The organism is Nostoc sp., assembly GCF_036917675.1.
GTDB lineage: Bacteria > Cyanobacteriota > Cyanobacteriia > Cyanobacteriales > Nostocaceae > Nostoc.
Window position 1 is genome coordinate 346,029 of the sequence record NZ_JBALCT010000016.1, and the last position, 115,343, is coordinate 461,371.

Annotated in this window: 109 protein-coding genes, 4 tRNA genes and 5 pseudogenes (2 of these 118 cut by a window edge); 57 read left to right on the plus strand and 61 right to left on the minus strand. The window is 41.9% G+C overall.

The features are described from left to right. The 3 genes from V7K31_RS31810 to V7K31_RS06600 form a co-directional block, all read right to left on the minus strand. A protein-coding gene (locus V7K31_RS31810; protein WP_442941226.1) for a hypothetical protein crosses the window boundary here: on the minus strand, positions 1 to 98 show its 5' portion. It extends 79 nt beyond the left edge of the window; the window shows 98 of its 177 coding nt (coding positions 1-98); it begins with the start codon at positions 96 to 98; its stop codon lies beyond the left edge, outside the window. Positions 99 to 209: 111 nt separating this feature from the next. Then, positions 210 to 2,126, minus strand: a complete 1,917-nt coding sequence (gene sir, locus V7K31_RS06595; RefSeq protein WP_335093296.1) for a sulfite reductase, ferredoxin dependent — start codon at positions 2,124 to 2,126, stop codon at positions 210 to 212. A 240-nt stretch (positions 2,127 to 2,366) separates the two neighbouring features. Next, positions 2,367 to 2,906 carry a hypothetical protein gene (locus tag V7K31_RS06600; RefSeq protein ID WP_335093297.1) on the minus strand — a complete coding sequence of 180 codons (540 nt, stop codon included), beginning with the start codon at positions 2,904 to 2,906 and terminating at the stop codon, positions 2,367 to 2,369. 393 nt (positions 2,907 to 3,299) lie between these two features. Between V7K31_RS06600 and V7K31_RS06605 the strand changes: the two genes are divergently transcribed. After that, the gene (locus V7K31_RS06605) at positions 3,300 to 4,241 is read left to right on the plus strand and encodes an ADP-ribosylglycohydrolase family protein (RefSeq protein ID WP_335093298.1); all 942 of its coding nucleotides are present in this window, start codon (positions 3,300 to 3,302) and stop codon (positions 4,239 to 4,241) included. 87 nt (positions 4,242 to 4,328) lie between these two features. Next, positions 4,329 to 5,270, plus strand: a complete 942-nt coding sequence (locus tag V7K31_RS06610) for an ADP-ribosylglycohydrolase family protein (RefSeq protein ID WP_335093300.1) — start codon at positions 4,329 to 4,331, stop codon at positions 5,268 to 5,270. Between the two features lie 87 nt (positions 5,271 to 5,357). Here the strand turns inward: V7K31_RS06610 and V7K31_RS06615 are convergent, their stop codons facing one another. The 4 genes from V7K31_RS06615 to V7K31_RS06630 form a co-directional block, all read right to left on the minus strand. Further along, positions 5,358 to 6,356 carry a transposase gene (locus V7K31_RS06615; protein WP_335093301.1) on the minus strand — a complete coding sequence of 333 codons (999 nt, stop codon included), beginning with the start codon at positions 6,354 to 6,356 and terminating at the stop codon, positions 5,358 to 5,360. A 21-nt stretch (positions 6,357 to 6,377) separates the two neighbouring features. Further along, positions 6,378 to 7,229, minus strand: a complete 852-nt coding sequence (locus tag V7K31_RS06620) for a hypothetical protein (protein WP_335093303.1) — start codon at positions 7,227 to 7,229, stop codon at positions 6,378 to 6,380. Positions 7,230 to 7,370: 141 nt separating this feature from the next. Continuing rightward, positions 7,371 to 8,030: an Npun_F0813 family protein gene (locus V7K31_RS06625; RefSeq protein ID WP_334826841.1), complete on the minus strand. Its 660-nt coding sequence runs from the start codon at positions 8,028 to 8,030 to the stop codon at positions 7,371 to 7,373. 85 nt (positions 8,031 to 8,115) lie between these two features. Then, positions 8,116 to 8,241, minus strand: a complete 126-nt coding sequence (locus tag V7K31_RS06630) for a hypothetical protein (RefSeq protein ID WP_335093305.1) — start codon at positions 8,239 to 8,241, stop codon at positions 8,116 to 8,118. A gap of 146 nt (positions 8,242 to 8,387) precedes the next feature. Between V7K31_RS06630 and V7K31_RS06635 the strand changes: the two genes are divergently transcribed. From V7K31_RS06635 to V7K31_RS06645, 3 genes are all read left to right on the plus strand, one after another. Then, a tRNA-Arg gene (locus tag V7K31_RS06635) sits at positions 8,388 to 8,460 on the plus strand. Positions 8,461 to 8,532: 72 nt separating this feature from the next. Continuing rightward, the gene (locus tag V7K31_RS06640; protein WP_335093306.1) at positions 8,533 to 9,210 is read left to right on the plus strand and encodes a group I intron-associated PD-(D/E)XK endonuclease; all 678 of its coding nucleotides are present in this window, start codon (positions 8,533 to 8,535) and stop codon (positions 9,208 to 9,210) included. A gap of 213 nt (positions 9,211 to 9,423) precedes the next feature. Further along, positions 9,424 to 9,822 (plus strand): hypothetical protein, encoded by a 399-nt coding sequence (locus V7K31_RS06645; RefSeq protein WP_335093308.1) that lies wholly within the window; start codon positions 9,424 to 9,426, stop codon positions 9,820 to 9,822. Between the two features lie 225 nt (positions 9,823 to 10,047). On the opposite strand, the gene V7K31_RS06650 is transcribed toward V7K31_RS06645, so the two are convergent. From V7K31_RS06650 to V7K31_RS06665, 4 genes are all read right to left on the minus strand, one after another. Further along, positions 10,048 to 10,119 (minus strand) — tRNA-Thr (locus tag V7K31_RS06650). A gap of 87 nt (positions 10,120 to 10,206) precedes the next feature. Further along, positions 10,207 to 10,292 (minus strand) — tRNA-Tyr (locus tag V7K31_RS06655). 123 nt (positions 10,293 to 10,415) lie between these two features. After that, positions 10,416 to 11,390 carry a quinolinate synthase NadA gene (gene nadA, locus V7K31_RS06660; protein WP_335093309.1) on the minus strand — a complete coding sequence of 325 codons (975 nt, stop codon included), beginning with the start codon at positions 11,388 to 11,390 and terminating at the stop codon, positions 10,416 to 10,418. Positions 11,391 to 11,404: 14 nt separating this feature from the next. Beyond that, a complete protein-coding gene (locus V7K31_RS06665) occupies positions 11,405 to 11,560 on the minus strand; it encodes a hypothetical protein (protein ID WP_229456357.1) in 156 nt (51 codons plus the stop codon). Here V7K31_RS06665 and V7K31_RS06670 point away from each other — a divergent pair. The 7 genes from V7K31_RS06670 (at position 11,540) to V7K31_RS06700 (ending at position 16,222) form a co-directional block, all read left to right on the plus strand. Further along, positions 11,540 to 12,460 carry a TIGR04168 family protein gene (locus V7K31_RS06670; RefSeq protein WP_335093311.1) on the plus strand — a complete coding sequence of 307 codons (921 nt, stop codon included), beginning with the start codon at positions 11,540 to 11,542 and terminating at the stop codon, positions 12,458 to 12,460. The genes V7K31_RS06665 and V7K31_RS06670 overlap by 21 nt on opposite strands. A gap of 132 nt (positions 12,461 to 12,592) precedes the next feature. Then, positions 12,593 to 12,677, plus strand: a tRNA-Ser gene (locus tag V7K31_RS06675). Positions 12,678 to 12,766: 89 nt separating this feature from the next. Further along, a complete protein-coding gene (locus tag V7K31_RS06680) occupies positions 12,767 to 12,955 on the plus strand; it encodes a hypothetical protein (RefSeq protein ID WP_335093313.1) in 189 nt (62 codons plus the stop codon). A gap of 99 nt (positions 12,956 to 13,054) precedes the next feature. Further along, positions 13,055 to 13,249, plus strand: a complete 195-nt coding sequence (locus V7K31_RS06685; protein ID WP_335093461.1) for a type II toxin-antitoxin system RelE/ParE family toxin — start codon at positions 13,055 to 13,057, stop codon at positions 13,247 to 13,249. Positions 13,250 to 13,498: 249 nt separating this feature from the next. Continuing rightward, complete coding sequence (locus tag V7K31_RS06690; protein ID WP_335093314.1) at positions 13,499 to 15,508, plus strand: hypothetical protein; 2,010 nt, start codon at positions 13,499 to 13,501, stop codon at positions 15,506 to 15,508. Between the two features lie 250 nt (positions 15,509 to 15,758). Beyond that, on the plus strand, positions 15,759 to 15,911 hold the full coding sequence (locus V7K31_RS06695; protein WP_335093315.1) for a hypothetical protein: 153 nt from the start codon (positions 15,759 to 15,761) through the stop codon (positions 15,909 to 15,911). Then, a complete protein-coding gene (locus V7K31_RS06700; protein WP_335093316.1) occupies positions 15,908 to 16,222 on the plus strand; it encodes a type II toxin-antitoxin system VapC family toxin in 315 nt (104 codons plus the stop codon). The genes V7K31_RS06695 and V7K31_RS06700 overlap by 4 nt, the downstream gene beginning before the upstream one ends. 41 nt (positions 16,223 to 16,263) lie before the next feature. Here V7K31_RS06700 and V7K31_RS06705 read toward each other — a convergent pair whose 3' ends face one another. Further along, the gene (locus tag V7K31_RS06705) at positions 16,264 to 16,695 is read right to left on the minus strand and encodes a helix-turn-helix domain-containing protein (protein WP_335093317.1); all 432 of its coding nucleotides are present in this window, start codon (positions 16,693 to 16,695) and stop codon (positions 16,264 to 16,266) included. A gap of 144 nt (positions 16,696 to 16,839) precedes the next feature. Between V7K31_RS06705 and V7K31_RS06710 the strand changes: the two genes are divergently transcribed. From V7K31_RS06710 to V7K31_RS06725, 4 genes are read left to right on the plus strand one after another with little or no spacing between them, the layout of a single operon-like run. Further along, a complete protein-coding gene (locus tag V7K31_RS06710) occupies positions 16,840 to 16,965 on the plus strand; it encodes a hypothetical protein (RefSeq protein WP_335093319.1) in 126 nt (41 codons plus the stop codon). Between the two features lie 21 nt (positions 16,966 to 16,986). Next, positions 16,987 to 17,253, plus strand: coding sequence for a FitA-like ribbon-helix-helix domain-containing protein (locus tag V7K31_RS06715; RefSeq protein WP_335093321.1), 267 nt, complete (start codon positions 16,987 to 16,989; stop codon positions 17,251 to 17,253). After that, positions 17,250 to 17,708, plus strand: a complete 459-nt coding sequence (locus V7K31_RS06720; RefSeq protein WP_335093323.1) for a type II toxin-antitoxin system VapC family toxin — start codon at positions 17,250 to 17,252, stop codon at positions 17,706 to 17,708. The genes V7K31_RS06715 and V7K31_RS06720 overlap by 4 nt, the downstream gene beginning before the upstream one ends. Before the next feature lie 21 nt (positions 17,709 to 17,729). After that, positions 17,730 to 18,176: an acyl-CoA thioesterase gene (locus V7K31_RS06725; protein WP_335093325.1), complete on the plus strand. Its 447-nt coding sequence runs from the start codon at positions 17,730 to 17,732 to the stop codon at positions 18,174 to 18,176. Here the strand turns inward: V7K31_RS06725 and V7K31_RS06730 are convergent. Genes V7K31_RS06730 through menA form a run of 3 tightly spaced genes read right to left on the minus strand, consistent with a single transcriptional unit; the run spans position 18,169 to position 21,466 of the window. After that, complete coding sequence (locus V7K31_RS06730; protein WP_335093327.1) at positions 18,169 to 19,551, minus strand: 2-succinylbenzoate--CoA ligase; 1,383 nt, start codon at positions 19,549 to 19,551, stop codon at positions 18,169 to 18,171. The two genes, V7K31_RS06725 and V7K31_RS06730, sit on opposite strands and share 8 nt — an antisense overlap. Then, complete coding sequence (locus V7K31_RS06735) at positions 19,536 to 20,555, minus strand: o-succinylbenzoate synthase (RefSeq protein ID WP_335093328.1); 1,020 nt, start codon at positions 20,553 to 20,555, stop codon at positions 19,536 to 19,538. Before V7K31_RS06735 ends, V7K31_RS06730 begins: the two co-directional genes overlap by 16 nt. A 14-nt stretch (positions 20,556 to 20,569) precedes the next feature. Continuing rightward, entirely contained in the window at positions 20,570 to 21,466 is an 897-nt protein-coding gene (gene menA / locus V7K31_RS06740; protein ID WP_335093330.1) for a 2-carboxy-1,4-naphthoquinone phytyltransferase, read from the minus strand. A gap of 308 nt (positions 21,467 to 21,774) precedes the next feature. Here menA and V7K31_RS06745 point away from each other — a divergent pair, with 308 nt between their 5' ends. Then, entirely contained in the window at positions 21,775 to 23,190 is a 1,416-nt protein-coding gene (locus V7K31_RS06745) for an isochorismate synthase (protein WP_335093332.1), read from the plus strand. A gap of 72 nt (positions 23,191 to 23,262) precedes the next feature. On the opposite strand, the gene V7K31_RS06750 is transcribed toward V7K31_RS06745, so the two are convergent. Continuing rightward, positions 23,263 to 23,733: a CRR6 family NdhI maturation factor gene (locus V7K31_RS06750; RefSeq protein WP_335093462.1), complete on the minus strand. Its 471-nt coding sequence runs from the start codon at positions 23,731 to 23,733 to the stop codon at positions 23,263 to 23,265. Between the two features lie 61 nt (positions 23,734 to 23,794). Then, positions 23,795 to 24,220, minus strand: a complete 426-nt coding sequence (locus V7K31_RS06755; protein WP_335093333.1) for a DUF6632 domain-containing protein — start codon at positions 24,218 to 24,220, stop codon at positions 23,795 to 23,797. Positions 24,221 to 24,378: 158 nt separating this feature from the next. Between V7K31_RS06755 and V7K31_RS06760 the strand changes: the two are divergent. Both V7K31_RS06760 and V7K31_RS06765 read left to right on the plus strand, forming a co-directional pair. Further along, positions 24,379 to 24,516 (plus strand): annotated as a pseudogene (locus V7K31_RS06760) (IS1 family transposase); the annotation flags it as partial. A 333-nt stretch (positions 24,517 to 24,849) separates the two neighbouring features. Further along, complete coding sequence (locus V7K31_RS06765) at positions 24,850 to 25,299, plus strand: Fur family transcriptional regulator (RefSeq protein WP_335093335.1); 450 nt, start codon at positions 24,850 to 24,852, stop codon at positions 25,297 to 25,299. A 117-nt stretch (positions 25,300 to 25,416) separates the two neighbouring features. Here the strand turns inward: V7K31_RS06765 and V7K31_RS06770 are convergent, their stop codons facing one another. Further along, positions 25,417 to 28,458, minus strand: coding sequence for a pentapeptide repeat-containing protein (locus V7K31_RS06770; protein ID WP_335093336.1), 3,042 nt, complete (start codon positions 28,456 to 28,458; stop codon positions 25,417 to 25,419). A 143-nt stretch (positions 28,459 to 28,601) separates the two neighbouring features. Between V7K31_RS06770 and V7K31_RS06775 the strand changes: the two genes are divergently transcribed. After that, positions 28,602 to 30,398, plus strand: a complete 1,797-nt coding sequence (locus V7K31_RS06775) for a DUF3685 domain-containing protein (protein WP_335093338.1) — start codon at positions 28,602 to 28,604, stop codon at positions 30,396 to 30,398. 174 nt (positions 30,399 to 30,572) lie between these two features. Then, on the plus strand, positions 30,573 to 31,298 hold the full coding sequence (locus tag V7K31_RS06780; protein ID WP_335093340.1) for a diacylglycerol/polyprenol kinase family protein: 726 nt from the start codon (positions 30,573 to 30,575) through the stop codon (positions 31,296 to 31,298). A 591-nt stretch (positions 31,299 to 31,889) separates the two neighbouring features. Here V7K31_RS06780 and V7K31_RS06785 read toward each other — a convergent pair. Further along, a complete protein-coding gene (locus tag V7K31_RS06785) occupies positions 31,890 to 32,207 on the minus strand; it encodes a hypothetical protein (protein ID WP_335093342.1) in 318 nt (105 codons plus the stop codon). Positions 32,208 to 32,572: 365 nt separating this feature from the next. Here V7K31_RS06785 and V7K31_RS06790 point away from each other — a divergent pair, with 365 nt between their 5' ends. After that, on the plus strand, positions 32,573 to 33,655 hold the full coding sequence (locus tag V7K31_RS06790) for a class I fructose-bisphosphate aldolase (protein ID WP_335093343.1): 1,083 nt from the start codon (positions 32,573 to 32,575) through the stop codon (positions 33,653 to 33,655). Positions 33,656 to 33,795: 140 nt separating this feature from the next. Here the strand turns inward: V7K31_RS06790 and V7K31_RS06795 are convergent, their stop codons facing one another. After that, positions 33,796 to 35,256, minus strand: a complete 1,461-nt coding sequence (locus V7K31_RS06795; protein WP_335093344.1) for an inorganic phosphate transporter — start codon at positions 35,254 to 35,256, stop codon at positions 33,796 to 33,798. A 402-nt stretch (positions 35,257 to 35,658) separates the two neighbouring features. Continuing rightward, on the minus strand, positions 35,659 to 36,327 hold the full coding sequence (locus tag V7K31_RS06800) for a ribonuclease T2 family protein (protein WP_335093345.1): 669 nt from the start codon (positions 36,325 to 36,327) through the stop codon (positions 35,659 to 35,661). A 185-nt stretch (positions 36,328 to 36,512) separates the two neighbouring features. Between V7K31_RS06800 and V7K31_RS06805 the strand changes: the two genes are divergently transcribed. Next, positions 36,513 to 37,679, plus strand: coding sequence for a pyridoxal phosphate-dependent aminotransferase (locus V7K31_RS06805; RefSeq protein ID WP_335093346.1), 1,167 nt, complete (start codon positions 36,513 to 36,515; stop codon positions 37,677 to 37,679). A 157-nt stretch (positions 37,680 to 37,836) separates the two neighbouring features. Here V7K31_RS06805 and V7K31_RS06810 read toward each other — a convergent pair whose 3' ends face one another. Then, positions 37,837 to 39,024 (minus strand): glycosyltransferase, encoded by a 1,188-nt coding sequence (locus V7K31_RS06810; protein WP_335093347.1) that lies wholly within the window; start codon positions 39,022 to 39,024, stop codon positions 37,837 to 37,839. A gap of 145 nt (positions 39,025 to 39,169) precedes the next feature. Here V7K31_RS06810 and V7K31_RS06815 point away from each other — a divergent pair, with 145 nt between their 5' ends. The 4 genes from V7K31_RS06815 (at position 39,170) to V7K31_RS06830 (ending at position 45,807) form a co-directional block, all read left to right on the plus strand. Next, complete coding sequence (locus V7K31_RS06815) at positions 39,170 to 40,453, plus strand: proton extrusion protein PcxA (protein ID WP_335093349.1); 1,284 nt, start codon at positions 39,170 to 39,172, stop codon at positions 40,451 to 40,453. Positions 40,454 to 41,095: 642 nt separating this feature from the next. Then, the gene (locus V7K31_RS06820; RefSeq protein WP_335093350.1) at positions 41,096 to 42,172 is read left to right on the plus strand and encodes a serine/threonine-protein kinase; all 1,077 of its coding nucleotides are present in this window, start codon (positions 41,096 to 41,098) and stop codon (positions 42,170 to 42,172) included. A 446-nt stretch (positions 42,173 to 42,618) separates the two neighbouring features. Continuing rightward, positions 42,619 to 44,697, plus strand: a complete 2,079-nt coding sequence (locus V7K31_RS06825) for a serine/threonine-protein kinase (RefSeq protein WP_335093351.1) — start codon at positions 42,619 to 42,621, stop codon at positions 44,695 to 44,697. A gap of 237 nt (positions 44,698 to 44,934) precedes the next feature. Further along, positions 44,935 to 45,807: a hypothetical protein gene (locus V7K31_RS06830; RefSeq protein WP_335093352.1), complete on the plus strand. Its 873-nt coding sequence runs from the start codon at positions 44,935 to 44,937 to the stop codon at positions 45,805 to 45,807. A gap of 112 nt (positions 45,808 to 45,919) precedes the next feature. On the opposite strand, the gene V7K31_RS06835 is transcribed toward V7K31_RS06830, so the two are convergent. From V7K31_RS06835 to V7K31_RS06890, 13 genes and pseudogenes are all read right to left on the minus strand, one after another. Beyond that, positions 45,920 to 47,152: a DUF1501 domain-containing protein gene (locus V7K31_RS06835; RefSeq protein WP_335093353.1), complete on the minus strand. Its 1,233-nt coding sequence runs from the start codon at positions 47,150 to 47,152 to the stop codon at positions 45,920 to 45,922. A 228-nt stretch (positions 47,153 to 47,380) separates the two neighbouring features. Continuing rightward, positions 47,381 to 48,934 carry a DUF1800 domain-containing protein gene (locus V7K31_RS06840; RefSeq protein ID WP_335093354.1) on the minus strand — a complete coding sequence of 518 codons (1,554 nt, stop codon included), beginning with the start codon at positions 48,932 to 48,934 and terminating at the stop codon, positions 47,381 to 47,383. A gap of 4 nt (positions 48,935 to 48,938) precedes the next feature. Continuing rightward, positions 48,939 to 49,421, minus strand: coding sequence for a Spy/CpxP family protein refolding chaperone (locus V7K31_RS06845; protein WP_335093355.1), 483 nt, complete (start codon positions 49,419 to 49,421; stop codon positions 48,939 to 48,941). Positions 49,422 to 49,433: 12 nt separating this feature from the next. Next, positions 49,434 to 49,781 carry a hypothetical protein gene (locus V7K31_RS06850; protein ID WP_335093356.1) on the minus strand — a complete coding sequence of 116 codons (348 nt, stop codon included), beginning with the start codon at positions 49,779 to 49,781 and terminating at the stop codon, positions 49,434 to 49,436. Next, on the minus strand, positions 49,778 to 50,374 hold the full coding sequence (locus tag V7K31_RS06855; protein WP_335093357.1) for a sigma-70 family RNA polymerase sigma factor: 597 nt from the start codon (positions 50,372 to 50,374) through the stop codon (positions 49,778 to 49,780). Before V7K31_RS06855 ends, V7K31_RS06850 begins: the two co-directional genes overlap by 4 nt. A 439-nt stretch (positions 50,375 to 50,813) precedes the next feature. Next, a pseudogene (locus V7K31_RS31815) lies at positions 50,814 to 50,882 on the minus strand (zinc ribbon domain-containing protein); the annotation flags it as partial. An 89-nt stretch (positions 50,883 to 50,971) separates the two neighbouring features. Beyond that, positions 50,972 to 53,614, minus strand: a complete 2,643-nt coding sequence (locus V7K31_RS06860) for a chloride channel protein (RefSeq protein ID WP_335093358.1) — start codon at positions 53,612 to 53,614, stop codon at positions 50,972 to 50,974. A gap of 294 nt (positions 53,615 to 53,908) precedes the next feature. After that, the gene (locus tag V7K31_RS06865) at positions 53,909 to 55,222 is read right to left on the minus strand and encodes a TldD/PmbA family protein (RefSeq protein ID WP_335093360.1); all 1,314 of its coding nucleotides are present in this window, start codon (positions 55,220 to 55,222) and stop codon (positions 53,909 to 53,911) included. A gap of 412 nt (positions 55,223 to 55,634) precedes the next feature. After that, positions 55,635 to 56,495, minus strand: coding sequence for a Tab2/Atab2 family RNA-binding protein (locus tag V7K31_RS06870; RefSeq protein WP_335093361.1), 861 nt, complete (start codon positions 56,493 to 56,495; stop codon positions 55,635 to 55,637). Positions 56,496 to 57,049: 554 nt separating this feature from the next. Next, complete coding sequence (locus V7K31_RS06875) at positions 57,050 to 58,438, minus strand: ABC transporter ATP-binding protein (RefSeq protein WP_335093362.1); 1,389 nt, start codon at positions 58,436 to 58,438, stop codon at positions 57,050 to 57,052. Positions 58,439 to 58,463: 25 nt separating this feature from the next. After that, positions 58,464 to 60,197, minus strand: a complete 1,734-nt coding sequence (locus V7K31_RS06880) for an ABC transporter permease (protein ID WP_335093363.1) — start codon at positions 60,195 to 60,197, stop codon at positions 58,464 to 58,466. A 265-nt stretch (positions 60,198 to 60,462) separates the two neighbouring features. Next, positions 60,463 to 61,110 (minus strand): HAD-IA family hydrolase, encoded by a 648-nt coding sequence (locus V7K31_RS06885; protein ID WP_334825927.1) that lies wholly within the window; start codon positions 61,108 to 61,110, stop codon positions 60,463 to 60,465. Positions 61,111 to 61,358: 248 nt separating this feature from the next. Next, positions 61,359 to 62,552, minus strand: coding sequence for an NAD(P)/FAD-dependent oxidoreductase (locus V7K31_RS06890; RefSeq protein ID WP_335093364.1), 1,194 nt, complete (start codon positions 62,550 to 62,552; stop codon positions 61,359 to 61,361). A 640-nt stretch (positions 62,553 to 63,192) separates the two neighbouring features. On the opposite strand from V7K31_RS06890, the gene V7K31_RS06895 reads away from it, so the two are divergent. Beyond that, positions 63,193 to 65,010 carry a beta strand repeat-containing protein gene (locus V7K31_RS06895; RefSeq protein ID WP_335093365.1) on the plus strand — a complete coding sequence of 606 codons (1,818 nt, stop codon included), beginning with the start codon at positions 63,193 to 63,195 and terminating at the stop codon, positions 65,008 to 65,010. A gap of 438 nt (positions 65,011 to 65,448) precedes the next feature. Continuing rightward, complete coding sequence (locus V7K31_RS06900) at positions 65,449 to 66,072, plus strand: 4Fe-4S single cluster domain-containing protein (protein WP_335093366.1); 624 nt, start codon at positions 65,449 to 65,451, stop codon at positions 66,070 to 66,072. A gap of 326 nt (positions 66,073 to 66,398) precedes the next feature. On the opposite strand, the gene V7K31_RS06905 is transcribed toward V7K31_RS06900, so the two are convergent. Next, positions 66,399 to 66,683, minus strand: coding sequence for a hypothetical protein (locus V7K31_RS06905; RefSeq protein ID WP_335093368.1), 285 nt, complete (start codon positions 66,681 to 66,683; stop codon positions 66,399 to 66,401). A 109-nt stretch (positions 66,684 to 66,792) separates the two neighbouring features. Here V7K31_RS06905 and V7K31_RS06910 point away from each other — a divergent pair, with 109 nt between their 5' ends. Beyond that, entirely contained in the window at positions 66,793 to 67,830 is a 1,038-nt protein-coding gene (locus tag V7K31_RS06910) for a FecCD family ABC transporter permease (RefSeq protein ID WP_335093369.1), read from the plus strand. Positions 67,831 to 67,885: 55 nt separating this feature from the next. Here the strand turns inward: V7K31_RS06910 and V7K31_RS06915 are convergent, their stop codons facing one another. From V7K31_RS06915 to V7K31_RS06945, 7 genes are all read right to left on the minus strand, one after another. Beyond that, a complete protein-coding gene (locus V7K31_RS06915) occupies positions 67,886 to 68,206 on the minus strand; it encodes a DMT family transporter (protein WP_335006326.1) in 321 nt (106 codons plus the stop codon). Positions 68,207 to 68,917: 711 nt separating this feature from the next. Continuing rightward, positions 68,918 to 69,205: a hypothetical protein gene (locus V7K31_RS06920; RefSeq protein ID WP_335093370.1), complete on the minus strand. Its 288-nt coding sequence runs from the start codon at positions 69,203 to 69,205 to the stop codon at positions 68,918 to 68,920. 58 nt (positions 69,206 to 69,263) lie between these two features. Then, positions 69,264 to 69,926: a Uma2 family endonuclease gene (locus V7K31_RS06925; protein WP_335093371.1), complete on the minus strand. Its 663-nt coding sequence runs from the start codon at positions 69,924 to 69,926 to the stop codon at positions 69,264 to 69,266. 9 nt (positions 69,927 to 69,935) lie between these two features. Beyond that, a complete protein-coding gene (locus tag V7K31_RS06930; RefSeq protein WP_335093372.1) occupies positions 69,936 to 70,106 on the minus strand; it encodes a hypothetical protein in 171 nt (56 codons plus the stop codon). Positions 70,107 to 70,112: 6 nt separating this feature from the next. Further along, positions 70,113 to 70,352 carry a hypothetical protein gene (locus tag V7K31_RS06935; RefSeq protein ID WP_335093373.1) on the minus strand — a complete coding sequence of 80 codons (240 nt, stop codon included), beginning with the start codon at positions 70,350 to 70,352 and terminating at the stop codon, positions 70,113 to 70,115. A gap of 352 nt (positions 70,353 to 70,704) precedes the next feature. Next, positions 70,705 to 71,004: a ferredoxin gene (locus V7K31_RS06940; protein ID WP_335093374.1), complete on the minus strand. Its 300-nt coding sequence runs from the start codon at positions 71,002 to 71,004 to the stop codon at positions 70,705 to 70,707. A gap of 102 nt (positions 71,005 to 71,106) precedes the next feature. Next, a complete protein-coding gene (locus V7K31_RS06945; protein WP_335093463.1) occupies positions 71,107 to 71,961 on the minus strand; it encodes a uroporphyrinogen-III synthase in 855 nt (284 codons plus the stop codon). Between the two features lie 641 nt (positions 71,962 to 72,602). Here V7K31_RS06945 and V7K31_RS06950 point away from each other — a divergent pair. From V7K31_RS06950 to V7K31_RS06965, 4 genes are all read left to right on the plus strand, one after another. After that, positions 72,603 to 73,505, plus strand: a complete 903-nt coding sequence (locus tag V7K31_RS06950) for a S1C family serine protease (RefSeq protein WP_335093375.1) — start codon at positions 72,603 to 72,605, stop codon at positions 73,503 to 73,505. A 24-nt stretch (positions 73,506 to 73,529) separates the two neighbouring features. Further along, positions 73,530 to 74,366, plus strand: a complete 837-nt coding sequence (locus tag V7K31_RS06955) for a S1C family serine protease (RefSeq protein ID WP_335093376.1) — start codon at positions 73,530 to 73,532, stop codon at positions 74,364 to 74,366. Continuing rightward, a complete protein-coding gene (locus V7K31_RS06960) occupies positions 74,363 to 74,995 on the plus strand; it encodes a response regulator transcription factor (RefSeq protein ID WP_335093377.1) in 633 nt (210 codons plus the stop codon). Before V7K31_RS06955 ends, V7K31_RS06960 begins: the two co-directional genes overlap by 4 nt. A 418-nt stretch (positions 74,996 to 75,413) precedes the next feature. Next, positions 75,414 to 76,631 (plus strand): glycosyltransferase family 4 protein, encoded by a 1,218-nt coding sequence (locus tag V7K31_RS06965; protein WP_335093378.1) that lies wholly within the window; start codon positions 75,414 to 75,416, stop codon positions 76,629 to 76,631. A gap of 196 nt (positions 76,632 to 76,827) precedes the next feature. Here the strand turns inward: V7K31_RS06965 and V7K31_RS06970 are convergent, their stop codons facing one another. Both V7K31_RS06970 and V7K31_RS06975 read right to left on the minus strand, forming a co-directional pair. Continuing rightward, positions 76,828 to 77,109 (minus strand): hypothetical protein, encoded by a 282-nt coding sequence (locus V7K31_RS06970; RefSeq protein WP_335093380.1) that lies wholly within the window; start codon positions 77,107 to 77,109, stop codon positions 76,828 to 76,830. Continuing rightward, positions 77,102 to 77,335, minus strand: coding sequence for a hypothetical protein (locus V7K31_RS06975; protein ID WP_335093382.1), 234 nt, complete (start codon positions 77,333 to 77,335; stop codon positions 77,102 to 77,104). The genes V7K31_RS06970 and V7K31_RS06975 overlap by 8 nt, the downstream gene beginning before the upstream one ends. 644 nt (positions 77,336 to 77,979) lie before the next feature. On the opposite strand from V7K31_RS06975, the gene V7K31_RS06980 reads away from it, so the two are divergent. The 8 genes and pseudogenes from V7K31_RS06980 to V7K31_RS07015 all read left to right on the plus strand — a co-directional run bounded on the left by V7K31_RS06980 (position 77,980) and on the right by V7K31_RS07015 (position 83,737). Then, positions 77,980 to 78,414 (plus strand): calcium-binding protein, encoded by a 435-nt coding sequence (locus V7K31_RS06980; protein WP_335093383.1) that lies wholly within the window; start codon positions 77,980 to 77,982, stop codon positions 78,412 to 78,414. 12 nt (positions 78,415 to 78,426) lie between these two features. After that, positions 78,427 to 78,861, plus strand: a pseudogene (locus V7K31_RS06985) (calcium-binding protein); the annotation flags it as partial. Positions 78,862 to 78,873: 12 nt separating this feature from the next. Next, positions 78,874 to 78,951 (plus strand): annotated as a pseudogene (locus tag V7K31_RS31820) (hypothetical protein); the annotation flags it as partial. Further along, entirely contained in the window at positions 78,937 to 79,719 is a 783-nt protein-coding gene (locus tag V7K31_RS31825; RefSeq protein WP_442941228.1) for a hypothetical protein, read from the plus strand. The pseudogene V7K31_RS31820 and the gene V7K31_RS31825, both read left to right, overlap by 15 nt. A gap of 523 nt (positions 79,720 to 80,242) precedes the next feature. After that, positions 80,243 to 81,001, plus strand: a complete 759-nt coding sequence (locus tag V7K31_RS07000; protein ID WP_335093384.1) for a hypothetical protein — start codon at positions 80,243 to 80,245, stop codon at positions 80,999 to 81,001. A gap of 116 nt (positions 81,002 to 81,117) precedes the next feature. Further along, complete coding sequence (locus V7K31_RS07005) at positions 81,118 to 81,291, plus strand: hypothetical protein (protein ID WP_335093385.1); 174 nt, start codon at positions 81,118 to 81,120, stop codon at positions 81,289 to 81,291. 99 nt (positions 81,292 to 81,390) lie between these two features. Then, complete coding sequence (locus tag V7K31_RS07010) at positions 81,391 to 82,611, plus strand: MFS transporter (RefSeq protein WP_335093386.1); 1,221 nt, start codon at positions 81,391 to 81,393, stop codon at positions 82,609 to 82,611. A 148-nt stretch (positions 82,612 to 82,759) separates the two neighbouring features. After that, positions 82,760 to 83,737, plus strand: coding sequence for a hypothetical protein (locus V7K31_RS07015; RefSeq protein ID WP_335093387.1), 978 nt, complete (start codon positions 82,760 to 82,762; stop codon positions 83,735 to 83,737). Between the two features lie 144 nt (positions 83,738 to 83,881). On the opposite strand, the gene V7K31_RS07020 is transcribed toward V7K31_RS07015, so the two are convergent. Then, positions 83,882 to 84,316 carry a hypothetical protein gene (locus tag V7K31_RS07020; RefSeq protein ID WP_335093388.1) on the minus strand — a complete coding sequence of 145 codons (435 nt, stop codon included), beginning with the start codon at positions 84,314 to 84,316 and terminating at the stop codon, positions 83,882 to 83,884. A 307-nt stretch (positions 84,317 to 84,623) separates the two neighbouring features. On the opposite strand from V7K31_RS07020, the gene V7K31_RS07025 reads away from it, so the two are divergent. Continuing rightward, positions 84,624 to 84,875 (plus strand): LuxR C-terminal-related transcriptional regulator, encoded by a 252-nt coding sequence (locus V7K31_RS07025; protein WP_335093389.1) that lies wholly within the window; start codon positions 84,624 to 84,626, stop codon positions 84,873 to 84,875. Next, on the plus strand, positions 84,872 to 85,018 hold the full coding sequence (locus V7K31_RS07030; RefSeq protein ID WP_335093390.1) for a hypothetical protein: 147 nt from the start codon (positions 84,872 to 84,874) through the stop codon (positions 85,016 to 85,018). The genes V7K31_RS07025 and V7K31_RS07030 overlap by 4 nt, the downstream gene beginning before the upstream one ends. A gap of 128 nt (positions 85,019 to 85,146) precedes the next feature. On the opposite strand, the gene V7K31_RS07035 is transcribed toward V7K31_RS07030, so the two are convergent. Next, positions 85,147 to 86,592 (minus strand): FAD-binding domain-containing protein, encoded by a 1,446-nt coding sequence (locus V7K31_RS07035; protein ID WP_335093391.1) that lies wholly within the window; start codon positions 86,590 to 86,592, stop codon positions 85,147 to 85,149. 255 nt (positions 86,593 to 86,847) lie between these two features. Here V7K31_RS07035 and V7K31_RS07040 point away from each other — a divergent pair, with 255 nt between their 5' ends. Next, positions 86,848 to 87,423, plus strand: coding sequence for an acireductone dioxygenase (locus V7K31_RS07040; RefSeq protein ID WP_335093393.1), 576 nt, complete (start codon positions 86,848 to 86,850; stop codon positions 87,421 to 87,423). Positions 87,424 to 87,895: 472 nt separating this feature from the next. Here V7K31_RS07040 and V7K31_RS07045 read toward each other — a convergent pair whose 3' ends face one another. Continuing rightward, complete coding sequence (locus V7K31_RS07045; RefSeq protein WP_335093394.1) at positions 87,896 to 88,750, minus strand: hypothetical protein; 855 nt, start codon at positions 88,748 to 88,750, stop codon at positions 87,896 to 87,898. Positions 88,751 to 89,300: 550 nt separating this feature from the next. On the opposite strand from V7K31_RS07045, the gene V7K31_RS07050 reads away from it, so the two are divergent. After that, entirely contained in the window at positions 89,301 to 89,792 is a 492-nt protein-coding gene (locus V7K31_RS07050) for an SET domain-containing protein-lysine N-methyltransferase (protein WP_335093395.1), read from the plus strand. A gap of 221 nt (positions 89,793 to 90,013) precedes the next feature. After that, positions 90,014 to 90,331, plus strand: a pseudogene (locus tag V7K31_RS07055) (cupin domain-containing protein); the annotation flags it as partial. 535 nt (positions 90,332 to 90,866) lie between these two features. On the opposite strand, the gene V7K31_RS07060 reads toward V7K31_RS07055, so the two are convergent. Continuing rightward, the gene (locus tag V7K31_RS07060; protein WP_335093396.1) at positions 90,867 to 92,267 is read right to left on the minus strand and encodes an amidohydrolase; all 1,401 of its coding nucleotides are present in this window, start codon (positions 92,265 to 92,267) and stop codon (positions 90,867 to 90,869) included. Between the two features lie 80 nt (positions 92,268 to 92,347). Between V7K31_RS07060 and V7K31_RS07065 the strand changes: the two genes are divergently transcribed. Together V7K31_RS07065 and V7K31_RS07070 are read left to right on the plus strand one after the other, a co-directional pair. After that, positions 92,348 to 93,148 carry a cysteine hydrolase family protein gene (locus tag V7K31_RS07065; protein WP_335093397.1) on the plus strand — a complete coding sequence of 267 codons (801 nt, stop codon included), beginning with the start codon at positions 92,348 to 92,350 and terminating at the stop codon, positions 93,146 to 93,148. Positions 93,149 to 93,216: 68 nt separating this feature from the next. Further along, positions 93,217 to 93,672 carry a cupin domain-containing protein gene (locus V7K31_RS07070; RefSeq protein ID WP_335093399.1) on the plus strand — a complete coding sequence of 152 codons (456 nt, stop codon included), beginning with the start codon at positions 93,217 to 93,219 and terminating at the stop codon, positions 93,670 to 93,672. A 54-nt stretch (positions 93,673 to 93,726) separates the two neighbouring features. Here the strand turns inward: V7K31_RS07070 and hpnI are convergent, their stop codons facing one another. From hpnI to V7K31_RS07105, 7 genes are all read right to left on the minus strand, one after another. Continuing rightward, positions 93,727 to 94,968 carry a bacteriohopanetetrol glucosamine biosynthesis glycosyltransferase HpnI gene (gene hpnI / locus V7K31_RS07075; protein ID WP_335093400.1) on the minus strand — a complete coding sequence of 414 codons (1,242 nt, stop codon included), beginning with the start codon at positions 94,966 to 94,968 and terminating at the stop codon, positions 93,727 to 93,729. Between the two features lie 137 nt (positions 94,969 to 95,105). Further along, positions 95,106 to 95,978 (minus strand): hopanoid biosynthesis-associated protein HpnK, encoded by an 873-nt coding sequence (gene hpnK / locus V7K31_RS07080; RefSeq protein ID WP_335093402.1) that lies wholly within the window; start codon positions 95,976 to 95,978, stop codon positions 95,106 to 95,108. Between the two features lie 165 nt (positions 95,979 to 96,143). Continuing rightward, positions 96,144 to 97,598, minus strand: coding sequence for a hopanoid biosynthesis associated radical SAM protein HpnJ (gene hpnJ / locus V7K31_RS07085; protein WP_335093404.1), 1,455 nt, complete (start codon positions 97,596 to 97,598; stop codon positions 96,144 to 96,146). A gap of 426 nt (positions 97,599 to 98,024) precedes the next feature. Next, positions 98,025 to 99,332 (minus strand): CO2 hydration protein, encoded by a 1,308-nt coding sequence (locus tag V7K31_RS07090; RefSeq protein ID WP_335093406.1) that lies wholly within the window; start codon positions 99,330 to 99,332, stop codon positions 98,025 to 98,027. A 106-nt stretch (positions 99,333 to 99,438) separates the two neighbouring features. Then, on the minus strand, positions 99,439 to 100,935 hold the full coding sequence (locus V7K31_RS07095) for an NADH-quinone oxidoreductase subunit M (protein WP_335093408.1): 1,497 nt from the start codon (positions 100,933 to 100,935) through the stop codon (positions 99,439 to 99,441). A gap of 294 nt (positions 100,936 to 101,229) precedes the next feature. Next, positions 101,230 to 101,943 (minus strand): carbonic anhydrase, encoded by a 714-nt coding sequence (locus tag V7K31_RS07100; RefSeq protein ID WP_335093410.1) that lies wholly within the window; start codon positions 101,941 to 101,943, stop codon positions 101,230 to 101,232. A 51-nt stretch (positions 101,944 to 101,994) separates the two neighbouring features. Further along, complete coding sequence (locus V7K31_RS07105; RefSeq protein WP_335093411.1) at positions 101,995 to 103,872, minus strand: NAD(P)H-quinone oxidoreductase subunit F; 1,878 nt, start codon at positions 103,870 to 103,872, stop codon at positions 101,995 to 101,997. 533 nt (positions 103,873 to 104,405) lie between these two features. On the opposite strand from V7K31_RS07105, the gene V7K31_RS07110 reads away from it, so the two are divergent. Next, positions 104,406 to 105,986, plus strand: coding sequence for a cyclic peptide export ABC transporter (locus tag V7K31_RS07110; RefSeq protein ID WP_442941229.1), 1,581 nt, complete (start codon positions 104,406 to 104,408; stop codon positions 105,984 to 105,986). A 227-nt stretch (positions 105,987 to 106,213) separates the two neighbouring features. Here V7K31_RS07110 and V7K31_RS07115 read toward each other — a convergent pair whose 3' ends face one another. After that, positions 106,214 to 106,660: a TOBE domain-containing protein gene (locus V7K31_RS07115; protein WP_335093413.1), complete on the minus strand. Its 447-nt coding sequence runs from the start codon at positions 106,658 to 106,660 to the stop codon at positions 106,214 to 106,216. A gap of 92 nt (positions 106,661 to 106,752) precedes the next feature. On the opposite strand from V7K31_RS07115, the gene modA reads away from it, so the two are divergent. Next, a complete protein-coding gene (gene modA / locus V7K31_RS07120) occupies positions 106,753 to 107,547 on the plus strand; it encodes a molybdate ABC transporter substrate-binding protein (RefSeq protein ID WP_335093414.1) in 795 nt (264 codons plus the stop codon). A gap of 133 nt (positions 107,548 to 107,680) precedes the next feature. On the opposite strand, the gene V7K31_RS07125 is transcribed toward modA, so the two are convergent. The 3 genes from V7K31_RS07125 to V7K31_RS07135 form a co-directional block, all read right to left on the minus strand. Beyond that, entirely contained in the window at positions 107,681 to 108,238 is a 558-nt protein-coding gene (locus tag V7K31_RS07125; RefSeq protein WP_335093415.1) for a peroxiredoxin, read from the minus strand. Between the two features lie 38 nt (positions 108,239 to 108,276). Continuing rightward, a complete protein-coding gene (sipA, locus tag V7K31_RS07130; RefSeq protein WP_335093416.1) occupies positions 108,277 to 108,537 on the minus strand; it encodes a regulatory protein SipA in 261 nt (86 codons plus the stop codon). Positions 108,538 to 108,780: 243 nt separating this feature from the next. After that, positions 108,781 to 109,305: a Spy/CpxP family protein refolding chaperone gene (locus V7K31_RS07135; protein WP_335093417.1), complete on the minus strand. Its 525-nt coding sequence runs from the start codon at positions 109,303 to 109,305 to the stop codon at positions 108,781 to 108,783. A 368-nt stretch (positions 109,306 to 109,673) separates the two neighbouring features. On the opposite strand from V7K31_RS07135, the gene V7K31_RS07140 reads away from it, so the two are divergent. Beyond that, positions 109,674 to 110,945 (plus strand): sensor histidine kinase, encoded by a 1,272-nt coding sequence (locus V7K31_RS07140; RefSeq protein ID WP_335093418.1) that lies wholly within the window; start codon positions 109,674 to 109,676, stop codon positions 110,943 to 110,945. After that, complete coding sequence (locus V7K31_RS07145) at positions 110,945 to 111,607, plus strand: response regulator transcription factor (RefSeq protein ID WP_335093465.1); 663 nt, start codon at positions 110,945 to 110,947, stop codon at positions 111,605 to 111,607. Before V7K31_RS07140 ends, V7K31_RS07145 begins: the two co-directional genes overlap by 1 nt. 209 nt (positions 111,608 to 111,816) lie before the next feature. On the opposite strand, the gene V7K31_RS07150 is transcribed toward V7K31_RS07145, so the two are convergent. Next, a complete protein-coding gene (locus V7K31_RS07150) occupies positions 111,817 to 112,242 on the minus strand; it encodes a nucleoside deaminase (protein WP_335093420.1) in 426 nt (141 codons plus the stop codon). 95 nt (positions 112,243 to 112,337) lie between these two features. On the opposite strand from V7K31_RS07150, the gene V7K31_RS07155 reads away from it, so the two are divergent. The 4 genes from V7K31_RS07155 to V7K31_RS07170 all read left to right on the plus strand — a co-directional run. Next, a complete protein-coding gene (locus V7K31_RS07155; protein ID WP_335093421.1) occupies positions 112,338 to 113,126 on the plus strand; it encodes an ion transporter in 789 nt (262 codons plus the stop codon). A gap of 659 nt (positions 113,127 to 113,785) precedes the next feature. Beyond that, positions 113,786 to 114,013: a hypothetical protein gene (locus V7K31_RS07160; protein ID WP_335093422.1), complete on the plus strand. Its 228-nt coding sequence runs from the start codon at positions 113,786 to 113,788 to the stop codon at positions 114,011 to 114,013. Between the two features lie 316 nt (positions 114,014 to 114,329). After that, positions 114,330 to 115,172 (plus strand): S-formylglutathione hydrolase, encoded by an 843-nt coding sequence (fghA, locus tag V7K31_RS07165; RefSeq protein WP_335093423.1) that lies wholly within the window; start codon positions 114,330 to 114,332, stop codon positions 115,170 to 115,172. An 85-nt stretch (positions 115,173 to 115,257) separates the two neighbouring features. Further along, positions 115,258 to 115,343: the beginning of a hypothetical protein gene (locus V7K31_RS07170; RefSeq protein ID WP_335093424.1), read on the plus strand. The gene runs 142 nt beyond the window's last position; only the first 86 of its 228 coding nucleotides appear in the window; its start codon is at positions 115,258 to 115,260; the stop codon falls past the right edge of the window.

The window sequence follows — 115,343 nt, forward strand, 5'->3', positions numbered from 1 at the left end:
CTTTCACATCCCATATCTGCCAGCATGGCTTTGAATGTGTGCCAGCTAATGTTTTGCAGCACATCCCTAGTTTCTGCAAATTTTGCTGTTGTTACCATAGTTCGTTTTCCTGTGGATGTGTTACCTAACTGCATTAGGATTTACACAAGATAAACACAGATGGATTTATCTGTGTCTATCTGTAGTTTAATTATCTTTAATTTTTCAGCTTACGAAAGATTCTGGAAGTAAGCCTCTAGCGCTTCACTCACCAACTCAGTCATCGGCTTACCTTGGTTTTGGGCTACTTCCTTCAACTTAGTATAAACCTCTTCTTTCAAATTCACCCGGTGGCGTGATTTATTTGCACTATTGGCTGTTTGGGGTTCATAGCTACTAGTAAATTCGCGGATGGCATCAAAACCAACACGATCGCAAAAATCACCGAAGCTTTCCTTCGATTTCCGAGATTTCTTAAAGTAAACAAAAATCGGCTCTAGGAAGCTGTCTAAATCATTATGGTGCAGCTTTTCTGTGTAAGGTTGCGCCAGTCGCGTTTGATTTGGCGAACCCCCTAACCATAATTGGTAAGATTCTGGAGCGCTACCGACAAAGGCCAATTCTGCTAAGTAGGGACGAGCGCAGCCGTTGGGGCATCCTGTCATCCTTACCACAAAATGCTCATTTTGTAAACCAACTTTATCTAACAGAGCGCGAACCCGCTCCAAAATCCCCGGTATTGCCCGTTCTGATTCCGTGATTGCCAAGCCGCAAGTGGGCAAAGCCGGACAAGCCATTGCATACCGCACTAAAGGTTCGATTTTACTAGGGTCGTCTCCGACACCGTGACGGCTGAGAATGTCTTGAATAGCTTGCTTGCTATCTGGTTCGATATCGTAAAAAATCAGGTTGTGGTTGGCTGTCAGGCGGATAGAGAAGTTGAACTGCTCGACAATTTCCCGCAAAGCGGTTTTCAGTTGAAACGAACCTTCATCCTTGATTCGACCATTGTCAATGGAAATTCCTAAGAACAGCTTGCCATCACCTTGTTCATTCCAGCCGAGGAAGTCGTGATATTTAAACTCTGGCAGTGGTTTCGAGGCTTCAATTGATTTACCGAAATATTCTTCAACTTGGGTACGGAATTTATCTACGCCCCAATCATTGATTAGATATTTTAATCTGGCATGACGACGATCAGTGCGATCGCCATAATCTCTCTGAGTAGCAACAATCGCTTTCACTATGTCGTAAACGTCATCCTTTGCCACATAACCGATGGGGTCTGCTAACCTAGCGAAAGTTTCTTCTTTACCGTGTGTTCTACCTAAACCACCACCAGCAAAAATATTAAATCCTTCTAATTGTCCCTTCTTATTAGTAATTACTACCAACGTCAGGTCTTGGGAATACAAATCAACCGAATTATCCCCTGGCACCGTCACGCAAATTTTGAACTTGCGGGGCATATAGTGCGTGCCATAAATGGGTTCTTCGTTGTCATGGATAATGGTGCCATTGCCATTGCGTTGTCGGGCTGCCTTCACCTCTGGGTTCTCTTCGCCGCTAATTGCTTTTTCCCCATCTAACCAAATTTCGTAATAAGCACCGCTTTGGGCTGTCAGCAAGTCAGCAATATTCTGGGCATATTCCCAAGCATACTGATACTCTGGGCGATTCTTAAAGGGGGCTGGTGGTGCCATGACATTCCGGTTGATGTCACCGCAAGCTCCCAAAGTCGAACCCAGGTTGTTGACAATTGTGGCGATTGATGTTTTAAGATTCTTCTTTAAAATACCGTGCAGTTGGAAACCTTGACGGGTAGTTGCTCGTAACGTGTGGTTGCCATACTCATCAGCTATTTTATCTAAAGCTAGATACAGCTGCGGCGGCACCAAACCACCTGGATTTTTTGTCCGCAGCATAAACTGGTAATCTTTTTCCTGTCCCTTAGTGCGATTGTCGCGGTTATCTTGCTGGTAAGAACCGTGAAACTTTAATAGCTGCACCGCATTTTCGGTAAAATGGGTAGTCTCTTCAAGGATCTCACTTGCTACAGGTTCACGCAAAAAATTACTATTTTCTTTGATTCCTTCTACTTTGGAAGGCTTACGGCTAGCGATCGGGGAAGGAGCAGATTTAACCATTAGACTTGTATAGTATTCTCAATAAATCATTAGGTAGACGCCGAATCAGCACCATTCGGCTACTTGATCCCCGGTAATCCGGCCGGAATAAAGAGGAATATTTCAATTTTACCACGGCAAAAGCCGGCTTTGTCAGTAATGTAACACTTAACAAAACCAGCTTTTGAGAGTAGTGAGTTTTGAGTGCTGAGTCCTGAGTACTTAAGTAAAGTATAGAGTGACTTAGGACTCAATAATCTTTTATTTGAAGCGATAACCAATACCACCATTAATGCTAACAGCAGAAGCATCGCTATTTTGGTAAGCACCAAGTCCGACTTTGGCATTAGTATAGACGAGGAAATTGTTAGCAACTTCCGATTCAACACCAACACCTAGCACTACTGAATCTCTATTACCTATGGGAGTTGGTGAGCCATCTTTCTCTACAAAAGAATAACCACCAGTTAAATAGGCGTTAGTTCTATTAGCAATAGGCACATCCACAGAAAGTTCTGGGATGATGGCACTCGTCTGATCACTCCAGAGGACATTACCGCGTGCAGAAAAAGGCGTATTTCCTAATTTCGCGCGGCCTGTTACATTACCACCAAATGTGGCATCATCGTTGATACCTTGTCCACCACTGGTAACGCCAGCTGCAACACCAGCACCAATATAACTAGCATCAGTACCCTTTTTTGTTTCAGCAGAAGCTTGACCAGCTGATAGAATAAGAGGAGCAACTATTAAGGAAGACAATGCAGAAATTGTCACGAAATACTTGAATAAGCATTTCATAATTTTTACAAGATTTTGTATTTTTTACTTGTATATTCCAGGTCGAAAATCGTGCGGCAATGTTCCGAATGATTCTCAATTTTTCTGAAATTAGTGTTGTTATTAATGCAGAAAGCTTACAGGCTAACTATCCCTTGCAATAATAAATAAGCTGTTATAATTAAATTTAAATATCTTTTAATCCTCGTTCTTTATCTCCAGATAGACGCTTTTTAAACTGTCACAATATTTGGAACTTAAATTAAGTCGGTATCTGGTAAATAAAAGACCCGATTAACAATTTTTTGTCGAGCTTTTTACATAGGATGAAAAGTAGGCTGTAGCATCTGTTGCAACAAGCTATAGAGGGAATCTATAAAGTTAATTTTGAGCAGTTATCGTGGAGATTGAATAATGCTAACCGGTGCAAAAACGTTGTCTGGTTTGATGGGTTTATGTGTCGGTGATGCGTTGGGTGTGCCAGTAGAGTTTACTAGCCGTGCTGAACGAGTAAAATCTCCAGTGACAACGATGCTGGGTTATGGCACATGGAAGCAACCACCAGGAACTTGGTCAGATGATAGTTCGTTAAGCTTTTGCTTGGCAGAATGCCTTTGTAGAGGGTATTCGTTGGATGCTATAGCCAATTCCTTTTGGCGTTGGTACAAGGAAGCTTACTGGACTCCCCGTGGCGATGTCTTTGATATTGGTCAAACTACTCATACAGCAATTATGCGCCTGAAACAGGGAGTTGTTCCCCATCAGGCGGGTGGCAAGGTTGACAATAGTAATGGCAATGGTTCGTTGATGAGAATCTTGCCGATGGCTTATTGTCACAGGAACTTAACTTTAGGTGAATTGCTGGCGCGGGTGCATGATGTTTCGGCGATTACTCATGGCCATGCGCGATCGCGGATGGCCTGCGGCATTTATATTAGTATTGCAGTGGCGCTCTTGGAAGGGGCTGACCTGCAAACAGCTTATCTACAAGCATTGCAGGACATTCAAAAAATTTATTCTGTTAGGGAATTTTTATTAGAGAAGCCGCATTTTGGCAGAGTTTTCAGTGGTCAGATTGCCAAGTTACCAGTAGAAGAGATTAATTCTGGTGGCTATGTGATTGATACCTTAGAGTCATCCCTGTGGTGTTTGTTAAATAGCTCGTCTTATTCTGAAGCGGTACTGAAAGCTATCAACTTAGGTGGAGATACCGATACTACCGCCGCCGTCACTGGTGGGTTAGCGGGAATTTATTACGGCGTGGAAAATATTCCTCAAAAATGGATGAACCAAATTGCTCGTAAACAAGACATTATTTACTTAGCAGAGCGTTTTACAAGAGCTGTCTATAGCTAGTTTGGAATTAAAAAGTATACCAAGCGTTTAATAAGCGGCTTTTTGCAAGTAAAATCAGTTGTAGAAAAGTTTCATGCTGGTTGAACAATGCTAACCGGTGCAAAAACGTTGTCTGGTTTGATGGGTTTATGTGTTGGTGATGCGTTGGGTGTGCCAGTGGAGTTCACTAGCCGCGCTGAACGAGTAAAATCTCCAGTCATATCTATGCTGGGTTATGGAACTTGGGATGTTCCTGCTGGTACATGGTCAGATGATAGTTCACTGACCTTTTGCTTGGCAGAATGTCTTTGTGACGGATTTTCACTGGATGCGATTGCTAATTCCTTCTGGCGCTGGTATCACGAAAGTTACTGGACTCCTCAAGGCGAAGTATTTGATATCGGTAACACCACATTTTTAGCCATTGTGAACTGGAAACAAGGAACTCCACCCCTGAAAGCAGGTGGTACTAGTGAAAATAGTAATGGCAATGGTTCTTTGATGAGAATCTTGCCGATGGCTTATTGTCACAAAAGTTTAACTCTGGATGAATTGATTGCGCGGGTGCATGATGTTTCGGCGATTACTCATGCTCATGCGCGATCGCAGATGGCATGCGGTATTTATATTAGTATTGCAGTGGCGCTGCTAAAAGGGGCTGACCTCCAAACAGCTTATTTACAAGGATTAGAAGATATCCAAACAATTTATTCGGTTCGGGAATTTTTGTTAGAGAAGCCGCATTTTGGCAGAGTTTTCAGTGGTGATATTTCCAAGTTACCAGTAGAAGAGATTAATTCTGGTGGCTATGTGATTGATACCTTGGAGTCATGCCTGTGGTGTCTATTGAATAGCTCGTCTTATTCTGAGGCGGTACTGAAAGCTGTTAACTTAGGCGGAGATACTGATACTACCGCCGCCGTCACAGGTGGATTAGCGGGAATTTATTACGGGGTAGAAAATATTTCTCAAAAATGGATGAACCAAATTGCTCGTAAACAGGACATTATTAACTTGGCAGAGCGTTTTGCAAGGGCTGTCTACAGTTGAAGTTAGTGGGGACTGGGCACTGGGGAGATAAGGGGAATAACCAATGCCCCATGCCCCATGCCCCATGCCCCATGCCCAATACCCATCTTAAACAGTAGACAAGGAATAGACCTGACCATCAATCAACAGTCGTGTGATGCCCTTAGCTTGCAAATGAGTCCGAGCCTTATGGAGCATTTTACTATCAGGAACTTTAATCACGCGATCGCGCTTGGTAGAAAAACGCTTGGCGACGCGATGGTTATCAAACACCGGCAGAGTTTTTTGCTGGGTTTCCAGACTGGGAATTTGCCCCAAGTCACCAAAGTCCTTCAGAGGTCGCGTAATTAATTCCGATGAACGGTCAATCACCAAATAGCAAGTTTTAGGCAAATTGGCTACAGACAGAGGTAAAACTTGAACTGATGCTTCACCTGGTCTTCGTTTTGTGACTAAAGGTCTTTGCTCATCCAGGTCATCATCATCAAAGTCTTCTTCCTCAAAGTCGTCATCTTCTAAATCATCATCTTCTAAATCATCCAAATCCTCTGATTCGTCTAGCAAATCTTCGCCCAGCAGGTGCGCGATGACAGCCGCTCCTGGATGTTCATCCTTTAGCGGTGGGATAGGGATGCTGACTATTTCTGGCGGCTTTGGCTCTGGAGTTTCTAATTTCTCTGTGACTCGTAGCTTCGGTTTTTCCGCCGCCGAGGGACGTCGCCGCACCCGTCTACTAGCGGCGATTGACTCCGCCGTTTCCTCTGAGTAAAGCTCCTGCTCTACATGAATTACCCGACGTGGTAGTGGCTCAACCTTTGGCACTTCCAAGGGTTGGCAATCGAAGGGTGGAACTTCTATCTCCGGCTCTGGTTGAATCAGCAGTGGTAACTGCTCGTAGCTTACCTGCGCCCTTCCTTCAGGAGTTCTTGCAGCTCGCTTTAAAGAGACTAAGTATTCATACTCATCTTCTGGCAAAGTGCTTTTGAGCAGGCGACTAATTGTCGAGTTACTCACACCATAGCGGTCTGCCAAAGTTGAGGTTGTTTCGGCAGTCTCTCGATATAACTTAAGAATTTCTTGCTTGTCAGAGTCTGTTAATTTTCTCACGGTAGATACCAAAAATCTTTACTAAGTTCGTTTCCGTCCGCCGGTACGCCGCGTTCGTCTTAGTGATGCGTCATATTCTAAGACAGCGCCCATGCCAAATAACACTCCACTAAACACCCAAAACACTTCTAATATCTCCCCACTTTGATAATTGGGGCCTTGGGCATATTTAAACCACATATCTGCAATGTAGAGCGAAAAGGCCGCAGCTGCAATCATTCGCCAAGACTGGGAAACTCTTCCCCCCCAAAAGGCTAACAGCAGAGTGGTAGCAATAATTAACAAAACCACATCGCTAACTACGTAAAACCAGTTCAAAATAGCGACTAGCAGTTCTGAGGGTTTTCCCTGTTGCATAGAAATCCACCATGCCAACAAACTACCGAACACTGCAATTGCTAACACAATTAGCCACTGCCATTTTTCCAGGTTGATTCGCCTGGAAGCCACAGCTAAAATCATCCCTGCGCCAAGTAATAGATAAGTCAGTACAAAAAATATATCGCCTACAGACACATCCGGTTCATCTTTTAAAACTATTTCGGTATAGCCAAAAATTATCCCCCCAACGAAATAGGAAAGCATACCTAAGCCTATTAAGAGCCAAACATTCCGTCCACTGACGATTTGCGGACTCAGCCAGTTCCTCAAGCATAAGATACTGGCACCCAAATAAGCTAAAGCTTCAAAAATATTTGTACCAATCACATACCACTCGGCCCGGCTTTCTATGCCATTTGCTCCGGGAACTTTGGCACTAAACAACAAAAAGTATAGCAGTGCCAGTACGCCCCAGCCAATATTGGCTAAGACAATGTTCTGAGTAGTGAAAATTGATTTAGAAAGGAACGAATTCTCGTAAGAGTTATTCATAGGGCAAGACTTATGTAGATGCACTCTGGCAGTATTTTGAGTTAAAGGACTGTATATCTAGCAGTGTGTCTGCCACGTAATACACAATCGGACACCAAAAGCAAGTGCCAGTGGCAGGAATTTTGTTAAAGAATTTCCATGCTACTGCCATAGTTTACCCAGTGGCGATTGATTTAGCCAACTGATAAACAGCGATCGCTCGCCTTCTGGCATATCTTCTAATTTATAAATCACTTGTTTGGTAAAATTGGCGTTGCCAAAATACGCCTTTCCTAATCGATGGAGTTCTTGTAAGAGGGTAACTACATGATTTTCTTGCCAATCAGGTATTTTGGCTATCGGCAAAGGATTCGTAGATACCAAATATTTAACCGCTTCTAGGGAAGATACTTGGGGAAATTGCTTCTGCTGTAATACTTGGGCAATATCTTTCTCAAATAATGCGGCTTGTTTAGCACCTAAAAACTCTTCAATGTCGATATAAACACCTTGCAACAGCAAAATACTGGCTTGGATTAAAATTCCTGTTTTCCCCTGACTACCTGTGTCACTACCCAGCTGCTCTAAACGGATTTTACCCCAGACGCTAAAACGTTCCGGTTCCTCCAGTAAAACACAGGCTTTACCCCGGTTATCCGTTAATTCTCTCCATAAGGCTCTAGCTTCTTCTTCTTGACTAGCTTTGAAGATGCTAATCAAGCGAAAAGTCTGCCCTTGATAACTGAGAATCGGCACCTGCTGATCCTTTTTTGGGTGCTGAATGCTTGATATTTCAACATCCTGCCGTTTGAGAATAAACATGGCACTAGCAAATAACTCCTCACAGGGGCACTCTTAATATGGAATATATAATGGCATTTGGCAGCATCGCCAAGGCTGAAATTACCTAGCTTACTGTAAAAATGGGTCTAGCGATCGCCAGATACTTCCCGAAGGTAGCTGCCCAGAGGGCGTTGGCGTTAACAGGCAAATAACCCCTTGACAACTCAATATATCTAAACCAATACCCCATCTGTTTTGTTTTCGGTGTAGATTGACTAACTAGCGACTAGCATCTTAGCCTTGCTAGTGGTAAATCTGCAATTTTCGATTGCTTCTTGGTACGCCCAAACGATATAATAGTTTAGATGACTCTTTTGGGAGCCATTATTTTGTTTTGGGCGCGTAGCTCAGTGGATAGAGCCACGGATTTCTAATCCGTTGGTCGCAGGTTCGAACCCTGCCGCGCCCGTTTTTACTTAATACGAACCCTAAATAAGCCTTTTTATGGTAATCTACTAAATAGGCTTGAGAGTTCATATAAATGCACCACACAAAAGATAAGGGTGATCTAGCAGCTGCTAAAGTGATAGCAGATTTAGTCGAGAAAGAATATTCGGTTTTTGTACCAGTAGTAACTGAACACGCCCCCTTTGATTTAATTGCCTACAAGGATGGCAAATGTTACAAAATTCAAGCTAAATACAGTTGCGACGGCACACTGAAAAATAAAACCAATTGGGCAGACAAGAATGGTTGTCATGAGAAAAAGTACAAATCTCATGACTTTGATTTCTATGGCCTTTATTTGCCAGATATAAATCAAGTAGTATATCCATCAATCAAGTTTGGCGGTTGCGGTATCAGGACAACGCCACCTAAATCACCCAATCCTTTTTACTGGTGGGAAGATTTTACACATTTAACTGAAGCAGCATCTAAGCGAACCTACAAGGAGTTTGGCGTTGATTTAACAACCAGAAAGGTTAATCCAGACTCTAGGATTCATACTAGGAAAGTTGAAAGGCCATCAAAAGAAGAACTAGAAAAATTGGTGTGGGAAAAACCAACAGCGCAAATTGGCAGAGATTTGGGCGTGTCTGATAAAGCTGTAGAAAAGTGGTGTAAGGCTTATGGGGTAGAAAAGCCACCTAGAGGGTATTGGGTTAAGAAAGCTTATAGAAAAGTGGAAGGACAGTTAAAAATCCATGATGAAGATTGAAACTTATTGAGTTTGCTCAAAAAAACTAAATAAATGAAAACTTTTTTATATACATCAGATATTCCATCTAATCGGAGTGATGTTTTAGACTCCCTTAAGGGACTTGCGATACTTAATTTGACTAGATATAGTTGGGAGCCTCCTGATAGGGCGGTTCTGGAATAAGGCATTGAAGCAAAAGAAGTTTTTTCACTGACAGCCGGCTGTCTTATCATGAGCTTTGACTCAGGGCTAGTTATTGGATATGGAAGTCAACCATCAAAAAACTCAGTTACTATCTGGGTTGAGAAAAACGAGGCTGGTGAAACAAGTGAAGAACTAGCTGAAGAAGATAACGAGCTTTATCCAGTAGATGCAAGAGATAAAGTATACAGTAATAATTTTTGGGCTAGATTTGTAGGGCAACGTATATCAAATATAACTATTTTAAAAAGAAGCTACAGCAGCGCACTATACGTAGATATTGCAAATGAAATTGGATTACTGTTTCAGGTAGAAGATGGGAGTAGATTTATCCTTTCTCACGGACTACATGACGATTCGGATGACTTTTCGGTAATTCAGGAATCACAGATTGATAATGAAATTCGTAATGATATCCAAGGACTTTAGGGAGAGAGTGAAAAAAGGGCGTTGTTGAAGACTAGGATAAATGTCTCTGTGGCTTGTACTGAGCCTACAAAATCATAGCCAAAAAAACAAGCTGGATATCCAAAAGTCTGACATGATAGTCAAAATAGTCACAAATACAAGTAAGAGAATTAGCTTTTCAACATCTGAATTGCTTCAGAAGCCTGAAACCCTTTATTTGACGTTGACTATTTGAATAATTTAAAAAGCCCGTGACGAGGATTGAACTCGTGACCTCACCCTTACCAAGGGTGTGCTCTACCACTGAGCCACACGGGCGAAATGTAATCTTGATTTTTCAGTTGTAAGTTACAATGCTGGGAGCTTTGCTCTTTACCCAGTCATTATAACCTATAACTTCGTAAGTGGTGGGCCGGGCTGGATTTGAACCAGCGTAGGCGCTAGCCAACGGATTTACAGTCCGTCTCCATTAACCACTCGGACACCGACCCGATTTGTCTCACGATTAATAATCTTAGCACCATGTTTTATAAATAGCAAGTGTTTAGAAAAAATAACTTATGGGTAGAGACGTAGTTTTGTTGCGTCTCTACCATACGTATAAAAAATACTAGTTACAGGCTCATTTCAAGCATTCGTTGCATTGGTCGCAGTGCAGCCAGACGAATATCCTCTGACATGGTAATTTCGGGAGTACGATTTTTCATTGCCCAATAGAGCTTTTCTAGGGTGTTTAACCGCATAAACGGACATTCGTTACAAGCACAGTTATTCATCGGCGGGGCAGGAATAAAATGCTTGTCAGGAGCTAGTTTTTGCATTTGGTGAATGATTCCAGGCTCCGTAGCAACGATAAATTCCTTGGTGGGGCTGTTTTGACAATATTTGAGTAAAGCGGCTGTGGAGCCAATAAAGCTGGCGTGGCGCAATACACTACTTTCACATTCTGGGTGTGCGATCGCCTCTGCTTCTGGGTGGGCAATTTTTAACTGGACAATCTTCTTTTCGGAAAAGGTTTCATGGACAACACAGCTACCTTGCCATAGCACCAAATCTCGTCCAGTCTGTTCCATGACATACCGCCCCAAATTCCGATCTGGAGCAAAAATAATCGGCTGTTCCTTCGGTATCTGCTGCACAATTTTCACAGCGTTGGAACTAGTACAAATAATATCGCTCATCGCCTTAATATCAGCAGAGCAGTTGATGTAAGACACCACCAGATGATTTTGATGCGCTGCTTTAAAAGCTGCAAACGCCTCTGGTGGACAACTGTCCGCTAAAGAACAACCAGCATTCAAATCTGGTAAAAGTATTAATTTATCGGGATTAAGTATCTTTGCTGTTTCTGCCATGAAGTGAACACCAGCAAAGACAATCACATCCGCATTGGTTTTTTCTGCTGCTTTCGCCAGTTGTAATGAATCCCCAATAAAGTCGGCAATATCCTGAATATCTGGCTCTTGATAATAATGTGCCAGGATAACTGCGTTGAGTTCTTTTTTGAGACTCTCAATGGCGGCAAACAAATCTAGTGGTAGTTCACCCAGTTGGGTTTTTTCTCGTTGAGCTAGGGCAGTGGTAAACACAATTAAGGGGTGCTTTAAGTTGCAAATTTATGTCCTGTGGAATCAATTATAGTAGTTTTTACCAAAAATAGTGGACGGTTGATATTTTGGGGTTGTGTCCAAATCGGGCTGAGTTTCATATCCTGGAGATAGACGGCAAGGAAAGTGGCATGACCAGTCAAGAAACTCAATCGATAAACCTCAAAATTGCTGTAGTTGGAGATATTCACGACCAATGGGAAGTGGAAGATGGTGTTGCACTCAAGCATTTGGGTGTTGACTTAGTGCTGTTTGTCGGGGATTTTGGCAATGAATCGGTGGAAGTGGTCAGAGCGATCGCTTCTCTTGATATTCCCAAAGCAGCCGTGATGGGCAACCACGATGCCTGGTACACCGCCACCGAATGGGGACGCAAAAAAGCTCCTTATGACCGCTCTAAGGAAGACTGGGTACAGGAACAACTCGATTTATTAGGCCCGTCCCATGTCGGTTACGGTAAGCTAGATTTTCCCGCTTGGAATTTAACTGTAGTGGGGGGTCGTCCCTTTACCTGGGGTGGTCCAGAGTGGAAATTCGCGGAAATCTGTGAAGAACGTTACGGTGTGACGAGTTTGGAAGAATCCGCCGATCGCATCGTGAAAGCGGTGAAAAGCGCTGCTTACCAGACGATTATATTTCTGGGTCACAATGGGCCTAGTGGGTTAGGCGATCGCCCCGAAGACCCCTGCGGCAAAGACTGGCACCCAATTGGCGGCGATTTTGGCGATCCAGATTTTGGCGAGGCGATTTCTCAAGCCATGACTGCTGGTAAAACCATTCCCCTGGTGACATTTGGTCATATGCACCGAGATTTACGCCATACCAAAAAGGTGCAGCGCAAGCCTGTCTTTAGAAGTCCAGAGGGGATAATTTACTTGAATGCAGCCACTGTGCCCAGGATTGTGGAAAATGACAGCGAAAAGTTGCGTAATTTTTCCATTGTCACCCTAGAGGCGGGTGTGGTTTCGCAAGTTTCTCTAGTTTGGGTGGGTAATGACTTCCAGGTGGCGGAGGAGGAAATTTTGTATGAGCGATCGCGTATTGTGTCGTAGACATTCGCATCCAGTAGTGCAATCTGCGTAGATAATAGGGTATAGTATGATCTGTCAAGTTTAGTGCTAACCAACAAAAGCGCCTGAAATAGCGTCTGAAACTAGGATAAGCACAAGTTTGACAGATTTACTGGAGAGGTGGCAGAGTGGTCGATTGCGTCCGACTTGAAATCGGATGAGGCTAAAACCTCCGGGAGTTCGAATCTCCCCCTCTCCGTTGAATGAATGTTGTTATCAAGTACTACATCTGTTTTGCATCTACAATGTATCCAAATTGATGCACAAACAGTATTTGGTTAACTACTGATGAAAAATCTAAACATTAAAGAAGAAGCTCGCAAATTGATTGATAAGTTGCCAGAAAATTCCACATGGGATGATTTGATGTACCAAATTTCTGTTCGACAAACTGTTGAAGCTGGACTAGCGGATAGCAAAGCTAGTAATGTTATTTCTGTACAAGAAGTGCGGAAGAAATTTGGACTACCAGAGTGAACGTTTACTGGACAGCAACAGCAGTAGTAAATCTCTCAGCAATTTATACTTAATATAGTTCAAACTTCTCCACAGTATGCAGCTAGGATAGCTGATCGGATTACCAGGCGTTCTGAACAGATTGCTAGTTTTCCTTTGTCAGGTCGAATTGTGTCAGAGTTTGAAACTGAGAAAATCCGAGAAGTTATTGAAGGTTCGTATAGAATTATTTATTACATTAAATCAGAACAGATTGATGTACTGGCTATCATACATGGTTCGCAGCAAATTACATTAAGTTCTGTGGATGAATAATGTTGGGTTTCACTTTCTTCTACCCAACCTACAAGATAACTATAAGGCTGATAAAAGTGCAAAAGGCTTAAGCTGAACTATATACTTAGAAATATAAGTAATATAAAGCACTTGTGCGATTAAAAGGAAAGGATATTTATAATTTATACAATATAATTGAATTTTTCTATTGATACCAAGCTGCCATAAACACGGCTTAGGCAGATAGGACATTTTCAACTTTGTAAAATAAAGGTAATAAATTTAAGTATGCAAGAACAAATAAAACCGGGTTTCCACGAACAAGTGCAACGAAAATTATACATATTGAGTAACGAAGAACAAAAGATTCTTCAGAAATTTGGTAATGAATGGTTTGTAACTAGGCTCGATAGTTTGAAAATTGGAGGGAGAAGTGAATACAAGTACGCCTTGATTAAAGCACCTATAAATTATCAGGAGCTTTTTAATTTTGAAAGAGAATTAATCATGATTTTTAGTGATTATGAATCTTTTCAGCCTAGATCAATTGACGCGATTGATGCTGTTTCAGATCAGCTTCAAGATTTAAGAATAGATAAAATATGTAGTGTTATGTTAAGTAAAGACGAGAAAATAGAAGAAAAAATCAGAAATATTTTAAAAGAATCTCAAGAATCTCAGGTTATAGTTCCAATATCTTATAGCGAAATTTTAAATAATCATAGTGATTCTTATTTTTTAAGAAATAAATTTAAAACCAATTTTTATACAAGGGACTTGTTTGATTTTCAATCACCATTAAAAAAAGATTTATACTTTTTTGGTAGAGGTGATATTATTAATAAAATAGTAAATAGACATTTTTCTAATGAAAATTCAGGGTTATTTGGATTACGCAAAACAGGAAAGACTTCTGTAATTTTTGGAATTCAAAGGGCACTAGATAAAATAGGTGAAAAATCAATTTTGATTAGTTGCGATGATACTAGTTTTCAACAAAGGAGATGGAATAAATGCTTACATTATATAATTTTAGAAATTAATAAAAAATATAACCTAAATTTACCATTGCAAACAGAAGCTCAATATACAGAAGAAAATGCTTCTCAAATTTTTGCCGAAGAAATTTGTAAAATATATCATATATTTCAAAAAAAAAGCATTTTAATCATATTTGATGAAATCGAACGTATAACTTTTAATATTTCTAGTGTTACACACTGGGAAAAAAATTTGGATTTTATATTTTTCTGGCAAACTTTAAGAGCTAATTTCCAAAAATTAAATAATGTTTTCTCTTATTTAATCGTAGGAACTAACCCACTGTGTATAGAAAAATCAAGTATTTTTGGTAAAGATAATCCTATTTTCCACTCAATACCAATTGAATACTTACCAAGATTTGATGTACCACAAACAAGAGATATGGTTAGAAAACTTGGGAGAATTATGGGATTGCAGTTTGAGGAAATAATTTATTCAAAATTAACGGAAGATTATGGTGGACATCCATTTTTAATTAGACAAGTCTGTAGTTTAATCCATAAACTAAACAATCCAAATCTACCAATTATAGTAGATAGAATTACGTATGATAAAGCTAAAAATGAATTTGATAAAAATCATGCTTCTAAATATATTGAAATGATGGTTAGTGTCTTAAGTGAATTTTATCCTGACGAGTACGATTTACTAAAATGTTTAGCTATTGGTGAGCTTAAATTTTTTAATCAATATGCTAGTGAGTCAACAGAATATACTAATCATTTAAAAGGTTATGGAATTATCAGTCAGACTAGAGAGGAATATGATTTTAAAATAGATGCAGTCAAACAATATCTAATACAAAAAAATAAATATAAAAAGGTTAATCCAAGCAATGAAGATATGTTAAATGAAATATCTCAAAGAAGAAACGCTTTAGAACCAAAGTTAAGAAAAATAGTGCGTACTCAGTTAAAGGTGAAATACGGAGAAAATCAAGCAAGAGAGAAATTACTAGTTTATTTTAGTAAAGAGGAACAAAAAAAGTATAGTCACCTAGCTTATAAAGATTTATTCGATCCTGATAAGGTAAATATATATTTGGAAGTTTTGAGAAAGATAATAAAAGAAGAATGGTTAACTTTTGAACACATTTTTTCACGAAAACAAGAGGAATTTAATTTAAAAATGGAAGCTATAAATAAGTATAGGGCTGATGCACATGCAAAACAGATGACACAAGATAAAATGGGTCACTTTAGAGACTGTATAACATGGATTGAAACCCATGTAAACGAGTTTTTAGAAGACTAAAAACTTAAATATTATTTAACCCCATAATTGAAGGTTGACATACTTTACTTGTAAAGCAAAAAGCATAATCATCCTCTATCCCCTATGTACATCGTGCTACCATTACCAATAAATTCTTTTAGGAGGTTAATCAATCACTACCCTTCATGCGCTAAACATACCTGATGAGTTATACGAACAACTGCAAGAGTTAGCTAAAGCTGAAAATAGCTCAATTGATGCTCAAGTTATTACAATATTGCAGAACGCCTTGCAGAAGACAAAAACACAGTTAACTGAGGACGGAAGACGAAAAAATGTCCCAAAACTTCTAGAGGAAATCCGCCTTCGCCGTGAACAGCTACCAACTGATATCGAATGGCCTGATAGCACTGCCATGATTAGAGAAGATCGGGACAGATGACAATTCCTCTTAGATGCGTCGTGGATGCCAGTGTGTCCGTTAAGCAATTTATTCCTGATCCGCTAACAGCCAAGGTTAATCAACTGTTTGCTCACCTTGCCTATCCCCAGACAGAAATCTTTCTACCTGACCTGTTTTACATTGAGTGTGCAAACGTTTTGTGGAAGTATGCTCGTGCAGGTCATTACAATGTTTCTTTGATTCAAGGGAATTTAGCTAGTCTCAAAGCTTTACCCTTGCGTGTTGTCTCAACAGCAGATTTGATGGCGGATGCAGTTGCGATCGCCTTAAATTATAGAATCTCCGCTTAGAGGATGAATGAACAAGTCTAATTTATTACTAGCCCTAGCGACTAAGCTACTTCTAAAAAATCTCTGTCTAATGGATTCTCTGGGAAGAATACAGCAGGTGAAAGATTGAAAAATTCTGCAAGCTTTTGAATGTGTTCAACCGTTAATTTACGCTTGCCTTTTAGTACATCAGAAACAATTGACTCCGTTTTAAAAATAGGAACTAAATCCTTTTCTTTAAGATTCAATTCCGCAATTAAAACTTTGAGAAGTTCTACTCCATAAATATCTGGAACCAAATCCTGTTTTGATTCGTATTCATAAATCAAAATTCCCAGTAAATTCAAATAGTCTTCTTCTGACTCAGTTAGTTCCCTTTTATCAAGTATACTATCGACAACTGCTTGAGTTTTTTCTAAATCTTCTTCATTTTTTATGGGGCAAGGGGGGAAATATGTAAGTAATTCTGTGTAGCTAGTGTGATGATATAACATGTCTTCATTATAGGATTAGTTGCTTAATTATTAGGACTAAGATTGGTGTCTTACAAATCTTAATTTAAGCTAATTGATAGCTTCTAATTAGTGCTAGCTATCAAACCATTCGTCATTCTTCCATTTGTCTCTATCGTATTCTGCATGAGTAAGAAACTCACGAATATATATAAATTTGATTTTATGGTTAATGCAGGAAAAAACGATCGCATTCACAAACCAAATGCGATCGCTCCCTTTTTTGCTTGCATTGTGCTAGCATTAAGATAAATCCTGCTTCGAGGTAAAGCGATGGCCACCCTTTATGTAAGAAATTTACCCGATGATTTGTATGCAAAACTGCAAAATTTAGCCGCATCTGAACACCGTTCCATTAACGCCCAAGTTATAACTCTGTTAGAACAAGCTTTAAAGACTGAAGCACAGGAAATAGAAGACCAGAAACGACAGAATGTACTTAAAGTCCTAGAAGAAAGCCGCCAGCGTCGCCGTGTGAATCCAGCAGACTTCGGATTACCTGATAGTACTGAACTGATTCGAGAAGACCGCGACAGATGACCAATCCTCTCAGATGCGTGTTAGATACCAGTGTGTGTATCAAGTATTTTATTGCTGATCCACTAACTCCCAAAGTTAATCAACTTTTCGACCATTTTGCCAATCCACAGACGGAAATATTTGTTCCAGACCTCTTTTACATTGAGTGTGCTAACGCCTTATTGAAGTACGTCTGTCCAAGAATGTACACTGCTGCTGAGGTTCAAACAGATTTAGCCACCCTCAAAGCTTTGCCCTTGCGTGTCGTCTCCACAGCTGACTTGATGGCGGATGCAGTTGCGATCGCATTAAATTATGGAATCTCCGCCTACGATGGCTCTTATGTTGCACTTTCACAGCAGGTAGGTGCTAGTTTGCTGACTCTCGACGGTAAGCTGGTAAAAGCTCTAGCGGCTTCGTCTTACAATGTTTTCTCGTTTCATGACTTCGAGGTTCCGCCGTTGGAGTCAACATAATTCGTAATTCAATTATCAAAAATGTTTTTTACTTATAACCGCACGGTTCGCTTTCCAGATACTGATGCTGCTGGGGTAGTTTATTTTGCTAATGTTTTAAGTATTTGCCATGAAGCTTATGAAGAATCTTTAGAAGCATCAAGTATTAATCTCAAACATTTTTTTACTAATCCGTCTGTGGGGTTTCCCATTGTTCATGCTAGTGTCGATTTTTTGCGCCCTATGTTTGTCGGGGACAAGTTGCTGATTAGTTTAATTTCTCAAAAAATAGGTGTTGATAAGTTTGAAATTACTTACGAAATTACAGTGGCTGAGGTGATAGTTGCTAAGGCTATTACTCGCCATGTTTGTATTGATGTGAGTAGTAGAAGTAAGCGGGAATTAACTGAAGAGATTATTCAGTGGTTGGAGACGAACCGCAGAGACGCAGAGGGCGCTGAGAGAAGAAAGTCGAGAGAGATTATGTGATGGGATTTTGGAGGAATTCTGTGGCGATTTGCTGTAACTGTTGGCGGTTAATTTTACCTTGAGAGTTGCGGGGTAGGTTTTGCTGGGGAATCCAATATTTTGGGATTTTAAATTTGCTGAGTTTGTCTTTGAGTAGAGTTTGGATTTTTAAGGCAGAGGTATCTGATTGTTTGGGAATGTAAATCGCTGTTAAGGCTTGTCCCCAATGTTTATCTGGAATGCCGATTACACAAATATCGGCAACCATTTGAGTAGCTTGTATAGCTGATTCAATCTCTGCTGGGTAAATATTTTCACCACCTGTAATAATTTTATCGCTGTTCCGTCCAACAATATTTAAATGACCTTGGTGGTCTAAAAAGCCTAAATCATCTACTTGAAAAGTATCCTGATTTTTTCTGTTTATCGGATAGTAACCAAACGCTAAAGATTGAGCATGAATGGTGATATTTCCGATTTGATTGGAATTTAAAATTTCGCCTTGCTGATTGCGAATAGTTACTTTGGCATGAGGAAGAATTTGACCACTGCTAATTTTACCGCCGAGAAAATCATCCGGTTTGAGGGTGGCAATTTGAGAGGCGGTTTCTGTCATGCCATAAGTAGGTGCTAACCGGATGCGATGAAATCTAGCTTTTTCTAATAGTTCGTTCCATGCTGGCGCACCTCCCAAAAGTACAGTATTAAATTGAGATAGCCATTCAGTTAATTCTGGATTTTGCAGGAGTCTTTGTAACTGCGTTGGTACTAAAGATATGAAAAATTCTGATTGTTTAATATTTAATATTTGACCAGATTCTACTGCTTTGAATGGCAGAATAGCCAGTTTACCTGCGGTAGTGAATGAGCGTATAAATTGCATTAATCCGCTAACGTGATATAGCGGTAACACGCAAAAAGAATTAACTAGCTTTAGTTGAAAGTATTCTGTAAATCCTTGTACAGATGCTATGAGAGTTTCCCAAGTGTGGATGGCAAATTTAATCTGTCCCGATGAACCACCGGTGGGAATCATAATACGATTGGGCATTGAGCATTGGGCATTGGGCATTGGGTATTGAATATTATTCCCATGCTCCATGCCCCAAATAATGTCTGGCTGTACTAAATCAAAGACTTGTTGCCATTCTTGTGTTCCCCAGTCGGGGTTACAAAGAAAAACTGGACAATTAGCTGCACAAGCAGCAATAAAACTTGCTAAAAATCGTATTGGTTCGCGTTCGGCTAAGATGATTTTTGGTGGTGTTCTACACGTTGATAAATGTGTTAGTTCTAAATATAATTCTTGAGCTATCTGATTAAATTGATGGCTGTTGTAACCAAGAAGCCAATCATTTTGAGCCAGGTTATTAAGACAGTCTAAAGGTCGTTCCATAAACTTTGAAGCCAAGTTTCTTCTTGTTCAAAAAAATGGTCGATGCCAAAACCAACTGCTCTATTGTTTCGAGATAATTCCGCCGCTAGTTGGAGTGCTGCAAGTCTGGCGATCGCAGTTTCAAATACTGATGAAAATACAGTATCAATTTGATGCTGTTGACAAAACTCCCTGAGACGAGATGGCGATCCAACTATCCCAGGCTTGATGACAAAAATCCCTCGCCAACCTTTTTGATAACAAGCGGCGAGTTGTGCAAGTGTGGCGACAGATTCATCTAAAGCGATCGCAGTTTCATAACTCATACTCAATTCCAACATCTGCTGAAATTGCTCAACGGGTAGGGGTTGTTCGATAAATTCAATTTCTAGGGCTATTTCTCCATTTTCCTTAAGATTGTCGCAAGTCCACAGCCATAAGTTAGCTTCCTCATAGCTGAGTCCACCGTTGGCATCTAATCGCAGTTTGCTAGAGGCTGGTAAGGTGTGTATCAGTGACTCAAAAATTTTTAGCTCATGAGCGATCGCATACACACCAATTTTCCACTTAAACGTCCGATATCCCTGCTGCCATAGGGTTTCCCATTGATTTAAAGCCGCTTCCCCAGCTGGTAATAAGCCACTGAAAGATTGGGCATAGGGCATTGGGCATGGGGCATTGGGCATTGAAAAGAATTCACTCCCTAGTACAGACGCGATTAATCGCGTCTCTCCCCACTCTTGGGCTGACTCAAAGCCAAATTGACAAGCCGGTAATTCATCTGGGATGGAGAAAATTATCTCGTCTGTGATTTCTCCTGGGAGTTGGCGACAAAAATCTAAGGCTTGTTCTAGGGTTTCGGAACCAAACCAGCTAATGGGGGCGATTTCTCCCCAGCCGACTTTACCTGATTCATCGGTGAGACGGAGGATAATGCCCTCACGAATATCCCATTTACCATGATTGGTGGTAAGCGATCGCAAAAATCTTCGCTGATAGGGACGAAATTTAAATTGATAACCCATCAATTTAGCAATAGCTAAAGCATAAATCCTAAACCGAACAGTAAGCAAGCCCAGAAATGCACGGCTACGGCGATGAATTTACAGTTACTTACTTTGTCCGGCTGGTTATGATTTTCTTGGACATGGCGGCATAATTTGAAGGCAAAGGGTAAACTCACCCAACTTAGTAACGTCCAAACTGGAGAAATTCCCAATAGCACAAACAGCAAGGTGAGGGGATAAATGCTAGCAGTGAACCAAACTAGGAGTTGGGCACCTTTTTGGGTTCCAAGACGGACGATAGGCGATCGCTTACCTGCGGCTATGTCATCCTTAACTTGGTGAAAGTGTGAGCAAAACAAAATTAAGGTTGTGGCAATCCCAACAATGACTGAAGCTGCTAAACTTGTCATTGACCAAGTTTGGGTTTGGCTGTAATATGCTGCCTCCACTGCTAAAGGACCGAAGGCAAAAAAGCAAAGAATCTCGCCTAAACCCTGATATCCTAAGCGAAAGGGAGGCCCTTGGTACATATAACCTAAACCGCAGCAGAGCAAAATTATACCGATAACAGTTAAGTCTTGTTGCCAAAAGGCGATCGCTACTATGCCCAGCAACCCCAAACCTAAACAGAAATTTCCTAACCAAAATATTAATGGCTTATTGCCTGTTAAGTTCACTAGAGAATGGTGCTTGTTTTGATCAATACCTGTTTCGGAATCAAAGACATCATTACTGATATTTTCCCAGGCAAGAATTAAGATTGCCGCAGCTACAAAAGTAGAAAATACTGCACCATTGAAAATTTTAGTTTCGGCAAATGCTACTGCTGTTCCTACCCAAATGGGCATAATGGCAACGCTGTACATTGGCGGTCTAATCGCTGCCATCCATAACTTACTGTTGGGACGTAAAATCTGCTTTGTAGTCATCAGTGGTAATTAATTAAATTGCTCGAATATTACTCACACTTGAGATTTTACGATGTAAAGAGACGCTAGATATTCATCAGCTAAAAACAACTGCCACTTTTACTGTGGCTCGTTAATCTTACATTGTTAACACTCCACCCTCACGCTTACAGCCCAAGGCTGGAACTGGCTTGTTAGGGTCTATGAACACCACAAACAAGACAAATTCTACGCTGGTGAAATGACAACTTAATATGTTAACTGTAGAAATACGACCATGATTAATTACACTTTAGGAAGTTAACTTAAAAAAAATTTACTATAGATCCATGACAGTTTCACCATGTCGTAGCAAACTCTTTGTAGACCACAAAGATTTATATCAATTTTTGGTAGCAGTGCAAGAAAAGTGCGTCAAAAATAATTGCAGGCAAATTGTCAGTATCTCTCAAGAGATCGATTTAGTTGACCCCTTACTTGTATTGGATAAACTTACACAAGCAAATGAAATAAATTTTTACTTTGAGGACAAAGGTAAAGGAGAAGCGATCGCGGCAATTGATCCTGTAGCAAAATTACAGATTGATGGCGCAGACCGTTTTACTCAAGCAGAATATTTTATCAAATCTTGCCTAAAAAAAATAATTAATTTTGGTAACGCTAACCTACCTTTTTCTGGGCCTCACTTTTTTTGTTATTTCAGTTTTTTTGATAAAAATACCCAACTAGATTATCCATTTCCATCTGCTACCATCTTTCTTCCACGTTGGCAAGTAGCTGTAAAAAATCAGCGATGTATATTAGTAACAAATATAATTATCAATGCAAATGTAAATATTGAAAGGTTGTTGGAGAATCTGCAAAATAAAATTGAATTTATCCAATCTTTAGAATATTACCCTGCTAATATTGATTATTTTCCAGGAAAGTTCTACAAAAAATCTGTCACGAATGCTGCTCAATTTAAACGTTCAGTAGTATCTGCTTTGGAAAAAATTCGGTCTAGTCATTTAAGCAAGATTGTCTTAGCAGATATATTAGATGTCAAGTCAAGTAACCACTTTGATTTAGTTAAATCCTTAAATAATCTTAGGGAAATACATCCTAATTGTTATATTTTTTCTACAAGTAATGGCAAAGGACAAAATTTTATTGGTGCAAGTCCAGAAAGATTAATTAGTATTAATAATCAACAGTTAATCACTGATGCTTTGGCTGGTTCTGCACCACGAGGTAAAACCCCTGCTGAAGATGCAGCTAATGCCAATCGCTTACTCAATAGTGAAAAAGAAAAGCACGAGCATTCGCTGGTACTTGATTTTATAACTCAACTTCTATTCCAGCTAGGTTTATCACCCCAAATATTAGCGCCGCGCCTGCGACAATTATCTAATATCCAGCATTTATGGACACCAATAAGTGCTACAGTTCCTACTAACATCCATCCATTAAAGATTGTCGGACAATTGCATCCTACACCAGCCGTCGCCGGTGCAGCACGAGATGTTGCTTGTGCGGAAATCCGTCGTTATGAAAGTTTTGAAAGGGGTTTATATGCTGCGCCTCTGGGTTGGATAGATTCTCAGGGGAACTGCGAGTTTATTGTGGGAATTCGTTCTGCATTAATTGATGGCGATCGCGCGAGATTGTATGCTGGTGCTGGTATCGTAGCTGGATCTGATCCTCACAAGGAGTTTGCAGAGGTGCAACTTAAACTTCAGGCTTTACTAAAGGCATTAGTTTAAAAGAGAATACAGAATACAGAATACAGTATTCTAATACAGAATACTGTATTCTGAATGCAATCAGTGGGGGATTTAAAATATCCCAAAAAAAGCATCATCTAATTCATAACCCAGCATTTGGGCCATGGACTTCAGCCGTGATAGGCTGGGGATGTCCTGCTGTTTTAGCCAATCACCTAAAATAAAGATTTTGTGCATCAAAAATATTTCTAAGGCTTCAGGGTTGTACTGAATGCCTTCTTGGGAACTGAACTGGTGTGGTACAAGCATGGCGGCATAACGAGCGAATTCCCCAGCTTTCCAATCTAGTAAAAATGGCAACCAAGGGTATTTAGCATCTAGGCGCACAAACCACAGGCGCACTTCTGGGATTTCTGATAGTTCTCGTGGATCAGTAGGTTCGAGATCGTAATTGATATCAAAGCGTAGCTGCTGTTCATGGGACACCACCCCATCTTGCAGCAGTTGTTCAATCACCGTTGACGCAGGCGACAGATCCAGATTATTAATGAAGTCGTTATTGAGTGCGATCGCAATTGTCATTGATTCAGCAGCCACTTTCTTGATGCTCAAGTGTAGGATCGACAATCTACAGTAGCAGCTTTCAGGGATTGACGCTAGATGGACTTTCAGTAGCACAAAGTTTTCTTGACGAATCATTAGACATCACTTTGCGCGGCATCAGGAAGGCAAGGACAATTGCTACCAATAACAATGCTGGAACATCACCAAATAGGTGTCCACGTTCAGCAGGATCAATTACTGCTTGTACCGCCATAATTAGCCCGTGGACTAAACTTGAGCAAACAGTGAACCAGATTAAACTGAGGTTCGCTTCTGGTTGTTGAGAAGCCAACAGCAAAAAGACACCAAGCGTCGCATAAACACCAATGATCATTTGTTCATATTCGTACTGACCAGGTTGCCATAACCAGCCTGATGCCCATATCTTCATCAGAGGATAAATAAGTAAAAAGACAATTCCGACAATAATGAGAGCGATTTGTAAGTAACGATGACGCTCATCCATTGCTCTAACCTCTGCTATTTTCCCGTGCAGTCTCTATCAAAAAAACTACTTAGTTTAGTAATAGTATCCCCACTAGTGACAGTTCAGTTTTGAAGTGTTATAAATTTTAACGCTTTAGCAAAGAACTCTAGCTCTATTAGACGGTGTTGCATAATAGAAGTACGCATTTACGTCATTATCTCGCACGACTAGATCGAAAAACATTATGCTATTCTAAACCAGTAGATATACTTAAATACTCAATTTGTTTATTACTTTACTATTTAGAGTATAGGGAAATACCCGTATTTAACTGATTCATCCCGCATTTGTACAACGCTAACAATTACTACAGGATTAACATGGTATGCAATTAGAATTAGCCTACTTGGGAAAGGTAAAGCCTGCACCAAGGTGGACATTTACAGCAATTTTAAGTTAAAGTTGTAATGAGTTTGTTTTAGATTAAGGTCTGATAAAGTAGCCGTCAACAAGCAAAAAATCATTATCGCCACCTGTGACTTCCGCAGCATCAAAAGCAAAAACACAAGTACAGGTAAAAGAGCGATGTGCAATATTATTGCATATATTAATTAACCAATAAACATTTAGATGGGAAAATTCCCTCAACAGTTAAGAAGCTGTAAAATATGCAAAAACAAACAATTTCTCCAAAACCAATTCGTTCCCTAGAAGATGCGCTTGATCGGTGTCAAATCCTCGGTATGCGCGTCAGTCGTCAGCGTCGCTTTATTCTGGAATTACTTTGGCAAGCAAATGAACATCTTTCTGCCAGAGAGATTTACGATCGCTTGAATCTAGAAGGTAAAGAGATCGGTCACACTTCTGTTTATCAAAATTTAGAAGCATTATCTAGTCAAAATATCATTGAGTGTATTGAACGTTGCGATGGCCGTTTATACGGCAATATCAGTGACTCTCACAGTCATATAAACTGTGTGGATACAAATCAAATTCTTGATGTTCATGTGGAACTTCCAGAAGATTTGATCCGCAGAATTGAAGAAGAAACAGGAGTGCGAATTACTGACTACAGTATTAACTTTTTTGGCTACCGTAACCCGCAAGAAGGCTCATAAGAGTTAACAGACGCGATTAATCGCGTCTGTACAGGAGTAGAGACGCGATTAATCGCGTCGGTACAGGAGTTTGGAGTCTTCTCTAGTTGGGATTATAGCTTCACTAGGCAATAAAACCTAATAACCATTAGTCTCATCAATGGAGTTCTTACCAAAAACTGTCTCATCATCGGCATCATCATCATCATCATATAAATCTACTGGTAAAATCGTGCCTTCACAGCTTTCAATTAGTCCGATCGCAGGGGTGTTGTTCCAATTAGCATCTGTGTTTTCTGTGATTTTTATGGTGTTTAAGGAGGGCTGGGGCGGTAAACTACGCAAATGTTTCTGTCTTTGAAACGACTCTTTGGAGAATAAAGCACCATTATCAGCGGCCAATTTTTTGTCAGTCTCAGCGAGAATGGCATCAAATAAACAGGCGTTGGTAAAATTCGCCCAATCAAGATTTGTCCCCATAAGATTTGCCTGTTGTAGGTTTGCGCCTGTAAGGTTTGCCTGTTGGAGGTTTGCACCTGTAAAGTTTGCTTGTTGGAGGTTTGCACCTGCGAGGTTCGCTTGTTGCAAATTGGCTCCAGCTAAATTCGCCCCGATTAACTCCGCATTAGATAAGTTTGTCTGCTCAAGATTTACCCCAGTTAACATCACTTGCAACAAAGAGGCTCCCGATAAGTTGAGTCCAGCTAGAGACTTGATTCGGGTTGCGAAGGCACTTTTATGCAAAACCGTTGTCCTAGCAATTAGCGTACTCAGCGCCTCTGGATTGAATTCTGCCAAATTGACTGGATTACCACAAGGCCAAAAAGGAACTTTTGTTTCTCGGTAGCAAGCACAAAGCAATAAAAACACATTCAGTCCCACAGCAGCATTCACCTGCTCAACATTCACCGGGTTTTGCAGTGCGTGAAAATGAGTCAAGGCTTTGTGGGCTATCCCTTCATCTAACCAACGACCTTGACAGTAAGCACGCCAGAAAGACAAAAGACGTTGAAACAAAACTTCAAAGGAAAATTTTTGCTTTTGTTGCTGGCGCAATCCTGCGATCGCCAGTTCTTCAATTTCTTGGCTAAGTATCCCGTAACCTAGTAAATTGTAAATATACTGGGCTACGCTATTGGGAGAATCAAGCACAAAAGTGAGCGTACCATAAGCCTCATCTTGGCGCTGAGTCAGAAATTTAAGTTGGGCAGCAATAGCTTCTGCACAAAGAAATTCTCCTAACTTGATATGCGAAAACTCAATTAAACTACCTTCTGTTGCGGCTTTGCCTGAGCTTTCTAAATCCCGAATTTTAAAATAAAGCCCTGGTAGAGTATTTAATTCCTCAGCGACATTAATTTGATGACGTTGCGAGTGTAAAATTTTTAGAGCGATCGCTTGCATCTGCTCAAGAAAATCTTGGGGATGACGACTTGCGAGTAAATTAGCGATCGCTTCTGGAGTTCGGTTGATATGAGCCGATCCTGAGCGCAGTAGCATTGTCTTAATACCGCCAATTAGCGGATAGCCCAATAACCATCGACTCAGGCGATGATAAATTTCCCATAGTAGAAAAGACTTTGGGGTATTAGCATCTAATTGCAATAGTTCATCATCTAGTAGTCCATCGCGGTGTAAAATGCCCAATAAATGCAACATTAGAGGTTGACGGACAAGGACAGATAATTCTTTTGATTTTGATTGGCTCACAAATAAGCCTGTCTGTTTTAAGAATGTAAAGAAATTTTGGGCAATGGGCAACGATTGCACTTTTGCCCATTGCTGAAACCATTGTTTGAGTTCTTCCGCATCCAACGGCTGAATTATAATTCGCCTCAACAATTGCGGTAATTCAGAGACGATTTTCGGTAATGTCGTTGAGCGACTTGTCAACACAATTTTGTGTCGGTGCTGAGATTGAAAGTTCAGTAATTGCTGAATAAAAATTCCTTGTGCCTTTATACCCTGGACAGAAGGGGGTAGTTCATCCAAACCATCCAGCAGTAACAGACACCGGGGATTTTCTGGCTCTAACCAAGTTGAAAGATTAATCGGAAAAGCAGAATTCAGGGTTTCGATTAAAGTTTTACCATATTTTACATCCCGTAACCTAATTAATACAGGCATCCAAGTAGGGTATAATTCTTGTGCTACCTGTGCTGCCCAAAGTTGGCAAAAACTAGTTTTTCCATAACCAGGTTCCGACTCAATAACAGCGATCGTTTCTAAATCAGCTAGCTGTTCCTGCGCCCATATCTTTAAATCAACTGGTTTAATAGTTTTTTTATCTGGCTCAGAAATACTTTCCTCTATTGGTAAGCCTTTTTGTGGCACATAGATATCCTTAAGGGCAAAGGATTCCATCAGCAACGGCATACTCAGGTTTTGAATCAAACTTGCCCGGTAATGTTCTCGGTGCAAATCAATTTTCTCACCGACTGTAGAACCACCTTCTGGGGTGATCAAACTGGGAGATAATGAAATTCCCAAACGGAAAAATTTTTGCAGTTGGGCTAAAGGTGCAGCATTCTCGGTAACGACTATCAGTAAATGACCAGGAAGTGAGTTGACTAAACGCTGTGTTAGGAGTTTAGCTTCAGGTTCCTCTGCACCATTAGCAACTAACCAAGCGATCGCAGCATTATTTATTTGTTGTACTAGTAATGAATCTGCAACCAAAGATAGTGCTTGTTCCGCTTGAGTGTCAGTCAATTTGCCTGGGCTGAGAGTTTTCAGTAATCCTTGCAGTTGCGGATCTTGGAGAACAAGTTTACCCACGTCTTCTTTAAGTATTTGTGGTTGAAGGGGTATACTTGCCCGGTCTAGCCACGGTCTTTGTAGGCTTGCTTCCTGCTCTAAAATTGCTTGCAAAGCCTGGAGATAGGCAATTTGAAACGCTAGCCATGTGCCTTCGTTACGTTTTAATGGTTTTTTTTGGCTGAGGCTACGCAACAGGTTTTCTGTCAACTGAGAAATGACACTGATTTCTTCCCGAACAATCCCAAAAGGCAGTTCTAAAACCTCTACCAAGGTACAGATATCAAAAGGCATCAGGCTTTTGACTTCCATATCCTGAACAATTCGGTAGGTAATACCTGCCAATTGCCCTGTTGAAAATCCGCTGATTTGATTGATTACGATATGGCGTTCTGCCAACCAGTGCCGAATACTGAGGTTCATCTAATTACACAGTGAAGGCTGCCTATGGCAATTATGATCGATTTATCAGTTTGCGAAAACAGGTAACAATGGGAAAGACAAAGTTTTGGATCAAAGCTGTTTTCTGATTGCTAAAAAACAGTGCTTGTGTAATTGAGTAAACTATGAGCGATCGCCCTGTAAAATTATTGTTAATCGACCAAGACCCAATTTTTCTTTTGGGATTACGGGTAGGTCTGGAAGCAATTCCTCACCTGGAAGCGATCGCAGTGGTAGAAACTTACACTCTTGCCTTGCAGATTTTAGCAGAAATTGCCCAAAAAGACCCTAACCAGGTAAATTTAGTGGTTTTGGAATTCGGTAATGGTCGCTCCACCACCAGTCAACAGCTAGGTTTACAATTCTGTCGGCAACTCAGAGCCTTATATCCCAATCTGCCAATTTTGCTCCTCAGTTCTGTGCAAGAACAAGGACTGCTATTGGCTGCAAAATCTATTGGTGTAAATGGCTACTGTCCCAAAGGCACACCACTTCCTGAGTTAGTCGCCGCCATGCAAGAAGTTACAGATGGTGGTTCCTATTGGTTTCAGGATACCGAAGCAATAATAACTCCTAACTCCTATACAGACGCGATTAATCGCGTCTCTCCTAACTCCTGTACAGACGCGATTAATCGCGTCTCCTCTCCACTCCCCTTTTCCAGACTGCGAAATAATTTACGTTTGTCAGGAATTGCTTACATTGAGGCTACCCTAGCCGTAGTCACAGCACAATTACAAGTTCCCGGATTACCAGTATTAGATCGAGCAATTCTAGCTGGACGGCGGCGAGAACTGCTAGCGGCTCGTTGGTTGCTAAATCGGTTGTTGCTTTCATCACAAGAAAGGCAACAGGAACATACCCCCATTGCTGATGAGTCGCCTCTGACTCCTTCGTTGAGTAGCGCCATTCAACAAAGGCAAACTGTATCACCTTTACTTAGTCCAGGAACACTAGAATCTGACTTATTTGCATCTTGTGTTACCAAACTTCAATTCTCTTTACGAAATGTAACAGATGTACCTTTAGAAATTGACATCTTTCGTGAAGATAAAAAACGGGAATTACTTTATCTGATCCTGCAAAAATTGGCTGAACAGTTGGATGAACTGCGTGCTTCTCAAATAGAGATAAATCAATTGTATGAAGTAAAACATACCTTAATAACCGATTTATGGCAAGTAGCGATTACAGATTTTTTTGGTAAATTTTATCGGATAAAATTAGGTGATAATAATATAGAGATTGTTAATTTATTGTTGCGAAATACAGAGGTTATACAAAGAGATATTCTCAATAAAATCCCGCTAGTTTGTGAGTTGTATTCTTATCTACTATTTCAAACAGAATTAAACATTGATAATACCTCCTATCCAGTAGTGAGCGCTGAAGCCAAGTCCCAAGCATTAATGATTTTAGAGAACTTGTTGATTCAGGTAGCGAATGGAGTAGTGCAACCACTTCTAAATTCTTTAGCAGATGTAGAAGAGATTAAGCAAAATTTTTATGGACGCCAATTGATTTCCACAAGAGAGATAGAACGGTTTAGAAATGATTTGTCTTGGAAATATCGATTAAGAAATTATATAAATGAGCCAAAAGCCGTTTTTGAAAGTCGGTATGAGCTATTTGTAATTGCGCCTCGCGGCATTGCCAATAGTTCAGTTTATGCTCCTCGAAATCAGGAGTTAGTAAGACTTTCTAATATTCCTTTAGTAGTGACATTGCTCCTAGAATTTAGTGATGCGATCGCACCGCGTTTAAAATCACTATTAGCATTTATAGGTAGCGGTATAGTCTTCATTCTTACCCAAATAGTTGGTCGGGGTTTAGGTTTAATCGGTCGTGGTATTCTTCAAGGTATTGGCAGCGTTTCGTTAGTAGAAAAGAATCTGAGACGAAATAGCGATCGACCTAAGTGAGGGAGCAGACTTTTCACGGTATCTGGAAAACCTCACTTCTATTTCTCTCTCCTAGAAGGAGAGGGACTTTGAATTTTCCCCCTTCCCGATGCGGGAAGGGGGTTAGGGGCTTAGGTTTAACGCGAGCTTGAATTGTCAGAGTGAAGAAGGTGCAAAGACACGGAGACGCGGAGAATGACAAATGATTTTATCGGGCTAGCAATTTCTTATGTTTACGCTACTGGTCTGCTTGTCATTGGCGAGGGACTGCGTAGACTGTTTGGTGTGAAGCCAGATTTGACCCGCAAAGTAATCCATATTGGTGCAGGGATGTGGGTTTTCGGCGTGCTGCTGCTGTTTAACCACTGGGAAATCGGAATGATCCCTTTTGCTACTTTTATCGGACTCAACTACCTATTTTACCGGTACCGAATCATTGGCGCAATGGATACCCAAGATAGCTCACCTGGTACGGTTTATTTCGCTATCTCAGTGACGCTGCTATTCGCGCTACTGTGGCGACCAGATGGGCCAGTTGATAGCGCCCCGATCGCTGTTGCTGGGATAATGGCGATGACCTGGGGTGATGCATTGGCAGCATTAATCGGCAGACGCTTCGGGCAGCATAAATACCAAGTGGGAAATTCTGTGCGTTCCTGGGAGGGTTCAGCAGCAATGTTTGTAGCGAGTACAGTGGTGATTTTTTTGGTGCTGTTGCTGCTACCTGGTTCGTCGCTGAGTCCCCTAGCAACGCCTTTAGGTTTAGGATGGGCTTTGTTAACGGCGGTAGTAACTGCTACTTTCGCAACCCTAGCAGAGGCAGTCTCACCCCACGGCACAGATAACCTCAGCGTACCTTTAGTAGCGGCTGGGATAGTGTGGGTAGTCACACAATTTTGGATTTTAGATTTTAAATTTTAGATTGACCCCATGCTCAAGTCCTTGTCGTTACCCATATCTTTTTAATCTCTCGCTTCGTTACCAACCCGCCTTGGAATAAATTCCGAGGCTAATAGGTTAAGTCCTCTCAAGAGGACTAAATACAAGGTTTTAAGTCATGTAGATGGTTAGATGTGTGTTAGGGAAAATTTAAGTCCACTTAAGTGGACTTAAGCTATGAGCCGCAGAACTTAAGTTCTGGGCGGGATATCGGTGGACGCGATACTTTGACTGTTACAAAAATGTGGGTAATGACAAGTGCTATAGCGTTTACTAATCACATGAGGTACATCATAGCCCCCTCATCGCTTGCGGGGAGGGGGTTGGGGGTGGGGTTCTTGTACCTCACTCAAGCGAGAACCGTTATAAAGTCAGGGAGTCAGGGGCTTGTTATTTAATCTTAGATTTATTCTCGCGTTTAAATTCGCAAGTCTCAGACCTTTTTAAATTTTGGACTTCGGCGTGAGTGCTCAGTCGAACGCTTTTGAATCTTCAATTCCATTTTCCAAAATTCGGTGATGCAGGGGTTGTGAATTGTTCAAGTCAACACGTAAATCAGGCTTAGGTGGATCTTTATTGCTTGTGCTGGCGTAATTGCTCTATTATGTAGTCTTCCAGTTCTTGTCTTTCTCTATTACTGGCATTTCGTTGATAAGTTCTTCCTGTTTCTTGAATAAATTTACGTTTCTCGCTTGGAGAAGATTTGAGTTTACCTCCAGTGCCTTGCAGCTTTTGCTGTAATTCTTCCCAAGTCTTTTCACCTACACTTTCACCTAGTTTTACTAGTACCTTTGGTAGTAATATTTTTGCCTCTCTTTGAAAATCGTCTTCTGTATCAAGGGAAGCTAAATCTATATTGCTGAAGTCGATATCGATTTGAAACTTACTCATGGAATTATATTTATTCTGTTCAAAATTATTACCACAATCGGGGGAAGATGGGTTTTCAATTTTCAGCTATGAGTCTAAGATAGTATAATTGTACTGTTTAACCTTAGTAACTGAAGTTGAAAACATCAATTCTGAAAGTTGATTGAATACTTCCGGTAGTATAGCCCTACTGAATCATTCACAACAAGATTCCCGACTTCTTAAAATCAGTGGGGAATCTCAGCCTTTTGATTTTCACTTATAAAATAAAATTGCTATATATTCAGAAAGAATACATATAATTAATGACCGTACAAATAGGTTAGCAATGTTAGAAATGCTATCTTAAAAGCAAGGTTATTTGCTCAATTTTTGAGGATAATACTATGACTACAACGCTCAAAGAGGCTAATTCTATTGAGTCATTACTAGGTAAAGAGGCAGAATACCTGCTTACCTACAAAGCAAAAGTTTCTCAGGATTTACTACATTTGCCAGGCCCAGACTTTGTTGATCGAATCTGGCTCAACAGCGATCGCAATCCCCAAGTATTGCGTAATCTCCAGCTACTTTATTCTACAGGTCGTCTGGCAAACACAGGTTATCTGTCTATCTTACCAGTAGACCAAGGGATTGAACACTCAGCAGGTGCGTCTTTTGCGCCCAATCCAATTTACTTTGACCCAGAAAATATTGTCAAGCTAGCGATCGCCGCAGGTTGCAATGCTGTTGCTACCACTTTGGGGACATTAGGTATAGTTTCGCGCAAATATGCCCACAAAATTCCCTTTATTACCAAAATCAATCACAACGAATTGCTGACTTTCCCCAATCAATTTGACCAGGTATTGTTTGCTGATGTGGAACAAGCTTGGAATTTGGGGGCGGCGGCGGTAGGTGCGACAATTTACTTTGGTTCAGAGCAGTCTACCAGACAAATTCACGAAATCAGCCAAGCTTTTAAACGCGCTCATGAACTGGGTTTGGTAACTATTCTCTGGTGCTATCTGCGGAACAACGCTTTTAAAGAAGATAAAGATTATCACCTTGCTGCTGACCTCACCGGACAGGCAAATCATTTGGGTGTGACGATTGAAGCCGACATAATTAAACAAAAGTTACCAGAAAATAACAATGGTTATGGTGCAGTTGCCAAAGCCACTGGTAAGAGTTACGGCAAAACCGATGAGCGGGTTTATACAGACTTGACGACCGATCACCCAATTGATTTAACTCGTTACCAAGTACTGAATTGCTACTCTGGGCGTGTGGGACTGATTAATTCTGGTGGCGCGATTGGTAAAAATGACTTCGCCGAAGCAGTTCGCACGGCTGTAATTAACAAACGTGCTGGTGGTTCAGGATTAATCTCTGGGCGAAAGACCTTTCAGCGTCCCTTTGAGGAAGGTGTGAAGCTATTTCACGCCATTCAAGATGTTTATTTATCGCCGGATGTGACTATAGCTTAGGGAGCAGGGAGCAGGGAGCAGGGAGCAGGGAGCAGGGAGTGGGGAGTGGGGAGCAGGGAGTGGGGAGCAGGGAGCAGAGGGAAAGAGGTAATTTTTAATTTTTCCCCATGCCCAATGCCCCATGCCCCATTTCCCATTTCCTACTTCAAACCCAGAATATTCAAGACTATGTACAAGCTCCCGGCGTATGTAGCAGAACCAAGCAGTACGCAAACTGGCAGTGTCAGCACCCAGGCTAGGAGAATATTTCTCAAGGTGTCCGCTTGCAAACCAGAATGGTTCGCCGCCATTGTACCCGCTACACCCGATGATAGGACGTGAGTGGTGCTGACTGGCAGACCGAAGTAATCTGCAGCACCAATAGTTGTCATAGCTACTAACTCGGCGGAAGCTCCTTGAGCGTAGGTAAGATGGTCTTTGCCAATCTTTTCACCCACTGTCACCACGATGCGTTTCCAACCAATCATTGTGCCAAGACCTAATGCAATGGCAACGGCAAATTTTACCCAATTGGGAATGAATTTGGTTACTTTATCCAACTGCTTCTTATAGCCGGTAAGCACCTGTTCTTGTTTGGCATCGGTTAATTTTTTCTGGTTGTCCAGTTTCCCAATTGTTCCAGCGACTAGATACATATCGGTTCGTAATGAGCCAAGCTCATCCTGTGAAAGCTGCTTGAAACTAGTCTTACCAGCAAGCTTATCTCCAATTGTCCGACTCTGGGCTGCAAGGGCTGCGAATGTTTTATCGTTGGCTTCGCCAGTTGGTTTAAGGAAGTTGGAAAGCTCATCTGTGATGTTTTGGCCATTCAAGGATGTTCCAGACACTTGTTGTTGCAGCACTGGAATCACAGAGTTGGACGTAGCGGCCAACTGAGCGATCGCTCCGGCGTTGGTATCCATATTCAGTGCAAACATACCTGGTAGAATGCCTACTAAGATCAGCATGATCAGACCCATACCTTTTTGACCATCATTTGAACCGTGGGCGAAGCTCACACCAGTACATGTCAAGATTAACAAACCACGTATCCAAGGCGGTGGTGTTTTGTTCCCTTCTGGCGCACGGTACAACTCTGGTCGGTGGATCAGTCTCTTTGCCAGCAGTAACAGCAGTCCAGCGCAGGTGAATCCAACAATTGGCGAAACCAGTAGAGATGTGAAAACTTCCTGCGTCTTTGCCCAGTTTACGCCCTCGCCAAAGACATGACCCGAAGATAACAATGAATTTGCTAAACCAACACCCATGATTGAGCCAATCAGCGTATGTGAACTGGATGCAGGTAAGCCCAAGTACCAAGTTCCCAAGTTCCACATGATCGCCGAAATCAAAAGTGCAAACACCATTGCAAACCCTGCACTTGAGCCAACATTAATTACCAACTCAACGGGAAGCAGGGCAACAATGCCAAAAGCAACGGCTCCACTTGATGTCAGCACACCAATTAGGTTCCAACAGCCTGACCAGACGACGGCGATGTTTGGCTTCAGGCTATGAGTGTAAATGACTGTAGCAACTGCATTTGCAGTGTCATGAAAACCATTGACAAATTCAAAGCTGAGTGCTAGACCCAGCGCCAAAGCTAGAAATAAATATTCCATTTAGCACTCCCAATAAAAGACAAGAATGCAGTCTGACAAAAACAAGTTGTGTGACAAAAAAAACTATTAAAACTAAGAAAAAAACCTGGGATTATTGCAATTGTGCGAACTACTCAAAAAATTATGGTTATAAATATAACCTCTCCTTGAACAGATTCTCTGATTGCGTCTACTATCTCGAAATAAGAATGGGTTCTAATTACATTTGAAGATTAGGATAGATAAGTTAAGAAATAAATAAGTAATGGTAAAGAATAAATTAAGTAACTTCAAATCATACTTGTGGGGAGCAGGGGGAGCAGGGGAGGAAGAATTTTAGATTTTAGATTTTGGATTTTAGATTGAAATTTAATCCAAAATTTAAAATCCAAAATCCAAAATTGAATTGCCCCATGCCCATTGTTATCTAACGTTTCTCAGTAAGAAATCTGGCTGACCACAACTTTTTTGCGATCGCTTCAAAATCTCGGCGCTACAAATACCAGCTTCACCGTTTTTGGAATAACAAAAGAAGACTTCTTGCAAAAATCTTCCCGAACCAGAACAAAAAGGTGCTATGCCATCAGCAGTAATTTGATTATTAGCACTCACAAATGAATTTTCAAAATCTGTAATTGTGGTACGCAAGGGTTTATTGGGACGATTATAAGCTGCGGGAATAGCGATCGCATCTTTTAGTTTTTTACTGAATCCCAAGTATTCCGCAGGAGTTTTCCCCGAACAAGTACCATGTTTTTCCCATTCATGATCGTAAAGTTTATTACTAGGATACAAATTGGGAAACTGCTGCTTTACTTCCGACGGTAATTTTTGCGTGGAACAATTAGCAGGATAACCAGTTTGGTACTGCGGCCACAAACCATGTAGTACAAAACCAAGTTTCCTCCCAGAACCACACTGCTGCTGGTCATGGGTACCATTTGCTGCACAATAATCTGGCGACCAAGAGAGTGTCAGTACATAAAAATCAAATTTACCCGGAGTACCGCGATTTTGAGCAATGGCAGCATTAGGTATAAAAACACCAGTAATTAACAGAGAAGATGCAATGAAAAGTTTCTTGAAGTGCATATAGTTAGTTTTCCCTAAAATCAAAACACTACATAGACTATATTGTTAAGAGTCAAGGGTCAAGAGTCAGTAATTCTTCGTAATTATCCAGTTCCCAATCCCCAACGAATTCAGAAAAAGCAAATCTTGGTACGGATTCTGGGATATCCTTAGATAAGTGAAAGATTTGCCAAAATATAGTAAGAATGAAGCTGGCAGCAAGAGTAAGTCAGGTAACACCTTCATTAACCTTAGCGATCGCAGCCAAGGCTAAGGCACTGAAGGCAGAAGGAATAGATGTTTGTAGTTTTAGCACTGGAGAACCAGATTTTGATACTCCAGCGCATATTAAAGCCGCAGCAGTAAAGGCTTTGGATGAAGGCAAAACCAAATACGGTGCAGCAGCTGGAGAACCAAAGTTAAGGGAAGCGATCGCCCGTAAGCTTAAAATTGATAACGGTCTTGATTACAAGTCAGAGAATGTGATCGTCACCAATGGCGGTAAGCATTCTCTGTACAACTTGATAGTGGCGCTAATTGATCCAGGTGATGAGGTAATTATCCCTGCGCCCTACTGGTTAAGTTATCCCGAAATGGTGACTTTGGTCGGTGGAGTTTCGGTGATTGTCTCTACAGATGCAACGACGGGTTATAAAATTACTCCCGAACAACTCCGTAAAGCAATCACGCCGAAGACGAAGTTATTTATCCTCAACTCCCCATCTAATCCCACAGGGATGGTTTACACGCCAGATGAAATCAAAGCACTGGCGAAGGTAGTAGTTGATGCAGATATCTTTGTCGTCTCTGATGAGATTTACGAAAAGATTCTCTACGACGGTGCAGAACATATCAGCATCGGTTCTCTAGGCAAGGAAATTTTTGACCGCACTTTGATCAGTAATGGGTTTGCAAAGGCTTATTCGATGACTGGGTGGAGACTTGGTTATTTAGCCGGGCCAGTAGAAATCATTAAAGCAGCGAGTACCATCCAAGGGCATAGTACATCTAACGTGTGTACGTTTGCCCAATATGGTGCGATCGCGGCTTTGGAAAGTCATCAAGATTGTGTCGAAGAAATGCGTCAAGCCTTCGCCAAACGCCGACAAGTTATGTTAGACAGACTCAACGCCATTCCCGGATTGAGTACCGCAAAACCAGATGGCGCTTTTTATCTGTTCCCTGATATCAGCAAAACCGGTCTAAAATCCCTAGAATTTTGTGACGCTTTCTTGGAAAAACATCAAGTTGCAGTCATTCCCGGAATTGCTTTTGGCGCTGATGACAACATTCGCCTTTCCTACGCCACAGATATGGCGACGATTGAAAAGGGAATGGATAGATTGGAGAAATTTGTCAAGTCGCGTATTTAGTTAGTTGTCATTTGTCATTTGTGAGAAGAATTTACTAACTCTCCAACTTCTTAACTCCACCTTTTCCACTGAGAACGGGTGGAGTTTATATTAATACTAATATCTTAATGTCATTTGTCATTTGTTATTCTCTCTCATGCCCAATGCCCTCTTACATCTACATCAATTCCATCTCTCGCAACCCTTGGCGTAGTCTCTTCGCCTCTTCGGGATTATACCTTTCATGAATAGCGATCGCTTTTCTAAAAGCTGTTAAACTATCTTGATGATTGCCAACTTTCAGCAATACTACCCCTAAATTTTGATACGCTTCGGCATAGTTGGGATTTAACGCGATCGCATTTTGATAAGATGCGATCGCATCTGTAAATAAACCCAAAGCCTTAAATGTCATCGCCAAATTATAATGTCCAACAACAAAGTTAGGGTCAATTTTCAAAGTTGTGGCATAAGCCGTTTTCGCACCGTTGAAATCTCCTGCTGCTTTGAGTAAGTTACCCAAGTTGTTGTATGCTCCTAATTTGAGCATGGGGTAAATTGGCAATTTGATAGCAGCTTGATAGTGAGAAATAGCCTGTGGGGATTTTTGCAACCGACTGTAAGCAATGCCTAAATGATAGTGGAGTTCATATAAAATATCGTAGTTTTCTTCAGCAACAGTGATTCCATGTCTGAGCAACTCCATACCTTGGGAAATTTTGCCAGTTTCCACATACAATGCCCCTAATTTACTGCAAACATAGGGGTCATCAGGATGAGTCGCAAGAAACCCTGACATCGCCGTAGCTGCTTTGGCATATTTATTATTTTGAGCGATCGCACTTTTTTGATATCCTGTGTGTAAAAGTGCTACCCCTGGTAAATAACCTACTTGCCAATGGGGTTCTTTGGTTAAAATTGCTGACACACTATCATCGACTAAGGCATGGTAAGGACGGTCAAAGTGGATATCTGGATGATTGCGGAATAGCCTGGAAACCAGAGAATAGGGAGATTGTTCTGCACCAACTTCCTGGCGGACGAGGTTGATGAGTAGGTATTCATCTCTAGCGATCGCTTCTCGCAACTGCGGTACAATTGCTGGTGTCAGAGTTTCATCAGCATCTAATACCAAAATCCAATCACCAGTGACATATTTTAGAGCAGCATTCCGGGCAGCACTGAAGTCATTAGACCATTTAAAATGATAGACTTTTGCACCGAGTTGTTGGGCAATATTGGGAGTGCGATCGATTGAGCCTGTATCCAAGACTACCATTTCATCCACTACTTTTCTGACACTGTTCAGGCATTTAGGCAGTGTTGCTGCTTCGTTTTTCACAATCATGCACAGACTGAGTTTCATAATTGACAGATCATTTACATACATTATTTATAGTAGTGAAATAAATTAATTTCTCAGAGTTAATTTTCTGTTACAAAAATCTGAGACACAACTTTTTTCATGTTTGTATAACTATAATACACATTATATAAAGAGTCATATCTATATGAAAGATTCATTCGCCAAAACAGCAAATTTACTTCGCCGAAATCTCAAAGAATATTTGCGATCGCTTAACCATTGGTTTTTAAATACACCAGAAAGGGCACTCTTAGAAGCTCAACAAGCAGCTCAAAGAATTAGAAACATTGAGAGAGAATATTTTGATAACAAAAAAATATCTTTAAAATCAGTAAATTATACTGAAAACGTCATGTCTTACTGGCAAGTATATCTTGATAAAAATTTAACTATTATCAAGATCAGACTTGCAGAATTCCAGCTTAGTCGGGGACTTGTCAATATCTCTAATTCTGTTTTATTAGAAAAGTTGAAGGTTATTGATGAAGTTGTAGAGAAGTACGCTATCAAAGAGAAACTAATTAACAACAGCCCATTAGCATCAACTTCTCAAGCCATACAAATTAACCGGAGCGAAATTAACAAACAGCCAGACTCATCTAATATTAATGATATTCAAGCAACACCTCCATCCCAAAAGACTGGAGCTTTTCCAAGGTCTATAGTCAAAACAGTTAATAGAATTAAAGCAGATTTTACCCCGGATGCAGAAGAAGAATTTATGAGAAATTACCGAATTTCTCAAAATAGGACAAGAATTGCTCTGAGATTTTTAATAACTCTAATAATTGTACCCATTTTAGCTCATAATTTATCTAAATATTTTTTAGTTATTCCTATATTAGAAAGGATTAGAGGAGATAATACAACTCAAATTTTCATCAATTCTGATATGGAAAAAGAAGCTCTCCATGAATTACATAATTTTGAGCAAGGATTAAAATTTGAATATTTACTTAAGCAAGCACCTCCACTTGATTCAGAGATAATCAAAGGAAAAATTAAAGACAAAGCAATGGAAATAGCTGAGGGATTTCACACTAAAAGTAGTAGCGATATTAGCAATGTCTTTGCAGATTTAATCTCACTATTTTCTTTTGGTATAATCATCGCTCTCAGCAAAAGGGAAATTGTGATTCTCAAGTCTTTTATGGATACCATTGTCTATGGTCTTAGCGATAGTGCTAAGGCTTTTTTAATTATTCTGTTTACAGATATATTTGTAGGATTTCACTCACCAGATGGCTGGGAAGTCCTTCTTGAAGGATTAGCAGAACATTTAGGTTTGCCAGCCAGTAGAAATGTCATGTTTTTCTTTATTGCGACATTTCCTGTGATTTTAAACACTATCTTTAAATACTGGATATTCCGCTATCTCAGTCGTTTATCTCCATCGGCATTGGCTACATTAAAAGAGATGGATGAGTAATTCGTAATTACCAGGCTCTGCCTCTAGTCAAAATTGAGTCGGAGCCTCAATGAATGCATTCCCAGGCGGAGTCCATTGGTGACAACTTAAAGCGATGTCTACGACGGTCTACGCCTACGCCAAAATGTCAACTGGGGTATGGAGATAAGTCCAAAGGATCTCGCAATCGAGATTTGGGTTGATATTTAACAATTCCCAAATCTCGATTTTTATGAGAAGTAAGATAAGTAATAAGGTCGTGGTCAAGTTCTCGATTAGAGGCATGATTAAAATCATAAAATGAGCGAAACAACATCTCAATCGAAATATTTTCAGCTTCTATCTCTAATTCGTTAGCAAGGGTTTTATATCATGTCCGCTTGATTAGTTATTAAACCCGAAGAACCCCAAAGAGCCAAAGCTGCGTTTTGTCTCCCCTAAGAGCCGGCTCTTAGGGGATTAAGGGGAGCCAGTGCTCCACTTGGGTTTCCCCAAGTGGAGCATCTGGCGTTTAATCTTTCTTGTCAATGCGTAAATTCTACATAAATTTATTTTTACTTTTTGAAAGATTTTAATGATTTGGCAAAGATTCAGTAATCTTACTGTTGCCAATGAATATTTGTCGTAGAATTAGAGGCATTGCAGAGCATATATCCTATACCAATGCATCGCTTTTCTCAAAAAATTACAAATTCTCAAGAGAGCATTTTACAGCAAACTCAACTTGGCCAGATGTCTGGTTCCAAGGAGCTATTTCGCGATCGCTATGAAATATTGCAAATTTTGGGTCGAGGTGGTTTTGGGATCACGTTTTTAGCCAAAAATGCCATATTACCTGGGAATCCCCTGTGTGTGATTAAACAGCTTTGCCCGAAAGTGACTAATCCTCAAAGTTGGCAAAGGGCGTGTATGCGCTTTGAAAAAGAAGCAAGAACCTTGGGTAAACTCGGTAGTCATTCGCAAATTCCCATGCTATTAGACTACTTTCAATCGAATGGGGAGTTTTTTTTAATTCAAGAATACGTGCCGGGTTTGACTTTGGCACGAGAAGTGAGGCAAACTGGGATCAAAAGTGAAGCCTCAGTTAAACAATTTTTACAAGAATTATTACCTGTATTACAGTATATTCATAAACATCAAGTGATTCATCGGGATATTAAGCCCCAGAATTTATTGCGGTGTGAGTATGACGGGCGGGTAGTGCTGATTGATTTTGGGGCGGTTAAAGAGCAATTAATTGATGTTTGTGAAAACTCAATCAATCAAGCTGCAAACACCAATTTTATTGGAACTAGGGGATTTGCACCACCAGAACAGTTTTCTCTACGTCCAGTTTATGCCAGTGATATTTATGCACTGGGTGTAACTTGTATTTATATGTTGACTGCGAAAAGTCCTTTAGAATTTGAGTATGACGCGAATACTGGTGAGATATGCTGGCAAAAAGAGGTAAAGATTAGCTACAGTTTCGCCCAGATTTTAGGAAAAATGGTGAAAGTTGCGTTAAATGATCGGTTTAAGACTGCCGATGAAGTAATGAAAGCTTTAGGTAATCTAAGCTATGTGCCTACTTTGGCTGACTGTCTAACTACCCAAAAATTAAATAATAAAAGTATTACACAACACGAAAATTCTCACGAAAATTCTCACGAAAATCCTCACGAAAATCCTGATGTATACGTGTCACCTGCCGCCAGAACTGCTAGTGCTATTCGGAAATGGAGAGGAAGGCTAAAATAAACGAGGTCGTAGAGTTAAGTTGAAGCCTGATTGAGCTTAAGTATCAAATTAACAATTAATCATGGATGATTTAAAATATAAAAAACAAATCTAGTAAGCATTTTTACTACATTTTCTAGTCAGTAATGGTTGATTTAAAAGGCTTTATCTTTAATACTTAGTCAATGGTCGCTGGCCAAGATACAAGCAAAATTACTAGGGCTGGCAGATCAAAAAAAATTTCTATTCAGATTATTATATAATCGATAGAATAATTAATCCTATGGCTCTCGTAGTTTTCCACAGATGAGGAAGACTGACTACTATTTACAAACGCTAACTATATTAAGTAATTCCCCAATCCCCAGAACAGGGTTTTCTACCACAAGTAAGCGAGAGCTAATTTTTTCAGGGAAAGTTCGGGGCAAACTTAGCCGAAGTTGTCATGCAGTCGCGCCTGTCAGATCATGATCTGCTGCTTAAATCCCGATTGCTCAAATCCCCTGAATCCCAATGGAAAGAAGTTTTGCCAAAGTTGTAACACCCCATTGGTGTCACTTTTAAGAAATCGCTTCCGTGTCATCCGAGTCCTTTCAGATGAGGGGGGATTTGGCAGAACCTATCTATCAGAAGATGTAGATAAACTCAATGAACGCTGTGTTATCAAGCAATTGGCTCCAAAATTCCAAGGAACTTGGTCACAAAAAAAGGCGATGGAGTTGTTTGCTGAAGAAGCGCAGCGACTACAAGACCTTGGGGAACATCCCCAAATTCCGACTTTGCTAGCTTATTTTGAGCAAGAGGGCTGCTTGTATTTAGTGCAGCAGTTTATCAATGGAGAAAATTTGTTAAAGGAGTTGCAACAGCGCAAAGCGTATAACGCTAGGGAAATTCAATCTATTTTGCTAGATTTACTACCCATCCTGAAATTTATCCACGATCGCAAAGTGATTCATCGGGATATCAAGCCAGAAAATATTATCCGTCATAAAAGTGATGGGCGATTAAGCCTGATTGATTTTGGCTCCTCAAAGCAATTCACCGCCAAAGTTCAGCAGAAATCTGGCACATCCATTGGTTCACATGGTTATTCCCCCTTAGAACAAATTAGAGATGGTAAAGCTTTCCCCGCCAGTGACTTGTTCGGTTTGGGGGCTACCTGCTTTCATCTGCTAACCGGAAATTCCCCCTTTCAGTTGTGGATGGAATCTGGCTACGCCTGGGTGAGTAATTGGCGGGAATATTTGCGGAGTCCATTAAATCCTGAGTTGGATTTTGTGATCGACAAACTTTTGAAAAAAGACATCCAACAACGTTACCAGTCAGCCGATGAAGTTCTCAGAGACTTGACTCCAAAACAACTTCTGGCACTGCCACCAGCTGGTAAGTCATCTGGGAAAATACCACCAACTAAAGCCCCAGATTTACCAAAAAGTTATCCTTTACTGAGAATTTTAATCTTAATAAGTGCTTTCATTCTGTTGTTCGGATTCCAAGAATCTTGGTATAAACATTTTCGTCAGATTCAGACGAGTTTGTTCTCTAGGCTGAGTCAGCATAATAGCCTTGGCAAAGATCAGGCGCTTTTAGGTGAACCGCCAAAGATTACTTTGGGCGAGGTTTCCTTAGTTAACACCCTCCAAGGTCATGAAAGCTCAGTTTTATCTGTCGCCATCAGCCCTGATGGGAAAACCATTGCCAGCAGTGGCGGCGATGTCTCCGACGGGCTACGCCTACGCACAATCAAACTTTGGAATCTCGCAACCGGAAAACAAATCTCTTCACTCAACGGGCATTCTCAGCAGGTGAATGTTGTGGCGATCAGCCCAGATGGGAAAACTTTGGTTAGTGGTAGTGATGACAACACGATCAAAATCTGGAATCTGGCAACCCGAAAGCTAATTCGCACTTTGTCAGGGCATTCTGACTCAGTTCATGCCCTAGCCATCAGTGCTGATAGCGAGACTCTGGTGAGTGGTAGTGATGACAACACCATTAAAATCTGGGATTTAGCAACAGGAGAGCAAATTCGCACACTGCTAGGGCATACATTCTGGGTGCGATCGCTAGCTCTCAGCCCCGATGGTGTGATTCTTGCCAGTGGCAGTTTTGACAAGACGATCAAAATCTGGAATCTGACAAAGGGATACTCAATCCGTACACTGGAGGGAAATTCTCAAACAGTAACAGCTGTAGCTATTAGCCCAGATGGTAAAACTTTAGCCAGTGCTAGCCGCGATGTCTACGACGGGCGACGCCTGGGCACCATCAAACTTTGGAATCTAGTTACCGGAAAAGAAATTCGCACACTGGCGGGACACGCCAACACTGTCACATCCGTAGCCTTCAGTGCCGATGGTAAAATGATTGCTAGTGGTAGCCGCGATCGCACCATCAAACTCTGGAATTCAGCCACAGGAGAAGAAATTCTCACATTAAAGGGACACACCAACACTGTGACATCCGTCACCTTCAGTCCTGATGGCAAAACCCTTGTCAGTGGTAGTGAGGACAATACTATTAAGATTTGGCGGTTGTCTCGGTGAAATCGGCAGTTAGAAACATAACATTTACCGGAATTAATGGGTCTTTTGCCCCGCCTTTCTAAGGCGGCTTTTGATTAATTATTTGATTAATATTATTTTATCTCTCAGAGATTTTGTTTGATGAAACGATGGCTTGCTTTGATTACGAGTGCATTTTTATGCTTCTATTTGATAATTTTCATAAATGAAGCTCAATCGGCTTTCACACATTTAGATAATAGTTGTAGTTTGCGAGTGATGAAAAAGGGTGAAGGATGTTTCAGCTACCAGGTGAAATCTGCAAATTTCGAGATTCCTATTTACTACTATTTACCTGACAAATTATACGCAAAGACGGAAGTGTTATTTGCTATGCACGGCGAAAAACGCAATGCTCAAGATTATCGCAATGACTGGAGAAATATCTATAACTCCAACAGTAGTGTGCAAGCAAATTTTATCTTACTTGTTCCTCAGTTTGAGCAAAAGTGGTTTCCCAAAGCTACAGGTTATAATCTTGGCAAAATGTTTACAGAAGATTTGAAGATTCTAAATCCTCGAAATCAATGGGCATTTACTGAAATTGAAAATATTTTTGCATTCGTTAAAAGAACCACAAAAGTCAACGCCAAAAAATACTATCTCTATGGTCACTCTGCTGGCGCACAGTTTGTACATCGAATGGTGATCTTTATGCGCTATACACATATCCAAAAGGCTGTAGCTGCTGAGGCAGGTTCGTACACAATACCCGATGAGCATAAGGAATATCCCTGCGGTTTAAAGAAACTAATTGGAGAGCCATTGACATCTGTGGATTTGAAAACAACATTTACAACACCAATGACAATAATTCTCGGCACAAAAGATAACAAAGCTTTATCTCCTGAGCATGATTCTTATGGTTGCGATACACAACAGGGTTCTAATCGTTTAGCTCGCGGGGAATATTTCTACAATCATGTTAAAAGTATTGCTCATAATATCAAATCAGATTTTAACTGGACTCTCAAAGAAGTTACTGCTACTCACATTGTTGCAAATACGAACCCCCCGATTGAAGATCCGATGTTAGTGTCCTGTGCTGCTTTGGAGTTTTTTCCAAAATTAACCGAGGTGAATTGTAAATAGTTCTCAAAAAAAAGGTACTTCTTAACAATAATTATTATTTCCTGACCCCTCTGAGAGTCAGAAAATAAGATGTTACAAGGACAGGTAAATTATTGTTTTGCCGAATAATTACTTACTTAACAATTAATGCTACTTTTTGAGTAGAGGTGTAATTTGGCAACACTTGATTCAATTTTGCTTCATTGAGATGTAGATGATTTTCTAACACGGCAGAGATAACATCCCGAAAATCAGTAGTAATAGCCAAGTCCCTACCTTGGTAAAGTTGGGCTGTAGATAGACCAGGCCATTCACCGTAAACTTTACCACCGCGAATTTTACCGCCCAAAATCCACATGACATTCCCATGACCGTGGTCAGTACCACCATTATCATTTTGCTTGACTGTACGGCCAAACTCAGACATCACGACAATCGTCGTATTCTGGTAAACGTTTCCCAAACCGTTGACCAAAGTTGCCAAACCTGAACCCAATTTTTTTAAGTTCCGAGCTAACTGTCCTTGAGTGCTACCTTGATTTACATGGGTATCCCAACCCCCCAAAGCCATAAACCCTAACTCAATTCTGGGGTCTTTGACCATTAGTTGCCCCAATCGTTGGGCATCGCTGGCGAAGCCATCAGGTAAAGGCGCACCATTATTCGCCATTTTCATTTCACTATCCAGGTCATTCAGGATGGCCTGATGCGCTATCCGTCCTTGGCGATAGGTTTGACTTAGGGCATCATCACCGCCATAAAGTTGGTCAAATGCTGCTGCTAATTGAGGACGATCTATTGGCAGAGGTCTGCTAGCATTTCTCCCTGATGCGATGTTAGCTACAGACATCCGACCAGAAAAAATCCAGGGTGTTGTTTCTCCAACACTTACTGCTTGGATGGGTGTTTTTTGAGAAATTACCCCTAGTAAACGATTCATCCAACCATCCTGAGTATGTTTGTCACCAGGAGTAGCGTTTTCCATATATTCTTGAGCATCAAAGTGAGAGCGAGTTGGATCGGGGGAACCACAAGCATGAACAAATGCTAGACTACTCTGCTGCCAGAAGGGCATCAGAGTCGCTAATGCTGGATGCAACCCAAAGCGCCCATCTAAATCTAAGACTCCCCCTTCCTTCCCTGGTTGGGGAATAGCAATTTGCGGTCGGGCTTGATAGTAAGCTGTTTCTGAGTAAGGAACTACGACGTTTAAACCGTCTACCGCCCCCCGGAGGAAGATTACAATCAAGCGCTGGCGATCGCTGTTAGGAATAGCCGATCTAGCTACCCAAGCATTGCTACCGATGGCTGTGATTGCCGCAGCTGAAAAAATTCCACTTTGGATGAGAAAATTACGTCTTTTCATCTTTAAAACTACTTAATTATGACTGTTTTAAATTCGGTAGAATACAAGTTGTGGGAGCGCCGATTTGGGCGATGAAAGGGCATATTACATCAGGGGGAAACTGTTAGTGAGGTACAAATTCCCCACCCCCAACCCCCTAAGAGCAAGGGAGGAGGCGACTATGATCTAATATGATTAGGAAAATAAAACGCTATATATGAGTTATGAGTTGAGTTTTATTACTGACAACTAACGACGCATAAATTCTGGACTGCCCAAGATTAAAGCACTACGGATTTGAGAGTCACTAGAAGCGATCGCCATCTGGGTCTTCATTGAAAAAGAATTGCCCAATGTATTGGTTAGTTGCAAAGCATCTACAGGAATCCTGGGAGACTTTTGTGCAGGTATTTGCTCAGTGCCGATTTTCTCCTGTCCCAGTGTCCTGTTACCCTGTTCCATATTTGTGGGGATGCTTGATAAGGGTAAATTTCCATTGGCGATCGCACTCGCAAAGCTGAGGCGGCGATTCATCGCATCAGGATTTAACCACACATCTGCTGTGTTTTTGTAACCGTCTGGAGTTTGACAACTGTATAGAGGCATTGCCAACTGTTGCAGCAGGTTGGAGATTGGTCTTGTGTTATTCACTTCGATGCCTGTGGCTCGCACCGCAGAAATAGCGTATTGATAGGGTGTTTTAAATTTGGCATTAAAGTTTTTTGCATCCCAGAATTCCCGGCTGTGGAATAGGGTGTTGAGAACCTCACGAATATTGCCATCAGTGGTAAGATAACGTTGTGTGAGATTGTTTACCAGAGAAGTGGGAGGGCGATCGCTGACAAAATATTGAGCTATCTGATAGCTGATATGACGTGCAGTCGCCGGACTGTGAGCCAAAATATCTAGAGCTTCCTCCCCTTCGGTTTCACCACCGCTTTTAATTGTGTGTCCCAGGAAAACTTTGTCGCTAAAATCATGGCGCTTTGGGTTAAAGTAAAATCCGAAATTATTATCTGTCTGCTGACCGGGACGACTGAAACCCCAACCACTCAAAATCCGCGCCAGAGCAATCACATCTTGCTGAGTATAACCTCCATCCACGCCAAGAGTGTGTAGCTCCATCAGTTCGCGGGCATAGTTCTCATTCAAACCTCGAATATTACCCTGAGCATCGGGGCGGCTGTCAGCCCGATTTTGGAAGTTGTCCAGATAATACTGCATGGCTGGATGATGAGCTGTTGCCCCTAATAGGTCACGAAAGCGACCCAAAGCGTAAGGTCGAATCGCCTGTTGTTCATAAGCTCCTACCCAGAGGCGATCGCGTCCTTTAGCAGCATCTACATTAAAATGGTTATACCAAAAGTCCACCATCACTTCCTGGAGTTGTCGCCTACTGCTAGTTGCCTCTAATAATCGTGCCTGGACTGCCTGATCTAGCACCTTTTTAGCCCACTTGTTGGCAGCTTTTTTTTCCAACTGGCTAGGTTTTTGTCCTGGGAGATGAGTTGTGCCATATTCTAAGAGTTCCACCGGCTTCAAGCGGAGAGTATCTAGCTGCTTTAGTTGGCTGGTCAAACTTTGTGGTTCAGGAATCGATTCGGGTGAGAGTTGCTCTTGAATGTATCGCTCTACACCCATAGATTCCACTCTTTGCACATCTCCAGGGCGAGGACCAAAGCTAAGGCGATTAATTATATGTAATACTTTTGGCTCAACAGTTATGGAGGCTGCATGACTGGGGTTAATTCCTCCCAGTAAGATAAACAGCAACAACACCCAATATTTAGGCTTGACAGTCATAGAGTTAATTGTGTTGTGCTGCGGGTGGAGGATTTGGGCGAAGATTTTTCTTATACATGCGATCGGCAAATTTCTGCCGTTGCTCTGGGTTCAAGATTTCCCGAATCGCAAGCGTATTTTCAAACTGGACATCAGCAAGTTGCTGCTTTACAAGCTTGATTTGGTTATATTTATCACGCACTTGCTCTTTAGTAGCTGCCCCGGCTATCAGGTCATATAATTCCTGTTGCCCTTGACGTATCACAAGTGATTTTTGGGCTATCTGCGGTTTGGATTGATTACGAATTTGCTTAATCTGTTGCAGTTGCTCGGATGTCAAATTCAAATCCTGGAGCCATCCGCCTGATTTCCCACCATTTGGATGAGGTACACTTGTGGGGGTTTGGGCAATGACTTGGCGTGAAAGTAAAGTTGGCTTGGCCAGAGCAATAGTGCTACTAAGGGCAAGCATCGTCACCGCCAAAATGGAAACACGACGTATTAACATCAAAGCGATCTCCTATTCAGTATCTAAATCTGTAAAATGCCATACATCACTTTCCAGATGTTCACTACTGGCTGTAGCTTGCCAATTGCTTTCAATAAAAGTTTCCAATCTGGCAAGTTCAGCCGGACTCGGTTGAGCAGGTATCAAGGCACGGTAGCTAACTATCGCAGCTACTAATCCAGCTGCAAGAGCAGGCAGAACTAACCTCAGCCTTGAATAGTGGCGTAAGGGTGCTTGAGGCGAAGTTTTCACCTGTTGTAAAATTTGTTGTTCCAAATCAGGCGAGGCTGGTGGAACTTCTGGACAATGTTGGCATAGAAAATTAATTAGGTCAGAATCATCATTGGGGAGCTGAGTCATAGCTGTACTCCTTGGTTTTGGAGAAATTGACGCATGGCAGCACGAGCATGGAATAGGCGTGACTTGACTGTTCCCAGAGGAATGTCCAGGATTTGTGCTACATCTTTTTGAGGTACTTCTTCCAAATCATGCAAAACCAATATCGTGCGATGGTCAAAACTTAGGTTTGCCAGTCCCCGTTGCACAAGGTCTTGATAATGCAGATTCATTAACTCTGGGGCTTCCTGTTGGGTAGGAGTTTTTTCACTCAGAATCTGTAATTGAGTTCGCCTTTTAACATCTGCCTGTCGCTGGTCATAAGCCAGGTTCCAAGCGATTCGGTACAGCCAGGTGGAAAATTTTGCTGTTTGGCGAAACTTGGGCAATCCTTTCCAGGCTTGCAGAAACACTTCCTGCACTACATCGTCGAGTGAGGCTGGAGTGCATAGTTTGTAAAGGATTGACCTCACTCTTTGCTGATGGCGTCGGTAAAGCTGACCGTAGCTTTGGGTATCACCCCGCAGGCACTGCTGTACTAGATAACTATCAGATTCGCTTTCTGATTCACCAATCAATTGATTTGCTTTATTAACCTTGGCTGGCACAACTAACACCTGAGGCGTTCTCCTCTATCCGTTTCGTTGCTTGTATTTATTAGACCGAATGAATGGGAAAAAGGTTCAATGGGTTATAAGTTAGGGCATAGGCAACACCTTTTCAAAGTAACTACGGCTCTCAGTACGTAGCAATTTATTAGTACCTAATTTTACTAAGCTTAGATAAGTATTTTAGAGCAGTCAAAACGTGTACTTTCTGACTATATATATGAAGTGCCATCCAGATCCACGCCACACAACGAGCAATTAAGAATACGACCAGTATTTTTTGAAAGCCGTCTGCCCTAATTAAACCTTTTGTGGTACTAGCGCTCACCTGCAAGGTTATGAAGTTGTCGTCTACAAGGGATTAAAGTGCGAACTCAATCCTTATGGATTACCCTGTAGAAGCCAGTCATGCCCCGATTGCTCGGTTTCGACTGAACGAATCGCACTTTATAGCCGCATTCAAATCCCGACACAAACTGATACGACAGATAGGACAGTTGTGCATTCTTTGAGATAGTGCGTATTCCAGCAACCTCACTGATACAGAATGGGAAATTTTTGAACCCTTATTGCAAGATATCTTGAGGCTTCAGCCCGGTGCGGATGTCAAGAATTATTAATTGCACCCCTAACCAAAATCACTGTACTTTCTACACCAGAGGCGATCGCTTCGGGAATATTACCTTGAATCGCTTGCTGCAACAATCCCTCACGTGAAGCTCCCAAAACTACAACATCGTAACCTTCGGTTTTCACTAGGTTAATCACACCTTCAGCGACTGAATTAGCTTGAACTGGGAGAGCAACTACAGTACTGGACAATTTCCGACGCCGCATCAAATGGCGGATGGCTTGTTCTGAAATTGTCATATCTGGCTTTAATTCTGATGGCTTAAACACCTGTGCAAGGCGAATTTGGGGATGATTTCCTAATGTCAGTAAAGCTGGGAGCAATTTAATCGCCAGCCGCGAATTGGGGCCACCAGCCATTGGGACTAGCCAGCGATTGAAGGAGTTATGAGTTGTGAGTGTTGATTGTCCAGTTGTGCCTAATTTTACTAACACTACTTCGCAGCTGGCTTGACGAATTATGGTGTCTACAACGTCGCCAAAAATCCGACCAGGGGTAGATGTGCCACCTTTCCATCCCATCAAGATGAGGTCGATGTGTTCTTCGTTGATTGTCTCCAAAATTGCCTGAGCGACATCGTGGGTAACTCGAATCTGCGTATGCAGAGGAATTTGCCATTTTTTTGCTAAGACTTCCGCCTGTCGTAGCAAGCGGCGACTTTTTGCCGTTCTTACCTCTGTTTCCGATGGGGAACTGTGGCGGGGTATCAGCATCACTTGGATGCAATCTATTTCATAATGGCGATCACGGGCAATAGCTGCTGCCATTTCTAATAAAATCCCGGCTGTTTCGGGATTAGCTACTGGCACTAATAATCTACCTCTGCCGATGCTGGGCGATCGCGTTTGGTAAACTATATATGAAGGATCTGGTCGCAGTCTTGGGGTGTCATTTTCACCATTGAGATGGTCTGCTTCCGCCCGAATAATATCTCCACGAGTAATAATCCCAATCAGTTTTCGTCCATCTAGCACTGGTAAGCGACTGATTTGGTAGCGATCCAGCAAATACAGCACATTGCTCAGGTTGTGGATGGGTGTTACGCTCACCGGAGCGGCAGTCATAATGTCTCGTAAGGGAGTATCGTTTGCTAAATTGCGATCGCGGATATTTAGTAAATCTGATTGTGTCACAATCCCTACAAGCTTGCTGTTCTCTACCACAGGAAAGCCCCGATGGTGGGAACGGGCGAATGCTTGGATGACTTCATCTAAAGGCATCTCTGTATCCAGAGTTTCTACTTGTTGCTGCATGACATCTCTGGCTGTCAAATTTGTCATTATCCCCCCCGCAGGTGGTGCTTTTTCGATAGTTATGCCATTGAACTCCAAAAGTTTGTCATATAGTGATCCTGGCGCTAACTTTTCGGCGACTAGATAGGAGGTTACAGAGCCAATCATTAAGGGCAGTACTAAGTTGAAATCTGTAGTCATTTCAAACACAATTACTATCCCCGTCATTGGCACTCTGGCCACGGCAGTAAAAAATGCCCCCATTCCTGCCAAGGCGTAGGTCATTGGTAATCCAGCCGCTATCCCGAAAGGAAGCAGCAGACTGTGTTCTCCCATACCCACCAAGTAGCCAAGGGCAGCCCCAAGGGTCAAAGCAGGGGCAAATAATCCTCCGGGCACACCAGATCCATAGGCGACCAGGGTTAGGATAAACTGGGATAAAAAGGCGATCGCGGCCATTGACCAGCTAGCCTCACCTGTAATTAAAATTTCTCGCAGTCCCGTGTTATCTCGAAACGCTAGCGGTAGGAATGCCACAATTACCCCAGACACTAACCCAGCTAGTGCCACACGAGCAGGTAATCCAAAACGCACAGAGCTGCGGTAAACAGTTAAGCTGGCAATAATCCCGCGATTGAACAGCGCTCCCATCAACCCAGCTACAATCCCCAACACCAAATAGAAAGGAATATCTTGAACAAAAAACTCTGTCTTGGAAGCAGTTAATGCTAGATTCAGATCCAGGCTGCGACCACCCAATAAGCGCGAGACGACAGCACCGATAAAAGAAGCCAGAATCGCAGTGCCGAGAGTAAATTCCGAGAAATCCTGTAACAGTTCTTCGACGACAAACAACACACCTGCAATCGGCGTATTGAAAGCAGCCGCTAACCCTGCTCCTGCACCAGCAGCAATCAACTGGCGACGGTGGTCTGGTGAAGTCGGAAACCACCGACTGAGTTGAGCTGCTAAAGCTGCGCTCACCTGAACTGTTGGACCTTCCCGCCCTAAAGATAGCCCAGAACCTAGTGCCAGAATACCACCGACTAACTTGACTAGGGCAACCCGCAAATCTAGAGCAATTGGGATGCGGGCTAACACTGCTTTAACTTGAGGAATACCGCTCCCGGAAGCTTCTGGGGCTACGCGCTCAACCAGCCATCCGGCGAGAAATCCCAAGGCGAGTCCGATACCTGGTAGCACGAACCAAGCTGGTAGCAACAGCGATGTCTGCACTCGCCAGGCGCCTAGCAATCCCACCCCCGATTTAAGTAAGACTGCTGCAAGTGCTGAAACCAAACCAATCAAACAAGCTTCAAAAATTGCTAACCGACGCCGTGGTTGTAGCTGTTGCCGAATGCGCTGGAAGATAGGTGTATACCACATGATGTCAAATTTCTTGTGTTATTCGGAGATTATTTACCGAAGAAGAATAAAGGCGCCAGTCGCCAGAATTCAGCATGGAGTCTGTGTGACTGGATGGAGAATCAAGGTTTAGAGCAAGCGATTTGAATCGTAAAGAAGAAAAAATTTTTCCGTGACTGTTACCCCTGACTTGACTGTTTGGGGTATTCTGTCTTCTGAATTCTGTCTTCTGACTCCTTCTGATTAAACTTTCAACGAATCAAAGGCAACATTTGCTACTTGCAAAACCCGTTACTGGCGATGAATTTAGAATTTTTAATTGCTTCTCCCCGTGGTGGATAGCCCTTCGACTATCAGAGATGGAGTATAACAAGAACCATTCCAATCAGCGTCGTTGCCCAGTGTCACCAATTGCTTGAGGGCTGTATAGACATTACCTGCAACCATCGTATCCTTAACGCGCCCAATTACGTGACCATTTTGCACACGGTAGCCTAAATCAACGTTGATCGAAAAATCTCCAGAAATACTGCCGTCACCCCCCAGCATTTGATCCACAATCAAGCCATCATCTAGTTGTTGAATCAAATCTGGTAGTGATGCCGAACCGGGCTGGATGAGAAAATTAAATAAACCAGGGGTGGGATAGCTGCCTAAACCAGGGCGAAAACCATTTCCAGTGGTGTCAGTACCGAGTTGGCGGACAGTGGTGCGATCGCCATAGAAATGCTGTAAAATCCCATTTTCGATAAATACTAAAGATTGAGTCGGAGTGCCTTCATCATCAAAAGGACAACTGTAAGGACCCGCTTCCGGGTCTTGGTAGATAGTAAGGCTGGGTGCAACTACTGCCTTACCCAAGCATTCTGCCCAAGGGGAAGCTATTTCTAAAACTCGCTTGCCATTCAAAGCTGCTTGTACAGTACTCCAAAGCATATCGGCGGCTTTTGAAGTGAACAAAACCGGGACGCGACCAGTCGGAGGTGAGACATTTTCTCTAGCCCAAATTAACCTCTGTAAAATTTGATTAGCTAATCTCTCCGGGTGGAGTTCACCACGCTGAGTTTGTCCATCAGCAACATTCAAAAAATCATCGCCACGCACCCATTCTGCTGATATATAGCAGCTGAGGGTAGTATCGGTGTAGTGACAATCTAAACCTTTGGTATTGACTAGTCTAGTGGTTTCAACATCACATTCCCAGTCACCATTGCAAACAACATCTGGATAGGCATCACGGATGAGTGCGATCGCTTCTTTGCCCCAATCTACTAAAACCTCTATCGGCACACTTTCCCCTAAATCTGAGTAGGAGGGCTGAAAGTTAGAGCCTAATTCTACTGTTTCTGGATGATTAAGTTGACTCAGTGCCAGAGCTTTTTCCACCATTACTTCGGCGAGGACAGAACCGTAAGCCACCATGAGTCCCGGTTGCCCATTTCGCCAAAGCCGTAGTGCTGTGCCTTCAGATTGGTTGGTTTCTAGCTGTTTGAGTCGGTTTGCCTCAAAAAACACTGGACGAGAAAGCGATCGCGACTGATACACCTCAGCAGCTTCTGCTCCAGATTTGATAGCTAGTTCCAGCAGCTGTTCGGCTAGTGTATCTTGTGACAAATTTTCAGAACCCATGACCCTTAGTGAATTGTGGATTTTGAACCGCATATCAACGGACGTTAGAGAAAGTGCGATCGCCAAAAGCCGACGATCAGACTTTCCGCTAATAAACGCAGATAACTATCCAAAAATCATCAGCGTTTCTTTACAGTTAACGTGAGTTCGATGAACCTCTCCCTCCCAACCTCCCTTTCCGTTTCGGAGAGGGAGGAGCAATGAAAAATTAGGCTTTTGGCTCCCCTTTCCGCGTTGGAGAGGGGGCTGGGGGAGAGGTCAAAAAAGATTTCTCGAACTCACGTTACAGTTACGATTTGAAACCGCAGATCACACTGATGGACGCAGTTAATTATCCCAAATCATTGTCATGTCTTAACGGATCTAGTCATTTAGTCATTTGTCATTCTCCCCCAATGCCCCATGCCCATTTTCAAAGATTAACCTCTTGCAACAGCCAAAAACCAGCAAAAGATTCTGCTTTGGGATCAGACTGTACACCGATAAAATGCACTCCGTTAGCTTTTTGCTTGGCTTCTTCAAAACCTTTGGCTTCTGCTAAGATTTGAGGTTTTTTGATATTTGCCACAATCCAGCTTTCAGTTACACCAGTTTCTAAAAGCAATCTTGCCTCTTCGCTGGTGTCAAATCTTAAGAAAGCTAACTCCAAACCAGACATCCAGCCTGCCAAAGGCAACGCTCTCGGTGAGAAAATCAAAATACCAGGAATACGGGCTTCGGGTGAAACTTTCGCCAACTCTAGGGGGAAAGCTTCACCAAAACCAATTTCCCACTCTGGCATTTCTGCCAAATCCGCAGCATCTAAGGTAACAAATACCCACTGCTGTCCTTCTAAAGCATCTGGTAAACGTTGCGGCAAAGGTTTCTCCAAGCGGACTGAGGGATTAGTCCCCCCTTGATACCCTTCTTCTTGAGGATACACTTCTTTCATGCGCTGTTCTAACCATTGGTTGAGAACCAAAGTGCGGCGACTAGGCTGGGCAGGAATGCTCAAGTCTTGGCAAGCTTTAGTAATCATGTTGTTCATCTGGCGGCGGAAAAAGCGGATTTTAATTGGTGCTTTTCCAGCTTGGTTAATAGCCTCCTCCAACGCTGTCCGCAACCAGCCAGAATTTACCTGGGTACTGGGACAATATTGAGCATAACGAAACAAAGAATCTGCTTTTGTGCTGATATCCAAAGGACTTTCGCAGACTAAGACTTCCCAAATTTTTTTCTGATTAGCGTCCAAAATCGGACGCGAGTAAAAATCGATTTCCCAAATACTGCCCATGTTTTGCGGTAAAAATCTGGCTGTTATGTTTTCCTGATATTTTGATCATACGAGTGTTGGGGCAGCATTTGGCATTGGGCATTAGGCATTGGGAATTGGGCATTGGGCATTGGGCATTGGGATGAATGAGTCTTTGAGAATTAGTAGGTTGGGTTGAGCGTAAGCGTTACCCAACGAAGTGTTGATAATGTTGGGTTTCGTTCCTCAACCCAACCTACGCCAGTGTTAGTTTTTAGCCTTAGCTGAACTGTATTGGCCTAGAACCAGCTTTTAGATTGTCTCGTTAAGAGTCTCCGACTGGGAATGCCGTTCTAGAGGCTCCGCCTCCCTTGCTGGCGGCAGAGCCGCAACGATCAGCATTTCCAGCCTTCTTGCTAGAAACGAGGTTTTAAAAAACTTTTAGCTTAAGTTGACACGTATGAGCAATGTTGCCTACGACAGATGTGGTTCAAATACATTGAATTATACTGTAATGAGCCTCTGAGGTGGATTAATGAGTCTCTGAGGTGGATGAATTAGTCTTTGGGCTTAATACTTCAAGTTCTAACTCTCCCTCATCCCTCAATCGATTCAGATTCATGAGTTTGGGCTGCTGCTGGCTCTGGCAGGTACAGTCTATCTTCACTAGCATCATACTCAAACAGTTCGGCATAACGCCCCCAATCTACGGACGTGGCAAATTGCCGCTCGGCTTCTTCATGAGGATAGTATTCCTCAAGTAAATCGATAAAGAAATCCGCACGCATTGACCGATTCCGTTTTTCACGCAATGTCTGCACCATGCTAACTACGACTGGCACATTTGACAGCACCTGCTGCCGAAATAAGTCTTTACTGCGAAGAATGGTTGTGGTTGCGAAATCTTGCCCTATATCGGTCAGCTTGACATCTCCCTGTGCAACTTCCGCAAACCCCAGCATTACGGTTGCATCAAGCATCGGTAGCAAATCATCGACCGATAGTTGGATTCGTTCTGCTAGCCGAGGAATATCATCCTTACCTTCTGGTTGATCCACAATTAGCTCCAGTAGACCGCTAATACCACCGATTCTGACGTGGGGCAGGGGTTTTGCATAGGGCGATTGTTGGATTGTGCCAGGCGATCGCAGTGCTTCTATAGGTGATGTAGGTGCTGCAATAGCCCCAGTTACTTCAACTTCTGGGTTAGTCATCACCGTGTAGATATAGTCTATCAGCGATTTGAAGCGGATACTGGTACGGTCATGAGGTCGTGGCATATCAATCACAACCTCACCGCGAATATGCCCCGGATTTGATCCCAAGATAATTACCCGATCTGCCAGAAACAGCGCTTCTTCAATGTTGTGAGTGACAATCAAAATGCTTTTAGAGGGAAAGGTGCCAGCATTCCATAAATCATCAATTTCACCCCGCAGGTTCTCAGCTGTCAACACATCTAGGGCGCTAAATGGCTCATCCATAAATAGTACTTGCGGCTCCAGCACAAATGCCCTGGCAAAGCCAACTCGCTGCCTCATCCCCCCAGACAACTCTTTAGGATAAGCACTCTCAAAACCATCTAAGCCCACCAAGTCAATGGCTTTAAGCGCTCGTTGTCGTCGCTCATCTCGCCCGACGCCCTGCGCGTCTAGCCCTAACTCGACGTTTTCTTGTACTGTCAGCCAGGGCAGCAGTGCAAAGCTTTGAAATACCATTGCTACACCAGGGTTAGCACCTTGCAGATGTTTCCCATTGCTGATCACCTCTCCTTCACTTGGGGGAATCAAGCCTGCCATAATCCGCAGTAAGGTACTTTTGCCACTGCCACTGCGCCCCAGCAACGCTAGTACTTCACCCGCAGCTACTGTCAGGTTAATGTTGCGGAGAACGTTAAACTCACCTTTGCCCTCTGGGCGCGGAAAACTCTTATTGACCTGTTCAACAGCGATTAGTACATTATTAATAACTTGCGTAGATGTCATGCTTCCGCCTCTAGTGAACGATGGTTTAAAGATGGTATTTGGTTTCTGCTAGTTCATAGAGTCGTCGCCAAAACACTCTGTTCAGCCCAACGACAAATAGGCTCATCATTCCAATCCCCAGTGTAATGCGAGGCCAGTCACCTGTTGCTGTTGCCTGAGCAATATATGCTCCCAACCCGTTGGCAGTTAGGGTGGTTTGCCCCCAAGCGACAACCTCTGAGACAATGCTGGCGTTCCATGCCCCACCGGTAGCCGTGACACCACCTGTTACCCAAGCGGAGAAGATGCCGGGAATGATCAACTTGCGCCACAGCCGCCAACCACGTAAACCAAGGCTGGTTGCCATCTCGCGTAGATCCGTTGGGATGCTCATCGCTCCAGCAATGGAGTTGAAGAGGATGTACCACTGGGCGCCCAGTGACATCAACAGAATACTACCCCAATCAATGCTGATATGGGAACGGATGAAGAACAGTGTAGCGAAGGGAAAGATAAAGTTTGCTGGAAAGGAGGCCAGGAATTGCACCACGGGCTGCAACAAAGTTGCTAGTCGGGGATTAAACCCAATTGCCACTCCCACAGGTGTCCAAACTAGAGTTGCAAATACCAGCAATACCAGTACACGTAACAGAGTGAGTAATGCCAGCCCAAAGGTCTTGACGACTTCACCCAGTCCCACCGTTGTGAAAATGAAGTGCAACCCGACAACCAACAGCCCACCAATTATAGCCAGCAGCATCAAGTTGTAAAGGCGATCGCCTATTTCCTGCCGACTAGTCTCCACAGCCCGGTGAGTCTGCGGTGGCGTTAGCAATGACAGAATGCGGTTGATAGCTTCAGCCAAAGGAGCTAGCGCCCGCCCCAATAGATAAGGAATTCGGGCTGCTTTGAGCAGATCGTAAACCCAGGATTCAGGTGCTTGGGTTGCTGCACTCTGTTCTAAGCGGAACTTATCCGCCCAGGCGATTAACGGCCGCCAGAACAGTTGATTTACCAGCACAATCACCACAGCGATCATCAATAGCGCCCAACCCAAAGCAGGTAAATTCTCCGCTACAACTGCGGCTGCTACGTAGGAGCCAATCCCCGGTAGTGTGTATTGCTGCTTCAGTACACTGATCGCTTCACTCGCAGCCACAAAAAACCAGCCACCCCCAAAACTCATCATTGCATTCCAAAGCAGTCCAATCATCGCTGTAGGCAATTCCAGTTTGGTGAACCGTTGCCATCCCGACAACCGATAGAGCGTTACGGCCTCATCCAGTTCCGGTGGCAGTGTTCTCAGTGAGTGGTAGAACGAAAAGGTCATATTCCAGACCTGACTGGTGAAAATTGCAAAAATCGATGCTGCCTCTAGTCCTAATAGGCTTCCAGGAAACAGGGCAATAAAACCTGTAACTGTGATGGACAAAAAACCTAGTACCGGAACCGACTGCAAAATATCGAGTAATGGAATCAGAACTCGTTCAGCGCGGCGGCTTTTGGCAGCAATGTAGCCATAAATTAAGGTGAACAGCGTTGAATAAAACAGGGCAATAAACATTCGCAGGGTTGAGCGCCCAGCATAATACGGTAAATTACGCGGGTCGAGGCTGATACCTGGCACTACATCGGGTGGTACAAAGCTCACCAACGTTCCAGCACCAACACGCGCAATTAGCGCCAGCAGAACCAATGTGCCAAGAATCAGGGCAATATCAGCTAGGCCAAAAGGGAACCGTCGGAGTGCTTCAGGGGAAGGAAAAGTTTGCTTCAGCATTTAAGGATAATTACGGGGCTGGCATACCTTTTTGAGCTAATAATCAGACATTACTACCCTTGATGCACAAGGACAAATAATCTAGTCTATGGTCAGAATACCATCATAAAATCCTTCAAAGTGATATCCTCCCATGCCAACTCTTAGAGAGGCAACGCCTTCGGCATGGCTTCGCTTAGAGCCAGTCCGCGAGCGTCATTTTGAATTTTGAATTGTTAATTGGCAGGTAGGCGATCGCAAATAACCGCTCGTGTCAGCCCAAACCTCATTTTCCCCGATTGATCCAAACACCTCTGAGTCCAGATGCTTTAGCTCCGTGGTAATCTTCTATGATGCTATCGCCAATATGCCATGCTGCCTCTGGGGAACATTTATGTTTGTCTAAGGCAATGGCAAAAATTTGAGGATCAGGTTTAGCTGCACGTACCTGAGTAGAAATGGTGACGGAGGTAAAAAACTCTCTCAATCCTAAACTTTGCAATACTGAGTAAATCCGAGAATCGAAATTAGACAGCACCCCCAAGCTAACTCCCAACCGCCGCCAGTTAATTAAAGCTGGTAAGACATCGGGATAAACAAACCACGGTTCGCCAGTGCCAAAGTGGATATAAAGTTCGCTAAAAAAAGCCGAAAAGTCAGAAAATTCCTTGAGAACACCTGCACCTTCAAAAGTGTTCAGGGCAATTATCCGCCACCAATCAAACTCGCGTTGCGGAATATCTTGCACTTCTGCATCTGGGAATATTGGTGGCGGTGCTGCTTTAAAGCTTTGAATGAACGTTCTATTTAAGGTTTCGGCTGGAACTGTAACGCCAAATTCCTCAGCTATCTGACTATAAACTTCACCCACACCACCTTTGACATCAAAGAGTGTACCCACAGCGTCTAAAAAAATAACTTTTGGTTGTTCCATCAAAGTCTGAAGATTTTAAATCTTGAATTTTAGATTTTGGCTTAATTAATAACTTTTGTACTCGACTAACTGAAAATTGAATAGGGAATGGGGCATCAATGCCCCTCATCAGTGCTGAGTTTTGAGTGCTGAGTGCTGAGTGGGGAAACAAGAATTTTAGATTTTAGATTTTGGATTTTAGATTGAAATTTAATCCAAAATTTAAAATCCAAAATCCAAAATTGAATTGCCCAATGCCCAACCTTAAATTACTGAGAAAGTGTTTCTATGATCGGACGGACTAGCCAATTAAAACCAACTTTGAGTTGATGGTCTAAAGTTGGCAATCTATATAAATAGGCAATACGGCGGGCGACGTATGCCAAGCGCCCATCTAGTTTAATTCCCAAACCAGTGAGAGTGGCGTTGTCTATTCCTAGTGCCATCATTTCTCCTAACTGTTGGTAGCGGAAGGGAAGGAGGGGGCGATTAGTCAGAGTTGCCCAGATATTCCAAGCAGTATAATCAGCTTGTTGAAAAGCCGCTTGGGCGGTGGCGGGAACTTGCTGTCCTTCCGCATCATGACAGTCTGCTAAATCTCCCAAGGCAAAGATTTCTGGATGATCAAAAACTTGCAAATTAGATGTAGTGCTGATTTGACCACGCTGATTTTGCTTCAGGGGAAGAGATTTCACTACGGGCGCAACTCTAGTCCCCACAGTCCAAATTACCAAATCTACGGGAATCGTGTCTACCTGGCTTTTGTATTCTAGGGAGATGCTATTTTGTTCTATTAATTCGACTTTGGTTTCTAAATCCAGAAACACACCACGGGCTTCTATTGCTTTCTTTGCTGCTTCCCGGTTAAACTCTGGGGAAGTTCGCAAAATTTGGTCAGCAATTTCAATGATCCGAAAGCGTCCTCTTTCCCCTAGTCTGTCGGCTAACTTACAGGCTAACTCTACACCACTGTAGCCAGCCCCAACGATCGCTACCCGAATTTTATCAGCATCCGATTCTTCTAAAAATCGTAGGCGTTCTTCTAAACGATAGGCATCAGAGATTGTGCGAAATGTGTAGGCGTAAGATGTTGCACCAGGTACTAAATCTAGCGGTGTCTCTCCTCCTAGCGCTAGCACTAATCGATCGTAAGGAATTTCGGGGCCTTCTTGTATATTTACCCGTTGCTGGTCAATGTCAATTCCCGATACAACCCCTTGATAAAAACGCACCCCAGTGCCTTGTAAAAGTTCTTCAAATGGTGGGGCAATTTCCCACGTTTGTAATTCGCCAGTGAGTAATTCGTAAAGTAAAGGAGAGAATAGGAAGCGATCGCTTTGATCTACTAGAACAATTTCGGGTTTTTGCGTAGATTCCCAAGGTAACTGGCTTAAGCGCAGGGCTGTGTAAAGACCACCAAAGCCTCCGCCAAGGATACAAATTCTAGAAGTTTGTTGAGTCATCTATTCTATTTATGGGACAGTCAATACTGGTTGAGCAACTAACTTCAGTCTAGTAAGTTAAAGCGGACTTTTCCAAACCCCCCAAAGTTTTTGAGGGATTAGTCATTAGTCATTAGTCATCTGTCATCAGTTAAACATTATTTCGATATTAGACAAAATGTATCTCTCAGTATTATTACTTACTGCTTTTCAGGCTCAAACTGGATTCTGATACAAGCAAATATAAAGTAAAATAAACTCTGAATAAATTTAAAATTATCACCTCATATCTGTGTTAAAAGAGTCTTGAAGTTTAAGTATATTTTCAAACTTTAAAAGGTTTGAAAATGCAGTTCCCTAATACATTCTGGCGGAAGTTGGCCTGCTTGTGACAAGGGTGTTAAGTCCCAAGTCTTGTTATTAATTGAGATGGTAGCTGGATTTGCGCCGTGCTGCACTAAAGATTTGGCTATGAAAATCAGTAATTTTTGATACACCTGATCCAACGCTGTTGTAAACAGCGTTGTAGTTCATGCTATTTGACAAAACTCAGTTCTAAATACTGAGTGAGCAGTAGAAAAAATGCTCAAGACTCGTATTAGCAAAAAGACGAGCCTTGAGCCAAATATTTATACACCTGAAAAAAATCGGAGTAATCTCAATGTCTCTATTTACCGTCACTAACACCAACAACGGTGGTACAGGTTCACTGCGGCAGGCAATTTCAGATGCCAATGCTCTTACAGGAAGCGACATCATCGAATTTGGTGGACTGTTTACTGATGCGATCGCTCATACCATCAGTCTGACTGGTAGTAGTCTAGCTATCACAGATAATCTTACCATTAAAGGCACAAGTCCGAACTTACTAACTATTAGTGATGATAGTGCAACACGCGTTTTTGACATTGGCAGTGGTGTAACAGCTGCAATCAACGGGCTGACTATTACTAATAGCTACAAAAATGCCGGAGGAGGCGGTGCTATTTCCAATGAAGGCGTTTTTACTTTAAGCGATAGCACCATCACTGGCAACTCGGCTGCGAACGGAGGCGGCATTTACAACTCTAGCTCTGGGACTTTCACTGTAAACAACAGCACCATCAGTGATAACTCGGCAGGGCGCGAAGGTGGCGGCATCGACAACTATGGCATCCTTACCGTAAGTAATAGCACCATTAGCAGCAACACTGCGTCATACGACGGCGGCGGTATCTATGGTGGTTCTGGCACTATAACCGTGACTAACAGCCTGATTGATGGGAACAGCGTCAGCTTCAAATCCAGCTACTACGGCGGCGGTGGCATCTTCAGTTCTGGCATCCTATCAGTGAGTAAGAGTACCATCAGTGGCAACAGTGCGTCATACGGCGGCGGTATCTATGGTATCTATGAAGGCAATATAACCGTGGATGATAGCATCATCAGTGGCAACAAGGCCAGCGATGGCGGTGGTATTTACACTGGTGTCACCCTATCAGTGAGTAACAGCACCATCAGTGGTAACAGTGCGTCATCCGGCGGCGGTATCTATGATGGCGGCGGTATCTATGATGACGGTAGCAGTCTTAACGAGGGCGATGGCACTATAACCATAAATAACAGCACCATTAATAGCAACACTGCCTCATACGGCGGCGGTATCTATAATGGCGGCCAGACAGACGGCGGCCCTAATATAATTACCGGCACTATAACCGTGAATAACAGCACCATTAATGGCAACAGTGCGTCATACGGCGGTGGTATTGCTGGTTATGGGATCATAATTGTAAGTCAGACCACCATCAGTAACAACACGGCAATTGAAGGTGGCGGTATGTATAACCAAGGCTTTATCACTCCCGGCTACCATTCCCCAGATATTCTCGGATATGGCACTTTTAAAGTGAGCAATAGCACTATCACTAAGAATCATGCATCCACTGGGGGCGGCATCTACAATAATGGCAACCTATTGGTGAGTAGTAACAGCATCATCAGTGATAACTATGCCAGAGACTACGGCGGTGGCATTTACAACTCTACCTCTAACGAGTACGACGACTACAATCAATTAGGCATCGTTAACGTGATTAATAGCATCATTAGTGGCAATCAGGCAGGGAAAGCCGGTGGTGGCATTTACAATAATGGCAACGATGGCGGCGACATTTATGGAACTACCGTTAATAACGGCAGCCCCAATAAATTAGGCATCCTTACTGTGAGTGATAGTACCATTAGTAGCAATCAGGCACCCCTTGGCACTGACATCTACAATAATGCCACCCTAACGGTGGGCAACAGCACTATCAAGCCCAATCCCGTTTTCGGGATCGAACTCACTTCTGATGGTTATGGTTACAAGATAAATGATGGTAGTATTTACAATTCTAAATCTGGCACTACCACAGTGAACTACAACAGTGCGATCGCTTATAACTCTCAGGGTAATAATGTGGTAAGTAACATTATCACCAACACCGTTATAACCTGATTGGTAGCACAGGCTTTTATACTAAAGTCAACTTAACGTAAAAACCTGCCTAGAACCAGCTTTTAGATTATCTCGTTAAGAGTCTCCGACTGGGAATGCCGTTCTAGAGGCGGAGCCTCTAGAAAAGCGGCAGAGCCGCCAGGAGGCGCATTTCCAGCCTCTGGCTAGAAACGAGGTTTTAAAAGGGTTTGCGCTTAAGTTGACACTCATGAGCAATGTTGTGCCCCTACTACAGATGTGGTTCAAATACTTGAATTCTGCTGTAACTCAGCACTCAGCACTCAGCACTCTTCATTCCTAACCCAAAAAAACAGGAAACGTCTGCGGCTTTGCTCTTGCCTCCTGTTTCTCCAGTTATATGACCATTATCACGGTTATAAAACTGGAGATTCGCTATAGTTAACGGTTAACAGGCAACGGTTAAAAGGAGTTAAAGAGATGGAAATTAAGCCAACTGACCCATCGCTAGCACTCATAGAAATTCCCTCTGGCTATCTCAATATTATGGGTTACGTTGATCAGTCAGAAGTTAATGGCCCTGGTTGTCGTGCAGTCGTCTGGGTACAAGGTTGTCTTCGTGAGTGTCCTGGCTGCTTTAATACAAACTCGTGGTCATTTGAGGCTAACCAATTGATTGCTGTTGATACCCTTGCCGAGAATATTCTCAGCAATCCCCGCAATATGGGTGTAACGTTCTCTGGTGGAGAACCCTTTTGGCAAGCAACTGCACTGGCGTCTTTAGCTCAAAAGGTAAAAGCTGCTGGGTTAAATGTAATGTCTTTTACTGGGTTCACTCTTAAGCAGCTACAGTCCCAATCCGCGCCCCCAGGTTCCCAAGCATTGTTAGAACAACTTGACATTCTGATTGACGGGCCTTTTGTAGAATCTCTGGCAATTAATTCTCCCAACTCTCCAGTTTCTTCTAGCAATCAACGGGTTCGTGTGTTAAACCCGGCTTTTCAAGACCAGATTACTTGGGCTAGCGATCAGATAGAAGTCCATATCCTCAAGGATGGTGGCCGTATTGTCACTGGTTATCAAGGTGGGCTGGAACTAACGTAAGGGTGCGGGGGCAGGCATAGGTGTCAACTTAACCTAAAAGTTATGTCCCGGAAGAAACTGAAGTTCCTTGCTTATAGCAAAACTCATCTAAAGATGACTAAATATCCGCAAAAATCTTTAGTCTACTTCAGTAGACTTTAACTATTAGCCTTGAACTTTAGTTCTAGGCGGGTGACAAAGCTAACAGTTAAGCTATTTCTAGCTTAAGTTGATAAGTAGGTAGGCGTAATTAAATATAAGATTAAACCTCACCCTCAATCCCTCTCCGTGAGTTCGGAGAGGGAAGCCGGAGGCAGGGGTGAGGTTTTATATTTAATTTGACCCACTTACTTACCAATGGGGGCAGAGCCAGAAGAGGGAGTTAAAACTTGAAAATTGACCTTTTGAGGGTCAACTTCCAGCTTCTGAGGCTCAACTTCCACCTTTTGAGGCTCAACTTTCACCTTCTGAGGGTCAACTTCCAGCTTCTGAGGCTCAACTTTCACCTTCTGAGGGTCAACTTTCACCTTCTGAGGCTCAACGTCCACCTTCTGAGGGTTAACTTCCACCTTCTGAGGCTCAACTTCCACCTTTTGAAGGTCAACTTCCACCTTCTGAAGGTCAACGTCCACCTTCTGAGGGTCAACTTCCAGCTTCTGAGGCTCAAATTTTACTCTTCTGCTCCCTCATCGAAGAGAAGCTATATGTAAATGTAGCTTTGTTTGGGACGGATTATAGTTAATGAAAATACAAGACCGGAATTTGGCTAGACTATTTAAGACAATTTTTACTGAACACCGTGTACTTTGGACTGTTTTACTCCTTAGTACAGCACTGGTGGTAACGCTAGCGCTGTCACTTTCTCAAGGAGCAGTATCCTTAAGTATGTCGGAATTTTGGCAAGCTATTCTCCGCAAAGGCGATCCGGTTAAACAGACAATTCTCTGGGATTTGCGTCTCCCGCGTATTATAGCCGCTCTCATTGTCGGCGCAGCCTTGGGAATGTCAGGGGCACTACTGCAAGGAATGTTACGCAATAGTCTTGCTGATCCATTTATTCTGGGCATTTCAGCCGGTGCAGGATTAATTGTGATTCTGATGATTGTCTGGCAAATATTCCCGATCGCAATTCCTTTAGCAGCATGGATGGGAGCTATTTTAACTTCGGCGATCGTGATTTTGATCGGTCGTTCGGGGTCAGGAATTTCTGTTGAGCGGTTGATTTTAGGCGGAGTGGCGGTGAGTTCTTTATTTGGTGCTGTCCAAACTACATTGCTGCTTTTGGCTGAAGACGGTCAAATTCAAATTGCGCTGAGTTGGTTGGTTGGTAGCCTGAATGGACGGGGTTGGCAAGAAATTGCGACGGCTGGCCCTTACATCATCGTTGCATTGATCGGGGGATGCTTGCTGGCGCGATCGGTAAATGTGCTGGCTTTGGGAGATGATTTGGCTGTTGGTTTAGGGGTTTCGTTGGTGCGATCGCGCCTATTAATTGGTGGTGTAGCCACTCTATTAGCCGCAGGTGCAGTCAGCATCAGTGGTTTGATTGGATTTGTTGGTCTTGTTGTCCCTCACGGTGTCCGCCTCATCGTTGGTACAGATCATCGCTTTGTTTTACCACTTTCCGCCCTTGCAGGTGCATGGTTACTGACTTTTGCAGATTTACTTTCTAGACTAGGAGCAGTAGAACTACCAGTCGGTTCCGTCACTGCTTTGCTGGGTTCACCGCTATTTATCTGGTTACTTTACCGTCGTTCTGCTGGGTTTAATAAATTTTGAGCTAATATGCTGAGGTTAAAGCCAAAAAAGGATTTTGGCTTACAGCTTTTTTCATTTATTTACTTGCATTTATGCCAATTACCCCGATGATTATTAAGGCGATCGACAAAAGTTTAATCAATGTGGCAGATTCACGAAACCAGATAATACCAATGATAGCAATTAGGATAGTTCCCAATCCAGCCCAGACTGAATAAGCCACACTCACTTCAAGTCTCTTGAGAGCCAGGGTCAAAAAACTAAAACAAAGTCCATAGAAGACAAATATTAATACCGAAGGAACTAATTTAGTAAATCCTTCTGATAACTTCATGCAAGTTGTGCCTGAAACTTCAAAGAGTATTGCTGCAATAAGGTAAATCCAACTTGTTGACATATCAGTTATCAGCAGTTTGTTAGGAATGCCTTATTATCTCTGTGAAATTCAAAAAATACAACAGGTCTAATTATGATCATTAGTCGCGTGAATATACTAAATATTTGTAAGATCAGTTACGCATAGCACAATACGCTTGGATTAAGAAGAATAGTAGGTTGGGTTGAGCGTAAGCGTTACCCAACAAAGCCTTGATAATGTTGGGTTTCGTTCCTCAACCCAACCTACGCAAGTTTTAGTTTTTAGCCTTAACCCAAGCGTATTGACGCATAGCAAGCTTTAGGAGTAGGAGTGTGGGTAAAGCTCGTACCAATCTTTTAAATATACAGCGTTTTTCAGGTAAATGAAGTACACATGATTTCAAGGGCACAGCACTGCTGTGCCCTTGAAATCATGTGTACCTCACCAAGTTGTAATTTGCTATAATTGTTCTATTTCAAGTCGGCTTTTGTAGACTTTACCGAACACAGCTATTGAAAATTACCGTACTTGTTATTAACTAGATTTTTGGTTCGGTAATCTTCCTAAATCAGGTGACAAAAACCGAATTTACACCACTTTTATTTTTAAATCTTATGAAAGAGAACAAACAAAGGAATCAAATCCTCAATTAGTTGGACAGCAACAATACTGAATATCCGAGGTAGAAATATGACATTAGTACGTTGGAACCCCTGGCAAGAATTTAACGCAATGCAACGTCAAATCAATCTAGTTCCCTTCCTCGCTCCCAAGAACAATAATAGTTCTGCCTTGATAAGTATGACGCTGCTGGTTAATTTCTGTAAATATCTCTGTTAATTCCGGTTGGTTCTTCCAAGCCCCAAATAATTGATTTAGTTTAGCTAGTCTCTTCTCGTCTGTTAATGGTGGTTGTGGTTCTGTAATTGGATTGGCAATAAATTCTACGTCTATGATTACTTCTGTCCCGTCTGGAATATTATTAAGTTGTTCTAATATTTCAATATTTTGACCACGTTTTATGCCTCTAACTTTCATATTTTATTATTTCGTTATTAATTAACTGATGACTAATCACTGTTAACCGTCAATAAAATTAAAGTGTATTTGGGTCAATTCCTTGCTGTTGTAATCTGGCTAATAAATTTTGCAATTGTTCTTCAGAGGTTTGGTATCTGTTACCATTTTCCTCATACCAATACAGCCATTCTCTTGTTCGTCCTTGATAAGTACCCTGTTCCCGTCCAATACCTAAACCAATTTCCAGCATCCAAATTTTATCCCCTGGTTGTAAAATGTATTCACCATTAATTAAGCGATAAACTTCTAAACGTTGACGCTTACGACGTAGCCGTGTTGGTGCATAAATGACATAATACAAAATGCCTAATTCTGCATAATCAATTTTTTTCTGTTCATATTCGCCATTGTAAGTTTGAGAAACAACTTCTAAAGCTAAAATTGGTGGAATACCCTCTTCTTCCCACAAAACATAACTAGAACGTCCATTTTCACCAACAAAACGTTCAACTCCCAAACTCAGGAATCCATCGGGGACTATGGCTCCTTTATTGGGTGTATAGTAAACTCCCATGTTAATGCCGAAAAACCAGTCATCGCGGTTTTGCCAAATCGCGGCTAAGATGGCTAACAATAAGTTGGGAATTAATATTTGTAGTTCGTTATCCACAGGAGTATCATCTGAATCTGGTAATTCTGCCGATGAAGGTAGGCATTCTAAAGGATTGTAGTTGAACATAAGCAGTTATTAATCCCCAAAATCTAGGTTTAAACTCAGTTGTCCATTATTCAAGGGTAACTCAGTCTGCTTGTAAGAAACTTTCGCTTTAATTTCATCCATAGCCAACCACAAATCTAATAAGGCTTTCTCTTCGGGGATGCGTTTCTTTTCATTACCAATGCCCGGAATTACTTTCAACGCTACTTAAAATGTCCGCATAAATAAATCGTTGCTGACTAAGCCTGTATTTTTGAGAAACCTGTGGACTGGTTCTGTATTTTCTTCTTCTTGGTAAAGGGCGATAATGGCGTGGAGTCCATCTACTAAATATCTGGCAGAAAATTCAGTATCGGTGACGGAGAAGGCGCGTTTTTTCAAGCGTTGTTGCGGGGTGAGTAATTTACAGTAACCGCTAGCTGAATCAAGTAGTTTATGCTTTTTCACCAAATCGGAAACATCAAAACCACCGACTGCTAAAGCGAGTTGTCTAGCTTCATCGAAGGGGAAGAAGAAAAGAATAAAGTTGTCAAAGTTAATCTAGCATCGTCTGGCTAATTTCCGCTTGATATCTGCTAGCTATCTATTAAACTAAATAAAAAGCGCTCGCCTTTTGGCGAGCGCTTTTTAGTGTGAATTACTCAGCTTATACAGATTTATCAGGAAAGTGCAAAATTTTAAATCTTGTAGAGTATGTTATTGCGTAGGATAACGCACCATTTCAGATTTAAGATATGCTGGGACGAATGTCCTAACGCATCCTACAAAACTTGCTCTTGATTAAATCCACCTTTCTTAGTTAACCGTTAAGCGCATCTTCTTGATGGGTTTGGATTACACAGTCAGAAGTAGGCTTGGCAACGCAGGTAAGAACCCATCCCGCGTCTATTTGATCGTCGTCTAGGAAGTTCTGATCCGATTGGTCAACTGTACCTGAAATCAGTTTACCAGCACAAGTTGAGCAAGAACCAGCATTACAGGAGTAAGGCAAGTCCATCTCATTTTCTTCGTTAGCGATCTCTAGAATGTAATCATCCTCAGAAACTTCAATTGTTTTTTCTTCATCTGGGGTCTTTAATGTGACCTTGTAAGTTGCCATGTAAAAATTCCTAGTTAAGATAAACTCCATTTCCGATACTACGGGTTTATGTGCAGCTAGTCTAGAGTGCAATGTGGTTGATTACTCTACATCCTAAAGTGCTTACCCTGAATTAGAACTGAGAGTAAAAAATTCTGCGATCGCATCACCAAATCCCTCAAATGAACTATAATCCGCAGACACGATAGAGACATTCATACCCAACTTTTGGGCATTAGCAGTTGTATAAGGGCCAAAACATCCAATAATACAACCTTCATAATCGCTTTGCGAGTTGACCATTGTCAAAAAGCTTTCTACTTCTGCCGTGCTACTAAAGGCAATTACATCGATCATTCCTTGACGCATCAGGTTTAATTCAATACCGTAGATATTTTTATCTAAACCCTGTGTAATATAAGTAGGTACGCGAGTTACTTCTATACCCAATTTCTGCAAATCCGTAATTAAATTGGGTACAACATCAGGCTCAGGCAAACCTACGACTTCTGGAGTCGGTATCAGCACTTTTTTCTGGTGAATTTCCGGTAGTTTTGCTAATTCAGCGATAATTCCGGCTGGGCTAGATTCTGTAGGAATTAAATCTATTTTGCCACAAAAAGACAATAAGCTTTCTGCGTCTTTTCCTAAAGCACATAATTGACATTTTTGTACCACAGATACAGGAATATCTAAATCATTCATCCGGTGAAAAAATGCAGCGATGCCATTTCTACTGGTGAAGATAATCCAATCAAATTCATCTATATGGACTAGAGCAGTATCTAACTTAGTGTAGTTTGATAAATAGCAGGTTTCGATAGTAGGCATGAGAACAGGTAAACCACCTTGTTTGATGATTTGTTCAGATAACCTATAAGCATAATTTCTCGGTGCTGTGACTAAAATTCTCTTGCCATATAGAGGTAATTCTCTAGATGGAGTGAGCAGGTTGATTTCTCTTGATTGGGTGGGCATTTGTTCGTCTGCTATTTCATTGCTATTCCACTTTAGAATGTAATACGCTTGGTGTTCGTGATATTTTGCCCAGATTTTTGTAAGAGTCAAAGTGTCGTGCTGACCGATATCTCGCCTAAAACTCAAGTTCTAGGCTAATAGCTCAAGTCCACTTAAGTGGACTGACGACATTTTTCCTTTCACCGAGGATAGGCACGTACATCGCTTCAATTTTTGGGAATAATAGTTTTAAATCTTGTATTTAGTCCTCTTGAGAGGACTTGAACTATTAGCCTCGGAATTTATTCCAAAGCGGGATGGCAACGAAGCAGAAGATTTAAAAAATGCTGAGATTGAGCAATCCTATTTGATTTATGATAATTGCAACTCGTAGATACCCGACAACTTTTACGAAATCGGGGATCTTGTTCTGCGCGTTTGATTAAAGATTGCTATATACAGCGTTTTTCAGGTAAATGAGGTACACAGGTAGGGGCACAACAATGTTGTGCCCTGACAATAATCTGTACAGAGGCGCTTGTTGCAATCTGCTGTAAATCCTAGCCATTTTTCTAGGGTGAATTCTCCCCATTTTTCCGATGCCATCTGTGTTGATAAAACGGCAAGATATGAATATCTAATAACGTTTGCACAAAAATCTTATGTCTTCATTACTGGCTTTATCCAACAGTTTAGCTGACACCGTAGAACAAGCTGGGAGTGCTGTGGTTGCAGTTAATACGGGTACTCGTGTTTCTCCAACTGGCATTCACTGGCGCAATGGCATCATTGTTACTTCTGATGAGTCCCTCCAGCGCTATGACGACATTACTATCACTCTCTCAAATGGTAGCACTGCACCTGTAACACTCATTGGTCATGACTCTAGCACCGATATCGCTGTTTTTAAACTAGAAAATGTAGAAATACCTGTGGCAAAAATTGGCGATGCCAAAACGCTGAAAGTTGGTCATCTGGTATTAGGACTAGCGAGAGGTAGCGAAGGTGACTTAAGGGCGGCGATGGGTGCAGTGAGCGTGATTAGCGGTGCTTGGCGGAGTATGAGTGGCGGGAATATTGACCTATTCATCCGCCCAGACATCACCCTTTACTCTGGTTTTGCAGGCGGACCGCTCGTAGATGCTGCTGGTTTTGTGGTAGGTATGAATACATCGGGGCGGCGTGGTATTGCTCTGACTATTCCCACTGCTACAGTCGATCGCGTGGTTGAGCAATTAGTAGCAAAAGGACGCATTTCAAAAGGCTACTTAGGTGTGGGAATGCAACCTGTACGCTTACCAAATAACCTGAAAACTGCTCTCAATTTAACTTCTGCAACTGGGGTAATTGTCGTTAATGTTGAGGCTTCGGGACCTGCTGAGAATGCAGGTGTGCTGCTTGGCGACGTTTTGGTAACGTTCGATGGCGTAACTGTGGGTGATACAGGTGATGTGCTGGCGCTGCTCAATAGTAGCGATCGCATTGGTAAAACTGTCAACGTCCAAGTTGTGCGGGGTGGGGTGTTAGTTGAGTTAGCGATCGCACTTGGCGAAAGACCTTTGTAATTTGTAATTTGGAACTTTGAGATTATGGCAAACACAACATTACCTAACATCGCTGCTGAATTGACAGAGGTAGCTGCTAAACTACGCGATCGCACTGTCAAAGTAAAAAGCGGCTCTCTGGGAGTCGGTTCTGGTGTAATTTGGCAACCAGACGGACTAATTATCACTAATGCTCATGTGGCAACCAGCAACCGCGCAACTGTGGAATTGGCAGACGGAAGGGTATTTGATGCGGTGCGTACACAATTTGACCCACAGCAGGATTTAGCCGCCCTAAAAATTGTCGCCACTGATTTAACTGCTGCAACTATTGGCAATTCTGAGGCGCTACGAGTTGGTGAATTAGTCTTAGCGGTGGGTAATCCGTTTGCTGAGAGTGGTGCTGTGACAACTGGAATTATCTATGCAAATAATCCGCGTGCAGTTATGGCCGATTTGCAGCTGTATCCGGGAAATTCTGGGGGGCCACTTGCCGACTGTCTCGGTCGAGTCGTGGGAATTAACACCATGATTGTTAATGGTTTAGCTGTGGCAGTTCCCAGCAGCACAGTTGAGCGTTTTTTACAAGTAAATAGTCGTCCGCAACTGGGAGTCACACTGCAACCTGTACTTTTAGATCGGCGTAGGTTGGGTTTATTGGTGTTGTCAATTTTACCTGGCAGTGCGGCGGAAACTGCTGGTATGCAAATCGGCGATGTTTTAATTGGAGTTTCGGGGCGATTATTCACTAGCATCAATGATTTAAGCAAATATCTGCGTGAGAGTAAAGGATCTCTGCCGATACAACTCCTACGCGGTGGGCAGCAATTCGTAATTTATGTTGCCGTGCAAGCTGGGAAAACTGCTGTGGAGGCGACATGATCCGAGTGATGGTAGTTGCCACTTCCCCTGTAGTCCGGGCAGGGTTATCAGCTGTGGTAACTACCAATCCTCGGCTGACGGTTGTGGGGAGTGCATCCGATTTGGATGTATTGGCAAGGGAAGTTGGGCAATTAGAACCAGATGTGGTGCTGGTAGATTTGAGTAGCAATCTTCAACAATCGGTGTGGGAAAAATTGCTGCTCATTCAAGAAAAGCAATACCCATTAGGAATGATCGTAATTGTTGAAGAACTCGATAGCATTGATTTAGAGACGGCGTTACGTTCTGGTATCCGGGGGATATTGCCCACTACTAGCACAGAATCAGAAATTGTCGCTGCTGTGGAGGCGATCGCTTTTGGTTTAGTAATACTGCACCCCGATGCTGTAGAATTACTATCTATCCGGGAAAAAGTGGTAACGAATCCTGTACAAACCTTGACACCACGAGAGATAGAGGTTTTAGGAATGCTTGGATCGGGGTTGGGAAATAAAGCGATCGCTAAACACCTGCATATTTCTGAGCATACCGTCAAATTTCATCTCTCATCCATTTTTCAAAAGCTCAGTGTCTCCAGCCGCACGGAAGCTGTTGCTGTGGGTGTGCGACTCGGTTTGATTATGCTGTAATCTCTAGTCATTATCGGTTGGATGCAATAAAAAAATACCTATAGCGGTTCTCAGTTGAGTGAGGTACAAGAACCCCACCCCCAACCCCCTCCCCGCTCTTCGATAGAGGGGGCTATGATGTACATCATGTGATTAGGAAACGCTATAAAAGTCTTTAAAACCTCACCCTGTCCTGACGGACATCCCTCTCCTTAATAAGGAGAGGGACAGGTTTTGCACAAGCAAAACCAGGGTGAGGTTTCTTTGGGCTATTCGATAAACTGTAAATTGTGTCAACAGAGACTTGTGTATACACGGTAGCCTTTTAGGAGAGAAGTCTACGCGTCGTCTATTCATTTGAAAACTGCTGTAAATCAAATAATGACATACAACCCCAATGAAGTCATGGTATATGTATCACATTTGATTGATCACTTATATGAACATTTTAATGCTCTCTTCCACCTTTCCCTACCCACCAACGCGCGGAGGAACCCAAGTCAGGACATTTAATTTACTTAAATACCTGAGTCAACGCCATACTGTTACCCTCGTGACTCAACGCGAGGGCGATGTTACAGACGCAGAAATAGCAGGATTACGCGATTGCGTGGATCATCTAGCCGTTTTTGAACGCCCGCCAGATTCTCAAACCACCGGAATATTAAAGAAAATACAGCGATTTCGTAGATTTTTGCAACAGGGGACACCGCCAAGTGTACTCAACCGCTACTCAGTTGAGATGCAAACATGGATTGATAACTGGGTGAAAGCGGGGAAATGTGATGTAATTACCTGCGAACATAGTGTCAATGAAATTTACATCCAATCTCATTATCAGAAACAGCTAAAAACTATAGTTAATGTTCATAGTTCTGTTTATGCTACCTGTCGGAACCAACTAGCAACGGGCATTTCGGAAAATTCCCTCAGAGATAAAATTAATCTGCCACTTTTGCGTCGTTATGAGCAAAACTACTGTGCTAAATTTTCGGCAATTGTCGCCACAACAGAAGAAGATAAAATTCAACTACAAGAATTTAACCCCAATAGTGAAATTGCAGTTATTCCCAATGGCGTAGATTTAGTTTCTTTCCCCAACCGTACCACCGATCCAGGAGGACATCGCTTAATTTTTATTGGTGCAATGGATAATTTAGCAAACATTGATGCTGTCTGCTTTTTCAGCAACGAAGTTTTGCCAGAAGTCCAAAAATTGTATGCCGATACAACTTTCGATATTGTCGGTTCTCATCCGGTGCCAGAAGTTTTAGCACTTGCTCAAAAACCAGGAATTAATGTGATTGGGCGTGTACCTTCGATGGTAGAATATTTACATCAAGCCACCATTTGCGTTGTACCCATGCGGACTGGGTTTGGCATTAAAAATAAAACTTTAGAGGCAATGGCAGCTGGTGTACCTCTAGTAGCGAGCGATCGCGGCTTAGAAGGATTAGCGGTAGATGGTGCTAGTCATAGATTACGGGCATTACGAGCCAATAAACCAGCAGAGTACGTTACCGCTATTAGTCAACTATTTGAGCATCCACATCTGCGTTCAGAATTGTCTCATAGCGGCAGACAACTGGTAGAAACAGAATTCACTTGGGATATCGCTGGTAAAAGTTATGAACAAGTTTGTCTTGGGAGAGAGTAATTCGTAATTCGTAATTAGGACACACCTAAAGATGCTTGAACTAATTGAGTTGCCACTTTATAAATTTTAATTCTTCTTTTGTCTCAGTGTGGGATAAATATGTGTAGAGACGTTGCAATGCAACGTCTCTACATGGGTAGAGCAAATTATCTGATCTAAATTGTATTCGTTGTTAGTTAGCTCGTGAAAATGCACTTCAATTATTCTCAAACCTAGTTGAATAACCTAACACAAGTAAATTCTTATGCTTACGCTTATTCTTATTTTTGAGGATAATCAAATAATTCTCAACATAGCGAAAAGCAGATGCACAGTCGTAATCAGCAATGGCTATAGCTTGCAAAAAAACTTTTGGGGGAATTTCAAACCCTAAAAATTTTTCTATTAAAACTAACAAATTTTTATCTGTGGCAGCGAAAGTTGTTGTTTCTGCCCCTTCTGAATCATGAAATGTATCTTCAATTAATGCTTTATACACTTTGTACCTCCCCAAAAGCATAAGATGCAAAGCCTGTGATAAAGTTTAGCTGCTGATCACGAGTTTGTAAGTTCACTGGAAGTTCAGTACTAGGACATCCGATCTCCCGTAAAATCTCCAAACAATAAGTACTGAATTGAGTGTATGGAGCTTCCTCCAATTCTTGAGCTACTTCTAGAGCCATCTCTAGATTGACTTGGATAACCGTCTTTACAGGGTTGGTCATAAACACGCCCTAATAAACTGGATGCTCTAAGTTTTGATCACAAGCACAAATAGCGTAACAGTGTTTTTGCGGAATTTATGAAGAGGCGAAATTAAAGTCTCAGCGCATTTGCGGTAATATATCCTAAATTATGCTTTCCTGGGCTGAGAGCTAGGCAATTTACATCTAAGTGCGATCGCGTCGTCGTACCCCTTCCCTACAGGACGCTCCGTGAACAGTTAACCAAGCTACGCCTAGCGATCGCACCAGAAGACGTTGGCGTAGTTAGCGGTTCGTTTAATAATTAAGTACATCTTCAAAAAATATTTTATGTTAAACAGAACTTGCAGCAATGCAACTAGAGTAGGGCATACTCAAAGTTAACTCTTGGGTAGGCGACCAAAATAAGGGTTATATTTAGCACTTGAAACGTTCATTTTGCCTAATAAATATTATGGTTATTTTGTAGACTGCGTAAGTGTTACAGATAGATAAAACGGCATTATTATTAATTATCTTTATATATATTTTATCAGAAATTTATCGTTTGAATCATTGAACTTTATGATGTTTCATCAGAAGTTTATCGCTTGAATTGTTGCAAGATGGGAGTATTACAGAGATCGAATAAATTTTGATCTGCAAAAATATTAAGGTTATAAAATATGTCCATTATTGTTGGTACTCCTAACAATGACTTTTTGTTGGGTACTAGTAGTGACGATCAAATTTTTGGTGGTGCAGGCAATGACACCATTAAGGGTGGTCAGGGTAACGACAGCATTGATGGTGGAGATGGCTTTGATACCGCAGACTACAGCAGCTTAGGTAAAAGCATCACCCTGTCAGGTGTAGGAACAATTACTAAAGCTGGCGGTTTGGGAACAGACACAGTATTTAAAGTAGAAAGGGTTATTGCTGATGCTAGTGTTGCCAACAACACCATAGATGCGTCTCAATCTTTGCCTGGAGTAGCAGCGATCGCTGATCTAGAAGCCCAAACTATCTCTGCCCTCAACGTTCCTGGTTTAGGAACATTGACATTTAATGTAGTCAACTTTGACAATGTTATCGGCACAATTAACAATGACAGCATTTAGGGCGACGCCCAAAATAATCTATTATCTGGTCTTGGTGGCAATGACCTAATTGATGGTAGAGGTGGCAATGACACATTGTTAGGTGGTGGAGGCGATGACACCTTTAAGGGTGGTCAGGGTAACGACAGCATTGATGGTGGAGATGGCTTTGATACCGCAGACTACAGCAGCTTAGGTAAAAGCATCACCCTGTCAGGTGTAGGAACAATTACTAAAGCTGGCGGTTTGGGAACAGACACAGTATTTAAAGTAGAAAGGGTTATTGCTGATGCTAGTGTTGCCAACAACACCATAGATGCGTCTCAATCTTTGCCTGGAGTAGCAGCGATCGCTGATCTAGAAGCCCAAACTATCTCTGCCCTCAACGTTCCTGGTTTAGGAACATTGACATTTAATGTAGTCAACTTTGACAATGTTATCGGCACAATTAACAATGACAGCATTTAGGGCGACGCCCAAAATAATCTATTATCTGGTCTTGGTGGCAATGACCTAATTGATGGTAGAGGTGGCAATGACACATTGTTAGGTGGTGGAGGCGATGACACCTTTAAGGGTGGTCAGGGTAACGACAGCATTGATGGCGGGGATGGACAAGACACCGTAGATTACAGCCTCAGTGGTGGTGTCACAGTATTACCAACAGGTACAGTTCAAAAAAGTAGTGGTAAAGACCAACTTATTAAGATTGAAAAAATTATTGGTTCAGCAACTGCGATAGATACGATAGACGCTTCTGGAACCAATGTACAGCTAATTGGTGATTTATCTGCTGAACAAGTCAACGTCAGCAATATTCCCGGTTTCGGTTCTTTAAATTTCGGAGTTGTGAACTTTGACAACCTTACCGGAGGTAATGGAAATGACCGCTTAACTGGGAATGCTGGAGCCAATACCCTGAACGGTGGTTCGGGTGATGACAACCTTGATGGTAGAGATGGTAATGATATTCTGATTGGCGGATTGGGCAGAGATATCTTAGCTGGTGGAGCAGGAGCTGATATCTTCCGTTACAACAGTGCTTTAGAGGGTGGCGATATTATCAACGACTTAAACGCATCTCAAGGTGATAAAATCCAAGTTTCCGCATCTGGATTCGGAGGTGGACTCCAACTAGGGCTATTACAAGCTTCTCAATTCACCCTCGGTAGTGCTTTCACCAATACCAACCAACGCTTTGAATTTAACACCAATGGCTCGATTCTATCCTTCGACAGAGATGGTAGCGGTTCGCAATTTGGCTCCGTCGAAATTGCTAGAATCAACGGCGTTAACAGTCCTCAAATTATTGAAGTAATCGCCTAGAAGATTTCGGATTTTGGATTGTAGGGTGTCGTAAATGGCTAATTGAGCGTGGTACAGACACGAGGAATTGTGTTTGTAACCCAGGCTAAAGTTGTGTTGCAAAAATCATGTGATACTGGTAAGATTACAAATTTTGTCAACTCTCGCCAGCCGTGAAAAAGTTTTTGCAACACAATCAATCATTCAACATGGCAGTTGCTTCACCTCTGAGGGCGAGATTAACGCATTACCTCATCCTGGGGAGCATCCAAAATATGTCAATTATATCAAAGCCAGGTTATGAATGATCATTGCGATCGCAACGTAGTGGAGTAAAGCTATCCCATGCAGACGTTACGCGTTCACTACGCTGTCGCTTACCCTACGGAAATGCTTAAGCTAACGCAATGACAAATATATTCTTGCTTGCATTGGGATGTTCCCCATTCTGGGTGTTGAATTATTACATTTTAGTGATACTATTCTAAGAGATTAACGAGTAACCCTTGTGGCACTTACTATCAATCAATTCTTCAAGTTATCTATGAAATATTTACCAGCAATTGCAGCTGTAATAACGCTTCTCCCATTACCAGTTAAAGCAGCTACGTTTTTAATAAATGAACGCGCTGCTTTAGGAGGCAATGATGCAGTTGATTGGGGAAGTTTAGGTAAAGTATTCAATCCCTCTGCTCCTGATTTTTCTGTTTTTTTACCTAACTCTTTCTCAACAACATCGCAAGGTGGTTTAGGGTTAGATATAAATATAGCTTTAACCAATAATCGTCAGATTACTCCACCGTTTGTCTTTCAAACTTTACCTTCACCTGGCATTCGGAGTAACTTTGCCCAAGGAGATTTTGTTCTCTTCGGAGGTATAGACCCAACAGGCTTTATCCCTCTTCCTCCTGGTACTCCTGATCCTGGTACTAAAGGGAACGGCGGACCTTTTAGCATTAGTTTTACCCAGCCTATTTTTGGCGCTGGTACTCAGATAGCTGTAGACATTAGTAATTTGGAAGTTGAAACTTTTATCACTGCTTTTGATAACGTCAATAACCTGTTGGGTAGTTTCTCAGTTTTAAGTACTTCGTCGCTAGCATTAGATAATTCGGCAGTGTTCTTGGGCATTCGTAGTGACACTCCAAACATCTCACGACTAGTTTTTAGTAGTTCTGCTCCCCAATTCGGCTTGGCCATTAATCAGGTAAGCATTATTGCAGTTCCCGAACCAACTTATACCTTGGCAATATTAGTTTTTGGTGTTTCAGGCGCAGTTTTAAAACTACGCCAACGCAGTTGATATTTCCACGGGATCGAAATAGCTTTTATTTAAGAAGTTAGAGTTTTCGGACATATTCAAACTTATGTAAGTACGTAAGCTCCAGAGAATTCTTGTCTTTCGCCAAATTCAACTCCATGTCATCCAAAGAATTAGAAAAAATCATAGACGCTAAGATACGAAAAGCTATCCGTAAGCACGAGATGATAGTTGCTTTTATTAGTGGTATTATTGGCTTAATTTTTATAGTGGGTTTGTTCCACGCTATTTTGCTCAACCACACTCAAATTCAAGCACTTTACTTGAAGTGATTACTGTTTCATTCAATGGGTCTTTATTATCAAGTCTTCTCTGATGTCCATAAAACTAATTCAAGTTACGCATATTTGTTATCAAAGTGAATTACACCTATGGAGAATAAAAACAATGGCAGGGCTATATTCGTTTTATTTTTGACTATATTTATAGACTTGCTCGGCTTTGGAATTATCTTGCCGATATTGCCTTTGTATGCTGAACAATTCGGTGCAGAACCGAATGAAGCGACTCTACTTGTAGCTGTTTATTCATTAATGCAGTTCTTATTTGCACCATTATGGGGCAGATTTAGCGATCGCTACGGTCGCCGTCCGATTTTATTACTTACTTTATTCGGTTCTGTAATTGCATACACAGGGTTAGCCTTTGCCAACTCATTATGGATTTTGTTTATTGCTCGTAGTCTTGCCGGGATTATGGCAGGGAATATTGCTACTGCTCAAGCGTACATAGCAGATATTACCACGCCAGCTAATCGATCTCGTGGCATGGGCATAATCGGAGCAGCTTTTGGTCTTGGCTTTATTCTCGGCCCTGCAATTGGAGGTATTCTGATCGGGTCAAATCGAGACAACGCTAACTTCCATCTACCGTCGTTGTTCGCAGCCGGATTATCTTTATTGGCATTTCTTTGTGCTTTGATGTTACTTCCAGAATCTCTAAATTCTGAGACAAAAGCCAAAATCCAAGTTCATCGCCACCGTCAGCGACGGCTGAACTTGCTACATCTGTCACAGCGTCCACAGTTTTGCTTGCTTGCTGGTATCTACTTTTTAGTAACCTTTGCTGTTGCAGCTATGGACTCTACATTGGCTTTATGGTCTAAGCAGCAATTAAACTGGGGACCTCAACAAACGAGTTATCTTTTTGCCTTCATGGGGATTGTCAGCACAATCATTCAAGGAGGACTGATCGGATTCCTCAAGAAAAACTTCGGTGAAATCAAGTTACTTACCTTGGGGATATTAGGATTAGGTTTAGGATTACTGCTAATTGGATTCTCACAAAGCTTAATTTTCTTATTGGTCGCCACCGCGCTTGTGGCATGGGGAATTAGTGTCAGCCAACCAATATTGAACAGCCTAATTTCCCAGATGACAGCCCCAGAAGAACAAGGACAAATATTAGGAATTGCCAGTTCTTGCTCTGCGTTGGCACGCATCGGTGGCCCAACGTGGGCAGGGGTTAGTTTTATGAAATTTGGTAGTTCTGCTCCTTTTTTGAGTGGATTTTTAGTAATGCTAGTAGCTTTGACTCTTAGTTTGCGAGTGACTAAAAGCGCATCTGAACCAAACACAGAACGTGTTGCCTGAAAATCTAGGTCTTATATCATGTCCGCCAGATTACCCATAATAAAAGAACCCCACTCCCAACCCCCTCCCCGCAAGCGAAGAGGGGGCTATGATGTACCCTATTTGATTAGGAAAAACTATAATTACGAATTACGAATTACAAATTAATATGACAGGTCGCCGAGTATTGTTTTTAGGCATCTTTGTAAGCATCCTTCTCACCTACGCAATTTGGATCGGTGGCAGCATTCCTGCAAGCATCATTAAACTTCCTGACCAAGGATTAAACTGGTATTACTGGAAACTTCCCCAACCAACCTTTTGGAGTCGAGCGACGGCTTGGGGGATGTACCTTGGGCATCAGTTTAGCATCTGGGCGTGTATCTTGTGGGCGCAGCGATCGCAGCTGAAATACAAATCAGCGTTGCACCCGATTAATTACCTCATGCTTGCCATTAATGGTGCATTCATCGGTTTACACTTTCTCCAAACCTATATTTGGTACGATGCTCTAGCTCAAGATACTTCAATTTTGGCTTCCCAAGGTGCGGTTGTCCTTCTATTAGTCTTCGTACTGATTTTGGAAACGCCTCGACGCGGTTTGTTTTTTGGCAATTCTGTTCCATTCCATCAACAATTTTTGCAAATTATCAAACTGTACCACGGCTACTTTTTCTCCTTCGCCGCTATCTACACCTTCTGGTATCATCCAATGGAAGCGACTTTGGGGCATTTAATTGGTTTTCTCTATATGTTCTTGCTTCTGCTCCAATCGTCGTTGATCTTTAACCGCAGCCATGTAAACCGTTGGTGGACGTTCTCTTTGGAAATTACGGTGGTTTTACATAGTGTCGTTGTGTCTTTGATGCTAGGACAAAGCAAGTGGCCAACATTTCTCTTTGGTTTTCTTGGCATTTTAGTACTTACCCAACTCCACGGTCTACCTGTTGGTATCTGGGCTAAACGTACTATCTACGGAATCTTTTTAGTAAGTGTACTGTCCGTTTATGCACTGACTGAACGCGGCTTGGGCAGAATTTACGAAGTAACCTATATTCCTCTGATTGAGTTTGGGCTAGTTGGCACAATTTACTTAATCTTTCTGCTCATCTTATGGACAATTTCTCGTTTACCTGTGAAGACGTAACTTCTCAATAGACCCGTCCGAAATAAGCTCCAGTCAACTCGTCAGGGTTCGAATCTGCGTCTCAATGACCTCCCTGCTCTTCCTCTTCCTGCCCAGAACTGGAGAGGAAAGCGTTAGAGTGAGACTTCAGCGATAACTCCAAATTCACAGACAGTAGCGTGTAAAGAATTCCTTCAACTCTGTCTTACCGTCTTGAGTAAAGGGATTATAAAACACCTCATCGCTATTACCCTGACTCCAAAAACGCAAAATTCTAGGGTAGTCGGCATAACGAACGTAAATTAGAGGGATTTTTGTAGAGGCTATCATATTAAATTTGGTGCGATCGCGCCGTTGAGTATCTTCCAGGTCATGCCAAGGAGACTGACATTCCAACATTAGACAAGCCTTACGGCAGTGTTCACCCAAATTAGGGTTCATCACAATAATGTCTACCCTAGAGTTAACCCAGAATTGCCACAAGGTTTTGTCGTCTAAGTAAACCCCTTCCCGTTTAGGACAGGCTATTTGCAGAGGAAATTCGGCGAAATACCAGTAGTTTTCGCCCAAAATACCACGCACCAATTCCATGATAGACATGGCGTAACCACTTATCAGTTCTCATCGCTCAAAGTCGGCAGTAAAGAAATGCGTATCTCCACGAAAAAATTCAGATTGGTGAAAATCTGACTGGTTGGATCTTGCATAACTAGTGTAGACTGCGTTGTGATGATTATCAGTCATTTAACTTTCTCCAGATTCGTTTATTTATGTGTTTACAAGCTATCTGGAAAACCCCAACTAAGTCTCCACACAAGCGTGGGCAATTTTGTGGGTAATTTTGTGGGTGGTCTATCACCCGAAGAACTTGATAACCTTGAGCAGTAAATACAAAGACATTGAACCGATGCAAAATTCTAGAGATAAGTTAAATGAAGACTTCTCAACGGTTTACCAATTATACGAATGGGATAGATTTTACCTGGATCTATTGAATTGCAATGGTGGAGATGGATTGAATACTCAAGAGCAGAGATGTTTAAAAGCTATTGCTATTGATTTACCTCGCGATCAGATTGCTAAAAAACTAAACATTACAACTGATACAGTAAAAGGCTATTTGAAGAAGCCTTTAATCTGTATCAGCAAATGGAGATGATTGAAAATGCAAAAGACTGTAGAAAAGCGATTATCAAGATGACCAAAGCCATTAAAGACGACATTGGTGATTTCATTGGGAATGACTGTAATACAGATGATTTTGAGAACGTTGATTTAAAAGACGTTACTCAATCCAAATGAACAAGTAGAATTAACTGGGTTATTAAAATTAGAAAAAATATTCAGTTTTATCAATGCTAAACTTGCTTCTTACTTCTAATCGTAATCTGCAAAATTAAAACATTACCTCTAGTCTAAAACTAACAATTTTACTCACCACTACTAATGTTTTTTTGCTGTTGATAACGCTGTTTAAACTGCTGTTGTTGTATTTTATGATCTACAATTTGCTCAGGATAGCCAATAGCATGACGTTCTAAAGATGGAATTTTACCAGTAACTAAATATTCTGGATCTACAGACCGCAATTCTGACACCCATTGCCGGATATATTCGCCCTCTGGATCGAATTTTTGTGTTTGACTGGCTGGGTTAAAAATCCGCACAGGTTTAGGGTCCATGCCGCTAGAAGCACTCCATTGCCAACCGCCATTGTTAGCAGATAAATCTCCGTCAATCAATTTCTGCATAAAGTATTTTTCTCCCAATTGGGGATTAATTAGCAAGTCTTTAGTCAGGAAACTGGCGACAATCATCCGACATCGGTTGTGCATCCAGCCACTTTCATTCATCTGGCGCATTGCTGCATCTACAATGGGGTAGCCGGTTCTCCCCTCACACCAAGCTTGGAAATATTCTTCGTTAGTTTCCCAAGGAAAGTTCTTAAAGATGTCACGGAAAGCACCATCAGCTAATTCGGGGAAGTTATACATTGCGTGTTGATAAAACTCCCGCCAAGCTAATTCCTGTTGCCATGTCCGAATATTAACTGCTGTTTCCTCACTGCGGCTGTTTTCTAGTGCTTCTATGGTGGCTTGCCAAACGGTGCGAATGCCAATTACCCCAAATTTCAAAGCTGCACTTAGTTGTGATGTTCCATCAACTGCGGGAAAATTGCGCTGTTCTTGGTATTGTGTAATCGCTTTATTAGTAAATTCCTCTAGCCGTTCTTGCGCCGCCGTCTCTCCCGGTGAAATAATCAATTCTCCATCCCAAATAAACCCTAAATCTTTCGCTGAAGGTAATGTCAAGGCTCCTGCAAGTTTGGCAATTTCCTGTTCAGCTTCTGTTAATCCCTCAACATTTTGCAGTGTTTCTAGTGGTTGAGCCTTCGGTTTAGTAATCCAATTTTTCCAGAAGGGGGTGTAAACCGTGTAACGACTATTACCACCCGTGCGGATCTCATCTGGGGAGTTGAGGATTTGATCCCAATTTTGGTTAAGAAACTGAATACCTTTTTCTTTGAGGGCATTTATAATGGTGCGATCGCGTTCTTGTGAATAAGGTTCTACATCCCAATTCCAAAAAACGGCTTTGGCATTTATTGCCTCTGCTAAAGTTGGTATCGCTTGTACAGGATTGGCGTGAAGTATTAATAACTGGCTACCAACTTGGGCATATCGCTGTTGGAGTTTCTGCAAACATCCAATCATATAAGTTACTCTCACAGGAGCAATATCATCCCGTTCGAGAATATGTCGATCAAGGCAAAACACGCCCACCACTTTCGGACTCTGCCGTTTTGCCGCAGCCAATCCCGTATTGTCAGAAATGCGTAAATCACGCCGATGCCAAAACAAAATTAAGTCAGACATTCCATGCTCGATATAGTTCACCCGTACTAGCTTAGATGCTAGTGGTACCAATGAGCATCATTCTGGCGATAAATTTATTCTGTTAATGGGCATTGGGCATTGGGCATTGGTAATTAAGTTTCTTCTCCATTACCTATCCCTTATTTCCTATTGCCTATTCCCCATGCCCCATTCCCCGGTTTGTCAGTCGGTAATAGTGGCTTTTTAGCTTAAAATTTAGTATACTCTTCTTAACAATTAATTAGTCTTTTTGTCATGGCTAACCTACTACTTGACGACGGCACAATTGAGAGTGATTTAGACGAAATAGCTCGTGAACTTGGCCTTCTTGGCATTCAACTCAGACACTACGACCCAGGAACATCGCTCCTCTTCCCCAATCTGCTAGACCAACATATTTTAACTGAGTCTGAGAAACGTTATTGTGTAGAACTCCATAACAGCGTCTTTGAATTTATTCAGCAAGAGAATGGCGCTATCTGGTGTGACTTGCTAAATGTGCATCCAGGTTGCTTCAATCTTCACCACCTGATAGCAACCTATGGCCGTTACCATACTCATCCTGTCGCTGAACCCCTCTACGTGTTGGCAGGAGAAATGATCTATGGCTTCGTGCGACCTGATGGCAGCCAAGTACAGCTTTTAGTTCAGGCACAAGACTATCTCTACATCCCCGTTGGCGTTGAGCATTGGTGCAGCCCAACTGCATCGTTGAATTTCAAAGCGGTACGCTATTTTGCGATGCCTGGGTTGGGCTGCGCCTACGCTGATGGCTGGGTTCCTAATTATACAGGAACTCAAGTGAGTGATTCGCTCCACAAGCCGCGTTAAAGCTCAAAGTTAAGCAAATTCGCGTTTTTTTAGGTTGGAATATTCTAAACATCTCGAAGTGGGGACAGCATAAAACTGCCACAAGAAGATATAATTGCGATCGCTGATCGCACCTCAAATTATTGTAGAAAAACATGGCAGCACTCTAGAGGTTAATTCTTTACCCTGAATCCCCAAAGCCCAATTATCGAGAGTGAATTCTGAAAAAGATGGGTAAGTTAAGGTTATAATCAGTCATTTTTCACTGAACATGAAAAGAGTAATAAATTTTGTACAACCAAAACGCCTAATAACATTAATCCTTTCTTTGATATGCATGTATGAATGCAGGGTTTACTTAAATTATATTGGACAGTGCGGAAAAATATCTATTCACAAAGATTGCAAATAAAATATCCCTCATAACTTCAAATTCTTGAGGTCTATTAGAGTGAAAAGGTTTAGAATTTGTGATTCAAATTCCGATTTAAAATTATCCATCCTGGCGCGGGTAGCCAAAGCTGAGATGGCTGCCAATGAGTGTGTAGAAGTCATTGGTAGCGTGTGCAGCACCCCCTGCACAACCCGGAACCTTGCACTTATCGCTAACAGTTTGGGCGACTTTGTAAAGCTCAGTGGTGTGTGGTGTCATGTCCCATCCTTCGCCACCATAACTTGTGGTTTTTTCAATATTATGTAAGACGACCACTTCAAGCCGCCAACCATTTATTTTGCTCTCGCCCAAGCGATAAATTTTAGACAATGTTGGATGTGATAGAGCCAGACGTAACTCTCTTTTTATTTGTATGAAGTCAGGTTTTTCCGACTGCATCTGCAAGTAAGCAAGCAGTTCTACGGCTGATGTGCCAGTTCTAAAAAATACCGATGCGTAACCGTCTCCCCCAGAAACGACTCTCCAATCAACTAAGGTGAGTTCTGGTGACTGTGCCAATGCCACAATCAGTAAGGTATCAGCTTGGTTATCTGTGCCAGTTATCCCACCATAACCAGACTCAATGCCAAATTTGCGATCGCAAACACCAATAATTTGCCAAACACAGTGTGCAACAGTAACTAGAGGTTCATCTCTTTCTATACCCGACATTACTTCAGCATAGTTGCTCTGGTCAACATACAAATCGTAAGAACCTGAATAATTGGAGTTTCCACATGGCGCATTGATTAATTTGCCAACAAAGTGGCAGTGTTCAAAACCAGACAGTGGATGTTGGCGCACTAAAGCAGCAAGGTGTTCAGCATCACACGGAGTAAAAGTGGCACTGAAATAGTAATTAGGGCCTTGCCCGCACTCATTGATTTCCCAAAACCAATCTTGAAATGTACTCACTATGTAAAGATACACACAACGACATAATGACCAAGATAAGCGGGGATAGATGTTTTCGACCAGAGGCTACTAGAACACCGATTCATTAATCAGAATCATGACGAAAAATTCGGGTTTATTTGAGGCGCACTCAAAAAATAAAATAGCCTCAAATCTATATACTTGCGTGAGTTCATAAATTTAAGTTAAAGCTTGCCGTGAGTCTAAAAAATAGATAGAGAAAAATACCTTCTGTACAAGAGTTTGATGACTAGCGATCGCTATTTTTTGGCACTACGAAATCGACGCTCGCTTGAGTGCTTTCCTACCCGCGTGGGGTACTTGTGCATGAGATACTTGCGCGATCGCGCTGACCTTGATGAAAACTTTAGAATATTGATGTTGATTTCCACGAGGACGTTACTCTGACGTTGATGCCAAATTGAGAGCAATAGACCAACTGATTCTGCTGTGCAGGTGGATCATTGATAGACAACTGCATTGCTTATGTTGGACGCTACAAACACCACCACAATTGCTCATCTATAAAATTAGGGAAAAGAACTAGAGTATGGACTTAGTAAGTTTGATCGATGTCAAAGTAAAGGTGACAAATAAAGGAAGAAGCGTGTTTGCCAGCCGGAGTTTCTCTAAGGGTGAGACTGTGGTCGTTGGACGCCGTGTCATGATTCTACCCCAGCGAACTAATCATTCTTTCCAAATAGACTTCGATCTGCATATAGAACTGGATGAACCAGCGCGATTGATCAATCACTCGTGTAGCCCAAACACAGGGGTTCGCAACAATGAGTTTGGCGCATACGATTTCGTCGCATTGGTCGATATTACCGAAGGAAATGAAATTACATGGGACTACGAGACAACAGAGTTTGTTTCTATTGCTGTTCCAGAATGTGGTTGTGGTTCCCCCAGCTGTCGATTAAGAACTCATGGATTCAAGTTTCTTCCCGTCAATATCAAGAAAAAGTATGGTGAGTTTATCGCGGATTACCTCAAAGACTCAACCTGTTTAACCGAGGAGAGCCAAGCCCATTTTTTCTAAATCTTCTTCGGTTCCCATTAGCTGCATCTCGATTGGCATAGTTTCGGAATTATCAGGCTGATTTTCATTAGGTTTTCTGCTCATTGCACTTTGCCCCTAAGTAAGTCAGCGCTAATATTTCAAGCTATGTTAAGAAATTTAAATGTAGGGTGTGTTGTTGCCAAGCGCCGCACCATCAGAATTCAAGGTGCGTTAACCTACGGCATAACACACCCTACAAACTAAATGTGCATCCAGGTTCCTTCAATCTTCACCACCTGATAGCAACCTACGTCCGTTACCATACTCATTCTGTCGCTGAACCCCTCTACGTGTTGGCAGGAGAAATGATCTATGGCTTTGTGCAACCTGATGGCAGCCAAGTACAGCTTTTAGTTAAGGCACAAGACTATCTCTACATTCCCTTTGGCGTTGAGCATTGGTGCAGCCCAACTGCATCGTTGAATTTCAAAGCGCTACGCTATTTTGCAATCGCTGATGGCTGGGTTCCTAATTATACAGGTACTCAAGTGAGTGATTCACTCTACAAGCCGCGTTAAAGCTCAAAGTTAACGCAAATTCGCGTTTTTTTTAGGTTGGAAGATCCCAAACATACCGAAGTGGGGAGATGTTGGCGCACTAAAGCAGCAAGATATTCAGCATCACACGGAGCAAAAGTGGCACTGAAGTAGTAATTAGGGCTTTGCCCGCACTCATTGATTTGCCAGAACTAATCTTGAAATGTACTCACTATGTAAAGATACACACAACGACATAACGACCAAGATAAGCGGAGGTAGATGTTTTCGACCAGAGGCTACTAGTTAGGCAAACTCAACCTCTTTATTATTAGCGTTTTAAGCGCAGCCGTTTTTGTTGATGCAAGAAAAACTTGTTTTTGGGCGAATACAAGTTTTAGGGAACTCGGCTGTATGTCGGTGTAGGATTTCATATCTAACAACTCATCACTCAAGTTATACTGTAATGTTTGAGACTATACTCGTCAACCTTACTAAGTATATCTTTCCCTTTTTCTAACTGAAGATTAAATACCAAAGGACGAATTTTTGCCGCAGTTCTGTATTTATTTGTGTTTTATAAACCCATAACCGTGCGATAATGTGCTTCGATTTGCGTCACGGTTTGAGACTTACGCTTTGTCTCCCATTGACTACGGTTAAATAATTCTTGTCGCAAATCATTAACGTTAATTGTGGTAACTTTGCCATCAGCAACAATTTGCTTCCCATTTACCCAAGCACTATTAACAACATTCGTGGGACGACCTAAGACTAATAAGCCAATGGGATCTGTACGGGGTAATAATGATAAATTGGTGAGGTCATAAAGTACTAAATCTGCTTGTTTACCTACTGTAAGAGAACCGAGTTTATCTGCAAGATTTAATCCTTTTGCGCCTCCCAAAGATGCCATTTCTACTGCTTGTCGGGGTGTAATCCAGTGTTGATAATCTGAGTCTGTAACGTTATGTAATATAGAACCAATTTTGATAGCTTCTAGCAAATCTTGAGAGTCATTACTAGAAGCACCATCGCAACCAAAAGTCACATTTACTCCAGCTTGGCGATATTTTAAAATTGGGGCGATGCCACTGCCTAAACGCAGATTACTTAAGGGATTATGAACAACTGTAGATTGAGTTTCTGCAAGAATGGCGATATCATCATCATTCAACCAGACGCAATGGGCAAGTGAAGTGCGATCGCTCAAAAACTCAATTCTTTTCAAATGTTCCACAGCAGTACAACCGTACTTTTCTTGAGCGAGTTTTTCCTGTGCCCTAGTTTCAAGTAAATGGGAGTGACGGCAAAGATTGTAGCGATCGCTTAACTCAGTACATCCCGCAAATAAAGCATCAGTACATAATTGTATCCCTGTTGGTGCGACCAAAATATTTACACCCTCATCTGGGCGATGAAACTGTCTCACCGCTTCTTCGATGATTTCTAATGTTGCCGTAGTTGAGCGAAAATAAGCTTCATGAGTTTTTGCTGATTCCCCGGATGGAATACCGGCACTGAGGGATTCATCTTGAATTAAGGGGGCGATAAAGGCGCGAATTCCAACTTCTCTGTAAGCGCGAGTTGCAATGGCGATCGTTTCTAACTCAAGTCCGGGAATTAACACTAGGTGATCTACTAGACTCGTCCCGCCGGAAAGTAAGGTTTCCACGGCAGTACCCAAGGCGCCCAGATAAACCTGTTCGGGATCGAGGGGAGCAAAATCATACAGTTCTGCCAACCATAATTCTAAAGGGAACATTGACATGATTCCTCGCTGCCACATCTCTGATGAGTGGGTGTGGGCGTTGAAAAAGCCAGGTAGCAGTAGCTTATTTTTGCCATCGATCGCAGTGCCGATTACCTGTAGATTGGGGGCGATCGCAGCGATCACCCCATCTACAATCTGTACATCTACTGTTGCATAATCATCACTGACGGCAATCAAAACATTCTGGATGGTGAAACTTACCATATTTAACCTTGATTAAGTAATTGTATTTTCAACTAAATTTCAAGTTACAAAATAGAAAATGGTGTTGGGTATTGCAATTTATGAATTTGCCTCTTCGGACATTGGGGGTTGCACCAAATGCGTGGACAGTGAATGATGCGATCGCAGATATCACTCGTCTTCAAAAGACCCCACAACCCGTTATTTTATCAACAGAAACTAAAACCCTGCGCCTAGACTTGGCAAAAACTGCTATCGTCGTCATTGATATGCAAAACGACTTCTGTCACCCTGATGGCTGGTTAGCGCATATCGGCGTGGACGTAACTCCGGCGCGTCAGCCTATTGAACCTTTAAACAACTTACTTCCAGAACTGCGTGAGGTTGGTGTCCCAGTTATTTGGGTAAATTGGGGAAATCGTCCCGACTTGCTCAATATTAGTGCTGGTTTGCGTCACGTCTATAATCCCACAGGGGAAGGTGTGGGATTAGGCGATCCACTGCCAAGCAATGGTGCTAGAGTACTCATGGCAGGTAGTTGGGCAGCAGCAGTAGTAGACGAACTAGAACAGATTCCCGAAGATATTCGTGTGGACAAATACCGGATGAGTGGGTTCTGGGATACGCCATTAGATAGTATCTTGCGGAATCTGGGAAGGACTACATTATTTTTTGCTGGTGTTAATGCTGATCAATGTGTGCTAACCACATTATGTGATGCCAACTTCTTAGGATATGACTGTGTGTTAGTTAAAGACTGTACCGCCACAACTTCTCCTGAATATTGTTGGCTGGCGACATTGTACAATGTCAAACAATGCTTCGGTTTTGTCATTGACTCGCAAGCGATTTTAAGAGTGCTACAAAAGAGTGGGGAGTTAGGAGTCAGGAGTGAGGAGTGAGGAATATTTAGTAATTAGTGAGTTTAGGAATTTTCATACCCATCGATAACTTCAGAGGGGATAAATAAATGTACGCTATTAGTTGTGTAATTCCGGTGATCAAATCTCTCAAAGATTACCAAGTATATCGCATCAGTCCAAACGACTCTAATCGATTAGCAATTATCTTCGATTCGACAAATGCTAATACTTCCTTAACTTGCTGCATAGAAATTTTTGATGTTGGTGGAGAAACACCGCCACATCGCCATCAGGGGGCGGTGGAAATATTTTTTATCCTCAAAGGAGAAGCGATCGCTATCTGTGACGGCAAGAGTGCCATGATCAAAGCTGGAGATAGTTTATTGATGCCTCCCACTGGTACTCATTTGATTAAAAATACAGGTTCTACTCGCTTGTATACGTTGACTATTATGGTTCCCAATGAAGACTTTTCGGAATTGATTCGCAGTGGGATTCCGGCGGAGTTAGATGCAGAAGATATGGCAGTACTGGGGAGATTAAATGCTTTGATGCCCTGTTAAAATTCTTAAGGAGGCAGGAGGCAGCAGGAATCCTCATAAATAAATTTAGGGGATTTAGGTGGTTAGTCTTTCTCTTACAAGCCCTCTCTCTTCAGAGGAGGGTTTGTGACAACTTCTATCTTCTTGTATTAGTAACTTTCCATCTTTAGTTAGCTTCAGTTGCTGCCCCCGCCACTCTATAGTGTTGCCAATAAAACCCAGACACCAAATAGCAAAGCTTAACAAGTCGCACCAAGGAACGAGCCACAAAAACTTTTTGACAATTGGATCTTTCAGACTGATGGTACCAACAACCCAAGCCATCACCAATCTTATTACCCAACAGATACATAGTCCTAGCCATCCTAATATTGAACCATCCGTGGCAATTAGCAGCAGCAAACTGCTGACGACACCGTAGGTAAAAATTAATCCTAGATAACCCCAAGGACGAGAAACTCGTTTACCACGCGCCCAACGAATCTGGCGCTTGATGGCATCAACTAAGTTGTGGCTTATTTGTACATGTTCAACAACATAATCGGAAAGCACAACTTTGTAACCTGCTTGGACAGGTAGATAGCCAAGTTGGAAATCATCTGCCAGATAATCAGCAATTGCTTCAAATCCACCGATGGCTTCTAGTACTTTTTTCGGGATGACAATGGTGGAACCAAAGGCATATTTTATGCCATTTTCCTTGATGTTGCTAACTAAAACCCCAGCATGAAATTCAGTCGTAGTACTAATAGCTTCTAATGTCGATATCCATCCTTGAGTTGAGGTTCGATACATACAGGTAACTACACCCACGCTTTCGTCTTGTAACGGCTGGATAACTCTTTGTAAATAGTCTGTTCCAACTCGGATGTCACTATCAGCAAGGAGTAAAATTTCGTATTTAGCTTTGACTGCGGCATTGGCCAAGTTGCTAACTTTGAGATTTGTGCCGATGACGCGATCGCTTACTATTAACAAAATATCCAAATCTGGAAAATTGTCGATGATTTTCTCTACAACCTCTATGCAAGGGTCTTCAGAGTTTCGCACAGCAAAGATGATTTGATATTCTGGATAATCCTGCTGACAAAATGAGGCTAGGTTTTCATAAGCATTGCTGTCAAGGCCACAAATGGGTTTGAGAATACTAACAGGTGGATGAAACTCTAGATTAATTGGCTGGGGATCAGCAAAAAAAGTTATTGCCGCATAAATTGCATAGCAATAAAACAAGACCGATGATATACACAAAACTAAGAAAAAATCAATAACTATCAGGTGAATATTTGTTAACAAAGTAGATGCAAATATGGCCATTGATTAGCAGACAAGTAATATTAGGATTTTCTAGGTTCGCTGCCGAGAAGTTTAGGACTTTTTTATGTATATTAAATGATATTGGGATGACAAAGTTATTACTTTTGAATTCAAAATTATGAATTCTGCCTTCTTCTTTAGGTGGTACGTTGAGATAGTAGATGGTGGTTGGTAATTTCAAAGCCGTTACTAAGGAGCGCTTCGCGTACCTGATCACTTAACAAGGCAGCAAGTTCTGCTTCACCTGCCCCTGGTGCTTCATTCAAAGGATCGCCATGAATTGCCATCGCTGGATGAGAGTAAATTTCCACCAAGTTTGCCTGAATTTTAGGTATCAATGCAAGTAAGTATTCCTCTGTAATGCCACTAGTTTGTAATAAACCATAAACTCTTTGGGTAAAGCTAATGCCTTGGGATTTTAGCATCTTCTCACCATAACGGCGTAGTCTGCTAAATACTGCTGACCAAACTAGCTTTGTCAGCAGATGACTGCGATTAATTCTGAGGTTTAACCCCAGTTCCTCACTGGGAAGACGAATTACTTTGATATCAAATTCTGGTGCCAGGTCAACTAAAATACGCAAAACCACTGGATGCATATGCAAATGCAAATGCCCATCCACATGAGACAGAGGCAAACCAGTTGAACGGTATTTTTCCAACTGGGCGCGAATTTCTTGCCGGAGTTCTTGACGGGTTTGGCTGACAAATTGATAGCGCAATCCAGCGATTAATGGACTGTTGGAAAAGTTACCTTGTTTGTCAACTAAATGGGGAATTTGCTCTGGCGGGAGGATAGAGCGCCCACATATCAACACAAGATGTAGACCAACAGCCAGGTTGGGGTGGGCATTTGCCAAGGTGACAGCCTCTTTTGCAGCATCAGCGCTCACCATCAGGCTAGTACTAGTTAGCACTCCTTGTTTGTGTGCTTTGATAATTGCTTGATTAACTCCTTCAGATAAACCAAAGTCATCACCATTGATAATGGCGAATCGCTTTGCTTGCATATATTTTGTTTGGATTTTTTGACGCAATAAGTTAAAGGTATAAAGCCGTACTTCGTCGTATTACAGGGTAGGTTGAAAGCGAGTCCAATTGTGGGCGACCTAGTTTTCCCTGTTCCCTTTCATTGCTTGGGTTATGTTAATTGCTCTAAAAAGAGCAACCAACTACTAACCAACAATTACTGATTCTGCTTTCGCAGTTGCTTGGGTACGACGATCTTTCAAGTAAGAGAAAAATTCCCGCCCTTCACGCAAGCGACGTACTAACATTTGAGGATCACTGAGCATTTCACTGACAATTGGGATAATCGCTCTGGGACGAAAGTAGAACTTCCGATACATCTTCTCAACTGCATCTTCAATCTCAGTACTGGAGAGATTTGGATATTGCAGTGTGGACATTTGAATTCCGGAACTGGCAACTAAGGAATTGTTACTAAACCAATTATTTTCCTGTGCTTGACGATAAAGTTCTGTTCCGGGATAGGGAGCTGCGATGGAAACCTGAATTGTATGAGGACTAATATCGCAAGCAAACCGGACTGTTTCCTCAATTGTTTTTTGGGTTTCGTCGGGTAAACCAATGATAAATGTGCCGTGTACAGTAATGCCAAGTTTATGACAATTGTCCATAAACTTCCGCGCTACTTCTAGCTTGACTCCTTTCTTAATCCCATCCAGAATTTGCTGATTTCCAGATTCAAATCCTACTAATAGTAGACGTAACCCATTATCACGTAATTGTTTGAGGGTGTCATAGTCCAGATTGGCGCGGGCATTGCAACTCCAAGTTAGTTTAAGTCGCTGCATATGTTCGCTAATCGCGATCGCTCGATGTTTGTCAATAGTAAAGGTGTCATCATCAAACATATATTCTCGCACCTTGTCGCCGAAGATCGCTTTCGCTTCTTCCATCTCACGCCCCACTGCTTCTGGGCTTTTAGTGCGGTATAAGTGTCCACCAATTGTTTGCGGCCAAAGGCAGAAGGTACATTTTGCCGGACAGCCCCGCCCAGTGTAAAAGGAAATGTATGGATGCAGCAAGTAGCCGATAAAATATTTTGTAATATCTAAATCACGGTGATAAATCGGTAATACACTGGGTAGAGAATCCCAATCGTGAATCAAGGCGCGGTCTTCATTATGACGTATATTACCCTGGCGATCGCGGTAGCTTAGACCTTTGATTTCCTCCCAAGATTTGCCTTCTGCTAATTCCTTGCAGGTATAATCAAATTCGTGGCGACACACAAAGTCAATAATTGGGTTTTCTACCAGCGTCTGCTCTGGTAATACGGCGACGTGCGCTCCAATCAAGCCAATCTGGATATCAGGATTTTGAGCTTTGATTGTCTCGGCACACTTCACATCATTAGGCAGCGAAGGCGTGCTGGTGTGCATGATAATCAGCTCGTAATCTTGAGCAATTTTGATGACATCTTCTACTGTTTGACCATGTGGTGGTGCATCCACAAGCTTACTACCAGGTACAAGGGCTGCGGGTTGGGCTAGCCATGTAGGATACCAGAAGGAAGTAATCTCGCGCTTGGCTTGGTATCGGGAACCTGCTCCACCATCAAACCCATCGAAGGAAGGAGGGCTGAGAAACAAAGTTTTTTTCACAAGTATATTTCCTCATATATAGTTAGGAGGTTCTACCTAACACTTCTTTAGCATAAAACCTCAAAAGTAGCATAGCCGATCGCAGTCCTAAATGATTCATTTAAATGAAGCCCAAAAAAACCTCACCCTGGTTATGCTACGCATAATCTGTCCCTCTCCTTACTAAGGAGAGGGATGTCTGTCAAGAGAGGGTGAGGTTTTTGTTTTGGGTAATTTCGATGACTTGTGTGTACACCTCTCCCCTACGCCCGTAGGGGAGAGGTGTAAGGGACTGACAAGAGAATAAATATATCCATCTTGTGGGGTGGCATCCTGCCCGTCGTGAATATGGGACGGGCAGGATGCCACCCCACAAGAGAATTTGGGATGTTTTTTGTTTTTTGGATGAAACCACCCTAGTTGTCAAAAGCGGGCTGGGAGGATTTATTATCTATAATCTTGCTTTTGAATACTCCCCAAACGAGCCGCATCACGAATGTTATATTCAGAACGAGTAAAGCGATTTAGCTGCATCTCAAAAAAATCTCGATTAGCTTGTAAATGCTGAGGATTTGGGTCATCCAATGGATATAAAAGTGCAGTTCGCAAGGCTTGAATTACCGCAGAAGTAACACAGTACATTGACCGTTGAAAACTAACTCCCAACTGAATCAACATATCTTCTTCACCTCGGCAATGTTGGCTGTAGTAATCAACAAGATATGGTGGCAAAAAATGCAGCATATCTTGCATTAATAATGTGGGGGGAATGCCAGCAGTACCCACTGGAAATACATCAGCGTAAAGAATGCCATAGTGAAAATCTTTTTGGTCTTCTGGTACTTGACGCGCTTGAGCATTATAAGATTTTGTGCCTCGGAAGGGTGCAGTGCGGTAGAAAACTGCTTCTACATAGGGTAAAGCGGCTTCATATAGCCACATAAAACCCTTAGATTTAGGCACAATTTCATAGCATTCGCCACGAATATAAACGTGATGGTAAATGGGACGACCTGCGATCGCAAATATACCATTAACTAAGAAGCTCATGGCCTCTGGGACGCTGCTAATAGTACCTTCGTCATAGCGGTCGGACATTTCAAAGAATACTGGGGCCATGACTTCCCAGAATAAGCCCAGGTTAGCGTAGTATGACATCTGGCGGCACTGTTCCAAAAACATATCGGGGAACAGCTTGTAAAGTCCCAGCATTACGGGGTTCCCTTGGAAGTAAGCTTTAATTGCCTTGTGGGCGTTGGCTGTGTATTCTTCTGAATCTAGGTAAGGGTCAAATTGCCCACCCATCCCTCTGTGCCACAACATTGCCCGCATACAAGCTTCAGCAAATTCCATGTTAATGCGATCGTGGAAGAAGTGATGCAACAACTTCGGCATTTTGAAAGTTTCACCCTTCTCAATAAATGCCAAAAGTTCTGGATGTGCAGTAGCTTCGCCGCGCCAAATTCGTAAATCTGCATCATCACCAGCGTAATGATTATGCAGTTCTAAATACTCTTTAGGTAAGAAGTATTTAAAGAAAGGCAACGGGTTTAAAAATTCGCGTTCGGCAATATAAAGTAGGTCACGCCAGTAAAAATCCATCGGTACAGCATAAGCTTTGTATAAACCGATGATTTGCATCAAATTTTCTGGGGTATCGGGTAACATTGCACCGCCAGCTTCTAAGCGATGAATTACTTCCGCAAATTCGTGATTAGAAGGAGGTAATTTAATTGCTGTTTTAATTGATGTCATGGTAATTATAAATGGGTAGAGACGGGATTTATCGCGTCTGGGGGATAGATTTTGAGATTTTGAGACGCGATAAATCGCCGTCTCTACAAGTGTTTTGCTCTATTTACTATTTCAGCGCTACTTCAGAGATTACGGTTTTTTCCAAGGGAGGAATTGCAGCCACCATTGTTGTAGTTGTAGATTCACTCCAACGCACTAACCAAGTGGGTTGTACTCCTAAAAAGATGATAAAAGCTGCCAAAATTAAAGCTGGTATTTTCTCAGACCATAAAACTTTGGGATAGTAGGCGAAGTTATCGAGTCTGCCAAAACAGGTGCGGTTGAGGAGAATGACAAAATAAACTGCGGTTAATCCACTAGTTACTACACACAAAATTGTCGGGATGGGAAAGATAGAGAAACTACCTTGAAAGACGATAAATTCGGCAATGAATCCTGTTAAACCGGGAATACCTGCACTAGCCATACCACTTAAAACCAGTAAGGCGCTAATTAAGGGTAAACCGCGTATGGGACTCATCAAACCATTGAGTTTATCTAACTCGCGGGTGCCAACTTTAGCTTCCACGACTCCCACCAAATGGAAGAGAATGGCCAGGATGATACCGTGGCTAAACATTTGGGCGACTGCACCCACAAGTGCTAAAGGAGTACTGGCGGCAGCAGCTAGCACTACATAGCCCATGTGACCGATGGAACTGTATGCTACCATGCGCTTGATATCTTTCTGAGCGATCGCAATTACTGCCCCATAAATAGCGCTGACTGCTCCCCAAATCGCCAGATTCGGTGCAATAATACTCCAAGCATGGGGAAACATACCCAACCCAAATCGCAGCAATCCATAGGTTCCCAACTTTGCTAACACGCCACCAAGAAGAATAGCAATTGGTGCTGAAGCCTCAACATAAGCATCAGGTAGCCAAGTATGGAAGGGAATTAAGGGAATTTTAATCCCAAAACCTAATACTATTCCTGCTAGTAAAAGGATTTGTTTGGCTATTGACAAGTTTTCTGCCGAGAATGCATCAAAAGCAAAATTGGTAGAACCACTCAGCCACACCATACCCAAGAATGTTGCTAGAATTAAGGCTCCTGAAACAGCAGTATAAATCAGGAATTTAATCCCAGCATAACCCCGTTTTTCCCCTCCCCAAATGGAAATTAGTAAGTAGAAGGGGATTAATTCTAGTTCGTAGAACAGGAAGAATAGCAGAAAATTCTCCGCAAGGAAAGCACCTGCGACTCCTCCACTAACTAATAAAATCATCGAGTAGAACAGCCGAGGACGTTCAGTTTCTTTACTGCTGCTGTAAATAGCAATCCAGGTGAGCAGGCTATTTAAGACCAACATCAATATAGAAAGCCCATCAACACCTAATTGATAGCTCAAGCCAAGGGTTTCATTCCAGGGTAAATACTCTTTAAATTGCATTCCTGGGTTACTGATATCAAATTTTAGCAGGATGAAAAGGTTCCAAAATAGAACTATCCCAGAAAAAACTAATGCTGTTAAACGAATGCGATTTTTCGGGATATTTAGAGGTAGTACCGCGATGAAAATAGCAGCGAAAATTGGGAGCCAAATCAAAACACTTAACATGGTAATTTGGGATTTTACAAAATGGGTAATTTTCCTCGTTCCCAGTCTCAGACTGGGAATGCAAATTCAGAGGCTCCGCCTCTATAATTCAATATGGTTCAGTTATCGCCAAAAACCTTAATTTGTGTAGGTTGGGTTGAGGAACGAAACCCAACATTTTCTACACTTTGTTGGGTTTCACTACGTTCAACCCAACCTACAATTATCATTAACCCAAGCGTATTGCTCTCTAATTGGTGGCAGAGCCGCAATGAGGTGCATTCACAGTCGGAGACTGGGAACGAAATTTAAAAGCTAATCAACCATACTGATTTTGCCAGTATCTAAATCGTAATAAGCACCTGCTATCTTCAGCTTTTCTTCATCAATTAACTTAGATAAAACTGGCGATGATTTTAACTTTTTAATTTGCGCCAAAATATTTGCCTTACAAGCGTTTTCTACCTTATCTCCTGACTGGTCTTTTGAGCTTTCTACACTCGGTTTAATTGCCTCAATTAAACTCCCAATTTGTCCTGGTACTTCACCACCTTTAATTGCAGCACTTACCGCACCACATCTTTCATGTCCCACTACCATGATCACTTTGGAACCTAATATTAAGCTGCCAAATTCCAGGCTACCAATTTCTTCTCGTGTGGCAATATTACCAGCTACACGACAGACAAATAAATCTCCAAGTCCTTGGTCAAAAATAATCTCTGAAGGCACTCGTGAATCTGCACAACTGAGAATAGAAGCAAAGGGATTTTGACCTTTGGCAACTTCGACTAAACGTGAATGAGTTTGATGAGGATTTTTACGTTTCGTTTTGACAAATCTTTGATTCCCATCTAATAATTCTTGCAATGCCTTATCGGGGGTAATATCATCTTCTGCCAAGGCTTTTTGTGGCGCAAGTAAGTTTGAACTTATTCCTGCTGTCAATACACCTGTACCGATCGCACCTGCACCAAACTTGAATAAACTTCTTCTGGAAAGATTTATCTGGGGATGTTGTATGCTCATGGAATTATCCTGAAAATATGAAACTGTTAACTTTTAGTAGGATAGTTACTGCTACCCAATTGTCGAGATTTGAAAAACCATATTTAAAAACTGCACTCCCCAAAATGGCCAAGTTACCCACATTCCTAAAAAACTCACTCCTAAAAGAACAGTGAAGGCATAAAATTGGGTTTGTCCAGAGGTGCTGTATTTAAGACCTTCGCCACCTAATAGCGAAAATAAACCAACGAAATTAACGATGCCATCGACTACAAAACGGTCAATCATATCGGCAAGTTGGGAAATTTTGGCAACTCCAAAAATAATGGTCATTTTATAGAGTTTAGGGGTGTAAAAGTCGTATGCAAACAAGTCCTGCAAACCTTGCCAAGGGAGGCGAATCGGTTTGGGAATATTGCTTAAATAAATCACGCCAGTGATACTGCAACCGAAAATACTCGACCAAATTAAAAGTAGTGCGACATCTTTATTGAGACTTGCCCAATCGGGTAAAAGTGATAAGCTTTGCAACACTAAAGGAAGATGTAGACTGACACCAAGTAAAATCATCATTGGCAGAATCATCGGCCAGTGTGCTTCAGGCGATCGCTGACTCATTTGTGTAGCTTTTCCGCCAAAAATTAAAGCGAATTCTCTGGTTAAACTCACGGCTGTTAAAGCATTTACCGCTATTACTACTCCCACTAACCAAGGTTGCGTTTCCCACAACCCATCTGCTAGTTTCACCAGCGCCCAAAAGCTACCCAGTGGTGGAAAACCAATTAATCCCAAAGTCCCGACGATAAAGGCTATTGCTGAAATTGGGCGACGTGTCCACAATCCACCTAATTGGGTAACATCTTGGGTAATGCTATTCCAGATAATTCCGCCAGTACTCATTACTAACAGGGCTGCGGATATAGCATGGGTGAGTACTAACAACAGCGCCGCTTCGTTTTGTTGCGTTCCCACGGCGATAAATACTAAACCCATGTATGCACTGACAGAATAGGATTGACAGCGTTTCAGATCAATTTGAGCGATCGCAATTAAAGAAGCACCCAAGGCTGTCACGACCCCAATAGCCACCATTGCCGAGGAAACTATGGGCGAGAGGGTTAACACAGGTTGCAATTTAATCAGCACCCATGCACCACTAGCGACTACTACCGAGTTCCGCAAAATCGTACTGGGAACAGGGCCTTCCATTGCTTCATCCAACCACAAATGTAGGGGGAACTGGGCGCATTTGCCCATTGGGCCGGCAATTAAGGCTAAACCTACGAGTGCCATTGTTGTCGGGTTAACATTTGCAGTAGTCGCCCACTGCGCTAGTTCTGTATAATTCCAAGTTCCGGCGAGAGGCCATAATGCCAACACGCCCATCAGCAAGAATAAGTCTCCCACCCGCTTGGTTAAAAAAGCGTCTCTCGCACCTGAGACTACCAACGGCTGGCTAAACCATAAGCCCACTAATAGGTAGGTTCCCAGCGTCAGGACTTCCAAAATTACATAGCTGAAGAACAAGTTATTACACAGAACAAGGGCACATAGTCCCGCTTCAAATAATCCTAATAACGAATAGAAGCGTCCCCAACCCCAATCCATTTCCATGTAGCCGATCGCATAAATCTGCGCCAGCAAATTCAAGCCACTAATCACAACCAAAGCGCCGACACTCACTGAAGAAATTTCTAAAGCAATGGTTAAGTCTAAACCAGCCGTAGATAACCAAGGAATAAATACATTTTGGGGTGGCTGATTCCAAGTTGCTTGTAAGGCGATCGCACTATGTACAAATGCCAAAAATGTCATCACCAAATTTACATAACCTGCCGGTCTTGGCCCCGTTTTCCGAATGATCCCCGGCGACCAAGGCACCGCTAATAAGCCACCTATTAAGGCATAGCAAGGAACTAGCCAAACAGTCTCAACTAGAAACTGAGCCATCAACTTACCTCTAGATTTACATCAAAAGTTCAGGGTTTTGAATCAACTGGCGTTGATCCCAGTTAACCCAGGGATGTCTACGACGGGCTATTTAGCGTCGCAGATAATGCAAATTTATCTTTGTTTAATTTTGTTAGAAACAGCTTACCGTTATATTTGTCAAAATGGAATTAATTAACTAAACAAATTTGAGATAATTACTCTAATTAATTCTTATCAATTGATATATAGCGGTTCTCGACAAGCGTGAGATACAATTTTGACCTCTCTCCTAAAAGGAGAGAGGCTTTGAATTTTTCCCCCTTCCCGCTTCGGGAAGGGGGAAGGGGGTTAGGTCTGTTTGCATGTACCTCACCGGATTAAAAATCGCTACAGCTAGCTGTACATTAGTGTCAACTTAACGTGAAGGCTCAGTCTGATAGTAGAATAGAGAAATTGCATAAAACTTTTTGAGCATCGTATCATAAGCATTTGAGAGAGAATAAAGGCTGAAAGTGTTGATTTTACGATGGTTAGTGCGTTCTTCGTGGGGGATGGTAGCGATCGCGATCGCGACTGGATTCTTGAGTGGCGGTAGTAGTGCTGGCTTGATTGCCTTAATTAGTCATGCTGCTAGTAACAGTGCCGCTTCCCGGCTCACATCGATAATTTGGGGTTTTGCGGGGCTAGCAATAGTTGCACTGATTACCAGTATCATTTCCCAAGTGATGCTGATTCGCCTTTCTCAGAATGCAGTTTTGAAATTACAGATGGGTTTGAGTCGCCAAATTCTCGCTTCAAACTTGAGTCATCTGGAACGCTTAGGGAATCCTCGATTATTGGCAACTCTCACAGAAGATATTCAGGCGGTTGCTAATGCTGTTTATCAGATGCCTTTCATCTTTATTAATTTAGCGATCGTTTTAGGTTGCGTAGCGTATATAACCTGGCTCTCTTGGTTAGTATTGTTGATGGTTTGTGGTATTTCAGTAGTAGCGATCGCTAGTTGTCAGTGGCTACTCAACAGAGGAGGGAAATTGCTGGCTCTAGCTCGTGAAGATGAAGATCATCTATTTAAACATTTTCGCACCATTACCGAAGGAGTCAAGGAACTCAAGCTAAATTACAGGCGGCGTGAAGACTTTTTAGAAGAAAAACTGCAATCAACTGCTACCCAATTCCGTCATCACAACGTTAACGGTCTAACCCTTTTTGCCATAACTACAAGTTGGGGTCAACTCGTATTCTTTTTTGCCCTCGGTTTTGTACTGTTTGTGCTACCTAATCTGCTTGCCATCAATAGCGAAACTCTCTCTGGCTACATTTTGACCTTCACTTACTTGGTGTTACCAATGGATAACATCATCAGCAAACTTCCCCTATTAAGCAAAGCCAGCATTGCCTTGCAAAAAATCGAGTCATTGGGTTTATCTCTAGCTAGTCGAACTGAAATATCGACTGTTCCACCTGCGATTAAATCTGACTGGCACAGCTTGAAATGTCAAAGTGTTACCCACGCTTACGACACAGTTAAAGAAGACAATAGCTTTATTTTTGGCCCAATAAACTTGACACTTTATCCTCAAGAATTAGTCTTCATTGTTGGTGGTAATGGTAGCGGTAAATCTACATTAGCCAAACTAATTACTGGACTTTACATTCCTAATAACGGCGAAATTTGGTTTGATGACGAGTTAATTAGCGAACAGAACCGAGAATGGTATCGCCAGCATTTTTCCGTGGTATTTTCTGACTTTTATTTATTTGAAGAACTTTTAGGATTAAAAAATTATCACTTGGATGCTCAAGCCAAAAAATATTTAAAGCAACTGCAACTAGACCATAAAGTTAAAGTTGAAAATGGGCAACTTTCCACCACAGCACTTTCTCAAGGACAACGTAAACGGTTAGCTTTACTCACTGCCTACTTGGAAGATCGACCAATTTATCTATTTGATGAATGGGCAGCCGATCAAGATCCAGTATTCAAAGAAATATTCTACACTCAACTTCTACCAGAACTGCGATCGCGGGGCAAAACAGTGCTGGTGATTAGTCACGACGATCACTATTTTCATTTAGCAGACCGAATTATCAAACTTGACTATGGACAAATAGAGTATGACAAAACTTAACCCAACCGTATTGGGTTAAAGCAGGGCTTTTTCATTTAATTGAACCACATATGTTGTAGGGGCACAGCAATGCTCATTGGTGTCAACTTCAGCCCAAGCTGAATGGAATAGAGCCTCCGGCACGCTGACGCGGTTTCTAACCGCCCATTTCGCGTTAAGTTGACTGTGCCCTTACCGCGTGGTCTATTTAAGACGAAAATTGTTGTAAGAATAGCGATCGCCACAGCCTATTCGCTGGCAATAACTATATCGTTGGACTTAATAACCGCATAAGCCTCTTTCCCTTCAGACAAACCTAACTCTTCTACCGATACTCTGGTGATAATCGAAGTTAACACAACTTTGTGAACAATCTCCAGCGTCACCTCACTATTAACGGCTCCAGTCACAACTCGTTTAACAACACCCTTGAGAATATTGCGAGAGCTAACTTTGAGTGGTTTCTTTTGAATACTAATTTCTATCTCCGACTTTTGAGGGGATACGATATTTTCCTCTTCTGTGTTTATGGTTGGTAGCGAGTTGGATGGTGAAGAGTGTTGATTAAGACCACGTACCAATTCTCGAAGAATCTCGGTCTTGGTTCGCTGAGACTGGCCACAAAAGTCTTCCAAAATCTTTCGCTCCTCTTCTGAGGTTTGAAATGTGACCCACCCTTGTTCTTTTCTAGGCATAATTTTACCGATATAGTTGGGCAAATCTTGGTATTATTGTTACGATTCTACGTAGCATCAATTTTAGAAAAAACCTCTCAAACACTTTTACTATGAAAAGAAGACAAATTTTTGGCTTCCTGGGTATAGCAGTTGCTGGCTTAATGCTAGCAATTGGTTTACCGTTGGTTACTCCTTATCCTGTAATAGCACAGTCAAATACCAGCATACTCGTGTCCGCAGCCGCCAGCTTAAAAGAGGCGATGGAAGAAATTAAGCCTCTTTACCAACAAAGTAAATCAGATGTCAACATTAGTTATAACTTTGGGGCTTCTGGTGCTTTACAGCAACAGATTGAGCAAGGTGCGCCAGCAGATATCTTTATTTCTGCTGGCAAAAAGCAAATGGATGCCTTGGAAGAAAAAGGACTGTTGCTACCAGGTAGCCGTACTAACTTGGCAAATAACCGTCTAGTCTTGATTGTGGCTCAGGATGTTGTTGGCATCAGTAGCTTCTACGATTTAAGAGATAGTAAGATAAAAAAAATTGCGATCGGTGAACCCAGAAGTGTACCCGCCGGTCAATATGGAGAGCAAGTATTAAAGAAATTGAAACTTTATGATCAGGTCAAGTCAAAATTGGTTTTTGCTAACAATGTGCGTCAAGTTTTGGCAGCAGTAGAAAGTGGTAACGCCGAAGCGGGTTTAGTTTATGCCACTGATGCCAAAATTTCTAACAAGGTAAAAGTCGTAGTCGCTGCTGATGATAAGTTTCACTCACCAATTGTCTATCCCGTAGCAATAATTAAAAGCAGTAAAAATACTTCTGCTGCCAAAGAGTTTGTCGAGTTTCTATCTGGCAGTCAAGTTAAAACTGTACTTAAAAAAGATGGTTTTATTGTGCGTTAAACAAAAATGCAGATATAGCAGTTCCCAAGTGCATCATAGTCCCCTCTCCTCGCTAGCGGGGAGGGGGGTGGGGTTCTTACTGAGAAACGCTATAAGTTGGTGCTTAAGCCCCAAATCTTGTGTTAATTGAGGTTTAAGAAGTTGCGGACTGTAATTTTTCTAGTCGTGCCAGCACTTCTGAACTGTGAATAGTTGGGTTGACTTTGACAAAAGTCTCGCGCAAGACGCCCTGAGGATCGATGATAAAACTGTGACGCATAGATAAGAAGCCGAGCCACGAACCGTAAGCTTTACTCACCGAACCATCAGTATCAGCCAACAAGGGAAATTTTAGTCCCTCTGAATCACAAAATTTGGCATGGGAATCAATATCATCAGCACTTACGCCAATAATCTGGGCGTTTTTTTCGAGGTATTGTGGTAAGTCTTGCTGAAAACGACGAGCCTCTATAGTACAACCAGAGGTGAAGTCTTTAGGATAAAAGTAGAGGACTAGCCACTTACCGCGCAAGTCAGAGAGGGAAATTTTGCCATCACCTGTGTTGGTTGGCAAAGTAAACTCTGGTGCAGGTTGATTAATTGCAGGAAGTTTACCACCAAGGGCATCAGCAGCAGGGGTAAAATTCAGCCAGCTGATCACAGAAATACAGCTGGCAAATAATATGCTTAAAAAAGTGCGGCGAGAAATCATGGTGCAAACCAGAATCACAACTTTACACAAGTTTACAATTATTGGTTGCCAGAAATCTCCTCTAAGTGAGATTCAGGAGGGGTATCTGTGCTTTCGATGTATTGACTATCTAGGAGAAAGGCTCCCCTAGTAAAACGAATACCCCAATATCCACCGGGTCTGCGGTCAATGATTATACCCTCTTCGCCAATGTGAATTACATTAGGTGGGCGTAGCATGGGCATAGGTTCAGCAGTTTTGACGTAGGCTGGTAGTGCCACGACACGGACTTTACTACCAATTGCGAATTCTTTAGACATCTTGAAAGAGCTAGGAGTTTTGATTAACTCATAACTCATAACTAGCTTGAAAGTCTACTAAATTGGGGATTGGGAATTGGGAATTGGGCATTGGGCATTGGGCGTGGGTATAAATAGGGAAAGGGAAAGGGGATGAAGTTTTTCCCCTTTCCGGATCTTCTGCAAGAAGTCTATTAATTTTTTAGTATGAAAAACAATGCCTGGACATCAGTCAAGGGTAAGTGGCAATTTTTTGGAAGTCCCTTATTGGGGATTGCCTTGTTGACGGCGTGAAGGAGCATTTTGACGGAATTGCTCTAGTTTTTGGCGCTGTTCGGGGGTTAAGACTGCTTGAACCTGTTGTTTTTCAGACTCCCGAATTTGTCGCATTTCGGTTTTCTGGGCTTCACTCAGATTTAAGTCAGCAAAACCACCTTTTCGGCCACCACGATGCTGACCTGGTTGCCGTTGAGCTTGACCTGCTTGCCCCTGAGCCTTACGCGCTTCCCACTCAGCCCGATGCGCTTTTTTCGCTGTCTCTAATTTTGCCTTTTGTTCTGGGGTCAAAACTGCTTCCATTTTGGTGCGGCTATCGCGGTGAATTGACTCAATTTGGCTTTTTTGGGCATCTGTTAGACCCAATTCTTTCCAAGGGCCTCTTTCTTTGTGTGGAGTTTGTGCAAGTAGCACGGGTGAAGGAGAGGCTGTTTGGGCGTTAACAGCAAAGGAGGTTGCAGTTAAAGTTAGAGCGATCGCTCCAGCAACTAGCGATAATGCTTTGAGTTTCATTACTTTGTCTCGTGGTTTTTTCTTGGTTCGATGCCACTATCATAAGAACTTATCTTCAGTAGTCACATGAGGATAAAGTCATGGTTTTACCCATGACTAAAGTCATGATTGAATTTTGACAAAGATGATTCACAATAAGTAGATAGGAGCTAGAAGTTTAGAATGATCAAGATTTTTATGATGATTAATTTATAAATCGTGTTTAGCTTATTACATAAGGTTTTTCTAGCCTACATTTACTGTTAATTACTCAGCGAAAAGTTTAAACGCCGGAAGCTATCGCTCAAATGTTCGGAACTCCTAACCCCTGTACAGACGCGATTAATCGTGTCTCTCCTAACTCATTCATAACTGGAGCGAAGCAACTGATGAGTCGTCCAATTCAAATTAAGAAACATCCTTTCCAATCTCTGCTTTATCTGGAGTGGACACTACTAGCGATTACTGCATTGACGGCAGTTATACCACCTCCGTTACGGCAATTTCATCCTAAGCATCCACCTCCAGAACTATCAATTTGTGGTGTATTTCCAGATTTGTCAGTTTGTAGCATATTGCCAGAACTGTCAATTTATAGTCTGATTATTTTTGCGTTAATGGGCTTAATATTACCCAGTAGTAACCAGTTAACTAAGGTAATCTACACAGCCATTGAAATTTTATTGATTTTAACAACTGGACTTTTTGGTGAGAGATTTGCTCGCCTTTTCCCCGTTCTCTACATAATTTTAGTTACTCGCAGTTGTCTAATTTTTCAGTTACCTGGGCGTTTATTCATTACAACTTTATCATTTTCCTTATTTTTAGTTACTACACAGTTAAAATACCAGCTATTTAATTTTCAAGCATCACCACAAGCACAAGAGCGATCTCGTTTTTTTAGCTTTAATTGGTCGCTGACATTTGGCTTAAGTTTAGTTTTTGTATTATTGATGATGAATGCAGTATTATCGGAACGGCACAGTCGAGAAAAGCTAGCGATCGCTAACGAAAAACTCCGTCAATATGCCATGCGAATTGAAAATCAAGCTACCTTGGAAGAACGTAACCGCATAGCTCGTGAAATTCATGATTCATTAGGACACTCTCTAACTGCTTTAAATCTGCAATTAGAAACGGCTTTAAAACTATGGCAATCTAACCCAATTAGGGCTGAAACATTTCTAGCAACAGCAAAAGAATTAGGTTCAAAAGCGCTAAAAGATGTCCGTCAATCTGTTTCTACTATGCGTTCTAATCCCTTACAAGAGCAATCTTTAGAAGGGGCGATCGCTAGTCTTTCAGAAAATTTTCATCGCTCTAATGGCATTTTACCAATTTATCAAATCAACCTGGAATATTCTCTACCACCTGAAATCAATATTGCTATTTACCGGATTACTCAAGAATCATTGACAAATATATCTAAATATGCATATGCAACAGAGGTTAAACTAGAACTTACTGAGATGAGAGGAAATTTACGATTGATAATTCAGGATAATGGTAGAGGTTTTGATTTAGGGCAAAATACTACTGGTTTTGGACTTCATAGTATGCGCGATCGCACTTTAGCAATTGGAGGTGAGTTTAATATTAATAGCGCTCCTGGTTCTGGTTGCAAAATTACAGTTAATATTCCCTTAACGAGGTTGATATGATGATTAAAGTCTTGCTGGTAGATGACCAAAGTTTAATTCGTCAAGGGTTAAAAGCTTTATTGGAACTAGAACCAGATATAGAGATAGTGGGAGAAGCAGAAAACGGTGAACAGGCGATTAATTTAGTTGCAAAATTACAGCCAGATGTAATTTTGTTGGATATCAGAATGCCGATTATGGATGGAGTTGCAGCCACACGAGAGATTCAAAAACGTTTTGCCAAAACTAAGATTTTAGTACTGACGACTTTTGATGATGATGAATATGTATCAGCAGCGATGCAAAATGGCGCAATGGGTTATTTATTGAAAGATACACCATCAGAAGAATTAGCTGTTGCTATTCGTGCTGTTCATAAAGGATATACTCAACTAGGCCCAGGTATAGTTAAAAAACTGTTGACTCAGTTTTCTCATCCGGCGCCAACTCAGTCACTGCCTGTACCATCTAGTTTAGCTGAACTTACTCCTAGAGAAAAAGAGGTTTTGCAGTTAATTGCTACAGGCGCTAGTAACCGAGAAATTGCTCACCAACTCTATATTTCTGAGGGAACGGTAAAAAATCATGTTACAAATATTTTAAATCGGTTAAATTTGCGCGATCGCACTCAAGCTGCAATTTGGGCAAATACATATTTATCCTATTTGAATGAGCTAAGTTAAATAATTCGTAATTCGTAATTCCTAATTCCTAATTCGTAATTTCAACCTCTAGATTAGCTGTAGCTGTAGGGTGTTTTATGGCGTTTCCTAAGTATTTCTCTCCCCTCTCCTTACTAAGGAGAGGGGTTGGGGGTGAGGTTTTGAGATGTACTTCGCTCTAATGCGGTAACACACCCTATATCTGGAAAACTTCAATTTTTTATTGGAACTTATTTAAATAACTCTAAACATTCATTTCTTAAAATGCCTTTTGTGACTTTGATGTTTCTAAAGGACTTAGCGATCACTTCTTCGCAAGATATATTAATTTGTGATTGATTTACCGAGATTAAATCTTGAATTGAAGCACCATATACAATTTCTGATAAACCACTCCAAACACAAGCAGTTGCACACATTGGACAAGGTTCGCCAGTTGTATATATGCTATAACCTTCTAAAGAAGGATTTTGAAGTTTAGCTGTTAAACTACGAATGACGTTAATTTCCGCATGGGCTGATGGATCATTGTCTCTACTAACAGTATTATGAGCTACGGCCATGATTTCGTTATCTTTAACAATCACAGCACCGTAAGGCGCATCGCCTTCTTTTGCTTCTGCTAATGCTAAATTCATAAAATATTCTGGGTTCATATAAGCTTAAGCTGAGGTTAACATAAGGATCATGGTTAATAATATCCTATTTCTAATGCTATAACTGGAAATTAAGAGTTAGTTAATGGTCGAATATGTTACTGAGCAGACAAGACACAGAATTTTACTTAAAAGACCTCGAAACACCAATAGGTAAAGCGATTAATTTAACACTTGCCTCTTTGGTGCTAATATCATCAGGAATTTTTGTGGCAGAAACATATAATATTCCTGATTATACGCGATTTCAGTTGAATGTCGCTGATACTGCGATCGTTCTCATCTTCGCGGTGGAATATTCACTCCGCCTGTGGAGTGCGGAAAACAAAATTAAGTATATTTTTAGCTTTTATTCGATTATTGACTTAATAGCGATTTTGCCCTTCTTTCTAGGAATGGTGGACATTAGCTTTATCCGCCTACTCCGATGGTTTCGGATTTTACGATTAATCAGATTTATAGATAGGAAATTTTTATTCGCCAGTGTCAGTACCGAAGATGGAATGATTTTTACGCGAATATTATTTACATTATTTGCAATTGTTTTTATTTACTCTGGCTTAATTTATCAAGTCGAGCATCCGGTTAATCCTCAAAATTACGGTACATTTTTGGATGCATTTTATTTCTCTGTTGTCACAATGACAACTGTCGGATTTGGCGATGTTATTCCAATTTCTGAATTAGGGCGTTTGCTAACAGTATTGATGATTTTTACAGGAATTGCGCTGATTCCTTGGCAAGTAGGGGATTTAATTAAGCGAGTTGTGAAAACTGCTAATCAGGTAGAAACAGTTTGTTTAGGTTGTGGTTTGGCTTTCCATGATGTCGATGCTGGGTTCTGTAAAAGGTGCGGGACTAAGTTACCGGCTTTGCAGAATTGATTGAGACGCGATCGCACCCCGAACTTCATGGGAGCATCTCAATGAGTGTCAAAAGCGCTAGTGAATGGAATTTGCGGTTATACAGATTTACTCTCTTATTTTAAGCAATTGTTTTAGTTTACCCTCAAATTTGTTGGCACATTCTCAGGAACTACCCATAAGTAAAGGGTTGCGTCGTTTACTCGGCTTGCTTGAGATTTAATTATTGCAGCAGGCTCCCATTTTTCCACCTCAAAATTGCGTTATAAGGTGCAATGAGTAACACTAAATACAGTACTAAATTCAGTAATAAATAATAGCATATATTTTTTATTAATCATGATTTTGATAGCTGTAAAAAAAGCATGGAAAATATTCTTACTTTAGTAATTTTATTTTGACTAAAAATAATGCACATAGCGATTTTTAACTACTAATACCAATTCTGTATTAAGATGCTTATAATAAGACTGCCTGTAGTCCTACTGCAATCTTGGAGGGACTACATGTGGGGAATACATCAGATTTCAAGTTGGGTGTTGTACACAATCTAAGTCTCAAAGCCTGGTATAAAGCGTGTTTTATTTCTGTTAGCGTAGCGGGGCGTAGCCCATTCTGACTCCTGAACTCTGCTGTATATGCAGCTTTACTAAGAAACGGTATAAATCAGGAATATGTTTATGAGTAGCTTAATTTTATTATTAATTGGTTTCGCAACTTTTGTATTGGCTTTCAATACTAAAGACGAAATTCATCGTATTACTGCTATGATAAGCGGGACAATTATTCTGATTTGGGGGTTAGCTCTAGCTCCCTTGGCATTTCAATTAATCATTGAGATTGTCTCAGTTTTAGCGGCTTTCTCTGTTTGTATGCGTTGTTTAGGTTGTGGTTTCAACCGCGATTGATTTTTAGCTTGATAACTTATAAGTTTTCTGACATCTTCAGGGGATAAATTAAGTAATTGAGCAGTTATGAATCCTAACATATTAACTTCAGCAAGAATTGCGAGCGCCTCTGACATAAATTATTAGCAATGCTCAGTACGGCTTTTTATCTAAATCATTCGGTTTGGGGTTAGCTATTACCCAACAAATAGTTAAATCTCCCAGTGGTAAGATTAATATTAAGAGTGTATTCAAAGAAGGTACAACTTTACAAATTTATTTACTTCTAAAGTAAAATTTATAAATCTGGTTATATCATTAAAAGAGAATATAAGCAATGCCTAACCTCAACCTCCTTTCAGAATATAAAAGCTTTGGTGGCAAAGTTGGCTTTTACAGTCATCCCTCCTGGACCTGTAACGGTGAAATGCGCTTTGCTGTCTATCAACCACCACAAGCAGCTCAAAAACCGGTGCCGATTCTCTATTTTCTCTCTGGATTGGCTTGCACCGAAGAGAATTTTATGGTAAAGACGGGGGCGCAGCGCTACGCGGCTGAGTATGGCTTGATCCTGGTTGCGCCAGATACTAGTCCTCGTAACACAGGTATTCCTGGTGAGGATGATGACTGGGATTTTGGCACAAGTGCAGGCTTTTATGTTGACGCGACAGAGGAACCGTGGCGTAAAAACTACCAAATGTATAGTTATGTCGTCCACGAATTACCTGCTTTAATTACCGCAAACTTCCCCGCCCAACCTGATAAACAAGGCATTTTCGGTCATTCGATGGGGGGACACGGGGCGCTTGTCTGTGCGATGAGAAACCCAGAACTCTACAAATCAGTATCAGCCTTTGCACCTATCACTGCACCTATGCGTTGTCCTTGGGGTGAAAAGGCTTTCAGTGGTTATCTTGGCGGCAATCAAGAAAGTTGGCGTGCTTATGATGCTAGTGAATTAGTCAAGGAAGTAGGATATCACAGTTCAATTCTCATTGACCAAGGAACTGCTGATAAATTTTTAGCTGAAGAATTACTGCCAGAGGTGTTTGAAGAGGCTTGTGCAGATGTTAAGCAGCCGCTAAACTTGCGTTATCAAGAAGGCTATGACCACAGTTATTATTTTATCGCCAGTTTTATTGAAGATCATATCCGTCACCATGCGATCGCTTTTGCTTAATTTTGCAGGTATCTAGAATTAATGTCCCACCAATGGCATAGACAGCATTAAACACAATTCGTCCCGCCCAAATTGGCGCATCCGATTGTTTTGTCTACTCAATCCAGTCTATGGGAGATGGGCGATCGCAATTCTCAAACGAGGGATGCGATCGCTAGCTGTTGCCGAAGC

What these genes read in the sequence shown, in the direction of transcription:
- sir (WP_335093296.1), bottom strand. Translation starts at nt 2,126, where the DNA reads ATGGTTAAATCTGCTCCTTCCCCGATCGCTAGCCGTAAGCCTTCCAAA.
- V7K31_RS06600 (WP_335093297.1), bottom strand. Translation starts at nt 2,906, where the DNA reads ATGAAATGCTTATTCAAGTATTTCGTGACAATTTCTGCATTGTCTTCC.
- V7K31_RS06605 (WP_335093298.1), top strand. Translation starts at nt 3,300, where the DNA reads ATGCTAACCGGTGCAAAAACGTTGTCTGGTTTGATGGGTTTATGTGTC.
- V7K31_RS06610 (WP_335093300.1), top strand. Translation starts at nt 4,329, where the DNA reads ATGCTAACCGGTGCAAAAACGTTGTCTGGTTTGATGGGTTTATGTGTT.
- V7K31_RS06620 (WP_335093303.1), bottom strand. Translation starts at nt 7,229, where the DNA reads ATGAATAACTCTTACGAGAATTCGTTCCTTTCTAAATCAATTTTCACT.
- V7K31_RS06625 (WP_334826841.1), bottom strand. Translation starts at nt 8,030, where the DNA reads ATGTTTATTCTCAAACGGCAGGATGTTGAAATATCAAGCATTCAGCAC.
- V7K31_RS06630 (WP_335093305.1), bottom strand. Translation starts at nt 8,241, where the DNA reads ATGGGGTATTGGTTTAGATATATTGAGTTGTCAAGGGGTTATTTGCCT.
- V7K31_RS06640 (WP_335093306.1), top strand. Translation starts at nt 8,533, where the DNA reads ATGCACCACACAAAAGATAAGGGTGATCTAGCAGCTGCTAAAGTGATA.
- V7K31_RS06645 (WP_335093308.1), top strand. Translation starts at nt 9,424, where the DNA reads ATGAGCTTTGACTCAGGGCTAGTTATTGGATATGGAAGTCAACCATCA.
- V7K31_RS06670 (WP_335093311.1), top strand. Translation starts at nt 11,540, where the DNA reads ATGACCAGTCAAGAAACTCAATCGATAAACCTCAAAATTGCTGTAGTT.
- V7K31_RS06680 (WP_335093313.1), top strand. Translation starts at nt 12,767, where the DNA reads ATGAAAAATCTAAACATTAAAGAAGAAGCTCGCAAATTGATTGATAAG.
- V7K31_RS06690 (WP_335093314.1), top strand. Translation starts at nt 13,499, where the DNA reads ATGCAAGAACAAATAAAACCGGGTTTCCACGAACAAGTGCAACGAAAA.
- V7K31_RS06700 (WP_335093316.1), top strand. Translation starts at nt 15,908, where the DNA reads ATGACAATTCCTCTTAGATGCGTCGTGGATGCCAGTGTGTCCGTTAAG.
- V7K31_RS06705 (WP_335093317.1), bottom strand. Translation starts at nt 16,695, where the DNA reads ATGTTATATCATCACACTAGCTACACAGAATTACTTACATATTTCCCC.
- V7K31_RS06710 (WP_335093319.1), top strand. Translation starts at nt 16,840, where the DNA reads ATGAGTAAGAAACTCACGAATATATATAAATTTGATTTTATGGTTAAT.
- V7K31_RS06715 (WP_335093321.1), top strand. Translation starts at nt 16,987, where the DNA reads ATGGCCACCCTTTATGTAAGAAATTTACCCGATGATTTGTATGCAAAA.
- V7K31_RS06720 (WP_335093323.1), top strand. Translation starts at nt 17,250, where the DNA reads ATGACCAATCCTCTCAGATGCGTGTTAGATACCAGTGTGTGTATCAAG.
- V7K31_RS06725 (WP_335093325.1), top strand. Translation starts at nt 17,730, where the DNA reads ATGTTTTTTACTTATAACCGCACGGTTCGCTTTCCAGATACTGATGCT.
- V7K31_RS06730 (WP_335093327.1), bottom strand. Translation starts at nt 19,551, where the DNA reads ATGGAACGACCTTTAGACTGTCTTAATAACCTGGCTCAAAATGATTGG.
- V7K31_RS06735 (WP_335093328.1), bottom strand. Translation starts at nt 20,555, where the DNA reads ATGGGTTATCAATTTAAATTTCGTCCCTATCAGCGAAGATTTTTGCGA.
- menA (WP_335093330.1), bottom strand. Translation starts at nt 21,466, where the DNA reads ATGACTACAAAGCAGATTTTACGTCCCAACAGTAAGTTATGGATGGCA.
- V7K31_RS06745 (WP_335093332.1), top strand. Translation starts at nt 21,775, where the DNA reads ATGACAGTTTCACCATGTCGTAGCAAACTCTTTGTAGACCACAAAGAT.
- V7K31_RS06750 (WP_335093462.1), bottom strand. Translation starts at nt 23,733, where the DNA reads ATGACAATTGCGATCGCACTCAATAACGACTTCATTAATAATCTGGAT.
- V7K31_RS06755 (WP_335093333.1), bottom strand. Translation starts at nt 24,220, where the DNA reads ATGGATGAGCGTCATCGTTACTTACAAATCGCTCTCATTATTGTCGGA.
- V7K31_RS06765 (WP_335093335.1), top strand. Translation starts at nt 24,850, where the DNA reads ATGCAAAAACAAACAATTTCTCCAAAACCAATTCGTTCCCTAGAAGAT.
- V7K31_RS06770 (WP_335093336.1), bottom strand. Translation starts at nt 28,458, where the DNA reads ATGAACCTCAGTATTCGGCACTGGTTGGCAGAACGCCATATCGTAATC.
- V7K31_RS06775 (WP_335093338.1), top strand. Translation starts at nt 28,602, where the DNA reads ATGAGCGATCGCCCTGTAAAATTATTGTTAATCGACCAAGACCCAATT.
- V7K31_RS06780 (WP_335093340.1), top strand. Translation starts at nt 30,573, where the DNA reads ATGACAAATGATTTTATCGGGCTAGCAATTTCTTATGTTTACGCTACT.
- V7K31_RS06785 (WP_335093342.1), bottom strand. Translation starts at nt 32,207, where the DNA reads ATGAGTAAGTTTCAAATCGATATCGACTTCAGCAATATAGATTTAGCT.
- V7K31_RS06790 (WP_335093343.1), top strand. Translation starts at nt 32,573, where the DNA reads ATGACTACAACGCTCAAAGAGGCTAATTCTATTGAGTCATTACTAGGT.
- V7K31_RS06795 (WP_335093344.1), bottom strand. Translation starts at nt 35,256, where the DNA reads ATGGAATATTTATTTCTAGCTTTGGCGCTGGGTCTAGCACTCAGCTTT.
- V7K31_RS06800 (WP_335093345.1), bottom strand. Translation starts at nt 36,327, where the DNA reads ATGCACTTCAAGAAACTTTTCATTGCATCTTCTCTGTTAATTACTGGT.
- V7K31_RS06805 (WP_335093346.1), top strand. Translation starts at nt 36,513, where the DNA reads ATGAAGCTGGCAGCAAGAGTAAGTCAGGTAACACCTTCATTAACCTTA.
- V7K31_RS06810 (WP_335093347.1), bottom strand. Translation starts at nt 39,024, where the DNA reads ATGAAACTCAGTCTGTGCATGATTGTGAAAAACGAAGCAGCAACACTG.
- V7K31_RS06815 (WP_335093349.1), top strand. Translation starts at nt 39,170, where the DNA reads ATGAAAGATTCATTCGCCAAAACAGCAAATTTACTTCGCCGAAATCTC.
- V7K31_RS06820 (WP_335093350.1), top strand. Translation starts at nt 41,096, where the DNA reads ATGCATCGCTTTTCTCAAAAAATTACAAATTCTCAAGAGAGCATTTTA.
- V7K31_RS06825 (WP_335093351.1), top strand. Translation starts at nt 42,619, where the DNA reads ATGATCTGCTGCTTAAATCCCGATTGCTCAAATCCCCTGAATCCCAAT.
- V7K31_RS06830 (WP_335093352.1), top strand. Translation starts at nt 44,935, where the DNA reads ATGAAAAAGGGTGAAGGATGTTTCAGCTACCAGGTGAAATCTGCAAAT.
- V7K31_RS06835 (WP_335093353.1), bottom strand. Translation starts at nt 47,152, where the DNA reads ATGAAAAGACGTAATTTTCTCATCCAAAGTGGAATTTTTTCAGCTGCG.
- V7K31_RS06840 (WP_335093354.1), bottom strand. Translation starts at nt 48,934, where the DNA reads ATGACTGTCAAGCCTAAATATTGGGTGTTGTTGCTGTTTATCTTACTG.
- V7K31_RS06845 (WP_335093355.1), bottom strand. Translation starts at nt 49,421, where the DNA reads ATGTTAATACGTCGTGTTTCCATTTTGGCGGTGACGATGCTTGCCCTT.
- V7K31_RS06850 (WP_335093356.1), bottom strand. Translation starts at nt 49,781, where the DNA reads ATGACTCAGCTCCCCAATGATGATTCTGACCTAATTAATTTTCTATGC.
- V7K31_RS06860 (WP_335093358.1), bottom strand. Translation starts at nt 53,614, where the DNA reads ATGTGGTATACACCTATCTTCCAGCGCATTCGGCAACAGCTACAACCA.
- V7K31_RS06865 (WP_335093360.1), bottom strand. Translation starts at nt 55,222, where the DNA reads ATGGGTTCTGAAAATTTGTCACAAGATACACTAGCCGAACAGCTGCTG.
- V7K31_RS06870 (WP_335093361.1), bottom strand. Translation starts at nt 56,495, where the DNA reads ATGGGCAGTATTTGGGAAATCGATTTTTACTCGCGTCCGATTTTGGAC.
- V7K31_RS06875 (WP_335093362.1), bottom strand. Translation starts at nt 58,438, where the DNA reads ATGACATCTACGCAAGTTATTAATAATGTACTAATCGCTGTTGAACAG.
- V7K31_RS06880 (WP_335093363.1), bottom strand. Translation starts at nt 60,197, where the DNA reads ATGCTGAAGCAAACTTTTCCTTCCCCTGAAGCACTCCGACGGTTCCCT.
- V7K31_RS06885 (WP_334825927.1), bottom strand. Translation starts at nt 61,110, where the DNA reads ATGGAACAACCAAAAGTTATTTTTTTAGACGCTGTGGGTACACTCTTT.
- V7K31_RS06890 (WP_335093364.1), bottom strand. Translation starts at nt 62,552, where the DNA reads ATGACTCAACAAACTTCTAGAATTTGTATCCTTGGCGGAGGCTTTGGT.
- V7K31_RS06895 (WP_335093365.1), top strand. Translation starts at nt 63,193, where the DNA reads ATGTCTCTATTTACCGTCACTAACACCAACAACGGTGGTACAGGTTCA.
- V7K31_RS06900 (WP_335093366.1), top strand. Translation starts at nt 65,449, where the DNA reads ATGGAAATTAAGCCAACTGACCCATCGCTAGCACTCATAGAAATTCCC.
- V7K31_RS06910 (WP_335093369.1), top strand. Translation starts at nt 66,793, where the DNA reads ATGAAAATACAAGACCGGAATTTGGCTAGACTATTTAAGACAATTTTT.
- V7K31_RS06915 (WP_335006326.1), bottom strand. Translation starts at nt 68,206, where the DNA reads ATGTCAACAAGTTGGATTTACCTTATTGCAGCAATACTCTTTGAAGTT.
- V7K31_RS06920 (WP_335093370.1), bottom strand. Translation starts at nt 69,205, where the DNA reads ATGAAAGTTAGAGGCATAAAACGTGGTCAAAATATTGAAATATTAGAA.
- V7K31_RS06925 (WP_335093371.1), bottom strand. Translation starts at nt 69,926, where the DNA reads ATGTTCAACTACAATCCTTTAGAATGCCTACCTTCATCGGCAGAATTA.
- V7K31_RS06940 (WP_335093374.1), bottom strand. Translation starts at nt 71,004, where the DNA reads ATGGCAACTTACAAGGTCACATTAAAGACCCCAGATGAAGAAAAAACA.
- V7K31_RS06945 (WP_335093463.1), bottom strand. Translation starts at nt 71,961, where the DNA reads ATGCCCACCCAATCAAGAGAAATCAACCTGCTCACTCCATCTAGAGAA.
- V7K31_RS06950 (WP_335093375.1), top strand. Translation starts at nt 72,603, where the DNA reads ATGTCTTCATTACTGGCTTTATCCAACAGTTTAGCTGACACCGTAGAA.
- V7K31_RS06955 (WP_335093376.1), top strand. Translation starts at nt 73,530, where the DNA reads ATGGCAAACACAACATTACCTAACATCGCTGCTGAATTGACAGAGGTA.
- V7K31_RS06960 (WP_335093377.1), top strand. Translation starts at nt 74,363, where the DNA reads ATGATCCGAGTGATGGTAGTTGCCACTTCCCCTGTAGTCCGGGCAGGG.
- V7K31_RS06965 (WP_335093378.1), top strand. Translation starts at nt 75,414, where the DNA reads ATGAACATTTTAATGCTCTCTTCCACCTTTCCCTACCCACCAACGCGC.
- V7K31_RS06975 (WP_335093382.1), bottom strand. Translation starts at nt 77,335, where the DNA reads ATGACCAACCCTGTAAAGACGGTTATCCAAGTCAATCTAGAGATGGCT.
- V7K31_RS06980 (WP_335093383.1), top strand. Translation starts at nt 77,980, where the DNA reads ATGTCCATTATTGTTGGTACTCCTAACAATGACTTTTTGTTGGGTACT.
- V7K31_RS07000 (WP_335093384.1), top strand. Translation starts at nt 80,243, where the DNA reads ATGAAATATTTACCAGCAATTGCAGCTGTAATAACGCTTCTCCCATTA.
- V7K31_RS07005 (WP_335093385.1), top strand. Translation starts at nt 81,118, where the DNA reads ATGTCATCCAAAGAATTAGAAAAAATCATAGACGCTAAGATACGAAAA.
- V7K31_RS07010 (WP_335093386.1), top strand. Translation starts at nt 81,391, where the DNA reads ATGGAGAATAAAAACAATGGCAGGGCTATATTCGTTTTATTTTTGACT.
- V7K31_RS07015 (WP_335093387.1), top strand. Translation starts at nt 82,760, where the DNA reads ATGACAGGTCGCCGAGTATTGTTTTTAGGCATCTTTGTAAGCATCCTT.
- V7K31_RS07020 (WP_335093388.1), bottom strand. Translation starts at nt 84,316, where the DNA reads ATGTCTATCATGGAATTGGTGCGTGGTATTTTGGGCGAAAACTACTGG.
- V7K31_RS07025 (WP_335093389.1), top strand. Translation starts at nt 84,624, where the DNA reads ATGCAAAATTCTAGAGATAAGTTAAATGAAGACTTCTCAACGGTTTAC.
- V7K31_RS07030 (WP_335093390.1), top strand. Translation starts at nt 84,872, where the DNA reads ATGATTGAAAATGCAAAAGACTGTAGAAAAGCGATTATCAAGATGACC.
- V7K31_RS07035 (WP_335093391.1), bottom strand. Translation starts at nt 86,592, where the DNA reads ATGTCTGACTTAATTTTGTTTTGGCATCGGCGTGATTTACGCATTTCT.
- V7K31_RS07040 (WP_335093393.1), top strand. Translation starts at nt 86,848, where the DNA reads ATGGCTAACCTACTACTTGACGACGGCACAATTGAGAGTGATTTAGAC.
- V7K31_RS07050 (WP_335093395.1), top strand. Translation starts at nt 89,301, where the DNA reads ATGGACTTAGTAAGTTTGATCGATGTCAAAGTAAAGGTGACAAATAAA.
- V7K31_RS07060 (WP_335093396.1), bottom strand. Translation starts at nt 92,267, where the DNA reads ATGGTAAGTTTCACCATCCAGAATGTTTTGATTGCCGTCAGTGATGAT.
- V7K31_RS07065 (WP_335093397.1), top strand. Translation starts at nt 92,348, where the DNA reads ATGAATTTGCCTCTTCGGACATTGGGGGTTGCACCAAATGCGTGGACA.
- V7K31_RS07070 (WP_335093399.1), top strand. Translation starts at nt 93,217, where the DNA reads ATGTACGCTATTAGTTGTGTAATTCCGGTGATCAAATCTCTCAAAGAT.
- hpnI (WP_335093400.1), bottom strand. Translation starts at nt 94,968, where the DNA reads ATGGCCATATTTGCATCTACTTTGTTAACAAATATTCACCTGATAGTT.
- hpnK (WP_335093402.1), bottom strand. Translation starts at nt 95,978, where the DNA reads ATGCAAGCAAAGCGATTCGCCATTATCAATGGTGATGACTTTGGTTTA.
- V7K31_RS07090 (WP_335093406.1), bottom strand. Translation starts at nt 99,332, where the DNA reads ATGACATCAATTAAAACAGCAATTAAATTACCTCCTTCTAATCACGAA.
- V7K31_RS07095 (WP_335093408.1), bottom strand. Translation starts at nt 100,935, where the DNA reads ATGTTAAGTGTTTTGATTTGGCTCCCAATTTTCGCTGCTATTTTCATC.
- V7K31_RS07100 (WP_335093410.1), bottom strand. Translation starts at nt 101,943, where the DNA reads ATGAGCATACAACATCCCCAGATAAATCTTTCCAGAAGAAGTTTATTC.
- V7K31_RS07105 (WP_335093411.1), bottom strand. Translation starts at nt 103,872, where the DNA reads ATGGCTCAGTTTCTAGTTGAGACTGTTTGGCTAGTTCCTTGCTATGCC.
- V7K31_RS07110 (WP_442941229.1), top strand. Translation starts at nt 104,406, where the DNA reads ATGGTAGCGATCGCGATCGCGACTGGATTCTTGAGTGGCGGTAGTAGT.
- V7K31_RS07115 (WP_335093413.1), bottom strand. Translation starts at nt 106,660, where the DNA reads ATGCCTAGAAAAGAACAAGGGTGGGTCACATTTCAAACCTCAGAAGAG.
- modA (WP_335093414.1), top strand. Translation starts at nt 106,753, where the DNA reads ATGAAAAGAAGACAAATTTTTGGCTTCCTGGGTATAGCAGTTGCTGGC.
- V7K31_RS07125 (WP_335093415.1), bottom strand. Translation starts at nt 108,238, where the DNA reads ATGATTTCTCGCCGCACTTTTTTAAGCATATTATTTGCCAGCTGTATT.
- sipA (WP_335093416.1), bottom strand. Translation starts at nt 108,537, where the DNA reads ATGTCTAAAGAATTCGCAATTGGTAGTAAAGTCCGTGTCGTGGCACTA.
- V7K31_RS07135 (WP_335093417.1), bottom strand. Translation starts at nt 109,305, where the DNA reads ATGAAACTCAAAGCATTATCGCTAGTTGCTGGAGCGATCGCTCTAACT.
- V7K31_RS07140 (WP_335093418.1), top strand. Translation starts at nt 109,674, where the DNA reads ATGAGTCGTCCAATTCAAATTAAGAAACATCCTTTCCAATCTCTGCTT.
- V7K31_RS07145 (WP_335093465.1), top strand. Translation starts at nt 110,945, where the DNA reads ATGATTAAAGTCTTGCTGGTAGATGACCAAAGTTTAATTCGTCAAGGG.
- V7K31_RS07150 (WP_335093420.1), bottom strand. Translation starts at nt 112,242, where the DNA reads ATGAACCCAGAATATTTTATGAATTTAGCATTAGCAGAAGCAAAAGAA.
- V7K31_RS07155 (WP_335093421.1), top strand. Translation starts at nt 112,338, where the DNA reads ATGTTACTGAGCAGACAAGACACAGAATTTTACTTAAAAGACCTCGAA.
- V7K31_RS07160 (WP_335093422.1), top strand. Translation starts at nt 113,786, where the DNA reads ATGAGTAGCTTAATTTTATTATTAATTGGTTTCGCAACTTTTGTATTG.
- fghA (WP_335093423.1), top strand. Translation starts at nt 114,330, where the DNA reads ATGCCTAACCTCAACCTCCTTTCAGAATATAAAAGCTTTGGTGGCAAA.